The organism is Thalassotalea loyana, assembly GCF_030161435.1.
GTDB classification, from domain to species: Bacteria; Pseudomonadota; Gammaproteobacteria; order Enterobacterales; family Alteromonadaceae; genus Thalassotalea_G; species Thalassotalea_G loyana.
The window spans coordinates 1-103679 of record NZ_BSSV01000010.1 but is presented as its reverse complement, the minus strand read 5'-3'; the positions used below and the strand labels follow the sequence as shown (position 1 = coordinate 103679).

Annotated in this window: 100 protein-coding genes and 2 pseudogenes; 57 read left to right on the top strand and 45 right to left on the bottom strand. The window is 40.2% G+C overall.

The window, feature by feature from the left end; genetic code table 11:
- Window positions 1-212: 212 nt before the first annotated feature.
- The 3 genes from QQK05_RS18135 to QQK05_RS18125 form a co-directional block, all read right to left on the bottom strand.
- On the bottom strand, window positions 213-752 hold the full coding sequence (locus QQK05_RS18135; protein WP_284301318.1) for a DUF924 family protein: 540 nt from the start codon (window positions 750-752) through the stop codon (window positions 213-215).
- 11 nt (window positions 753-763) lie between these two features.
- Window positions 764-1240, bottom strand: coding sequence for a DM13 domain-containing protein (locus QQK05_RS18130; RefSeq protein ID WP_284301317.1), 477 nt, complete (start codon window positions 1238-1240; stop codon window positions 764-766).
- Between the two features lie 202 nt (window positions 1241-1442).
- Complete coding sequence (locus QQK05_RS18125; protein WP_284301315.1) at window positions 1443-3287, bottom strand: DUF885 domain-containing protein; 1845 nt, start codon at window positions 3285-3287, stop codon at window positions 1443-1445.
- Window positions 3288-3480: 193 nt separating this feature from the next.
- On the opposite strand from QQK05_RS18125, the gene QQK05_RS18120 reads away from it, so the two are divergent.
- The 3 genes from QQK05_RS18120 (at window position 3481) to QQK05_RS18110 (ending at window position 5550) form a co-directional block, all read left to right on the top strand.
- Entirely contained in the window at window positions 3481-3849 is a 369-nt protein-coding gene (locus QQK05_RS18120; RefSeq protein ID WP_284301313.1) for a GNAT family N-acetyltransferase, read from the top strand.
- A gap of 65 nt (window positions 3850-3914) precedes the next feature.
- A complete protein-coding gene (locus tag QQK05_RS18115; RefSeq protein WP_284301311.1) occupies window positions 3915-4307 on the top strand; it encodes a hypothetical protein in 393 nt (130 codons plus the stop codon).
- Between the two features lie 112 nt (window positions 4308-4419).
- Window positions 4420-5550 carry a pyridoxal-phosphate-dependent aminotransferase family protein gene (locus QQK05_RS18110; RefSeq protein WP_284301308.1) on the top strand — a complete coding sequence of 377 codons (1131 nt, stop codon included), beginning with the start codon at window positions 4420-4422 and terminating at the stop codon, window positions 5548-5550.
- Between the two features lie 60 nt (window positions 5551-5610).
- Here QQK05_RS18110 and QQK05_RS18105 read toward each other — a convergent pair whose 3' ends face one another.
- Window positions 5611-6027: a VOC family protein gene (locus QQK05_RS18105; RefSeq protein ID WP_284301307.1), complete on the bottom strand. Its 417-nt coding sequence runs from the start codon at window positions 6025-6027 to the stop codon at window positions 5611-5613.
- A 198-nt stretch (window positions 6028-6225) separates the two neighbouring features.
- Here QQK05_RS18105 and QQK05_RS18100 point away from each other — a divergent pair, with 198 nt between their 5' ends.
- Entirely contained in the window at window positions 6226-6885 is a 660-nt protein-coding gene (locus QQK05_RS18100) for an NAD(P)H-dependent oxidoreductase (protein WP_284301305.1), read from the top strand.
- Window positions 6886-6922: 37 nt separating this feature from the next.
- On the opposite strand, the gene QQK05_RS18095 is transcribed toward QQK05_RS18100, so the two are convergent.
- A complete protein-coding gene (locus QQK05_RS18095; protein WP_284301303.1) occupies window positions 6923-7852 on the bottom strand; it encodes a LysR family transcriptional regulator in 930 nt (309 codons plus the stop codon).
- A gap of 206 nt (window positions 7853-8058) precedes the next feature.
- On the opposite strand from QQK05_RS18095, the gene QQK05_RS18090 reads away from it, so the two are divergent.
- From QQK05_RS18090 to QQK05_RS18080, 3 genes are all read left to right on the top strand, one after another.
- Window positions 8059-8505 carry a TraR/DksA family transcriptional regulator gene (locus QQK05_RS18090; protein WP_284301301.1) on the top strand — a complete coding sequence of 149 codons (447 nt, stop codon included), beginning with the start codon at window positions 8059-8061 and terminating at the stop codon, window positions 8503-8505.
- Window positions 8506-8538: 33 nt separating this feature from the next.
- Window positions 8539-9753, top strand: coding sequence for a zinc metallochaperone GTPase ZigA (zigA, locus tag QQK05_RS18085; RefSeq protein WP_284301298.1), 1215 nt, complete (start codon window positions 8539-8541; stop codon window positions 9751-9753).
- A gap of 198 nt (window positions 9754-9951) precedes the next feature.
- Window positions 9952-10476 (top strand): RNA methyltransferase, encoded by a 525-nt coding sequence (locus tag QQK05_RS18080; protein ID WP_284301296.1) that lies wholly within the window; start codon window positions 9952-9954, stop codon window positions 10474-10476.
- A 6-nt stretch (window positions 10477-10482) separates the two neighbouring features.
- Here the strand turns inward: QQK05_RS18080 and QQK05_RS18075 are convergent, their stop codons facing one another.
- Together QQK05_RS18075 and QQK05_RS18070 are read right to left on the bottom strand one after the other, a co-directional pair.
- Complete coding sequence (locus tag QQK05_RS18075; RefSeq protein ID WP_284301294.1) at window positions 10483-12447, bottom strand: methyl-accepting chemotaxis protein; 1965 nt, start codon at window positions 12445-12447, stop codon at window positions 10483-10485.
- A gap of 253 nt (window positions 12448-12700) precedes the next feature.
- Window positions 12701-13885, bottom strand: coding sequence for an MFS transporter (locus tag QQK05_RS18070; RefSeq protein WP_284301325.1), 1185 nt, complete (start codon window positions 13883-13885; stop codon window positions 12701-12703).
- Between the two features lie 142 nt (window positions 13886-14027).
- Here QQK05_RS18070 and QQK05_RS18065 point away from each other — a divergent pair, with 142 nt between their 5' ends.
- On the top strand, window positions 14028-14909 hold the full coding sequence (locus tag QQK05_RS18065) for a LysR family transcriptional regulator (RefSeq protein ID WP_284301322.1): 882 nt from the start codon (window positions 14028-14030) through the stop codon (window positions 14907-14909).
- A gap of 84 nt (window positions 14910-14993) precedes the next feature.
- Here QQK05_RS18065 and QQK05_RS18060 read toward each other — a convergent pair.
- The 3 genes and pseudogenes from QQK05_RS18060 to QQK05_RS18050 all read right to left on the bottom strand — a co-directional run.
- Window positions 14994-15239 (bottom strand): annotated as a pseudogene (locus QQK05_RS18060) (endonuclease III); the annotation flags it as partial.
- A 70-nt stretch (window positions 15240-15309) separates the two neighbouring features.
- The gene (locus tag QQK05_RS18055; protein ID WP_284301292.1) at window positions 15310-16125 is read right to left on the bottom strand and encodes an SDR family oxidoreductase; all 816 of its coding nucleotides are present in this window, start codon (window positions 16123-16125) and stop codon (window positions 15310-15312) included.
- Between the two features lie 42 nt (window positions 16126-16167).
- The gene (locus QQK05_RS18050) at window positions 16168-17097 is read right to left on the bottom strand and encodes an alpha/beta hydrolase family protein (RefSeq protein WP_284301289.1); all 930 of its coding nucleotides are present in this window, start codon (window positions 17095-17097) and stop codon (window positions 16168-16170) included.
- A 139-nt stretch (window positions 17098-17236) separates the two neighbouring features.
- Between QQK05_RS18050 and QQK05_RS18045 the strand changes: the two genes are divergently transcribed.
- Window positions 17237-18172, top strand: a complete 936-nt coding sequence (locus tag QQK05_RS18045; RefSeq protein WP_284301287.1) for a LysR family transcriptional regulator — start codon at window positions 17237-17239, stop codon at window positions 18170-18172.
- Between the two features lie 82 nt (window positions 18173-18254).
- On the opposite strand, the gene nth is transcribed toward QQK05_RS18045, so the two are convergent.
- The 9 genes from nth to QQK05_RS18000 form a co-directional block, all read right to left on the bottom strand.
- Window positions 18255-18887: an endonuclease III gene (nth, locus tag QQK05_RS18040; protein ID WP_284301285.1), complete on the bottom strand. Its 633-nt coding sequence runs from the start codon at window positions 18885-18887 to the stop codon at window positions 18255-18257.
- Between the two features lie 8 nt (window positions 18888-18895).
- A complete protein-coding gene (locus tag QQK05_RS18035) occupies window positions 18896-19603 on the bottom strand; it encodes an electron transport complex subunit E (protein WP_284301283.1) in 708 nt (235 codons plus the stop codon).
- A complete protein-coding gene (rsxG, locus tag QQK05_RS18030) occupies window positions 19603-20235 on the bottom strand; it encodes an electron transport complex subunit RsxG (protein WP_284301281.1) in 633 nt (210 codons plus the stop codon). Before rsxG ends, QQK05_RS18035 begins: the two co-directional genes overlap by 1 nt.
- Window positions 20236-20237: 2 nt before the next feature.
- Window positions 20238-21296, bottom strand: a complete 1059-nt coding sequence (gene rsxD / locus QQK05_RS18025; RefSeq protein WP_284301279.1) for an electron transport complex subunit RsxD — start codon at window positions 21294-21296, stop codon at window positions 20238-20240.
- 3 nt (window positions 21297-21299) lie between these two features.
- Window positions 21300-23621, bottom strand: a complete 2322-nt coding sequence (gene rsxC, locus QQK05_RS18020; RefSeq protein ID WP_284301277.1) for an electron transport complex subunit RsxC — start codon at window positions 23619-23621, stop codon at window positions 21300-21302.
- A gap of 12 nt (window positions 23622-23633) precedes the next feature.
- The gene (gene rsxB / locus QQK05_RS18015; protein ID WP_284301275.1) at window positions 23634-24188 is read right to left on the bottom strand and encodes an electron transport complex subunit RsxB; all 555 of its coding nucleotides are present in this window, start codon (window positions 24186-24188) and stop codon (window positions 23634-23636) included.
- Between the two features lies 1 nt (window position 24189).
- On the bottom strand, window positions 24190-24768 hold the full coding sequence (gene rsxA, locus QQK05_RS18010) for an electron transport complex subunit RsxA (RefSeq protein ID WP_284301272.1): 579 nt from the start codon (window positions 24766-24768) through the stop codon (window positions 24190-24192).
- Window positions 24769-24935: 167 nt separating this feature from the next.
- A complete protein-coding gene (locus QQK05_RS18005; RefSeq protein WP_284301270.1) occupies window positions 24936-25073 on the bottom strand; it encodes an EAL domain-containing protein in 138 nt (45 codons plus the stop codon).
- Entirely contained in the window at window positions 25073-26941 is a 1869-nt protein-coding gene (locus QQK05_RS18000) for an EAL domain-containing protein (protein ID WP_284301268.1), read from the bottom strand. Before QQK05_RS18000 ends, QQK05_RS18005 begins: the two co-directional genes overlap by 1 nt.
- Window positions 26942-27373: 432 nt before the next feature.
- Between QQK05_RS18000 and rimP the strand changes: the two genes are divergently transcribed.
- The 6 genes from rimP (at window position 27374) to rpsO (ending at window position 34009) form a co-directional block, all read left to right on the top strand.
- Complete coding sequence (rimP, locus tag QQK05_RS17995) at window positions 27374-27829, top strand: ribosome maturation factor RimP (RefSeq protein ID WP_284301266.1); 456 nt, start codon at window positions 27374-27376, stop codon at window positions 27827-27829.
- Window positions 27830-27857: 28 nt separating this feature from the next.
- Entirely contained in the window at window positions 27858-29351 is a 1494-nt protein-coding gene (gene nusA / locus QQK05_RS17990; protein WP_284301264.1) for a transcription termination factor NusA, read from the top strand.
- Between the two features lie 23 nt (window positions 29352-29374).
- Window positions 29375-32053, top strand: a complete 2679-nt coding sequence (gene infB, locus QQK05_RS17985; RefSeq protein WP_284301262.1) for a translation initiation factor IF-2 — start codon at window positions 29375-29377, stop codon at window positions 32051-32053.
- Between the two features lie 188 nt (window positions 32054-32241).
- A complete protein-coding gene (gene rbfA, locus QQK05_RS17980) occupies window positions 32242-32643 on the top strand; it encodes a 30S ribosome-binding factor RbfA (protein ID WP_284301260.1) in 402 nt (133 codons plus the stop codon).
- Between the two features lie 3 nt (window positions 32644-32646).
- Window positions 32647-33603 carry a tRNA pseudouridine(55) synthase TruB gene (gene truB, locus QQK05_RS17975; protein ID WP_284301258.1) on the top strand — a complete coding sequence of 319 codons (957 nt, stop codon included), beginning with the start codon at window positions 32647-32649 and terminating at the stop codon, window positions 33601-33603.
- Between the two features lie 136 nt (window positions 33604-33739).
- Window positions 33740-34009 carry a 30S ribosomal protein S15 gene (gene rpsO / locus QQK05_RS17970; protein ID WP_284301256.1) on the top strand — a complete coding sequence of 90 codons (270 nt, stop codon included), beginning with the start codon at window positions 33740-33742 and terminating at the stop codon, window positions 34007-34009.
- Window positions 34010-34094: 85 nt separating this feature from the next.
- On the opposite strand, the gene QQK05_RS17965 is transcribed toward rpsO, so the two are convergent.
- Window positions 34095-34964 (bottom strand): alpha/beta hydrolase family protein, encoded by an 870-nt coding sequence (locus QQK05_RS17965; RefSeq protein ID WP_284301254.1) that lies wholly within the window; start codon window positions 34962-34964, stop codon window positions 34095-34097.
- A gap of 72 nt (window positions 34965-35036) precedes the next feature.
- Window positions 35037-35870 (bottom strand): substrate-binding periplasmic protein, encoded by an 834-nt coding sequence (locus QQK05_RS17960; protein ID WP_284301252.1) that lies wholly within the window; start codon window positions 35868-35870, stop codon window positions 35037-35039.
- 251 nt (window positions 35871-36121) lie between these two features.
- Between QQK05_RS17960 and pnp the strand changes: the two genes are divergently transcribed.
- From pnp to QQK05_RS17945, 3 genes are all read left to right on the top strand, one after another.
- Complete coding sequence (gene pnp / locus QQK05_RS17955; protein ID WP_284301251.1) at window positions 36122-38254, top strand: polyribonucleotide nucleotidyltransferase; 2133 nt, start codon at window positions 36122-36124, stop codon at window positions 38252-38254.
- 87 nt (window positions 38255-38341) lie between these two features.
- Complete coding sequence (nlpI, locus tag QQK05_RS17950; protein WP_284301249.1) at window positions 38342-39232, top strand: lipoprotein NlpI; 891 nt, start codon at window positions 38342-38344, stop codon at window positions 39230-39232.
- A gap of 20 nt (window positions 39233-39252) precedes the next feature.
- Window positions 39253-40650, top strand: coding sequence for a hypothetical protein (locus tag QQK05_RS17945; RefSeq protein ID WP_284301247.1), 1398 nt, complete (start codon window positions 39253-39255; stop codon window positions 40648-40650).
- 52 nt (window positions 40651-40702) lie between these two features.
- Here the strand turns inward: QQK05_RS17945 and QQK05_RS17940 are convergent, their stop codons facing one another.
- Entirely contained in the window at window positions 40703-40915 is a 213-nt protein-coding gene (locus tag QQK05_RS17940) for a hypothetical protein (RefSeq protein ID WP_284301244.1), read from the bottom strand.
- A gap of 154 nt (window positions 40916-41069) precedes the next feature.
- Here QQK05_RS17940 and QQK05_RS17935 point away from each other — a divergent pair, with 154 nt between their 5' ends.
- Window positions 41070-42713, top strand: coding sequence for a SufS family cysteine desulfurase (locus tag QQK05_RS17935; protein ID WP_284301242.1), 1644 nt, complete (start codon window positions 41070-41072; stop codon window positions 42711-42713).
- On the opposite strand, the gene tcdA is transcribed toward QQK05_RS17935, so the two are convergent.
- From tcdA to QQK05_RS17920, 3 genes are all read right to left on the bottom strand, one after another.
- Window positions 42710-43495, bottom strand: a complete 786-nt coding sequence (tcdA, locus tag QQK05_RS17930; protein ID WP_284301240.1) for a tRNA cyclic N6-threonylcarbamoyladenosine(37) synthase TcdA — start codon at window positions 43493-43495, stop codon at window positions 42710-42712. The genes QQK05_RS17935 and tcdA overlap by 4 nt on opposite strands.
- A gap of 93 nt (window positions 43496-43588) precedes the next feature.
- Window positions 43589-45064 carry a response regulator gene (locus QQK05_RS17925; RefSeq protein ID WP_284301239.1) on the bottom strand — a complete coding sequence of 492 codons (1476 nt, stop codon included), beginning with the start codon at window positions 45062-45064 and terminating at the stop codon, window positions 43589-43591.
- 162 nt (window positions 45065-45226) lie between these two features.
- The gene (locus QQK05_RS17920; protein ID WP_284301237.1) at window positions 45227-46513 is read right to left on the bottom strand and encodes a citrate synthase; all 1287 of its coding nucleotides are present in this window, start codon (window positions 46511-46513) and stop codon (window positions 45227-45229) included.
- A 413-nt stretch (window positions 46514-46926) separates the two neighbouring features.
- On the opposite strand from QQK05_RS17920, the gene sdhC reads away from it, so the two are divergent.
- From sdhC to sucD, 8 genes are all read left to right on the top strand, one after another.
- The gene (gene sdhC / locus QQK05_RS17915) at window positions 46927-47301 is read left to right on the top strand and encodes a succinate dehydrogenase, cytochrome b556 subunit (RefSeq protein ID WP_284301235.1); all 375 of its coding nucleotides are present in this window, start codon (window positions 46927-46929) and stop codon (window positions 47299-47301) included.
- A complete protein-coding gene (gene sdhD, locus QQK05_RS17910; RefSeq protein WP_284301233.1) occupies window positions 47295-47642 on the top strand; it encodes a succinate dehydrogenase, hydrophobic membrane anchor protein in 348 nt (115 codons plus the stop codon). The genes sdhC and sdhD overlap by 7 nt, the downstream gene beginning before the upstream one ends.
- On the top strand, window positions 47643-49415 hold the full coding sequence (gene sdhA, locus QQK05_RS17905) for a succinate dehydrogenase flavoprotein subunit (protein WP_284301231.1): 1773 nt from the start codon (window positions 47643-47645) through the stop codon (window positions 49413-49415).
- Window positions 49416-49425: 10 nt separating this feature from the next.
- Window positions 49426-50136: a succinate dehydrogenase iron-sulfur subunit gene (locus QQK05_RS17900; RefSeq protein ID WP_284301229.1), complete on the top strand. Its 711-nt coding sequence runs from the start codon at window positions 49426-49428 to the stop codon at window positions 50134-50136.
- A gap of 89 nt (window positions 50137-50225) precedes the next feature.
- The gene (locus tag QQK05_RS17895) at window positions 50226-53027 is read left to right on the top strand and encodes a 2-oxoglutarate dehydrogenase E1 component (RefSeq protein ID WP_284301227.1); all 2802 of its coding nucleotides are present in this window, start codon (window positions 50226-50228) and stop codon (window positions 53025-53027) included.
- 37 nt (window positions 53028-53064) lie between these two features.
- Window positions 53065-54540 (top strand): 2-oxoglutarate dehydrogenase complex dihydrolipoyllysine-residue succinyltransferase, encoded by a 1476-nt coding sequence (odhB, locus tag QQK05_RS17890; RefSeq protein ID WP_284301225.1) that lies wholly within the window; start codon window positions 53065-53067, stop codon window positions 54538-54540.
- 545 nt (window positions 54541-55085) lie between these two features.
- Entirely contained in the window at window positions 55086-56252 is a 1167-nt protein-coding gene (gene sucC, locus QQK05_RS17885; RefSeq protein ID WP_284301223.1) for an ADP-forming succinate--CoA ligase subunit beta, read from the top strand.
- Complete coding sequence (sucD, locus tag QQK05_RS17880) at window positions 56252-57124, top strand: succinate--CoA ligase subunit alpha (RefSeq protein WP_284301221.1); 873 nt, start codon at window positions 56252-56254, stop codon at window positions 57122-57124. The genes sucC and sucD overlap by 1 nt, the downstream gene beginning before the upstream one ends.
- 89 nt (window positions 57125-57213) lie before the next feature.
- Here sucD and QQK05_RS17875 read toward each other — a convergent pair whose 3' ends face one another.
- Window positions 57214-58050: a transglutaminase domain-containing protein gene (locus tag QQK05_RS17875; protein ID WP_284301219.1), complete on the bottom strand. Its 837-nt coding sequence runs from the start codon at window positions 58048-58050 to the stop codon at window positions 57214-57216.
- A gap of 3 nt (window positions 58051-58053) precedes the next feature.
- Window positions 58054-58284: a DUF350 domain-containing protein gene (locus tag QQK05_RS17870; protein ID WP_284301217.1), complete on the bottom strand. Its 231-nt coding sequence runs from the start codon at window positions 58282-58284 to the stop codon at window positions 58054-58056.
- Window positions 58285-58433: 149 nt separating this feature from the next.
- Between QQK05_RS17870 and QQK05_RS17865 the strand changes: the two genes are divergently transcribed.
- Window positions 58434-58664 carry a glutaredoxin family protein gene (locus QQK05_RS17865; protein WP_284301215.1) on the top strand — a complete coding sequence of 77 codons (231 nt, stop codon included), beginning with the start codon at window positions 58434-58436 and terminating at the stop codon, window positions 58662-58664.
- A gap of 53 nt (window positions 58665-58717) precedes the next feature.
- Here the strand turns inward: QQK05_RS17865 and QQK05_RS17860 are convergent, their stop codons facing one another.
- Window positions 58718-60127 carry a YdgA family protein gene (locus QQK05_RS17860; protein ID WP_284301213.1) on the bottom strand — a complete coding sequence of 470 codons (1410 nt, stop codon included), beginning with the start codon at window positions 60125-60127 and terminating at the stop codon, window positions 58718-58720.
- 311 nt (window positions 60128-60438) lie between these two features.
- On the opposite strand from QQK05_RS17860, the gene QQK05_RS17855 reads away from it, so the two are divergent.
- Window positions 60439-60627 (top strand): hypothetical protein, encoded by a 189-nt coding sequence (locus QQK05_RS17855; RefSeq protein ID WP_284301212.1) that lies wholly within the window; start codon window positions 60439-60441, stop codon window positions 60625-60627.
- 94 nt (window positions 60628-60721) lie between these two features.
- On the opposite strand, the gene QQK05_RS17850 is transcribed toward QQK05_RS17855, so the two are convergent.
- Together QQK05_RS17850 and QQK05_RS18705 are read right to left on the bottom strand one after the other, a co-directional pair.
- Entirely contained in the window at window positions 60722-61033 is a 312-nt protein-coding gene (locus QQK05_RS17850; RefSeq protein WP_407704906.1) for a VF530 family DNA-binding protein, read from the bottom strand.
- Between the two features lie 3 nt (window positions 61034-61036).
- Window positions 61037-61186, bottom strand: a pseudogene (locus QQK05_RS18705) (VF530 family DNA-binding protein); the annotation flags it as partial.
- A 212-nt stretch (window positions 61187-61398) separates the two neighbouring features.
- On the opposite strand from QQK05_RS18705, the gene QQK05_RS17845 reads away from it, so the two are divergent.
- Complete coding sequence (locus QQK05_RS17845) at window positions 61399-62073, top strand: hypothetical protein (RefSeq protein WP_284301208.1); 675 nt, start codon at window positions 61399-61401, stop codon at window positions 62071-62073.
- 44 nt (window positions 62074-62117) lie between these two features.
- Here QQK05_RS17845 and QQK05_RS17840 read toward each other — a convergent pair whose 3' ends face one another.
- Window positions 62118-62597, bottom strand: a complete 480-nt coding sequence (locus QQK05_RS17840) for an aminoacyl-tRNA deacylase (RefSeq protein ID WP_284301205.1) — start codon at window positions 62595-62597, stop codon at window positions 62118-62120.
- Between the two features lie 222 nt (window positions 62598-62819).
- Here QQK05_RS17840 and QQK05_RS17835 point away from each other — a divergent pair, with 222 nt between their 5' ends.
- From QQK05_RS17835 to QQK05_RS17820, 4 genes are all read left to right on the top strand, one after another.
- Complete coding sequence (locus QQK05_RS17835; protein WP_284301203.1) at window positions 62820-63122, top strand: hypothetical protein; 303 nt, start codon at window positions 62820-62822, stop codon at window positions 63120-63122.
- Window positions 63123-63251: 129 nt separating this feature from the next.
- Window positions 63252-63509 carry a DUF2999 family protein gene (locus QQK05_RS17830; protein ID WP_284301201.1) on the top strand — a complete coding sequence of 86 codons (258 nt, stop codon included), beginning with the start codon at window positions 63252-63254 and terminating at the stop codon, window positions 63507-63509.
- A 146-nt stretch (window positions 63510-63655) separates the two neighbouring features.
- Window positions 63656-64396, top strand: a complete 741-nt coding sequence (locus QQK05_RS17825; RefSeq protein ID WP_284301198.1) for a substrate-binding periplasmic protein — start codon at window positions 63656-63658, stop codon at window positions 64394-64396.
- Between the two features lie 71 nt (window positions 64397-64467).
- Complete coding sequence (locus QQK05_RS17820; RefSeq protein WP_284301196.1) at window positions 64468-64935, top strand: VOC family protein; 468 nt, start codon at window positions 64468-64470, stop codon at window positions 64933-64935.
- A gap of 41 nt (window positions 64936-64976) precedes the next feature.
- Here QQK05_RS17820 and QQK05_RS17815 read toward each other — a convergent pair whose 3' ends face one another.
- Window positions 64977-65357 (bottom strand): DUF3718 domain-containing protein, encoded by a 381-nt coding sequence (locus tag QQK05_RS17815; protein WP_284301194.1) that lies wholly within the window; start codon window positions 65355-65357, stop codon window positions 64977-64979.
- Between the two features lie 412 nt (window positions 65358-65769).
- Window positions 65770-66753 (bottom strand): alkaline phosphatase D family protein, encoded by a 984-nt coding sequence (locus tag QQK05_RS17810; protein WP_284301191.1) that lies wholly within the window; start codon window positions 66751-66753, stop codon window positions 65770-65772.
- Window positions 66754-66929: 176 nt separating this feature from the next.
- Between QQK05_RS17810 and glnS the strand changes: the two genes are divergently transcribed.
- Window positions 66930-68600, top strand: a complete 1671-nt coding sequence (glnS, locus tag QQK05_RS17805; RefSeq protein WP_284301189.1) for a glutamine--tRNA ligase — start codon at window positions 66930-66932, stop codon at window positions 68598-68600.
- 130 nt (window positions 68601-68730) lie between these two features.
- Here the strand turns inward: glnS and fur are convergent, their stop codons facing one another.
- Entirely contained in the window at window positions 68731-69174 is a 444-nt protein-coding gene (gene fur / locus QQK05_RS17800) for a ferric iron uptake transcriptional regulator (protein WP_284301187.1), read from the bottom strand.
- Window positions 69175-69358: 184 nt separating this feature from the next.
- Between fur and QQK05_RS17795 the strand changes: the two genes are divergently transcribed.
- The gene (locus tag QQK05_RS17795; RefSeq protein ID WP_322790577.1) at window positions 69359-69823 is read left to right on the top strand and encodes a DUF4442 domain-containing protein; all 465 of its coding nucleotides are present in this window, start codon (window positions 69359-69361) and stop codon (window positions 69821-69823) included.
- Between the two features lie 42 nt (window positions 69824-69865).
- Here QQK05_RS17795 and QQK05_RS17790 read toward each other — a convergent pair whose 3' ends face one another.
- The 7 genes from QQK05_RS17790 to QQK05_RS17760 form a co-directional block, all read right to left on the bottom strand.
- Window positions 69866-71119 (bottom strand): N-acetylmuramoyl-L-alanine amidase, encoded by a 1254-nt coding sequence (locus tag QQK05_RS17790; RefSeq protein ID WP_284301185.1) that lies wholly within the window; start codon window positions 71117-71119, stop codon window positions 69866-69868.
- 244 nt (window positions 71120-71363) lie between these two features.
- Window positions 71364-71891: a flavodoxin FldA gene (gene fldA, locus QQK05_RS17785; RefSeq protein WP_284301183.1), complete on the bottom strand. Its 528-nt coding sequence runs from the start codon at window positions 71889-71891 to the stop codon at window positions 71364-71366.
- A gap of 26 nt (window positions 71892-71917) precedes the next feature.
- Window positions 71918-72199, bottom strand: coding sequence for a LexA regulated protein (gene ybfE / locus QQK05_RS17780; RefSeq protein WP_284301180.1), 282 nt, complete (start codon window positions 72197-72199; stop codon window positions 71918-71920).
- Between the two features lie 6 nt (window positions 72200-72205).
- Window positions 72206-72427, bottom strand: a complete 222-nt coding sequence (locus QQK05_RS17775) for a DUF2788 domain-containing protein (protein ID WP_284301178.1) — start codon at window positions 72425-72427, stop codon at window positions 72206-72208.
- A 112-nt stretch (window positions 72428-72539) separates the two neighbouring features.
- Window positions 72540-73532 carry an AraC family transcriptional regulator gene (locus tag QQK05_RS17770; RefSeq protein ID WP_284301175.1) on the bottom strand — a complete coding sequence of 331 codons (993 nt, stop codon included), beginning with the start codon at window positions 73530-73532 and terminating at the stop codon, window positions 72540-72542.
- A gap of 9 nt (window positions 73533-73541) precedes the next feature.
- Window positions 73542-74324, bottom strand: coding sequence for an SDR family NAD(P)-dependent oxidoreductase (locus QQK05_RS17765; RefSeq protein WP_284301172.1), 783 nt, complete (start codon window positions 74322-74324; stop codon window positions 73542-73544).
- 130 nt (window positions 74325-74454) lie between these two features.
- Window positions 74455-75213, bottom strand: coding sequence for an alpha/beta fold hydrolase (locus QQK05_RS17760; RefSeq protein WP_284301170.1), 759 nt, complete (start codon window positions 75211-75213; stop codon window positions 74455-74457).
- 216 nt (window positions 75214-75429) lie between these two features.
- Between QQK05_RS17760 and seqA the strand changes: the two genes are divergently transcribed.
- The 8 genes from seqA (at window position 75430) to QQK05_RS17720 (ending at window position 85496) form a co-directional block, all read left to right on the top strand.
- Window positions 75430-76005, top strand: a complete 576-nt coding sequence (seqA, locus tag QQK05_RS17755; RefSeq protein ID WP_284301168.1) for a replication initiation negative regulator SeqA — start codon at window positions 75430-75432, stop codon at window positions 76003-76005.
- A gap of 37 nt (window positions 76006-76042) precedes the next feature.
- Entirely contained in the window at window positions 76043-77689 is a 1647-nt protein-coding gene (pgm, locus tag QQK05_RS17750; protein WP_284301166.1) for a phosphoglucomutase (alpha-D-glucose-1,6-bisphosphate-dependent), read from the top strand.
- Window positions 77690-77805: 116 nt separating this feature from the next.
- Window positions 77806-78855, top strand: coding sequence for a succinylglutamate desuccinylase (gene astE, locus QQK05_RS17745; RefSeq protein WP_284301164.1), 1050 nt, complete (start codon window positions 77806-77808; stop codon window positions 78853-78855).
- A 325-nt stretch (window positions 78856-79180) separates the two neighbouring features.
- Window positions 79181-80365 (top strand): thiamine pyrophosphate-dependent dehydrogenase E1 component subunit alpha, encoded by a 1185-nt coding sequence (locus tag QQK05_RS17740; protein WP_284301148.1) that lies wholly within the window; start codon window positions 79181-79183, stop codon window positions 80363-80365.
- Window positions 80365-81342, top strand: a complete 978-nt coding sequence (locus tag QQK05_RS17735; protein WP_284301145.1) for an alpha-ketoacid dehydrogenase subunit beta — start codon at window positions 80365-80367, stop codon at window positions 81340-81342. Before QQK05_RS17740 ends, QQK05_RS17735 begins: the two co-directional genes overlap by 1 nt.
- 10 nt (window positions 81343-81352) lie before the next feature.
- Window positions 81353-82918, top strand: coding sequence for a dihydrolipoyllysine-residue acetyltransferase (locus tag QQK05_RS17730; RefSeq protein ID WP_284301143.1), 1566 nt, complete (start codon window positions 81353-81355; stop codon window positions 82916-82918).
- A 334-nt stretch (window positions 82919-83252) separates the two neighbouring features.
- Window positions 83253-85076 carry a protein kinase domain-containing protein gene (locus QQK05_RS17725; protein ID WP_284301141.1) on the top strand — a complete coding sequence of 608 codons (1824 nt, stop codon included), beginning with the start codon at window positions 83253-83255 and terminating at the stop codon, window positions 85074-85076.
- A gap of 36 nt (window positions 85077-85112) precedes the next feature.
- The gene (locus tag QQK05_RS17720) at window positions 85113-85496 is read left to right on the top strand and encodes a VOC family protein (RefSeq protein WP_284301139.1); all 384 of its coding nucleotides are present in this window, start codon (window positions 85113-85115) and stop codon (window positions 85494-85496) included.
- 3 nt (window positions 85497-85499) lie between these two features.
- On the opposite strand, the gene QQK05_RS17715 is transcribed toward QQK05_RS17720, so the two are convergent.
- Window positions 85500-86858, bottom strand: coding sequence for an anti-phage deoxyguanosine triphosphatase (locus QQK05_RS17715; protein WP_284301136.1), 1359 nt, complete (start codon window positions 86856-86858; stop codon window positions 85500-85502).
- Window positions 86859-87041: 183 nt separating this feature from the next.
- Here QQK05_RS17715 and QQK05_RS17710 point away from each other — a divergent pair, with 183 nt between their 5' ends.
- Complete coding sequence (locus QQK05_RS17710; protein WP_284301134.1) at window positions 87042-87785, top strand: substrate-binding periplasmic protein; 744 nt, start codon at window positions 87042-87044, stop codon at window positions 87783-87785.
- 61 nt (window positions 87786-87846) lie between these two features.
- Here QQK05_RS17710 and cmoB read toward each other — a convergent pair whose 3' ends face one another.
- Both cmoB and cmoA read right to left on the bottom strand, forming a co-directional pair.
- Entirely contained in the window at window positions 87847-88812 is a 966-nt protein-coding gene (gene cmoB / locus QQK05_RS17705) for a tRNA 5-methoxyuridine(34)/uridine 5-oxyacetic acid(34) synthase CmoB (RefSeq protein ID WP_284301132.1), read from the bottom strand.
- On the bottom strand, window positions 88809-89543 hold the full coding sequence (gene cmoA, locus QQK05_RS17700) for a carboxy-S-adenosyl-L-methionine synthase CmoA (RefSeq protein ID WP_284301130.1): 735 nt from the start codon (window positions 89541-89543) through the stop codon (window positions 88809-88811). The genes cmoB and cmoA overlap by 4 nt, the downstream gene beginning before the upstream one ends.
- A gap of 131 nt (window positions 89544-89674) precedes the next feature.
- On the opposite strand from cmoA, the gene QQK05_RS17695 reads away from it, so the two are divergent.
- From QQK05_RS17695 to ruvB, 5 genes are all read left to right on the top strand, one after another.
- The gene (locus QQK05_RS17695) at window positions 89675-92545 is read left to right on the top strand and encodes a transporter substrate-binding domain-containing protein (protein WP_284301128.1); all 2871 of its coding nucleotides are present in this window, start codon (window positions 89675-89677) and stop codon (window positions 92543-92545) included.
- Window positions 92546-92650: 105 nt separating this feature from the next.
- Window positions 92651-94426 (top strand): aspartate--tRNA ligase, encoded by a 1776-nt coding sequence (gene aspS, locus QQK05_RS17690; RefSeq protein WP_284301126.1) that lies wholly within the window; start codon window positions 92651-92653, stop codon window positions 94424-94426.
- Window positions 94427-94528: 102 nt separating this feature from the next.
- Complete coding sequence (gene ruvC / locus QQK05_RS17685; protein ID WP_284301123.1) at window positions 94529-95056, top strand: crossover junction endodeoxyribonuclease RuvC; 528 nt, start codon at window positions 94529-94531, stop codon at window positions 95054-95056.
- A gap of 100 nt (window positions 95057-95156) precedes the next feature.
- Window positions 95157-95777: a Holliday junction branch migration protein RuvA gene (ruvA, locus tag QQK05_RS17680; protein ID WP_284301121.1), complete on the top strand. Its 621-nt coding sequence runs from the start codon at window positions 95157-95159 to the stop codon at window positions 95775-95777.
- 9 nt (window positions 95778-95786) lie between these two features.
- Window positions 95787-96794, top strand: coding sequence for a Holliday junction branch migration DNA helicase RuvB (gene ruvB / locus QQK05_RS17675; protein WP_284301119.1), 1008 nt, complete (start codon window positions 95787-95789; stop codon window positions 96792-96794).
- Window positions 96795-96816: 22 nt separating this feature from the next.
- Here the strand turns inward: ruvB and QQK05_RS17670 are convergent, their stop codons facing one another.
- A complete protein-coding gene (locus tag QQK05_RS17670) occupies window positions 96817-97593 on the bottom strand; it encodes a tetratricopeptide repeat protein (RefSeq protein WP_284301117.1) in 777 nt (258 codons plus the stop codon).
- Window positions 97594-98228: 635 nt separating this feature from the next.
- Between QQK05_RS17670 and ybgC the strand changes: the two genes are divergently transcribed.
- Genes ybgC through ybgF form a run of 7 tightly spaced genes read left to right on the top strand, consistent with a single transcriptional unit; the run spans window position 98229 to window position 103463 of the window.
- Window positions 98229-98639, top strand: a complete 411-nt coding sequence (gene ybgC / locus QQK05_RS17665) for a tol-pal system-associated acyl-CoA thioesterase (protein WP_284301115.1) — start codon at window positions 98229-98231, stop codon at window positions 98637-98639.
- Complete coding sequence (tolQ, locus tag QQK05_RS17660) at window positions 98629-99306, top strand: protein TolQ (protein ID WP_284301113.1); 678 nt, start codon at window positions 98629-98631, stop codon at window positions 99304-99306. The genes ybgC and tolQ overlap by 11 nt, the downstream gene beginning before the upstream one ends.
- A 9-nt stretch (window positions 99307-99315) precedes the next feature.
- Window positions 99316-99741, top strand: a complete 426-nt coding sequence (gene tolR, locus QQK05_RS17655; protein WP_284301111.1) for a protein TolR — start codon at window positions 99316-99318, stop codon at window positions 99739-99741.
- Between the two features lie 6 nt (window positions 99742-99747).
- A complete protein-coding gene (gene tolA, locus QQK05_RS17650) occupies window positions 99748-100680 on the top strand; it encodes a cell envelope integrity protein TolA (RefSeq protein ID WP_284301109.1) in 933 nt (310 codons plus the stop codon).
- Window positions 100681-100729: 49 nt separating this feature from the next.
- The gene (gene tolB / locus QQK05_RS17645; protein WP_284301106.1) at window positions 100730-102076 is read left to right on the top strand and encodes a Tol-Pal system beta propeller repeat protein TolB; all 1347 of its coding nucleotides are present in this window, start codon (window positions 100730-100732) and stop codon (window positions 102074-102076) included.
- Between the two features lie 37 nt (window positions 102077-102113).
- Window positions 102114-102659 (top strand): peptidoglycan-associated lipoprotein Pal, encoded by a 546-nt coding sequence (pal, locus tag QQK05_RS17640; protein WP_284301104.1) that lies wholly within the window; start codon window positions 102114-102116, stop codon window positions 102657-102659.
- A 12-nt stretch (window positions 102660-102671) separates the two neighbouring features.
- On the top strand, window positions 102672-103463 hold the full coding sequence (ybgF, locus tag QQK05_RS17635) for a tol-pal system protein YbgF (protein WP_284301103.1): 792 nt from the start codon (window positions 102672-102674) through the stop codon (window positions 103461-103463).
- The last annotated feature ends 216 nt before the right edge of the window (window positions 103464-103679 follow it).

Sequence of the window (103679 nt, the reverse complement as noted above, 5' to 3'; positions counted from 1 at the left end):
AAAAACTGACCTACTTGGTCGCTCTTTGCCATCCTTGGCATCGCGACATTAGTAAATCCTATTACGTCAGTAGAGAAAAAACGGAAATGTTCAAAGACAATAGTTTGTCTTTGTCCCGTTTTTTCACAGTAAGCTCTGCGCACTGTTAGCCAATTGCTAGACACCCATTCTGAAAGCCTGCTCAATTAGCAGGCTTTTTTCGTTTATGGTTGCTAGAAGCTTGAATTTGGTTCTTTGAGGAACTCGATCTCTTCAGGTGTCGACTGCCTACCCAGTATGTGATTTCGATGCGGATAGCGACCAAACCTATCTATTATCGTTTTGTGTTTTAACTCAAACGAAAGGTTTCCTTCATTGCCAAGTCTTTGATATAGCATTAATGCTTCTTGATGTATGAGAGCAGACTCACTATGCATAAAAGGAAGGTACATAAAGCTTCTGTGAGTCTCTTTTAACGTTAGGTCATAGCCTTTCTCAATTGCGAACTGTGAAAGGCACAGCGCCTGATTATCAAACGCGAAGGCATTAGGTGTATCTCGATACATATTTCTAGAAAACTGATCAAGTATGATGATTTCTGCTAACGAGCCTAAAGCGGTCGACCTCCAGCTGAAAAGCTCGTTATTAGCAGCTTGTTGATGAATTTTTTTAAATCGACGCTGAATTAATGCATCAAAGCCATCGTCTTTTATCCACCATAAGCTACTATCAATTTCTTCGAACCAGAAGGTTATTATTTCCTGTGGTGCCATTTGCGCCTCGTTTATTGATATTTTGCGGAAGTGATATATTCGCCAAAGCTCTCGCACCACACAATCACCGTGTTGTAGTCTTCAACATTAATGCCTTGCGGTACATTTACGATAAAGTTCTCAAATGTGTATATATCGCCAACAACAACCATCGTATCTTTTAAACGATTGAAATCTCTTTCAGTTTCGACGAAAGATTTAGATAAATATAGCTTGTAGTTTGGCCCTGGTGCTAAGTTGCCCATGAGTGTGATGAAGTTGTTGCCTAAACTTACGCTACCTTCGCCCCAATGCAGCGTATCACTGTCTAAACGCTCTCTGTCAAATGTTGTTGTAAATAGTTGATTAGTATTACTCGCAATCAATTCTCCTTCCGTAGGTGATGGAGGAGCGGTTAAAATGGGTAGCGAATAAATACCTATAGCGAAGCCAAGCAAGCCGACAACACCGTGAGATATGGTTGCCGTAATCAATTTCTTTATGTTCATATTTCTTCCGTATAACTTGGGTGCACATTTACTAAAAGACAATAAAATTGTTTCTGTTACAAAACAATTACTTTTTGTCTATTGGTAAAATAGACCCTCCGTGAGGGCGGATGATTTCAGGTGTTAAGCAAAGTAAAAAATAAGAAAAGAAAAAGGCCAATGTCGTCAAACATTGGCCTTTATTTCTTTCGAGTAAACGCTATTAAGCTTTCTTAGCGTTTATATATTCGTTTACTAATTCTTCCAATACATTTAATGGAACAGGACCATTTTTTAAGATGACGTCGTGATATTCTCGAATATCAAATTTATCACCTAATACTTTTTTCGCATGCTCACGCAGCTCTACAATTTTTATCATACCAATTTTGTATGCTGTTGCTTGTGATGGCATAACGATGTGTCTTTCAACCATTTTTACAGCGTCAGAAACTGCGTTTGGTGTATTTGTTTTATAGTATTCAATACCTTCTTCACGCGTCCATTTCTTTGCATGAATACCTGTATCAACAACTAATCGACAAGCACGCCATAATTCCATTGCTAAACGACCAAAGTCAGAGTAAGGGTCTTGATATAAACCAATCTCTTTTGGAATCAACTCTGAGTATAGGCCCCAACCTTCAGTGTGCGCGGTGTAACCACCAAATTTACGGAAAAGTGGGATGCCATCAAGTTCTTGCTTAATCGCGATCTGCATATGGTGACCAGGAATACCTTCATGATAGGCAAGTGCTGCCATTTGGTAAGTTGGCATCGCTTCCATTTTGTAAAGGTTTGCATAGTAGATACCAGGGCGTGAGCCATCAGGAGCAGGCTGTTGGTAGAACGCTTTACCAGCAGATTTTTCACGGAATGCTTCAACGCGTTTCACAATCATGTCAGCTTTTGGCTTGGTTAAAAACAAGGTGTCTAAGCGGCCTTTCATGTCATCAATTAACGCAACTGCTTCATCAATGTATCGTTGACGACCTTCTTCGGTGTCTTCGTAATAGAATTGTTTGTCGTTACGCATGAATTCAAAAAATTCAGCTAAGGTGCCATCAAATTTTACCTGTTTCATGATTTCACGCATTTCATCATGAATACGTGCAACTTCACTTAAACCAATTTCGTGAATTTCATTCGCTGTTAGATCGGTGGTCGTTGTGCGGTTTAGTGCATTATTAAAGAATGCTTCACCTTCAGGGAATTTCCACGCTCCGTCTTTCGTATCAGCTTTAGTTTCTAATTCGGTTAAATAGGCAACTAAACCGTCATATGCAGGTTTTAGTTGTTCTACCAAGGCAGCTTTTACTTCAGCAATAAGCGCTGATTTTTCTTCTTCACTAATTTCTAGTTTGTTTACCTTAGCTGTAAAATCCGATAAAAGGGTGCTGTCTTCACCTTCACTAAAAGGTGCACCCACTAAAATATTTTTCGAGTCACGAATAACATGTGGGAACACAAATTTCGGCGCAATAATGCCTTTTGCTTCCCTTAATTTTAATTCTTCCACTAGCTGTGCAATAAGTGTTTCACTGCCCTTTACTCGTGAAATGTATGCTTTTGCTTCTTCTACATTACTGATTGAATGTTGGTTGATTAAGAACGCAGGTACTTGTGAGTGAATACCAAACATCTGGTTTACAGGATAGTTGTGGAATCGCCATTGATAATCAGCAATATCATTCTCTAAACTTTGAACGAGCAAACGGTGACTAATTGTTGTTTGGTAGTCTAATTTGCTGACATCGATCGCTTTTACTTTGGCTAAGTTCTCTTTAGTTATCTCGAGCTCTCTTGCTTCGTTGGCCTGTGAAATATCGTCCCATTTATCATAGTCAGTTTTCATGCCTAAGTATGTTTGCATCATCGGGCTACGTTTTACGCCTTCATTGAATAGCTGATCGAATAATTGATTCGCTTTTTCAGATTCAGACATCGAAACTGCCTGTGTTTCTTGTTTCGCTGGCTCCGCCGTTTTTGTTGTTTGAGCTTCTTGATTACACGCACTTAACAATGTAGTGCTAATGGCTATTGCCAATAGAGATTTTTTGAAAGACATGATACTTCCTATGATATTATTTACTTGCAGTGTTACTAAATGCTGATTCAATTGCAATTCTAGCAAGACCAACGGATAGTATTCCACGATTAACAACAACAAGAAACGGGCATTTGTTTTGACTAAAGTGTTATCTCTGAGGAAAGCGACTGTAAATGACCGGAACTTCTTACTTCAGTTAAGGAAGTTAACAATGACTGAACATTTGTCGCGTGCAGGTATAGCGATGGATGATCAAAAGCACTTGGTGCGAATTGATGAGTTCTTTGAGGACTCTCTAATTATTGAATATAAAAGTCATGCGATAGGGCTGATTAAGCTTGGTAGATTTATTGACCGTCTTCACATAAGGCAATTACAAATACTGCCAAACTTTCAAAATAAGGGCATTGGTGAGAAAGTGATTAATCGTGTCGTAACTAGAGCAAGAGAGATAAACCAACCTGTTACTCTTAACGTATTGAAACAAAACCCTGCATTGAGATTATATCAGCGCCTAGGGTTTAGGGTTGAACAAGAAACTGAGCTTGAATTTTTCATGAAGTTATCTGTAGACCGTTGACAAACAAATAAAAAAATAAAAAAATAAAATCAGCGCTTGGATGCAATTATTAATAAGGAGGTTTTGTGACATCGGCATTTATTGAGGCTAAACAATTACAACTTGCCTTAAAGCGTATTCCACAACAAACAGAGATTACACTGACCTTACTTACAAAGTGTCGCGCTATAGCTTGTTATAATGATAACCCAATAGCGTCAAGTGGTATTGAGGCGTTGGGTGTCTTTGTAAACTCGCTGTCTTCTTTGTTAACGCAAGTTGATGCTAGATTAATATTTCATTCAAAACATTGTCTCAATATTAGTGGTGATGAACATACTATGTGGGACTATCAAGTTGTTATTGCATTTTCATCTATTTCATCAATTACTGAGCTTCTGAGTCTAGAGGCGTTTCATGATATTTTGCCTCACTTTTATGCCGGGGCGTCTAAATACGATACAGTCATTAGTTATTAACCGCATCACAATATTTAATAGCTGAGATAATTCAGAACAATAAGCCTTTATAAATATACGTGATACTATTTGACCTGTTAATTGGTATTATTTATTTTGGAAGTTGATAAACATGTCATTTAGTTCATTTATTCCGCCACAAAGAACCCTCATGGGCCCTGGTCCATCTGATGTTAGCCCACGAGTACTTAACGCGTTATCAAGGCCAACAGTTGGCCACTTAGATCCAACTTTTATCGGTATGATGGACGAAGTAAAACAACTTCTTCAATACGCGTTTAATACTGAAAATAAATTTACTATTGCACTTTCTGCTCCTGGTTCCGCAGGGATGGAAGCGTGTTTTGTCAACTTAGTTGAGAAGCAAGATAAAGTCATTGTCTGCCGAAATGGCGTTTTTGGTCAAAGAATGCTTGAGAATGTTACACGTATAGGTGCTACTGCAGTGGTTGTTGATTCAGCTTGGGGTAGAGCCGTTGAAGTTGACAAAGTAGAACAAGCGTTGAAAGAACACCCTGATGCAAAGTTTGTTGCATTTGTTCATGCTGAAACTTCGACAGGGGCAGTTTCAGATGCAAAAGCAATTTGTGCGCTTGCTCAGCAGTATGATTGCTTATCGATTGTAGATGCAGTGACATCATTAGGTGGCATAGAGTTAAAAGTCGATGACTGGGGAATTGACGCTATCTACTCAGGCAGCCAGAAGTGCTTATCCTGTGTGCCAGGCTTATCACCAATAAGTTTTAGTGAAAAAGCGCTCAGCGTTATCTCTAATCGTACATCGCCTATTCCAAGTTGGTTTTTAGATCAATCACTAGTTGTAAATTATTGGTCGGGTGAAGGCAAACGGGCGTACCACCATACAGCGCCAGTTAATTCCTTGTATGCATTACACGAGTCACTCGTTATGCTTCAAAACGAAGGTCTTGAAAACAGTTGGCAACGCCATCGTGATATGCACAATAAATTAGCCCAAGGTTTAGCTGAGTTAGGGTTAGAGTTTATCGTACCAGCAGACGAACGTTTACCTCAGTTAAATACAGTTAAAATCCCTGAAGGGGTTGATGATGCGAAAGTGCGTAGTTACCTACTTGAGGAATATAACTTGGAAATTGGTGCGGGGTTAGGTGACTTTGCGGGTAAGGCTTGGCGCATAGGTTTAATGGGGTATGCCGCTAGAGCGGAAAATGTTGCGCTTTGCTTGGCAGCTTTGAAGGATGCGCTAGACAAGTTTGGAAAATAAACAGATATTCAAATCAAATAAGGCCAGCTTCTTGTTGGGCTGGCCTTTTATCCTAGACTCTTACCATGAGCCGGTATTTTCCATACTTACCCACGGTTCTTGAGGTTCTAATTGGCCATCTTGCAGAAGCTCGATAGAAATGCCGTCGGGTGACAATACGAATGCCATATGTCCGTCACGTGGCGGTCGGTTTATGACAACACCGCCATCCATCAGTCGCTGGCAAGTCTCATAAATGTTTTCGACACGAAAAGCTAAATGACCAAAATTTTTACCATTTGAATACGGGGTTGTTTCATCCCAGTTATGTGTTAATTCTACTTCTGGCTCACCTTCTTCAGTTGCCAAGTAAATTAATGAGAACTTACCGTTTGGGTAGTCTTTACGTCTAATTTCTTTTAAACCAAGTAAATCACAATAAAAGCGCATAGATGCTTCAAGGTCGATAACGCGGACCATAGCGTGTAAATATTTCATATAGGAGTCTCAAGTCATTGGTGAGGTAAGAGAACTAAATTATAAGCATAAGTGAATGCAGAAAACTACTTTAGCACGAGAGCTGTTAGTATGATTATGGATAGTTATTACCATAATGATTGGAAGTTTTTGCTATATATCTTCAAATTCCGTGGCCTTATCATGTCCGCATTAAATTGATTCCAAGAGGAACTTATTATGTCTCATCAAATTATTGCTGATTTAAATACGCGATATACGGCCAAAAAATACGATGCGAGTAAACGCATTTCTACAGAAGATATGGACGTGATTAAACAAGCTATTCGTCTTTCTGCTTCGTCGATTAATTCTCAACCTTGGAAATTTCTTGTAATTGAAAGTGATGAAGCAAAACAACGTTTTCATAATACATTTGCTAATATGCACCAGTTTAATCAACCTCATGCAACTGAAGCATCACATATCATTTTATTTGCTAATAAAACACACTATTCAAAAGATGACTATCGTCGTGTTGTCGATGCGGAGGTTAGTTCTGGTCATTTACCAAAAGAGATGTATAGCAATATGTTAGATGGTGCATTTAGCTTTGCAGAGTCAAATACCGATAGCGAAGGCTTTAATGGTAACTGGACGAAGGCGCAAACATACATCGCACTGGGTAATACTTTACATACACTTGCTCGATTAGGTATTGCTTCAACCCCAATGGAAGGTGTCGATCCTGACTTGATTAGTGAAGTTTTTAAAGATGAACTAGATGGCTATGAATGCACTGTAGCGCTAGCAATGGGCTATCACCTTGAAGGTGAAGACTACAACCATGGTTTACCAAAAGCTCGTTTAGCAATGGATGACGTTGTGACCGTGTTATAGGGTTAATGTATAAAAAGCTCGTTAGGTGCGAGCTTTTCTATCCATCTAACATAGCCAACCATCGCGGTGGTTGGCCGATGAAGTCAATAACTTCTTCAATAAATGCATTTGCAAGCATGGTATTACGTTTATGAGGGTAAACAGCGTAAATAGCCATATCCATATTGCAAATTTTATGGTCCGGTAATAAACGTATAAGATCGAGCTTTGATAGAGGTTCAGTTATGTTGGACGTGTCAACTAAGGCATACCCTAAACCGTCTCTTACAGCTTCTATCAGTGTTCTTACATCGCTTACTTTGTAATTACTTTTCATTTTAAAGGATGTTAAGTCACTTCCGTCAATGTCATTCGAAATTCTGATTTGATCGAGTGTAACGTCTTCATTTCCATAAACTACTGCCGGTAGCTTTAAAAGAGCGTTTACGTCAGATGGCATTCCATGCTGATTAATAAACTCTCGAGAGGCAATTAACACGAAATAGCCTTCAGAAATTTTTTTGGCAACTAGATTGGAATCAGCCAATTTTCCCAACCTAAATGCAACATCATAGTTATCTGAAATAATATTGGTTTTGATATCCGTTAATTCGTGTATTAACCGAACATCAGGGTATTTCTTCATAAACTGTGAGATTACGGGCTGCAAGTAAGCATGGCCAAAATACGTTGGTGAGGTAATTCGAAGCAAACCTTTAGGTGTTGATTGGTAGCTGTCAGCAACAAGATGTATATTATTTAACGTGTCTTTTAACGTAAGTGCTTGCTGGTAAATATCTTCGCCTGCTTGCGTTAATGAAAATGAGCGCGTTGAACGATTAAGCAATTGCACGTTAAGGCTACTTTCCAGTTTTTTAATCTGCTTAGATAGTGCCGAATTATCCATATCATTTAATGATGCAGCTTTAGTAAACGAACCTTGCTGCACAACATCAATAAATAAAAATAACTGGTTGGTTAATGACATCTGATGCCTTAAGTTTGTTCAATTTATATTTATTGCTAAAGTAGCATAAGTTCAACAATGTTCTCTATTCTTACTCTGCGTTGAAAGCACTTTTCGAGATGTCCACCTATTAAATTAATACGCGAGATTCATCAGTGCTAATCATTTGACAATGCGTTGTTATGTTATAACATAACATTAGTAGTGTGTTTTGTAGAAAGTGTCCTATGAAAATCGATAACGCAGAGAAGAGCCTTTCAAAAGATGAAATCTTAAGTGCTCCTGAGTCTGATTATATGAACCAGGAGCAACTGTTTTTTTTTAAACAACATCTCATTGATTTACATGATTCAACGAGAGAGCGAATAAGAGAAGCTAAAGAACAAATGCTTAATCCGCCTGATCTTAGTGATGTCAGTGATAGGGCTAGTTGGGAAGAGCATATAGCAATTCTTATGAGAATTGTTGATCGGGAACAAAGGTTACTACCAAAAATTCAGGTAGCGCTAGAACGAATTCGTTTAGGCGAGTATGGCTACTGTGAAGAAACAGGTGAGCCTATAGGAATTGCTCGATTATTAGCGAGACCAACGGCAGAGTATTGTGCTGATGTGAAGTTATGTCAGGAGATGCAAGAGCATAACTTTGCCAAGGACAGAACGTCGCTTTCGTAATACATATTTAGATATTTGCTTGGAAAAATTGATATGAATATAACAACAAACGAAAAGTTGTTACCGGTGACTGTATTGTCTGGTTTCTTAGGTGCTGGTAAGACAACGGTGTTGAATCATATATTAAACAATAGAGACGGATTGAAAGTTGCTGTCATTGTTAATGATATGAGTGAAATTAATATTGACGCGGCTATGGTTCAAAATGAAGTCAGCTTTAATCGGGCTGAAGAAAAGCTAGTCGAAATGAGTAATGGGTGTATTTGCTGTACGTTAAGAGAAGATCTACTTGAGGAAGTCTCTCGCTTATCAAAAACTGGCAAGTATGACTATTTAGTGATTGAATCAACGGGGATTTCTGAGCCTCTGCCTGTTGCTGAAACTTTTACTTTTGAAGATGAAGATGGCATCAGTTTATCGAGTGTTGCAAGCCTAGACACTATGGTTACGGTTGTTGATGCCGTTAACTTTCTGAAAGATTACGATCAAGCACAGTCTCTTCAAGATGTAGGTGAGAGCTTGGGTGAAGAAGACGAAAGGAGCGTCGCCGACTTACTTGTTGAACAGGTAGAGTTTGCCGATGTGCTGTTAATCAGTAAAACGGATTTAGTTACTAAAAAAGATGTTAGGCGATTGAAAAGCATACTTGCAACACTGAATACAGAAGCAGAACAAATAGAAATAGAACATGGTAGGGCACCACTCAAACAGGTATTAAACACCCAAAAATTCAGCTTTTCTAAAGCTCAACAAGCACCTGGCTGGTTGAAGGAAATGCGCGGTGAGCATGTACCCGAAACGGAGGAGTTTGGGATTAGTAGTTTCTCATATTGTGCAAGACGGCCATTTCACCCTAAAAAGTTCTATGAATTCCTGCACAGTAAAGAAATTGCCGGAAAACTCATTCGATCAAAAGGGTTCTTTTGGCTGGCTACAAGGCCACAATTTGCGGGTAGTTGGAGCCAAGCAGGAGGTATTGCCCGTTACGGTGCTGCAGGCTTGTTTTGGTACGCGGTTCCACGAGAACAGTGGCCGCAAGATCCTGGTTATATTGCTGCGATAAAAGAACAATGGGTAGAGCCATTTGGGGATATGCGACAAGAATTAGTATTTATAGGACAGGGACTCGACAAAAATAATATTGTTGCAAGATTAGATGATTGTTTACTTAATGAGGAAGAGGTACTAAAGGGCAAAGAGTACTGGAAAACCTTGCCTGATCCATTCCCAAGTTGGGAGGTCAACTAGATTTATCAGAGTACATTGAGTTAGCCAACATGAGCTATGCTTCTTTGTGAAACTTCATCAGGCTTGCTTTTTCAAAGTAAGCCTTCGCTAGAAATGTGAGAGAAAGATTAAAATACTTTAAAAGATTTAGTTGAACTGAATGTTGATTAACGTATGCTAGCCGGCATTAGTAAATCGAGAAGTTTAACTATCTAAAAGATGAATCACTCACGTGTAATTATTGGCCTAGTTAACCCCAAAGGCCCTACAAACGTTGGTACAGTAATGAGGGCAGCAGGGTGCTTTCATGCCAATGAGGTGCTATATACCGGTACGCGCTATGCGCGAGCCGCACAGTATGAAGTGAAAACGAATACTGATACACATAAATCGAGAAACAACATTCCATTAACCCAGGTCGATTGTTTGTTGAGTCAAAAAACTGAAGATATGAAAGTCGTTTGTGTGGAGCTTTGTGTTGGGGCTACGTCCTTAACCGAATTTACTCATCCTGATCAAGCGCTTTATATTTTTGGCCCTGAAGATGGATCCATAAGCCAAGAGATTATTGATCAGGCTGATCATGTCGTATACATCCCAACCAAAGATTGCTTAAATCTAGCAGCAACTGCGAACGTAGTGCTTTATGATCGGTTGGCAAAATCATCATTCGTTGATCAAGGAGATGAGTTGATTAAAAGTAGTCGCGATACCAATAACCGTTTGAAGGTCAAAGTACGTTAATCTTGATTATGTTTTGTATTTGACAATTTTTTCATCCATATCAAGTGCAGAACTGGCAATCATCTCCGCGGCCACAGATATTTGTTCAGCACCAGCAACGTTTTCCGAGGCACGATGAGAGATACTGGTAATACTCTCACTAACTTCTTGTAGCACATTTGCTTGTACTTTTGTGCTTGAGGCCACTGAGTCTGAAACTATTTGAATTTCGTTAATTTTTTCACTGATATTGTCTAGCGTTTCTTTTATTAATTCGGCTTGCTTGGATGCGTCAATTGCATTGTTTTTCCCGTGTTCGATGATGTTGAAAGCTTGTTTTGAGCCTTCTTGAAGTTCATTAACAATTCGAGCTATATCCTCTGTGGATTGTTGTGTTCTGCTTGCTAATGAACGAACTTCGTCAGCAACAACGGCAAAACCTCTTCCTTGCTCTCCAGCTCTAGCAGCCTCTATAGCTGCGTTAAGTGCAAGCAAATTAGTTTGTTCCGCAATACCTTGAATTAGCTGAACCATACTCGTGATGCTTCCAATTCTTTCATTTAAATCACTGATGGAATCAGCAGACGCTGTCATATCCTGGGCCGCTTCACGTATAACAGTAACAGCGTCGGTAACTACATTTTTGCCATCAACAGCATCGTTTACTACGGTGTGTATTGAATGTGCATTACTTTCCATTGAATTAGCAATGTCATTAACGCTTCTGTCCATATCAATTATAGAGTTAGCAACACCTTCTAGTTCCAATTGCTGTTGTTTCAAGTTATGTTTACTTTGGTTAATCGCAGTCGCTGTTTGTTCAGAGGCAGCGTTGATGTTTCTCGATGTTACTAAAAACTCTTTTAAATCACCTGAGAACAGTTGAGTGAGTGAGTTGATGTTTCGGGCAGCATCACCGAGTTCATCAAAACTAACAATTTGGATTTCATCAGCCAAATTTCGTTCATTTAGCGCAACATCGATACCATGTTTAATTTGGTCTGACTGATTTTTACGGACTTTTATCGCCAGTGATAGCGCAATTGTGACTAAAATACCTAGCACTAAAATGGCGAGTTCAACAACCAGTATGACTACCGCTTCTTGTTGAATTTTGATGGCGGTCTTATCAACCACTCTTAACGCTTTTTCTTCTGCTTCTTTGAGTAGGTTAATTCGTTCGGTAGCGACCTTAAACCACTCTGATGCTTGACGATTAAAATTAGCGTCTTTATTTGCAACGGCCTCTCTGTACTCTTCTACTTTTGCATTAAACTCGCTTGTCAGCGCGTCATTGAATATATCGATAATATCGGATGTCGCCGACTCTAACGCTTCATAAGTAAAGACATCTTGCTTTGTTACTAATTCGGTATGTTTAATTCTCAATTGTGGACTAAATTCATCAGCAGAAAATACGTTAGCGAGAACCGCTCGCTCAATACCAGCCGACTCTTTGGTGTAAGAAAAATTGTAAATACTAAATAACTCAGCAGAGATAATCTGGTTGGTACTTAATTTTGAAGCCATAATAACAACATGAAGGCCTGACGAGTTTATACCCGTGTAATATTTTAAAGCGTTGCTTAGTGGAAGTGATAAAGAATCGACGGCGCGTCGCGTATCGGCAATCTTGTTAAAAGGTGAAATAAACTCGTTATAAGCAATAATCATGTCGTCGCTAAGTTGCCAATTGCTCCTTTGCGCTTTGAGCGTCTGCATAGCCTCATCAACAAGCTTTCGTTGTTGATTTAATTCACTTTTGAAACGTGCTCCTTGTGAGCCAATGTAACCTGCAGTTAAACCTCGCTCTTTTTGTACTTCATGAACCACAGATAAGGTTTCGTGTGATAAAAAAGCGTTATATTCAGATTCATATGCATTAACCATCTTGTTATAGGAATGATACACATCATAGCTAACGATAAGTGCGAGCAGTGCACATGGCAACATGATGAAAACATTTAATCTTGATGAAACATATTTAAGCAAAGCTTTAGCTCCTAAATAGACAAAGAAATGCATCAACTTGGAGTAGATGAATTACAAATGGCCAGAGTTCTGTGCAAAGAAAAACACTACTTAATAATAGTACAAACGGTGGATTTTGTTGGATGGTTTACTTATAGGATAATGTAGTTGAAAGCTTGTTTTCTTTACTCTTAACCTTCGCCTTTAACAAACCCTGCACGATTGAGTACAGGGTTAGCATAGGGCCGACTGTTTTTTCTACTAACAAAAATAACTAAGCTTTAGCAAGTGGGGCAGTAGCGGAGTTTTGGTCAAGCTTACGACTAACTTGTGTTAAAACTAAAGCTATAATAACAACAAGAGCACCAACTGACGGTGTAGCCATTAAACCATTATTCTGGACAATAATGCCGCCTCCCCATGAACCAATTGCGATTCCTATATTGAATGCTGCTATGTTCAAACCTGATGCAACGTCAACAGCATCTGGGGTAAATTTCTCCGCTAATTTAACAACGTAGACTTGCAAACCAGGCACGTTGCCAAAAGCAAATGCTCCCCAAATAAGAATTGTGATCACTGCCATAACTGGGTCATATGCAGTAAAGTTTAGCAAAAACAAAATAGCAGCGAGACCTGAAAATATAATAGTTAATGCCATAGTTGGACCAAAATTATCAGCCATTTTTCCGCCCCAAATATTCCCAATAGCCACTGATACGCCATAGACCAATAAGATTAATCCAACCGAACTAGATTCAAAGCCAGTGACTTCATTTAGAATTGGAGCCAAATAAGTAAATGCTATAAATGTTCCCCCATATCCAATGGCTGTAATAGCGTAAACTAAAAGTAAACGAGGGTGCGTTAATACATTAACTTGTTGCATAAGTTTTACCGGATTTGATTGCTTCAAATTGCTAGGTACCAGCATGGCGCTGCCAATCATCGCTATTACACCTAAAACGGATACCGTTAAAAATGTAGTCTTCCAACCCCAAATTTGACCGATATAAGTACCAAGTGGTACACCTGTTACTAATGCGACTGTTAAACCGGTAAACATTATAGCGATGGCACTTGCTCCCTTTTCTTTTGACACCAAACTAGTAGCAATGGTAGAGCCAATTGAGAAAAATACGCCATGCGCAAGACCTGTCAGTATTCTTGCGACTACAAGGGCCTCGAAACTTGGTGCTTGCCATGCGACTAGGTTTCCGATGACAAATAATCCCATAACAGACAGCAATACATGTTTTCTATTCTTGTTGCTTGTTAATGCGGTGAGAACGGGGGCACCTACAGCGACCCCAAGTGCATATAGGCTAACTAGTAGCCCAGCAGAAGGGATTGATATGTTTAAATCTTGTGCCATTGTAGGAAGCAAACCGACAATGACAAATTCAGTTGTTCCTATCGCAAAAGCGCTAAGCGCAAGTGCTAGTAATGCTATGGGTATATACATCTCCAAGTATTAATAGGTAAGGTAAGCATTAAGTTGGTTACCTCTTGATTGAAGGTACTATTATTTACTGGTAATCTTTTGCAATAAATGGCAGTAAAGAAAAAATACTTTTGTAGTAAATGGTGGTAATTTGGCTATTAGGACAAGATCAGATGATTTAGAGTTATTATTAGCTGTTGTCGAGTTTGGTGGGTTTTCGGCCGCAGCCGATGCACTCAATATTCAAGTGGCCCGCATTTCTCGTTCAGTAACTAAGATAGAAAAAGCGCTAGGTACTAGTATCCTCATCAGAACGACAAGGCGAGTCATGTTGACAGAGGAAGGAAGGCAATTCGTGGAAGAAGTTTCTGCAGGGCTCAAACAGATCTACAACGCAGAAGCTAGGATTGTTGAGCTAGCAAAGCAGCCTAAGGGAAAGTTACGAGTTGATGCGGTTAGTCCATTTATATTTCACCAATTAGCACCTCATATTCAGGCTTTTTCCAAAGCTTATCCAAGTATTGAGTTAGAGCTCAATTCAAATGAAGGGATCGTTGATTTAATTGAAAAGCGCACTGACGTGGCAATCAGGATAGGTAAACTCGACGACTCGACGTTACATGCTACGCCGTTAGGAAAAAGCCCTTTATTTATTGTCGCTTCTCCAGATTATTTGGCGCAACATGGTTTGCCTAAAAAGCCCAAAGATCTTGACTCTCATCAGTTGATTGGTTTTTCAAATATCAAGGCACTTAACAAATGGCCTATTGATGGACTAACTATGGTAGAGCCCTCGATCACAGCAAGTAATGGAGAAACAATAAGACAATTGGTGCTGTCTGGCGGAGGAATTAGTTGTTTGTCGGGCTTTATGGTTAATCAAGATATTGCAGCAGGTAAGTTAATCTCGTTGCTCGATGAATATCGGGTAAAGAATTCTGAGAGGGAATTAGTTAACGCTGTGTACTACAAGTCATCTTCTGTTTCTGAGCGTGTTAATTCATTTATTAGCTTTATTAAACCACGGCTAAATTTGTAATTATCTATCGATTAATTTTAATAATATAATTTAAAACCTGCTGCTCAACCGTTTAGCACTCGCTCGATTAAACAATACAGATAACTACTCAGTTTTATCTTTAAACTCACGCAAATCTTTAATAATACATGAGCCACATTTAGGTTTACGAGCGGTACAAACGTAACGACCGTGAAGAATAAGCGAGTGATGTACATCGACTTTGAACTCTTTAGGCACAACTTTTAATAGCTTGTTTTCAACTTCAACGACGTTTTTACCCATGGCGAATTTGGTGCGGTTGGATACGCGATCAATGTGCGTATCTACGGCTATGGTAGGCCAGCCGAAATATAATTAAAGTAGATCTATATTTACTTCTGCTTTGCGCTAATAGCGGACGTAGTAACAGCCAAATTAACTAGATACCCAAGTTCATCTTCATCATATTCTTGAACTCGGTATCACTCATTTTCACTCGTGACTCAAAAATCTGAAATGCATCCCCACCTACAGGATAACGCAGAATGTCGGAGTCATCGGTAGCAGCGGTAAAAATGGCATCGGACACTTCCTCTGGATCTTGCTTAGATGCTGCTGCCATACCCTGCATGGTCGTTTTAGCAACGTCTAACTTGTTCAAATATGGATTGCCACTTTCACCAATCGCCCATACGGAATTGCTGTTTATCTTGGTATCAAATGCGCCCGGTTCAATTAATTTAACGCGAATACCAAAAGGCATTAGTTCATATTGTAACGATTCGGTTAGCCCTTCTACTGCAAATTTTGATGCGTGGTAGAAAGTCGTAAATGGAAACGCCACACGTCCAGCGATTGATGCAACGTTGACAATTACGCCACATTCATTAGCGCGAAAGTGTGGCAGCAATGCTTGGGTAGTGCTAACTAGGCCGAAAACATTTACATCGAACTGTCTTCGCATTTGCGCATCGGTGGTATATTCAAATATCCCCTGTAACCCAAAACCAGCATTGTTAACTAATACGTCAATTTTTCCAAAATGTGAGATGCCGTCAGATACAGCCTTAGTAATTGAACGCTTATCTGTCACGTCGAGCTTTAGTAGCAATAAATTTTCAAGTTGACTCAGCGCTTGTTCTTTTTCAGGCGTTCTCATAGTCGCTATAACATTCCAGCCTTCAGCTTGAAACTTTTTAACCGCGAGCTTTCCAAAACCAGAGCTCGTACCTGTAATTAAAACTGTTTTGTTCATCACGTATCCTTTATCTTTTTTCGGGATTAATAATTGGAATTACTAGGCATTCATGTATGTGTCGAACCACTCAATCATTTGTTCAGGGTACTCGCCGCAATAGTTATAACCAATAAATCGTCTAGTATCGCCATTCTCTATCCAATGAAGTTTTTTGTTCGCGGTTGGAATCAAATCAAACGTGGTTTGAACATCAGCAGGAACTGTCCAAATATCTTCTTTATTTTGAATAATGAAAGTAGGGATATGAAAATTTTGTACATATTTATGAGGTGTCATATCTTCGAGTTTTATACCGATATTTTTTTCAATCTCGCTCGCAAAGAACTCAAAGTGCTCACTCAACCCCATACCGTCTACGGCAACTCTAGACATGATGTTGATAGAGGCAGGTTGAGCACAGACAAATGCTTTGACTTTTTTTGCATACTCAGGATGTTTAGTTAATGCATAGAAAGCTGCATTACCGCCAGCACAAGGGTTGAAAAGGCCAATAATCATTTCCTTCAGGTCGTCTCGTGACCTAACATATTCAAAGGTTGCAATTACATCTTTATGTTCATCACTAAAACCTTGCCCCCATTTATTCTCCTTTGAAGCATCACTCTCACCATGACCACGTAAGTCATACGTAAGCACGTTATAGCCTGCATCATGGAGGGCTTTGTATACATTTCCAAATTTTACCTCAATGTTCTGAAAGTCACTCCACGGCGCTTTATGACCGGGGAAACCATAGCGATTGAGTGTCGCAGGGTGATTACAAATTATTAGTTTGTCTGAACCGTCTTTTGGTATAAACCAACCAGCAAGCTCAAGGCCGTCTTCAGTCATATACTTTACATCTTCAAACTCAAGACCATAGTCTGTTGGTGTTGCTAGAATTGGGGCGCGGTCAACCGGAAGACTTACATACCCTTGTGCGACTGCCGATAGCATTGCTTTTTGTTCTTCATTTAATTGATTCGTCATATCTAAAGCTCCTTCACATTTATTGTGTTTCGCGTTTGCTTAATTATCAGTGTTTTATTAGTCTATATTTAACTTCAGTCAAGCACTAGGTAGTGGTAATCTAAATCAATATTAGGTTGAAATTAAAAATAAAAGCAAAATGCAAGAATTCAAAAACGATATAACTTACAATCAGATTGCAACTTTTAAGGCCATTTTTGAGGAAGGAAACATCAGCAAAGCTGCAAAAATGCTTAATATTAGCCCTGCATCAGTGAGTTCTTCTTTGAAACTATTAGAAAAGAGCGTTGGCGAACCTTTGTTTAGTCGTACGACAAGAGCAATTGCGCCGACAGAAATAGGCAAGAGGTTTTATGAGCTAGTTCATTCTGGCGTTGATGATTTAAGAAATGCTGTAGAGCTAATTTGCGATCACAGTAACAACCCCAGTGGTAGCTTATCGTTAAACATGGCGAGAGATATATACGATGTTTTTCTCAAAGATGTACTCATGGATTTCCAACAACAATTTCCGGCTATTCAGCTCGAAATAACCTTGTCTGATTCTTTTGACAGTCAGGTTGAACATCACTTTGATATTGGTTTTCGTTTTGGAGAAACTGTCAATGAAACTATGATTGCTAAACGAATTAATAGTAGTGAACACCATCCAAAACTCGCACTGTTTGCCTCACATGTATATGTTGCTCATTTTGGCATACCGACCTCAGTAGAAGACTTAAAAAAGCATTCATTAATTCAATTCAGAGCACCTTCTAGCCAAAAAATTCTTCCAGTTCATTTACACAGCTCAAAGAGTAAAGAAAGTGAAATTGTAACTCTCTCACAATTGAATACAGCAATGATAGTAAACAATTCCGAAGTCATGGTTGATAGCGCCTTAAAAGGACTTGGCATTGGATATCTTATGGACGCAACGGTCAGGGAGTATTTCTTGTCTGAGCAATTAGTTCCATTGCTAAAAGATCATTGGTGTGATGTTCCTAATGTTTATATGTATTACGCTCCTGATAATAGACAGACTCGCAGAGTAGCATGCTTCTTAGAATTCATTTCAGAGAAACTTCATTCCTAGTGATTATTAGAACTTTTTCCTTGAAGCATATTGCGGACTGAACGTTTAAAATAACAGATCGCTTTTCGCTCTATGCTGTCCTTTAATCTGTCTTATCCTTATACTCACACAAATCTTCAATAATACAAGAGCCACATTTTGGTTTACGAGCGGTACAAACGTAACGACCATGAAGAATAAGCCAGTGATGGACATCGACTTTGAACTCTTTAGGTACAACTTTTAATAGCTTGTTCTCAACTTCTACGACGTTTTTACCCATGGCAAATTTAGTGCGGTTTGAAACTCGGTCGATGTGAGTATCTACAGCAATTGTTGGCCAGCCAAAGGCGGTATTTAACACAACATTTGCTGTTTTTCGCCCTACACCAGGCAAGGCTTCAAGTGCCTCTCGACTCTCAGGGACTTCTCCACCATGCAAATCAACAAGCATTTGACAAGTTTTGATAGTGTTTTCTGCTTTGGTATTAAATAGGCCGATGGTCTTTATGTAGTCTTTAAGTTTATCGAGCCCTAAATCCAGAATTGCTTGAGGTGTATTAGCGACCGCAAATAATGGGCCAGTCGCTTTGTTAACCCCTACATCCGTTGCTTGTGCAGAGAGTAATACAGCGATTAACAGCTCAAAAGGACTATTAAAGTTTAATTCTGTTGTTGGGTTTGGATTGTTGTCTCTTAGTCGAGTAAGGATCTCTAATCGTTTTTCTTTATTCATTATTATTTTTAACTATCAAAGTTTACACGGACACGCTCAATAGACTCTTTTTCAGGTTGATTGAGTTTTTGTTTTTCTTTCTGTTTCTCGTCAATTGCATTTTTGATTGCAATTAGGAAGCCCATAGCAATGAATGCACCTGGTGGTAATATGGCTAATAAAAATTTGTTGTCTAAATGTAATATTTCAACACGCAATACTGAAGCCCAATCACCAAGTAATAGTTCGGCACCATCGAAAAGGGTACCTTGACCCAATATCTCTCTTATTGCACCAAGAACGACAAGGACTAATGCAAAGCCTAACCCCATCATTAAACCGTCAAATGCGGCTTGCTTCACTGGATTTTTGCTAGCATAAGCTTCGGCACGTCCAATGATTGCACAGTTGGTTACGATAAGTGGTAAGAAAATACCAAGGGATTGATAAATACCAAAGGTAAATGCGTTCATTAATAACTGGATTGCCGTTACAAATGCTGCAATAACTAGGACGAACACGGGAATACGAATTTCCTTCGGTACCCATTGACGAATCAGAGAGACAGTAACGTTCGAGCCTATTAATACGAGTAAGGTTGCAACCCCTAAGCCTAATGCATTAGTTACTGTCGCCGTTACTGCAAGTAAAGGGCACAAGCCAAGAAGTTGAACAAGCCCTGGGTTGTTCTTCCATAAACCTTGAATAGCGAGATCTTTGTATTCTGCATTTAACATTATGACTCACCTCGACAAGACTTTGTGCTGTTAAACAATGCTTCTTTGTTCGCGTTAAAATAAAGGTTTGTATTTTTTACTGCTTTTACAACAGCTCTTGGGGTGATTGTTGCGCCAGTAAACTGGTCAAACATACCACCATCTTTCTTCACATTCCATCGAGAATCAGATGCCTTCTCAATGGATTTGCCATTGAAGCTTGTAATCCAATCACTGCGCTTTAATTCTATTTTGTCACCCAGACCTGGAGTTTCATTGTGCTTTAATGTTCTAACGCCTGTCACAACGCCGTCGTAGCTTAATGCCACCAGCAAATGTATTTTACCATTGTAACCATCTGGCGCGGTTGTGGTTATTGCCGCGGCCACCGGTTGCCCATCGAATCTACCTAAATATGCTGTTTGAGTCTCATCAGGGCCAAGCAGTGGATCCGTAATCAGCGCACAGTCCTGATAAAGATCATTATTTATCGCGTTCTCATCGATAATCGCATGTAAGGTTTTCAATAACTGCGCTTGTTCTTGTTTCGCAATACGTGGTTTGGTTAACTCACTGATTACGCTAACGACTAAGGTACAGACAATAGCGAAAACAGCTAGTAGCTTTGCATTACTATTAATTGCTTGTTTCATAGCTATTTCCTTACCTCGTGGCCATAGGTTCTTGGTCGCGTGTACTGATCGATTAATGGCCCCGCCATGTTGCAAAGTAATACCGCGAAAGCAACACCATCAGGATAGCCGCCAAAGTGGCGAATTATGAAGACGAGGAAGCCTGCAAGAGCTGCATAAACTATACGGCCTTTTACGCTCGTAGCGCTTGATACAGGATCGGTTAAAATAAAGAATGCGCCCAGCATCGTTGCACCACTTAACCAGTGAAACATTGTCGAAGAGGCAGTATCTGGTGATATGACATAAGCAATGAATGAACATATAAATAGGCTTGCTAAAAAGCTTACCGGTGTTACCCAAGGAATCGCTTTTTTGTAGATTAGATAAATACCGCCAAGTAAAAATCCACCATTGATCCATTCCCAGCCCAGTGAAAAGTGCTCGCCAAATACAACCCCTTGTGAACTCTCAGATACCGTCATACCTAGGGTTAAATTGGTTTTCAAGGTATCCAACGGCGTTGCCATTGTATATCCGTCAACATGCGTTCTTAATTGCTCAATAGAAAAACCATCTGGTGTGAACCCTGTAAGAATTACCGTTAAGGTTTGCGAAAAGTCTAGTGAGAATTGCATCAACTCAAGCGGCGGTTGCCATGATGTCATTTGTAGTGGAAATGATACAAGCAACATAACATAAGCGGCCATTGCTGGGTTAAATGGGTTATGTCCTATACCGCCATACAAATGCTTTACGACAATAATCGCAAATGCCGCACCGATTACTGTTATCCACCAAGGTGCAATTGCAGGTAAGCTAATGCCAATTAATACGGCGGTTAATATCGCGCTACCATCAAGAAGTTCTGGTTTTATTTTACGATTGCGCATTGATAGCATGGTAAATTCACATACCAGTGCTGTCATTATTGCAATAGTAATATGAATAAGATTGCCCCAACCAAAAAAATACCACTGGGCAAATATACCCGGTAATAAGGCTAGAATTACCAAACGCATTAACGCTGCTGTGCTTGATTGCGTGTGGTTGTGTGGAGAGCTGGCGATCCAATAGGTCATAGTTTATTTATTTTCTGCTTTTTGTTTCTTAGCTTTAGCTTTGGCAATAGCTGCAGCAATTCGTGCTTTTTTATCATCAACCGGTGCTGGCGTCACATCTTCTTCTGACGCTTCGAAGGGCTTAGCATCAACTTCCTTTTCCGGCGCGAGATTGGTTTGCTCGTCTTTAACTGTCTCTTGTTTTTCAGCGAGTTTTTTCGCTTTTGCTTTAGCAATAGCCGCTGCAACTCTAGCCTTCTTGTCATCATCTGCTGTCGGAGCTGGCTCCGCCGAAGCTTCTGTTGATTGAGGTGTTACCTCATTGGACTGTTCTTTTTCTGCAAGCTTTTTGGCTTTAGCTTTCGCAATAGCTGCTGCAACTCTGGCTTTTTTATCATCTTGTGCAGATGATTCTTTTTGTGTGGCATTGTCAAGCGAGTTGCTAGGTACTTCTGTTGATGTGTTTTCTACATCTGGATTTGATTCTGTTTGTGCTTTTTCTGCAAGCTTCTTCGCTTTAGCTTTGGCGACTGCAGCAGCAACGCGAGACTTTTTGTCATCTGCTGGAGATGACTCTTTTTCAACTTGGTCTACAGATTGTTCAGCTCGCGCCTGTTTCTTTGCTTTAGCACGTGCAACTGCGTCTGCAACGCGCGATTTATCAGTGTCTTTGTCCGAAACCTCAGTAGCTGACTCTGCTTGCTGTGCTTGCTTTTTCGCTTTAGCTCGCGCGACAGCAGCAGCTACGGCAGACTTTTGCTCTGACTTCGGTGCTGCAGCATTTTCGTCAGATGTCTCGCCTGCTTTTTTAGCTTTTACTCGTGCTAATGCTGCTGCAACAGCTGATTTGGCATTAGTTGCCTCTTCAGTATTTGCATTCATTTTAGCACGACGGGCTTCAGCGGCTTTACGATGCTTTTCTTCGCGAGCCACTTTCTCTCGTTCGAGTCTCGCTTTGCGTGCCTCAAAACGGGATTTGGCTTTTTCGGCTTTAATTTCTTGTACTTGCTGAAATCTAATTTCTGCTTTTGCTACACGGTAGTATTGCACCAAGGGGATTTGACTAGGACAAACAAATGCGCAAGCTCCACAATCAATACAGTCAAATAAATTCAACTTTTTAAGCTGATCATAATCTTTTGCTTTAGCGCTCCACTGAAGCTCTTGTGGCAACAATTGACTCGGACAAACTTCAGCACATTCGCCACATCGAATACATTCTTGCTCTTCGCTAGCTACAGGGATTTCAGTATTACTTGGCGCAAGTATACAGTTTGATGTTTTAATTATTGGGATTTGCGTTGACGGCATGGTGAAGCCCATCATAGGGCCACCCATTATTAACATACTGTTGTTATCTTCTTGGTAGCCACATTGCTCTAACAGAAATTCAACCGGCGTGCCAAGCAAGGCCCAAACATTTTGTGGTTTATCTAAGCTCTTGCCTGTTACGGTTACAACACGTTTGATTAATGGCGTATCGTTGATCACGGCATCTGCGATCGCATAACAAGTACCAACGTTTTGCATAACGATGCCCATTTGCGCCGGAATAACACCAGATGGTACTTCTTTGCCCGTCAATGCTTTAATCAACTGCTTTTCACCGCCTGTTGGATATTTCGTGGGTAAGACACAGATTTTGACTTTGTCGTAGCCTTGTGTTGCAGTTTCTAAGGCTTTAATCGCTTCCGGTTTATTATCTTCAACACCAATTAAAATGTGTTCTGGAAGTAACAGGTGATCAAGGATTTTCACGCCATCGATAATACTTGGTCCATGCTCACGCATGAGTAAATCGTCAGACGTAATATAAGGCTCACATTCAACGGCATTGATGATTAAAAAGTCAATAACTGGTTTATGATTGACTTTGATGTGGGTAGGGAAGCCGGCGCCACCCATTCCTGCAATACCTGCATTTGCAACTTTTGAAATAATATCTTCACGAGACAGCGAATAAAAATCGTCGCATACTTCTCTTTTTATCCACTGATCTTTTCCATCTGGCTTCAAAAAGATACAAGGTTCTTGCATCGCCGATGGGTGAGGGATAGTTGCACGCTCAATTTTTTCGATAAAACCACTGGTTGGTGCATGAACAGGCACCGCCATTGGATTGTGATTCTGGGTTAAAGGTTGGCCTTTTAAAACGTAGTCACCTGGCGCAACGATTGGTTTTGCGGCGACACCAATATGCTGCTGTAACGGAAGACACAACATTGGCGGTAAATCGAGTGGGCGTATAGGTTTATCATTTGACAACCATTTTTGCTCTGGTGGATGAACGCCACCATGAAATTGCCAAAACTTACCATTATTAATTCGTTCGATAATAGATTCCACGATAACCTCTTACTACTCTACTTGAGTGACGGGAATGCTATTGAGGTCCCAACGCCAGTTTTGCGGCGTTTCTTCAATAGGGCGCATTTCAATACAGTCTACTGGGCACGGTGCTACACACAGGTCACATCCAGTACATTCGTCTGCAATGATCGTATGCATTTGTTTTGCTGCACCAATGATGGCATCTACAGGACATGCTTGAATACATTTAGTACAGCCAATGCAGTCGTCTTCGATAATGAATGCAACTTTTGGCGTATTATCAGACTCATGGCTTTCATCCATAGCGATAGGTTCGACACCCATTAAATCAGCGATTTTTTTAATTGTGTCGTCACCACCTGGCGCACACTTATTTATCGCCTCGCCATTTGCCACGGCTTCTGCGTAGGGTTTACAACCAGGGTAGCCACATTGACCACATTGTGTTTGAGGCAGAAGTGCATCTAATTGGTCGACAAGCGGATCACCGTCAACTTTGAACTTTACAGAAGCAAAACCAAGCAACCCACCAAATAAGGCGGCGAGTAAACCAATCACTAAAATTGCAATGAGGGTCGTCATATTACTTAACTAACCCCGTAAAACCTAGGAATGCGAGAGACATTAGGCCTGCTGTTATCATGGCGATAGCAGAGCCTTTAAATGGTCCTGGTACGTCAGCATTCGCTAAACGTTCACGCATAGCTGCGAACATAATGAGTACCATTGAAAAACCAATAGCCGCTCCAAACCCGTAAACAATTGATTCAAAGAAATTATGTTGTTCAATCGTATTGAGCAATGCAACACCCAAAACTGCACAGTTTGTCGTAATTAATGGAAGGAATATGCCCAATAAGCGATATAAGTTCGCGCTAGTTTTATGGACAACCATTTCCGTGAATTGAACGACAACTGCAATGACCAGAATAAATGCCATCGTTTCTAAGAATTCTAGTGATAATGGCTCAAGAATGTAGGCATTAACTAGGTAGCTCAATGTTGAGGCAAGTGTAAGTACAAAGGTCGTCGCAAAGGACATCCCAATGGCCGTTTCAGTTTTTGATGACACGCCCATGAATGGACATAGCCCTAAAAACTTAACAAGGACGAAATTGTTTACTAGTACTGTACTAACTAACAGAAGAAAATATTCGGTCATTCCAGGTATTTAGATCGAAAAAATTGGCCCTATTATCCTTGTTTATTACAGAGATAACAACCGGATAACAATTATGGATTTTAATTTAATACGTTGATTTTAATAATGTGGACCTAAATAAGCAAAATGGCGCTTTCGCGCCATTTTGCTTAAGTGGAAATTTGAGCTTACATTTGTTCTGGTTTACCAATATAGAAGCCTTGGCATCCATCGATAAACAACTTCTCAAGGGTATGTTTTTCTTCTTGTGTTTCAACGTTTTCTGCTAATACGTTGATACTCAACCTATGTGCTAAATCAACCATTAGAAGCCTTGGCATCCATCGATAAACAACTTCTCAAGGGTATGTTTTTCTTCTTGTGTTTCAACGTTTTCTGCTAATACGTTGATACTCAACCTATGTGCTAAATCAACCATAACGCGCAGGAAGTATTGGTTGTTTTTATCTTCGTCAATATCTCGCGTGTAGGTGCTGTCCATTTTGATGTAGTCAGGTTTAAGCTCTTTGAAAAACTTGAATGAGGTAAGTCCTACACCGAATCTTTCAACGGTTACACGAGAGCCAACTCTGTGCACCATATCAATGAAGCGTTTACTTGTTTGAACGTTTTGCTGTAAACCATATTCTGTGATTTCGAAAATAAGATTCGGTGCAATATTGGTTTCACGCAACAAACGGCGCTCTAACCAAATAAGAAAATGTTCATCGTGGATACTGCGGGAGCTAATATTGATACCAAACTGAACATTCTGCAGATTCTTTTGATTAATTTCCGTTAATGCTTGTTCGATTATCATGCGATCAACAGCGACGATTTTATCGAGCTTTTCAGCCATTGCGATAAAGGATGCAGTTGGCAGCGTTTCTTTATTGGCATTTTTAAAGCGTGCCAATATTTCGCCGTACATTTTAGTGTTTTTTGTCGTCGGTTTTATTGGCTGAATCAATAAGGAAACTCGTTGCGCGGTTAGCACGCTATCAATCTCTTGACGCCAATTTTGATTACCATAATGGTTTGATGGGCTGTCGGCATCACCATCTTTTTGCGCATACCATGCATTGACACTTTGGGTTTGGGCAACACTAATAGCAGTATCTGCAAGGGCTAATATTTCCCCTAAAGGTTCATTGTTTGTAAAGGCAACCACACCAGAATAAGCAACAGAATCAAGATCGGCGGATTGCTGATATTGATTGAATTTTTCTGTTAATGCCTGGGCATATTTTTCAGCTTCTTTCATCGTTATATTGGGTAAAATCGTCGAGAAGTCTGAGCTGTTTAATCTAAATAATTGTCCACCCTGATATTTCTCAATTTCACTTTTTAAAATATCAGACACTTTACAAATGTAATTGTCACCTTCTTTGTAACCACTAATTTGATTGATTGTTTGAAGCTCGCTACAACGAGTAATTAGTAGCACACCAAATTTGATTTCATTTGTTTCTGTTACTTTGTGTTCAAAGTATTGCACGAAACGGTTTCTATTTGGTAACTGCGTTAGTGTCTCTGTATACGCCTCTTTTTCTAGCTGGTGTGAGTTGGCTTTATGGTTGTCAATTAACGATTGTAAGTTGGTGAGGCCCTTTTTGAGTTCAGGTAGTTCAACCGTTGTTTTGGTTTTATATTGGATTTCACTATCATCAGCGGGCATAAATGAGAGGATTTCTTTTCGAATTTGCTCGTTTATCGTGTTGAAAAACGCTCTGTATGATTTGAGACTGATAATACTTGAGACGATCACAATAATTGCTGTAAAAAGAACGATAGCGGCATATATTTTGATTAGCTTTTGGATGAGTAAGTCATCAGATAAGGCATAAGTCACTTTTAAACTATGACTGTTGAGCCAAACCTCAGTGTTTGGTGGTGCGATGAAGGTTGAAATAACGTGCTGCTGTCCACTTTGATGCTTCATTAGATTTTTATTTTCATCATTTGTGATCAGCAACAGGCGGTAATCATTTGCACCTTTTATCGTCTTTACGATTGTTTGAGTGCTTGCCTGTTGATCCATTGCACTTGCCATCGCGATGAGAGAACCTTCAAACTTATCTTGGCGTTCGCTCAGTAATGTTTGACTGAACCAAGTACAAAGCGCAATTAAGCTTACGCTAAATATTAATCCTAAAATTGTATTTCGAGCGAGTAACTGACTAAATGTATACATAAAGTGTCGTTTATAAAACTATTGTTATGATTGTAATATTGCTCTTATAACATGAAAATATTCAACTTTCTAACCTTCGGGCGCCGACAAGGTTATTTGGTTTTTTGATTTACTCAGTATTCTTCTTCAATTCTCCTTTATTTCGGTTTAATCAGGATAATCGCTTGCTTAACGTTGCCCGTGAGGATATAATTTCGCCGTCTGAAATACACAACGCTTTTACTGACGAATCTAACCTTGTGAGTACGCAGTTAGGTTGGAGCGAGTGTATGAATTGAACGTACAGACTCAAAGTTCAATTCACGATATTGGGTTCAGTGGATAAGGCCCCAACGATGGGGTTTTTTTATAGTCGAAATTTACTTGGCTATAATAACAGCATGACTTTATTCGCTGGGCTATATGCCCTTTTTTTGTTTTTGGAGAATGTGATTGGCTAAATTTGAACATCAACTAACTGATATGTTACGACCTGCCGTTGAGGAAACTGGCAAGGAATTATTAGGCGTAGAATTTATCTCAGCAGGTAATAACTCTATCTTACGTTTATTTATTGACCACGAAAATGGCATCAACGTAGATGATTGTGCTGAAGTGAGCCGACAAGTTAGTGCAATTCTTGATGTAGAAGATCCAATTAGCAGTGAATACAACCTTGAAGTGTCTTCACCTGGTGTAGATCGTCCGTTATTCGATCTTGCACATTACGAAGAAGTAGTCGGTGAGACAATTCAAGTGAAATTAGCAATACCTTTTAATGGTCGTCGTAAGTTTAAAGGTATTTTAGAAAGTATAGAAAACGACACATTACATGTTGTGGTGGACGGTGAAGACTATGCATTAGTTTTCGGCAACATTGACAAGGGTAACCTTGTCGCACAGTTTTAAGCATTAAATAGATTAAAGGCTAGAGAACATGAGTAAGGAAGTATTACTAGTTGTTGATGCGGTTTCTAATGAAAAAGCATTGCCACGCGAGAGTATTTTTCAGGCGATGGAAACAGCTTTAGAAACGGCAACTAAGAAAAAGTACGAAGGTGACATCGTTGTACGTGTTGAAATAGACCGTAAGACAGGTGAGTTTGACACTTTCCGTCGTTGGTTAGTTGTTGCTGAAGATCATGAAACAGAAAACCCATACGCAGAAATCAGCTTAGCTGCTGCTCAGTATGAAGATGAAACTTTAGATGTAGGCGACTACGTAGAAGAGCAAATCGAATCTGTTAAGTTTGACCGCATTACAACACAAACTGCTAAACAAGTTATTGTACAAAAAGTACGAGAAGCAGAGCGTCGTTTAATTGTTGATGCTTACCAAGACCAAGTGGGTGAATTAATCACAGGTGTTGTTAAAAAAGCATCTCGCGATAGCGTAATTTTAGATCTCGGTAATAATGCTGAAGCAATCATTTACCGTGATGACATGTTACCTCGCGAAGTATTTCGTCCAGGTGACCGTGTTCGTGGTTTGTTATACGCAATCAAACCAGAAGCACGTGGCGCTCAATTATTTGTTAGCCGTACAAAGCCAGAAATGTTGGTTGAGCTATTCCGCGTTGAAGTACCAGAAATTGGTGAAGAGATGCTGGAAATTAAAGGCGCAGCTCGCGATCCAGGTTCTCGTGCGAAAATCGCTGTTAAGAGTAACGACAAACGTTTAGACCCTGTTGGTGCTTGTGTTGGTATGCGTGGTTCACGTGTACAAGCCGTTTCAGGTGAATTAGGCGGTGAACGTGTTGATATCGTTTTATTTGACGATAACCCAGCACAGTTTGTTATCAACGCAATGGCACCAGCTGAAGTTGCATCAATTATTGTTGATGAAGACCAAGGCACTATGGATATCGCTGTTGAAGAAGGTAACTTAGCGATGGCGATTGGTCGTAGCGGTCAAAACGTCCGTTTAGCTAGCCAGTTAACTGGTTGGGAATTAAACGTGATGACAGTTGCTGACATGAACGAAAAGCACCAAGCAGAAAACGACAAGGTTATTACGCTATTTACTGAGAAGTTAGACATCGATGACGATTTCGCCACTATCTTAGTAGAAGAAGGTTTCTCATCATTAGAAGAAATTGCCTATGTTCCTGTTGCAGAGATTCTTGAAATCGATGGCATGAATGAAGAAATCGTTGAAGAGCTTCGTGAGCGTGCAAAAGCTGCACTGACAACACAAGCGTTAGCGACAGAAGAAACACTAGAAGGTGCAGAACCTGCTGAAGACCTACTAGCACTTGAAGGTTTAGACAAGCACCTTGCATACGTATTAGCAAGCAAAGGCGTTTGCACGTTAGAAGACCTTGCTGAGCAAGGTGTTGATGATCTTGTTGAGATTGAAGAATTAGATGAAACCACTGCGGGTGAGCTAATCATGGCTGCACGTAATATTTGTTGGTTTAGTGAAGAATAGATAACGCCGGGAGAAATTTATAGATGGCAGAAGTAACAGTTGAACAACTTGCCAAAGAAATCGGAACACCGGCGGATCGTTTGGTGAACCAATTAGCTGAAGCAGGCATTAATAAAAATGTCTCTGATTCAGTAACCGAGCAAGAAAAAGAAACTTTGCTTGAGCACCTTAAAAAGCAGCATGGTGATGACTCTGCTGCTCAGCCAAGCAAAATGACATTAAGTCGTAAGAAGAAAACGACTTTATCTGTAGGTTCAGGTAGCAAAGCTAAATCAGTGCAAGTTGAAGTTCGTAAAAAGCGCACGTACGTCAAGCGTAGCGATTTAGAAGAACAACAAATTGCTGAAGCAGAAGCAAAAGCTCAAGCAGAGGCAGAAGCTCAAGCAGCTGCAGAAGCGGAAGCTAAAGCGCAAGCAGAAGCTGAAGCAAAAGCTAAGGCAGAAGCAGAAGCGAAAGCCGCAGCAGAAGCAAAAGCGAAAGCAGATGCAGAAGCGAAAGCATTAGCAGATGCAAAAGCTAAAGAAGCTGCTAAAGCGAAAGCCAAAGCAATTGAAGAATCAGCAGCTAAGCCTGAAGAGAAAGAAGTTGAAAGTGACGAGGCGAAAAAGATTCGTTTAGCGCAAGAAGCTGAAGCAAAAGCTAAAGCGGAAGAAGAAGCGCGTAAATCTGCAGAAGAAGCTCGCAAGCTAGCAGAAGAAAACGAAGCTCGCTGGAAAGCACAAGAAGAAGAGCGTAAAGCGCATGAAGATGACGTAGTTCACCTTACTTCTTCTAAATTTGCGCAAGAAGCAGAAGATAAAGAAGATTCTGCTGATGAAGGTCGTCGTCGTCGCAAGAAGAAAAAGCCAGCTGATAAGAATCAACGTGGTGGTAAGAACCAACGCGGTAAACAAACATTATCTGCACCACAAAGCTTGAAGCACGGTTTCCAAAAACCAGCTGAAACTAAAATGCAGGATGTTCGCATTGGTGAAACAATTTCTGTTGCTGACTTAGCAAACAAGATGTCTGTTAAAGGCGCCGAAGTTGTTAAAGTAATGTTTAAGATGGGCGCTATGGCGACTATCAACCAAGTGATTGACCAAGAGACAGCAGCATTAGTTGCTGAAGAAATGGGTCGCAAGGTTGTACTTGTTAAAGAAAATGCGTTAGAAGAAGCGGTTCTATCTGACCGTGGTGAAGCGGGTGAATCAATCACACGTGCACCAGTTGTTACTATCATGGGTCACGTTGACCATGGTAAAACATCATTACTTGATTACATTCGTGAAGCAAAAGTTGCTGCAGGCGAAGCTGGTGGTATTACACAGCACATTGGTGCATATCACGTAGAAACTGGCCATGGCATGGTAACTTTCTTAGATACTCCTGGTCACGCCGCGTTTACTGCAATGCGTTCACGTGGTGCGAAAGCTACGGATATCGTTATTATCGTTGTTGCTGCCGATGATGGTGTAATGCCTCAAACAATTGAAGCAATCCAGCATGCTAAAGCTGCTGAAGCGCCAATCGTAATTGCGGTTAACAAAATCGATAAAGAAACAGCAGATCCAGATCGTGTTAAAAACGAGTTGTCTCAACATGATGTAATCCCTGAAGACTGGGGTGGTGACACACAATTTGTTCACGTATCAGCGAAATCTGGTGAAGGTATTGATGACTTACTTGACGCTGTATTATTACAAGCAGAAGTTTTAGAACTAAACGCTGTAGTAGACAAGATGGCAAGTGGTGTTGTTGTTGAATCTAAACTTGATAAAGGTCGTGGTCCAGTGGCGACTATCCTTGTTCAAGAAGGTACTTTGAAACAAGGTGATATCGTACTTTGTGGTTTAGAGTATGGTCGTGTTCGTGCAATGCGCGATGAACTTGGTCGTCAAATCAAGTCAGCAGGTCCATCGATTCCTGTAGAGATTTTAGGTCTTTCTGGTGTGCCACAGTCTGGTGACGAGGCAACCGTTGTTAAGGATGAGCGTAAAGCGCGTGAAGTAGCCTTGTACCGTCAAGGTAAATTCCGTGATGTGAAACTTGCACGTCAACAAAAAGCGAAACTTGAGAACATGTTCTCAGATATGGCAGAGGGCGATATCTCAGAAGTTAACGTGGTACTTAAGTCAGACGTTCAAGGTTCATTAGAAGCGATTTCAGACGCATTAGTTAAATTATCAACTAATGAAGTAAAAGTGAAAATCATTGGTTCAGGTGTAGGTGGTATTACCGAAACTGACGCATCACTTGCAGCTGCTTCAAACGCTATCGTGGTTGGTTTCAACGTTCGTGCTGATGCTGCTGCTCGTAAAGTGATTGAATCTGAAGGCGTTGATTTACGTTACTACAGTGTAATCTATGCACTAATCGATGAAGTTAAGCAAGCGATGAGTGGTTTACTTGCACCAGAATTTAAGCAAGAGATCATTGGTCTTGCTGAAGTTCGTGATGTATTTAAGTCACCGAAGCTTGGTGCAATCGCTGGTTGTATGGTAACTGAAGGTATCGTTAAGCGTAGCGCGCCAATTCGTGTATTACGTGAGAACGTCGTAATTTACGAAGGTGAGTTAGAGTCACTTCGTCGCTTTAAAGATGACGTACAAGAAGTTCGTAACGGTACTGAGTGTGGTATCGGTGTTAAGAACTACAATGACGTACGTGTAGGCGACCAGATCGAAGTTTTCGAGACAGTCGAAGTAAAACGTAGTTTATAATTTTAGTGGCGTAAATCGCATAAATTACTGCGTTGGACGTGCTCACTTGGTCAACCAAGCTCCGCGCGTCCGCCTTGTACTTTAAGCTATTGACATCCACTAAAGCTTAAAACTATGGATTAAAAGTTTTAATAAAATGGGGGCTATGCCCCCGTTTTTATCTTGAGATTAAAGTTATAGGAGTTTCTATGGCTAGAGAATTTTCTCGTACTGACCGTGTAGGTCAGGAAATCCAAAAAGAAGTTGCAATGATCATCCAACGTGAAGTCAAGGACCCACGTTTAGGTATGGTGACAGTTAACGCAGTTGAAGTAACTCGCGATTTAGCTTACGCGAAGGTGTTTGTTACCTTTTTGACAATTGGTGAGCAAACTGAAGAAGCATCAATTGAAATCTTAAATGAAGCATCGGGCTATATTCGCACGTTACTCGCAAAACGTATTAAAGCGCGCATTATGCCGGAACTTCGTTTCGTATTTGATAAATCAATGGCCGAAGGTGTTCGAATGACATCTCTAGTAAACAAAGCCATTGAAGAAGATGAGCGCAGAGCGGGAAAAAACCAACCTGAAGAAGGTGAGGGCGAATAATTCATGGCGAAAAGAAGAAAAGGTCGCCCAGTACACGGTGTTGTATTGTTGGATAAACCTTATGATATTTCTTCTAACTCAGCGTTGCAGCGAGTTAAACGAATTTACTTTGCACAAAAAGCAGGCCATACCGGCGCATTAGATCCATTGGCAACGGGTATGTTGCCTGTTTGCTTAGGTGAAGGTACTAAGTTTTCGCAATTTTTACTGGATACCGATAAAACGTATCAAGTAACAGCTAAGTTGGGTGTTCGTACAACGACTAGCGATGTTGACGGTGATATTGTGAGTGAAAAGCCAGTTGATGTAAGCCAAGAGCAACTTTTTGAAGCGCTTGAACATTTTCGTGGTGAATCAAAACAAGTACCATCAATGTTTTCAGCGTTGAAGCACCAGGGCAAACCTTTATACCTCTATGCACGTGAAGGTATAGAAATTGAGCGTGAAGCCCGCGATATTACTGTTTTTCGTTTAGACGTTTTACGATTTGAAGGTGATGAAGTTGATATGGAAATTCATTGCTCTAAGGGAACATATATCCGCACTATCGTCGATGATCTAGGTGAGCGATTAGGTTGTGGCGCCCATGTCAGTGCCTTAAGACGTGTTGGCGTCGGCAGTTACGATAGAAAAGATATGGTAACCCTTGAGCAACTAGATGCTTTGCTTGAAGAAGCCAAAGAACGAGATGTGTCACCGTCTAGTTTGTTAGATCCATTATTATTACCGATGAATACTGCCTTAGCTGGAATGCCAAGTGTTTGCGTTGATGAAGAGTCTGCGCGCTTTTTACGTCTAGGTAATCCAGTAAATGCATCAGGTTTACCAACCGATGGTTTTGTGCAGGTTTATATTGAACGTGATGTTAATGAAGGCAATGAATTTATTGGTGTAGGTATTGTCGATGATAATGGCATGCTGGCGCCAAAACGCATTACCGTAATTGATCCACAGGATTAATCATTAAATAATACGCTAGCGCGCTATTTTACTTGCTTTTATTGGAACGGCTGATAGAATAGCGCCTCCTTCATCTATGCTGAATTAGTGATCGGCTAGATGTGTTTTTAAATTCTAACGTTTATTAGGAATTATTATGTCGCTAAATGCACAAGAAAAAGCAGCTATCGTTGCAGAATACGCAGTTAAAGAAGGTGATACAGGTTCACCAGAAGTACAAGTTGCTTTATTAACTACGCAAATTAACCACCTTCAAGGTCACTTCAAAGAGCACATCCATGATCACCACTCTCGTCGTGGTTTATTACGCATGGTTAGCCAACGTCGTAAGTTATTAGACTACTTGAAGCGTAAAGATGTAGCGCGTTACACTGCGTTAATCGGTAAGTTAGGTTTACGTCGTTAATCGATAAGAATCTAGAAAAAAGGAGCCTCAAGGCTCCTTTTTTTATGGCTAAAACATATGGTTAGCGTTTCTTTGACTAATAGATTTAGCTATGTTGGCTAAGCCAGTCTGTCGCTAATGGCCACAGCGATTGGCGTTTACTAGAAAAGAATTTCATGTGGCCAATATCTTTTACTTCATGTTCTGTAGGGGTGAGTGTTTTAGTTTGCGCGTTGTGTTTCATCTTGCTAAAAACAGAGATCATATCGGCAACATTTTCATTAATTGCGATTTCATCGTCGGAAGCATTCACCCACAAGGAAGGGATATCGAGGTCATCGTAAAAGTGTTCAAAGACTGTTTTACCAAATGCAGTTTTTACGTACCCCTGCCCATTGCACCAAAGCTGCCATTGTCGTGCCACCTTTTTAGGTAGCGGCTCTCCCATACCCACCCATTGGGATTTTGTATGACCAAAAATGAGGTTGGATACGGGAATATAGAAGTTCATGAAGTAATGTGCTTTTAGCTTATACGGCATTGACATATTTTTTAATCGACCAGAAGAGCAAGCATAATTGAATACTGACGATAAACTTTTGCTGTTTGGCATTAACCCCACGAGCTGGCCCCCAGCGCTATGACCAATAAGATGGTATTTAGTGTTAGGGAACGCTTTGATTAAATTGTCTAATACGGCCGTCGCATCTTGCTCCCCCCAACATTGAAGTGAAGCTTTTGACTTTGATACTCTACCTTGAAGAGAGCGGCCAATACCACGGTTGTCATAGGTGATAACACCATATCCCTGTTCAGCAAGGTATGTCGCAAATTTAGCATAAAAACCTTGTTTAATACCTGTAGCAGGGGCGATCATAATTGCACCTTTTGGTGTTTGAGACGGTATATAAATTTGACCTGAAATATCGACATGATCACGACATGTAATCGTTACGTGTTCTGTTTTTATATTCATAAGTGCATTGTTAAATTAGCTTTATCAACATCATACACAATTTTGTTAAGTGGTCAAACCAGTTGGTTTTGCTTAATCAAAGTTTAACCACATAGAGCTGTTATGAATCGGTGTTAATGGGGACAGGTATGGATTTGTTAGCGGAATTATTTGTCTTTTTTCGGATTTTACACGCTCAACATGCGCACCAAAATGCTGAGAAAATAACGTATCGAAGCTTCCATCTTGCTGGGCTTGAATCAGGCCGTTATATATCTCATGAGCAAGTATCTCATTATCTTTTCGCACATAGACATAATATGCGCTCGGATAATGGATAAGCACATTAGGCTCAATCACTAAATCTAAATGACTAAATTCTTGTATATTCCAAGTGACTTCAATAATCGAGCGAGGAAAGTGATCAAAGCGCTTTTTATGCAGCATAGTGTATAGCCCTGAATAATCGCTACTCGTTGCAACCGTAATGTCGTTTGCACGAAGTACTTTGGTATCTGACCACGTATTAAACTGACCGGCACTGTAATGTTGAAGGTCACTAAGCGTATTTGTGTCATCAAATAACTGTTTATTGTCTTTGTGAACTAAGGATACTCGCCAGCCATACAGTCCTTTCATTAATGGGAAGCGAACAGGACGATATAAGGCTTCACGCTCTAGCGTCGATCCTCCAAACATGACATCAATTCCGTTGTTTGTTGCTAGCTTTTTAAACGCTTGATGTTTGGGTAGGTCGCTGCCATAAGCTTTTATCTGATAATTTTGCTCAGAGTAGCTTAGGGCTAAAGATAGGATTTTTGTTGTGTAATCATCACGCTCATAACCAGGGTAAACAACGTCTATGCCTTGAGCGAAAATAGGAAAACATGTCATTGTCATCACAGCAAAGCCAATAGCAAACTTCATTTTTACCTCGTAATAAAGCCTATCAGTAATAGTAGATACAAGAGAGTCGTTGGTATTTTAACCGATTCTATTACGGAATCATAAGCAATATAAATGTTGAATATGAAGTTTTTTGTAAATCTCACTATTTAATCGACGAGTACGCTAGCAAATCAGTGTTTTGTCAGTATAATTAGCGTGCAAAATTAAATGAAAGAAAATAGAGCTGATTTAAATAGGTAAATCAGTGTCGAAAATAAGGAATAAAGTTAATGTTTACTCCGGTAACTAAAACATTTCAATACGGTCAACATACCGTAACTCTAGAAACAGGTGTTATTGCACGTCAAGCGACAGCAGCTGTTATGGCATCAATGGACGACACAAGCGTATTAGTTTCTGTTGTTGCTAAAAAAGATGCTGTAGAAGGTCAAGACTTCTTCCCATTAACGGTCAACTACCAAGAAAAAACATACGCTGCAGGTAAAATCCCAGGTGGTTTCTTCAAACGTGAAGGTCGTCCATCTGAAGAAGAAACGCTAATTGCACGTTTAATTGACCGTCCAATTCGTCCGCTATTCCCAGAAGGGTTCACGAACGAAGTACAAGTTATTATTACTGTAGTTTCTGCTAACCCAGAAATTGCACCTGATATCATTTCTTTATTAGGTACTTCTGCTGCTTTAGCAATCACTGGTGCGCCATTTAATGGTCCAGTAGGTGCAGCACGTGTTGGTTACAAAGACGGCCAATACTTATTAAACCCATTACAATCTGAATTAGAAACTAGCCAATTAGACTTAGTTGTTGCTGGTACTGAATCTGCTGTATTAATGGTTGAATCAGAAGCTGAAGTTTTATCAGAAGACGTAATGTTAGGCGCTGTTGTTTACGGTCACGAACAATCACAAGCGGCTATCAAAGCGATTCAAGAATTTGCTGCGGAAGTAAACAATCCTTCATGGGATTGGGTTGCTCCAGAGAAAAACGCTGACTTAATTGCAAAAATCGATGCTTTAGCTGCTGATAAAGTAAACGAAGCGTACCAAATCACTGAAAAAGCAGCTCGTTACGAGCGTGTTGCGGAAATTCGCACTGAAGTTTTAGCTGCCTTAACTGAGCAACTAGCTGAAGGTGAAGAGTTAAACGAGCAAGAAGCGAAAGACTTATTCCACGATTTAGAGAAGAAAGTTGTTCGTGGTCGTATTACTTCAGGTATGCCACGTATCGATGGTCGTGATCCTGAAATGATTCGTGCGTTAGACGTGATGACAGGTGTATTACCACGTACTCACGGTTCATCTGTATTTACTCGTGGTGAAACGCAAGCATTAGTTACTGCAACATTAGGTACAGCACGTGATGCACAGAAAGTTGAAACAATCTTAGGTGAAAAGACTGACAACTTCATGTTGCACTACAACTTCCCTCCATACTGTGTAGGTGAAACTGGTTTCATCGGTTCTCCTAAGCGTCGCGAGATTGGTCACGGTCGTTTAGCTAAGCGCGGTATTTTAGCGGTTATGCCAACAATTGAAGAATTCCCATACGCAGTTCGTGTTGTATCGGAAATCACTGAATCAAACGGTTCATCTTCAATGGCTTCTGTTTGTGGTACTTCGTTAGCATTAATGGATGCTGGTGTGCCAATTAAGTCTTCAGTTGCAGGTATTGCAATGGGCTTAGTTAAAGAAGGCGACAGCCACGTTGTACTTTCTGACATCTTAGGTGATGAAGATCACTTAGGTGACATGGACTTTAAAGTAGCAGGTACTACCGAAGGTATTACTGCACTTCAAATGGACATTAAGATTGAAGGTATTACTAAAGATATTATGCAGACTGCGCTTAACCAAGCAAAAGGCGCTCGTATTCATATCTTAAAAGTAATGGATGAAGCGATTTCAGGCGCTCGTGAAGACATCTCTGAATTTGCACCTCGTATCCACACGATGAAAATCAATGCTGATAAGATTCGTGACGTTATCGGTAAAGGTGGCGCAACAATTCGTCAACTTACTGAAGAAACAGGTACAACAATCGAAATCGAAGACGATGGTACAGTTAAAATTGCTGCAACAGACGGCCAACAAGCGCAAGACGCAATCGATCGTATCAAAGCGATTACTGCTGAAATCGAAGTTGGTGCAATTTATACAGGTAAAGTTGTACGTATCGTAGACTTTGGTGCATTCGTTAACGTATTACCAGGCAAAGACGGCTTAGTTCACATTTCACAAATCTCTGAAGAGCGTGTAAATGCGGTAACTGACGTATTATCTGAAGGTCAAGAAGTTACAGTTAAAGTACTTGAAGTTGACCGTCAAGGCCGTGTACGTTTAAGCATTAAAGAAGCAGTTGAAAAGCCAGCTGAAGAAGCTGCGCCGGAAGCGCCTGCTGAATAAGCTTTGCGGACAATAAAGTAAAATAAAAGGAGACTAATTAGTCTCCTTTTTTATATACTCAAGAAAAAGAATTTTGACGAGAACTTTGTGAAATCATTATCTTATCTATCCGCTGTCGTTTTAGCGTTTTCACTGCAAGCGTGTTCAACCCTTTCAACTTCACCTACGCAGGTCGTTGAGCAGATTGTTATTGCTGAACCTTTGACTATTCACTATAAAAGTGAAATAGCACTTGCTCGCTTATCTGAAGTATTGACTCGCGCTGACATTACTGACGAGCAAAGAGCCCAATTGTTTTATGATCGCGGTGTAATCTACGATAGCGTTGGACTTCGCTCTTTAGCTAGGTTGGATTTTACTCGTGCATTAAGACTAAAAAATGACCTTGTAGATGCCTATAATTTTTTAGGTATACATTTAACGCAGAACCAAGAATTTATCCAAGCATATGAGCAATTTGATTCTGCGCTTGAGCTTGCTCCCGATCATGATTATGCGTATTTGAATCGAGGTATCGCACTTTATTATGGTGGCCGTTCAGAGTTAGCTCAGGAAGACTTAAAAGTTTTTCATGAGCAACAAACCAACGACCCTTATCGCATACTGTGGCTCTACCTTGCAGAAAGAAATGTCGATCTCGAGTCAGCACAGACAAATATTAAATTGCGATTGAACCAAGTTGAAAATAATGTTTGGGGCAAACAGGTTATTCGCTTGTACGCTGGCGAGATAACCGAAACAATGTTCATTGACAGCTTGACTGCTCAAGTGACAAGCTCAAGAGAATTAGCTGATAGGTTGTGTGAAGGTTACTTCTATCTGGCTAAGTTTCAGCAATTTAAAGGGAATCATCAAGCCGCTGCGAATTACTTTAAACTTGCGTTAAGCACAAATGTTTATGAATTTGTTGAGCATCGTTATGCTAAATTAGAGCTACAACTGATGCGCGATGCACTATTAAACGCTCCACAAAGTTAATATTTGAATGAGCGCTCATTATGCGTTTACCGAGTCTAGTTATTGTTTTGAGCTTGCTGGTTTTTCTACCATCAAGCTCATTTTCATTAAAAGAATATATTCATGAACAGCTTAACTCCGTTAAATCCGTTGTAGTACATCCAAAAAGTAATAATTATTCCCTTGTTGATATTGGAGCAGGGCAAGGATTAATCCTTGCGTTGCAACATAAAAAATTGACAAAAAATGAGGGCTCAAAGGAGTGGCTTGATATAAGTCAGCAGTTAGCTCAGCAAGATGCTTTTGAAGCAATAGCATTAGCCAAATACTATGCCGACAATGGCAACCTTAACACGGCTAAATTGTGGTTAAAGCCTCACCTCAATGATAATAAAGAAGTATCTTTGGCTTATGCGCAGTTGTTAGTGCAAGCGGGGGAAACCGATCGCGCATATCAATTGTTCAAAACACATAACACTTTCAGCAAGCAAACGTTGTTATTAGCGATTGATATGGGGGATGTTGCTTTTCTCTCGTCAGTATTGCACTCACCAAATTTTGACGTTAAACACGCATGGTTTATTGAACTGCTGCAAGACATCAATTTTTTTAAGTTACCAACGCTTAAGTTACCACAAAAACATGCTCCTAAAGCAGACTTGGTCTATGAAAGTTATGACCAAGAACAATGTGCGCGTAACGTGACATATTTCGCTACCACATTGCACGATATTGAGCGAGTAAGATACCTGCTAGAAAGCACTGCATCGAATCCTGTGGGCCAAATTATCTGCCCGACAGAAGTAAGGTATATGCCGACAACTTGGTTAGAATGCACATCTGAACCGGATAAAGCCATTATGTGTGAAGAATCAGTATTTGAGATGTTTCAGTCGCAAATTTCATCTGATTATATCGCTCTGATGTTACCTAAAGGTGGGGCAAATGTTCATCAGGGAATTTTGTATTTTGATCGAAGTGACTCCATTGATGTTTTCGTTCATGAGTTGTCACATTTTGCTGGCTTTATTGATGAATACCCTTTGCGACAAGGTCACGCTGTGTGCCAGGTTACAAATCAAGCCGTTGGTTTAAATGTTGTTGTTTTTGAACCACAAAAAAAGCACTACTCAAGGGCAGAGGTTTTGTCGCTCCTTCCATGGCGTGATGCGATAAAACCGAGCACTCCTCTGTTTGTTTATGAAGGTAATACTCAAGTGTTAGGCACGCCTCAAAGTCACCAAGAAGAAGTAGGGTTATTTAAAAGTGAAACATGTGATAATAATCAAAACACAGCGTATAAACCTATAAAAGAATCAAGTTTTATGCGCTATTTTGAACTCGCCATACCTGAACTTTATCTAGAGCTGTTAGAAGCAAATCACGTTGAAAATCAGCGCTTTTTTAGACCGTCTTTCCATAGCAATCTAACACAATAAAATTCCATGGATTTCTCAAATTTATTGAGTGTTGTTCAGTTACAGAGGTATTTTATTTTTCATCAATAATGATTAGTGAAGTACTTCGCTTCTCTAGTTTAGCCATCGTATTAAATTTAATTGATGCTAGTGCATGTTCTTTATGATAACGGTTAACTTTTGCAATCGGCCAAGTTTGCGAGTCAGTCGTAAATTTTGGAGAGATTGTTGATTCAGAAAGTTTTTTTTCACGTTGTTGTTTATTAAACCAAGAATAGAGTGCCATACTGCTTTACCCCGATGAGATGACTCAACATTAGTTATAGCTTTAGATCGACACTTTCGCGAATAATAAGCGCCGAAAATTTCGAAAAACTACAGGTATCCTTTTAAGAATCTTGCGTATAATAGCGGTAGTTTGTGACAGTATGACGACAGAGATGACAGTAGCAAAAAAGTTTAGAAACAAGTTCCCAATACTTAACCAAAAAGTTCATGGAATGCCACTAATCTATTTTGACAATGGAGCGACGACCCAAAAACCTTTGCAAGTAATCGAAGCGCATCGTGAATATTACGAATTGAAAAATGCCAATGTGCATCGTGCTTCACATGCAATAAGTGCTCAGGCGACACAAGCGTTTGAGTACTCGCGAACATTAACTGCCCAGTTTATCAATGCGTCATCGGATAAGGAAATTATATGGACGTCAGGTACCACAGAAGCAATTAATATCATTGCTCAGTGTTGGGGACATGAAAATTTAACCAAAGATGATGAAATTATTATTTCAGTGGCAGAGCATCATGCCAATTTAGTTCCTTGGCAAATGTTGGCAAAGCAAACTGGCGCAGTGCTTAAAGCGGTTGGTGTTGACGCAGCAGGTCAACTAGATATCACCGAGTTTACATCGAAGATTTCAAAACGAACAAAACTCGTGGCAATCAATCATATCTCAAACGTAACAGGAAAAATAAATCCTGTTGAAGAGGTTATTGCACTATCAAAAGCTGAAGGTGCGAAAGTACTCATAGACGGCGCGCAAGCAATTGCTCACCTTACCGTTGATGTCACTCAATTAGATTGTGATTTTTATGTCTTTTCCGCTCATAAAATGTTTGGCCCTACAGGTCTTGGCGTACTCTATGGTAAAGCATCAATTTTATCTGAAATGAGCCCGTATCAATTTGGTGGTGAAATGATTAAATCTGTTAGCCTTGTTAACGGGACTACCTTTAATGAATTACCATTTAAGCTGGAAGCTGGTACCCCAAATATCTCGGCTGTTGTATCGTTTTCCGAAGCCATCAAGTTAATTGTCGAGTATCGAGACTATATTGATGAACAAGATAAACAATTAACGCAAGCTTTGTACAAAGCACTCGACAGTATTGAGGAAGTGGAATTTTTGTTTGAAGGTCAATCCGATATTCCACTATTAGCGTTCCAGTTAAAAGGTCACCACAATCAAGATGTAAGCACGTATTTAGATAGCCAAGGCATTGCCATTAGAGCTGGACATCATTGTGCTATGCCGTTGATGGAATATTTAAACATTAATGGTTGTTTGAGAGTGTCTTTGGCACCGTACAATACGTTAGAAGAAATTGAGTTGCTTGTTCAAGCAATTAAGCGGTTATTGACTAGTGATAGTAATCAGGAGCCTACTGCTGGTGTTGAAGAACAAGCTAGTGAGGTTCTTGACATAATCAAACGTTTCAAAAACGCCTCAAGTTGGGACAAAAAGCACCGTGAAATTATGTTATTTGGTAAGTCATTTACACGAATGGATAAAAGCCGCCGAACAGAAGATAGTGTAATTTCAGGATGTGAGAGTCAGGCGTGGTTAGTAGCAGATAAGCAGGGTGCTAAATACACTTTTAGTGCTGATAGTGATGCAAAAGTTGTACGAGGACTGCTCCATATAACAATCGCAGCTTATCAAGGTAAAACTGCCGACGAGATTCAAACGTTTGAAATCGAGGAGTATTTTGAAGTACTCGGCTTATTGCACCATTTAAGCCCATCACGAGGTAATGGGCTGTTGGCAATCGTTGATAAAATCAGAAAGCTGGCAGTTTAAGCGCTCGCTTTCTTGATAAGCTTTTTAAGTACGATCGATGTTGCGAAAAAAGCAAAGCTTGCTGTTACGTGAGTAATCGCGCCAAAACCACCACTACAATCTAGACGCATAGCGCCGTCATTTGACTGTTTTGCATGGCAGACCTCGCCATCAGTAGTTGGATAAACCAGCTGCTCAGTAGAATAAATGGCATCTATTCTAAATTTTCGTTTAGTATTCTTCGGAAAATTAAAATCTCTTCGTAATTGGTTTCTAACTTTTGCAAGCAAGGGATCTTGATATGTCCTGCTTAAATCATCTACTTTGATTTGAGTAGGGTCTATTTGTCCACCGGCGCCGCCAATAGTCACAATAGGTAGTTTTATGCGTTTAGCACGAGCAATAATGGCGGTCTTTATTTTTACTGAATCAATTGCATCGATAAGGTAGTCATATCGGTTATCAATATGTTCATATAAATTTTCTTCGGTAATAAAGTCTTCAATCTCATTAACAATACAATCTGGATTTATATCCTTAATCCGATTGGCCATTGTTTCAACTTTACTCTCTCCAACTGTTGACGACATCGCATGAATCTGGCGATTTGTGTTAGTCGTGCAAATATCATCTAAATCAACAAGTGTAATATGATTAACACCACTTCGCGCAAGTGACTCTGCCACCCATGAGCCAACGCCACCAATGCCAATAACGCAAATATGAGCTTGTTTAATGATTGAAGCGCCTTGCTTACCGTACAAGCGTTCAATCCCACCAAAACGAAGTTGGTAATCAGACATAGTCAATCTCGGAAAATTAAAAACGGCGCATTATAACAAAACTAATTTTTAAAAAAAGTTTGGTCATGACAAGGTAAAGTAAACAATGAATATTTATGCAGTAATCGGTAGCCGTATTGTGAATAAGGTATGGCTTTCATTAATAATTTCAAAGCCTATTTGGCCACCTTGCACCTCTGTCATTATCTTTGCTGAATAAGTACCAAAACCTGAGCCTTTGATATGGTTTGAGCTTGAAAACTTCTCAAAGAGGTTATCGCGCAATTCAAGAGGGACTGCTCCTTGATTCAAGGTAGACACATTCACAAAGTTACTTTCTAACGATAGCGTAATACTAACGGTAGCATTATCAGGAGATGCCTCAATAGCATTTTTGATTATGTTATTTAATATCGCGACACATAACATTTCTTCAGCATCGGCCCAAAAGTTGTTTCCTTGCTCGATCACATTGACGTGAATCGACTTTTGCTCTGCGAGTAAACTCGTGCCTTTAATAGCGTTATTTACGATACGAAGAATGTCTACTTTTACCGGAGTTACCGGATAGTTTCCTTGCTCAATTTTATATACGTCAAGCGAGCTATTGATCATATCAAGCACTTGCGTTGTTGCCTGGCGTATTTCATTTCCTAACTGGGAGTCTTGAACTTTATCTGCTTCAAAGAGTACTCTTGCCAAAGGACCTTTTAGATCATGTCTTGTTAATTGGTCGATGCTCTCTCGTAATTCAGCATTTTCTTCAAGTGTTTGCACCTGCGCCATTAACGCTTTAGATTGATTAGCTAACACGTATTGATTCTTGACCCGAGCTAACAAAACTTGCGGTTGAAATGGTTTCACAATGTAATCTACTGCGCCTAAATTTAATCCTTTCACGACGTCGTCGATTTCCGATTTGGCACTGAGAAAAATAATAGGTATATGCTTTGTTGCATGGTGCGACTTGAGCTGTCGGCAGACCTCGTATCCGTCAATGCCTGGCATCATTATATCTAAGAGGATGACATCAATAGACTGATAATGCTTTTGTGCAATATCGAGGGCTTGTTGCCCGGATTTTGCTGCAATAATTTTATAGTCACCTTTTAAATGTCCCATCGCTACATCGATATTTGTGGGCTCATCATCAACGATTAATATCTTCCCTTTGTCTTCAGGAATAACAAATTCTTGTTTTGGTGTTGCCAACACTTGCAATCGCTGTTGGAAGGGGACGAAACTGGTTAGCTGAAACAACGATGATAACACCGACTTTTCAGTAAGCGGTTGTTCTAATAATTTAAAGGCCTTTGACAGGGAAGAGCTTGTAAAATACGTGCTTAGCGTATATTGGGGAAAAGCATTAATACGACCAATTTGAGCGAGGATATTGTCATCATTGGTATCTTGATACGGTTGACCAATGATTAACATATCTGCAGGTGTAAACTCTAAGAAACTTAGAACATCATCGTCGCTTTCAACAAATGCAATAGCCTGTTTAGCAATACCCGCATCAATTAAAATTTTGGCAATTGCTTGTCGAAATATAGGACTTTTGTCGGCAATTAGTATAGTAGTTAACACGATCAAGTTGGTTTAATTAATCATAATCCCAGCATATACAAAATGTTAACAAATGAGAATAGGCAAAAAAAAAGGTAACTTTTAAAGTTACCTTTTTATCGATTAGTAAGACTGTAAGTCACTGATAAAATAAATCTATTTTTGACCTACAAGATAAAACTATTATCTATTTTTTAATGGCGTAAATTCGCGGTCAATTTCACCTGTGTATAACTGGCGAGGGCGACCGATCTTCTGACCTGGTTGAGATAACATCTCATCCCAGTGAGAAATCCAACCAACAGTACGAGACATCGCGAAGATCACTGTGAACATGCTTGTAGGAATGCCTAAAGCTTTCAAAATAATACCTGAGTAGAAGTCTACGTTAGGGTATAGCTTCTTCTCGATGAAGTACGGGTCTTCTAATGCAACTTTCTCTAATGCCATTGCTACGTCTAATAACGGATCAGTTACACCTAGCTCTTCTAAAACTTCATGACAAGTTTCACGCATTACTGTAGCGCGTGGGTCGAAGTTTTTGTATACACGGTGACCAAAGCCCATTAAACGGAAAGGATCAGATTTGTCTTTCGCTTTCGCAACATATTCGTCGACACGTGATACATCACCAATTTCTTCTAGCATGTTTAAACATGCTTCGTTAGCACCACCGTGTGCAGGGCCCCATAATGACGCAACACCAGCAGCGATACACGCGTATGGGTTAGCACCTGATGAACCCGCTAAACGTACAGTAGACGTTGAAGCGTTTTGCTCATGGTCCGCGTGAAGGGTAAAGATACGGTCCATAGCACGTGCTGCTACTGGGCTAACTTTGTACTCTTCTGCTGGAACAGAGAACATCATGTGTAAGAAGTTTTCAGCGTAAGTTAAGTCGTTACGTGGGTAAACGAACGGCTGACCGATGCTGTATTTGTATGCCATTGCTGCGATAGTTGGCATCTTAGCAATTAAGCGATGTGCACTACGCATGCGTTGATCTGGTTGGTCGATATCTAAATCGCTGTGGTAGAAAGATGACAATGCACCAACTACACCACAAACCATTGCCATTGGGTGAGCGTCAGGTAAGAAGCCTTGGAAGAAGTGTGCTAACTTTTCATGAACCATTGTGTGGTTCGTGATAATTGACTTGAATTCGTCGTACTCTGCTTTTGTTGGTGCTTTACCATTTAATAGCAAGTAACAAACTTCTAAGAAATCAGCTTCTTTCGCTAAGCTAGCGATAGGGTAACCACGATGCTGTAACACACCATTGCCGCCATCGATGTAAGTGATTGCTGATTCACAAGACGCAGTTGCTAAAAAGCCTGGGTCATATGTGAAGTAACCAGCGCCACCAAGTGTACGGATATCAATGACGTCGTAACCTGCTGAACCTTTAAGAATCGGTAATTCAGCGATAACTTTTCCGTCAATACTTAGAGAGGCTTTAGAGTCAGCCATACGTATATCCCCTATGATTTTATTTTAGTTAGTTCCATTTTTTCACGACAGCGAGCGTGCGGTGAAAAAATACTCAAATTTTATGAATATAAAACTGGTGCCGTATTCTAATCCAAGATCCCCCCTCAAAGTCAATGCTATTGTTAAAATGTGTACGAATAGATCTACATAATTGCCATTCACGGTGTTTATATTGATTAAAAACTAAACGCAACTTATTAGTAGTCAACGAAAATTGTATTTCTTACGTATCAAATATATAATCAGTTCGATCTGTGAATATGCTTGTTATATTTGTAAACAATTGTAGCTCACGTTCACTGATTGCTTGGGGAACTATTCAATTATTATTGATTAGTTTGAGAGGAACGAAAAAAAGTAGAAGGCTCTAAAAGAGCTCTTTAGGCAATATCGTGAAAAAACAACGTCCTGTAAACCTAGATCTAACTACTATCAAAATGCATCCTGCCGCTAATGCATCAATTTTACACCGTATTTCCGGTGTTATCATGGTGTTTGCCGTAGGCATTTTGTTATGTCTTTTATCTTTATCATTATCTTCTGCCGAAGGATTTACTGAAGTCGAAGCTATGCTCGATGGCTTTTTCTTTAAGTTTATTATCCTTGGGATTGTGTCAGCAATTATGTACCACTTCTTAGCCGGTGTTCGTCACTTATTGATGGACTTAGGTCACTTCGAAGAAAAAGTATCTGGTAACACAAGTGCCAAAGTCGTGATTGTACTTTGGGTAATCTTAACTGTTTTAGCTGGAGTTAAGTTATGGTAGGAAATGCTGCAACTGTAGGCCGTAGTGGCGTACATGATTTTATTCTTTTGAGAGCTACTGCGATTGTATTAGCCTCGTACTCGTTATTTATGGCGTATTTTTTCTTGTCGACGCCAGACGTAACGTTTGAAATTTGGCAGGGCTTGTTCTCAGGTCTTGGCATGAAAGTATTCACAGTACTTGCGCTTTTAGCTGTGCTTATCCATGCCTGGATTGGTATTTGGCAAGTATTATCAGATTATGTAAAAGCGGCGTTCTTACGTGGTTCTTTACAATTTATTTTTTCAGTAACCTTAGTAGCGTACTTCGTTGCAGGTTTAATCACTGTGTGGGGTGTGTAAGTGAGCGTTCCAGTTCGTGAATTTGATGCCATTGTAATTGGCGCAGGCGGTGCGGGTATGCGCGCTGCATTAGCAATTTCTGAATCAGGCCAATCTTGTGCTCTGATTTCTAAAGTTTTCCCAACGCGTTCTCATACAGTATCTGCTCAAGGCGGTATTACTGTAGCTTTAGGTAACGCCCATGACGATAACTGGGAATTCCACATGTATGACACGGTTAAAGGTTCTGATTACATTGGTGATCAGGATGCTATCGAGTACATGTGTAAAACAGGTCCAGAAGCTATTATCGAAATGGAGAATATGGGTCTACCATTCTCTCGTTTTGAAAACGGTAAAGTTTATCAACGTCCTTTCGGTGGTCAGTCTAAAAACTTCGGTGGTGAGCAAGCTGCTCGTACCGCTGCTGCTGCTGACCGTACGGGTCACGCATTACTACATTTGCTATACCAGCAAAACGTTAAAAACAAAACCAATGTTTTTTCTGAGTGGTACGCATTAGATTTAGTAAAAAATGAAGACGGCAACGTTGTTGGTTGTACAGCAATTGACATCGAATCTGGCGAAGTTTGTTACTTCAAAGCGCGCGCTACTGTTTTAGCTACTGGTGGTGCAGGTCGTATTTTCGCATCAACAACGAATGCTCACATCAACACAGGTGATGGTGTTGGTATGTCGCTTCGTGCTGGCGTTCAGATGCAAGATATGGAAATGTGGCAGTTCCACCCAACAGGTATTGCGGGTGCTGGTACATTAGTAACTGAAGGTTGTCGTGGTGAAGGTGGTTACCTTCTAAACAAAGACGGCGAACGCTTCATGGAACGTTATGCGCCAAATGCTAAAGATTTAGCAGGTCGTGACGTTGTTGCTCGTTCAATGATGACTGAGATTCGTGAAGGACGTGGTTGTGACCACCCTCAGTACGGTCCACACATCAAACTTAAGTTAGATCACTTAGGTCGCGAAACATTGATGCAACGTTTACCAGGTGTTTGTGAGTTATCTGAAACATTTGCTCACGTTCACCCTGCAGATGCACCAATCCCAGTAATTCCTACATGTCACTACCAAATGGGTGGTGTACCTTGTAACGTAAACGGTCAAGCAATTCACTTTGACCCTGCGACTGGCAAAGACACTATCATCGAAGGTTTATTCGCTGTAGGTGAAATTGCTAACGTATCTGTTCATGGTGCGAACCGCTTAGGTGGTAACTCGTTGCTTGACTTAGTGGTATTCGGCCGTGCAGCAGGTAACTTCTTAGGTGAATACCTTGCTGGTACGCAAAGTGGCAAAGAAGCTTCTGAGTCAGATTTAGATGCTGCGTTAGCTCGCTACAACCGTTGGGAATCATCAACAGGTGGTGAAGACCCAGTTCAAATCAAGAAAGATTTACAACAGTGTATGCAAATGAACTTCTCGGTATTCCGTGAAGGTGAAGCAATGGCTGAAGGTATGAAAGAATTAACTGAAATTCGCGAACGCCTTAAAAATGCACATCTTAAAGATAAATCTAGTGAGTTCAACACAGAGCGAATTGAGTGTCTTGAATTAGATAACTTGATGGAAACAGCGTTTAGTACTGCGAAAGCGGCTAACTACAGAACTGAATCTCGTGGTGCACATTCACGTGAAGACTTCTTAGACCGTGATGATGAAAACTGGTTATGTCACACAATCTACACACCTGAGACTGAAGAAATGTCGAAGCGTGATGTAAACATGAAACCAGTTCATCGTGAAGCTTTCCCACCGAAAGTAAGAACGTACTAAGGAGCATTTTATGAAGCAGTTATTTTCAGTTTATCGTTACAACCCAGATGTCGATAATGCACCTTACATGAAAGATTATGAGCTTGAAATTCAAGAAGGCTCAGATATGATGGTACTAGATGCGTTAATTTTGTTGAAAGAACAAGATCCTACGTTATCTTTCCGTCGTTCATGTCGCGAAGGTGTTTGTGGCTCTGACGGTTTAAACATGAATGGTAAGAACGGTCTTGCTTGTATCACTCCGTTATCTGCGGTTAAAGCAAAGAAGATTGTTTTACGTCCATTACCAGGCTTGCCAGTTATTCGTGACTTAGTTATTGATATGTCTCAATTCTACAGTCAATACGAAAAAATCAAGCCATACTTAATTAATGATGGTAAAGAGCAACCAGCTCGTGAACATATTCAATCAATTGAAGAGCGTGATAAATTAGACGGTCTTTATGAGTGTATTTTATGTGCATGTTGTTCAACCTCTTGTCCATCGTTTTGGTGGAACCCTGACAAGTTCATCGGTCCAGCAGGTTTATTAAACGCCTACCGCTTCTTAATTGATAGTCGTGATACTGCTACTGAAGAACGTTTAGATGGGTTACAAGATGCGTACAGCGTATTCCGTTGTCACGGCATCATGAACTGTGTTGATGTTTGTCCGAAAGGATTAAACCCAACAAAAGCAATCGGCCATATTAAGTCGATGCTATTAAAAAGAGCGGTTTAATTGCTTATGAAGTTAGGGTAGCTATTATTAGCTACCCTTTGCTATTAAATCGTATATCTGTTGCTTAATACCATTTTTAGGAACTAGCAATGCCCGAAGGTGCAATGAAGGCTTGGTTAGAGTCTTCCCATTTAAGCGGCTCAAATGCTGCATATATTGAAGAACTGTACGAATCTTTTTTAGATAACTCACAATCTGTGCCAGCACAGTGGCGTGAAATATTTGAAAACCTACCAAAAATTGAAGGTGCTGAGGTTGAATACAAACACTCAGCCATTCGCGATGAATTTAGAGAACTCGCAAAACAACCTGCTCGCGTTGTTGTTTCTGGGAGTTCTGATGGCAAGCAAGTTAAGGTACTACAATTAATTAATGCTTTCCGTTTTCGTGGTCACCAAAACGCAAACCTTGACCCGTTGGGCCTATGGCAGCGTGACCGCGTTAGAGACCTTCAATTATCTCACCATGACTTATCTGAAAATGATTTCGACAAAGAATACAACGTAGGTTCATACGCTGTTGGTAGCGAAACCATGAAGTTAGGTGATTTATATAAATCATTACGTAAGACCTACTGTGGATCGATCGGTGCTGAATACATGCACATGACATCGACGGAAGAAAAACGTTGGATTCAATCACGTTTAGAGTCTGTTCAATCTCAAGCGCAGTTATCTGCTGCTGAAAAAGAAGAGATTCTTAAAGGCTTAATTGCTGCTGATGGTTTAGAAAAATACCTAGGTGCAAAATTCCCTGGTGCAAAACGTTTCTCACTCGAAGGTGGTGATGCGCTAATCCCTATGCTTAAAGAGTTAATCACGCGTGCCGGTCAACATGGCACCAAAGAAGTGGTTATGGGCATGGCTCACCGTGGTCGCTTAAACGTGTTAGTTAACGTATTGGGTAAAAATCCATCTAAGTTATTTGATGAGTTTGCCGGTAAACACGACGATTTAGTTGGCTCAGGTGATGTTAAATATCACATGGGTTACTCTTCAGACTTCGTAACACCAGGTGGTAACGTTCACTTAGCATTGGCGTTTAACCCATCTCACTTAGAGATTGTAAACCCCGTTGTTATGGGCTCTGTTCGCGCTCGTCAAGATCGTCGTGACTGTGATGATGGTGACTTAGTTCTACCTATTACAATACACGGTGATTCAGCAATTGCAGGTCAGGGTGTTGTACAAGAAACGTTTAACATGTCGCAAGCGCGTGCATTTAAAGTGGGCGGTTCGATTCGCATCGTTGTTAATAACCAGGTTGGCTTTACAACATCAAATGCTGAAGATACACGAAGCGGTGAATACTGTACTGAAATCGCGAAAATGGTTCAGGCACCTATTCTTCATGTGAATGGTGACGATCCTGAAGCGGTAATCTTGGCAACACAGGTTGCATTAGATTTCCGTAATAAATTTAAGCGTGATGTGGTGCTTGATTTAGTGTGTTACCGACGTCATGGTCATAACGAAGCTGACGAGCCAAATGCTACTCAGCCATTGATGTACCAGAAGGTTAAAAAGCACCCAACGCCTCGTCAGCTATATGCAAACAAGCTAGATGCTGAAGGCTCTATTCGCTTAGATAAAGCGAACGAGTTAGCAGAATACTACCGTAAGTTGCTAGACGAAGGTCAATGTACTGTTGAACAATGGCGCCCGATGACTGAACACTCAGTTGATTGGACACCGTATATCGGTCATGACTGGGACGATGAGTACGAAGCGGCAATTGATTTAGATAGATTAAAAGCCTTAGCTAATAGCATTTCTAGTTATCCTGAGTCGCATCCGGTGCACTCTCGTGTTAAGAAAATTTACGATGATCGCAAGAAAATGGCCAAAGGCGAGAAGTTACTCGACTGGGGCTTTGCTGAAAGCTTAGCGTATGCCGCGATCGTTGAAGAAGGCAATCGTGTTCGTATCACTGGTCAAGATGCTGGTCGTGGTACATTCTTCCACCGTCATGCGGTATTACATAATCAAACGGATGCATCTACTTACTTGCCTTTACAAAACGTGAGTAAAGATCAGGGGCCATTTGAGGTACACGATTCAGTATTATCTGAAGTTTCGGTATTGGCGTTTGAATACGGTTACACCACTGCAGAACCTAAAGGCTTAACGATTTGGGAAGCACAATTTGGTGATTTCGCTAACTGTGCGCAAGTTGTCTTTGACCAATTTATTTCTTCTGGTGAGCAAAAGTGGGGTCGCTTATGTGGCTTAACAATGCTTTTACCACATGGATATGAAGGTCAGGGCCCAGAGCATTCATCAGCTCGTTTAGAGCGTTTCTTGCAATTATGTGCAGATCACAACATGCAAGTATGTGTGCCTTCTACACCAGCGCAAGTATTTAATATGCTTCGTCGTCAAGTCGTTCGCCCTATGCGTCGACCACTGATCGTGATGTCACCTAAATCGTTGTTACGTCATCCACTTGCCGTTTCTTCGTTAGAAGAATTAGCACAGGGTGAATACCAAAACGTAATTGGTGAGATTGACGAAATCAATCCAAAAGATGTTGAACGTGTTGTTATGTGTTCAGGTAAAGTTTACTACGAACTACTAGAACAACGCCGTAAGCAAGAATTAAATAATGTTGCCATTATTCGTATTGAGCAACTATACCCATTCCCAGAAGCTGAATTGGATAAAGTGTTAGAGAAATACCAACACGTTAAACAATTTGTCTGGTGTCAGGAAGAGCCGCAAAACCAAGGTGCTTGGTACTGCTCGCAGCATCACTTTAGAGCAGCAATTCCTGCAGGTACGTATTTGACTTATGCCGGTCGTAAGGCTTCAGCAGCACCAGCTGTAGGTTATATGTCAGTTCATGTTAAAGAGCAACAGGCGCTAGTAGCACAAGCGTTAACTGTTGAATAAGCCATTTTTGGTAATTAGTAAGTAAGGAATAAGTTAAATGACAACCGAAATTAAGGTTCCTGTATTACCAGAGTCCGTTGCAGACGCAACAGTAGCTACTTGGCATGTACAAGTAGGTGATTCTGTAACTCGTGATCAAGTTGTAGTCGAAATTGAAACAGACAAAGTAGTACTTGAAGTACCTGCGACATCTGATGGTGTAATTACGGCTATCAATGAAGCTGAAGGCGCGACTGTTTTAGGTGAGCAAGTGATTGGTGTACTTTCTGAAGGTGCAGCATCAGGTGACGCAGCACCAAAAGCAGAAGCAGCTCCAGCGGCAGCAGCAAGCACAGGTGGTGAGACAGTAGAAATTTTAGTACCAGTTTTACCAGAATCTGTTGCAGACGCAACTGTAGCGACATGGCATGTAGCTGAAGGTGAAGCGGTTTCTCGTGACCAAGTTATCGTTGAAATCGAAACTGACAAAGTTGTTTTAGAAGTACCTGCTACTGCTGACGGCGTAATGGGTAAGATTTTAAACGCTGAAGGCGATACTGTATTAGGTCAACAAAAGATTGGTGAAATGACAGCAGGCGCTTCGGCGGCAGCTGCACCAGCATCAGCACCGGCAGCTGAAGAAGCTTCAGGTGATGGTGTTGCATCTCCATCTGTACGTCGCTTGATGACAGAAAAAGGCTTAACAGAAGCTGATGTTAAAGGTACAGGCAAAGGCGGTCGTATCACTAAAGAAGACGTTGAAGCGGCAACTAAGCCAGCGGCTCCTGCAGCAGCTCCAGCGGCGGCAGCTGCACCAGTTGCAGCACAAGGTGAGCGCAGCCAAAAACGCGTACCAATGACGCGTTTACGTAAGACTATTGCTAACCGTTTATTAGAAGCTAAGAACTCTACTGCAATGTTAACAACGTTTAACGAAGTTAACATGAAGCCAATCATGGATCTTCGTAAGCAGTACAAAGACGTATTCGAGAAAACTCATGACACGCGTTTAGGTTTCATGTCTTTCTACGTTAAAGCGGTGAATGAAGCATTGAAGCGCTACCCAGCAGTTAATGCATCAATTGACGGTGACGATATTGTTTACCACAACTTCTTCGATATTTCGATTGCTGTATCTACACCTCGTGGTCTAGTTACACCTGTATTGCGTGATGCTGACCAATTAAGCATGGCGGGTATTGAGAAAGGTATCAAAGAGTTAGCGATCAAAGGTCGTGACGGTAAGTTAACAATGGACGAAATGCAAGGTGGTAACTTCACAATTACCAACGGTGGTGTATTCGGTTCATTATTATCTACGCCAATCTTAAACATGCCTCAAACAGCTATCTTAGGTATGCATAAGATCCAAGATCGTCCAATGGCGGTTGACGGTAAAGTAGAAATTTTACCTATGATGTACTTAGCATTATCTTACGATCACAGATTGATTGATGGTAAAGAGTCTGTAGGCTTCTTAGTAGCAGTTAAAGAGCTTCTTGAAGACCCAACACGTCTATTACTAGATATCTAATTTGTCATTAGATAAACGTATTTTAAAAGCCTCGCAATAGCGGGGCTTTTTTATATCTAACAATAACTGCCTAGATACGATTTTCTTTTTCATCGTCATAGCAAGTCATCACTTATTCTGATTTTTTAATCTGCTTGTCTTATTCACTGAATAACATAGTTTTTTGTAGGTCGATATTAACCTGAGGTTAATGTGTTAAATGTGAGTTATAGTCTATATTCTATAAACAGTAAAATTAGCTTGAAAATAGATTTAATTGACCTGAAGTATGGCCATTTTGTATGAATTAATATGAAAGTGCTTATGACGATTTATGCTGATTTGGTGTTCATTAGACTAAAGTCTAAACGCGAAAAAACCACGTTTTGTGAGGTTTTTTGTCACAAATGCCGTTAAGCGTAATTAAATGATACTTTAGGGGTTTTAACTAGCGCCTATAATGGATATAATTCGAGCCAATTTATAACAGGGTTAGTGTTTTTACTCAGCTATGATCGTTGAATAATTATACTGGCTTCATTTCAATAAAATCATTGGGAAACGCCATGAATTTGCATGAGTATCAAGCGAAACAATTATTCGCTGAATATGGTTTACCAGTTTCTGAGGGTTATGCTTGCGATACACCTCAAGAAGCTGCCGAGGCTGCCGACAAAATCGGTGGCGATATGTGGGTTGTTAAGGCACAGGTTCACGCCGGTGGCCGTGGTAAAGCTGGCGGTGTTAAGCTAGTTAAGACTAAAGAAGAAATCAAAGACTTCGCACAGAACTGGTTAGGTAAAAACTTAGTTACTTACCAAACAGACGCAAATGGTCAGCCTGTAGCTAAAATCTTAGTAGAGAGCTGCACAGACATCGCTAACGAATTATACCTTGGCGCTGTTGTAGACCGTGGTACTCGTCGCGTTGTATTCATGGCATCAACTGAAGGCGGTGTAGACATCGAAACAGTTGCTGAAGAAACTCCTCACTTAATTCACAAAGCTGCGATTGACCCATTAGTAGGTCCACAAGCTTACCAAGCTCGTGAATTAGGTTTCAAACTTGGCTTAAACCCAACTCAAATGAAGCAATTTGTTAAAATCTTCATGGGCTTAGGTAACATGTTTACTGACCACGATTTCGATTTGTTAGAAATCAACCCTCTTGTTATCACAGATGAAGGTAACCTTCACTGTTTAGACGGCAAAATTGGCGTTGACTCAAACGCTTTATACCGTCAACCAAAAATCCGCGCAATGCACGATCCTTCACAAGAAGATGAGCGTGAAGCTCACGCTGCTCAGTGGGAATTAAACTACGTAGCGTTAGACGGTAACGTTGGTTGTATGGTTAACGGTGCTGGCCTTGCAATGGGTACAATGGATATTGTTAACTTACACGGCGGTAAGCCAGCTAACTTCTTAGATGTTGGTGGCGGCGCTACTAAAGAGCGTGTAGCTGAAGCATTCAAGATCATCTTATCTGATGACAACGTATCTGCAGTATTAGTTAACATCTTTGGTGGTATCGTTCGTTGTGACATGATCGCTGAAGGTATCATCGCTGCTGTTAAAGAAGTAGGCGTTGAAGTTCCGGTAGTTGTACGTTTAGAAGGTACAAACGCTGAAGCGGGCCGTGAAGTATTAGCAAGCTCTGACGTAAATGTTATTGCTGCTGAATCGTTAAAAGACGCTGCTGAGAAAGTAGTAGCTGCTGCGGAGGGCAAATAATGTCTGTATTAATTAACAAAGATACTAAAGTTATCTGTCAAGGTTTCACTGGTGGTCAAGGTACTTTCCACTCAGAGCAAGCTATCGCATACGGTACGCAAATGGTTGGTGGTGTATCACCAGGTAAAGGCGGCCAAGAGCACTTAGGTCTTCCTGTATTCAACACAGTTCGTGAAGCTGTAGAAGCAACTGGCGCAACAGCGACAGTTATCTACGTTCCAGCTCCTTTCTGTAAAGATGCTATCTTAGAAGCTATCGATGCTGGTATCGAGTTAATCGTTACGATTACTGAAGGTATCCCAACGATGGATATGCTTGACGTTAAAGTTAAGCTTGAAGAGACTGGCGTACGCATGATTGGTCCTAACTGTCCAGGTGTTATCACTCCGGGCGAATCTAAGATCGGTATCATGCCAGGTCACATCCACAAGCCAGGTAAAGTAGGTATCGTATCTCGTTCAGGTACATTAACTTACGAAGCAGTTAAGCAAACAACTGACGCTGGTTTTGGTCAATCTTCATGTGTTGGTATTGGTGGTGACCCAATCCCAGGTACTAACTTCATCGACGTATTAGAAATGTTCGAAAACGATCCACAAACTGAAGCAATCGTAATGATTGGTGAGATCGGTGGTACTGCAGAAGAAGAAGCTGCTGAGTACATCAAAGCGAACGTATCTAAGCCTGTAGTATCTTACATTGCTGGTGTAACTGCACCTGCTGGTAAGCGTATGGGTCACGCTGGTGCAATCATCGCTGGTGGTAAAGGTACTGCTGACGACAAATTCAAAGCATTAGAAGCTGCTGGTGTTAAAACAGTTCGCTCTTTAGCTGACATCGGTACGGCGTTAAAAGAAAAGACTGGTTGGTAATTTAATTACTTATCTGAATCTTGAAAAGGTCGCGAAAGCGACCTTTTTTGTTGCTGTCATTTGATACATGATTAAGGCATTGGATAAGCCTATAAAGGTTTGCTCGCTAGTTTTTTATACGTACTCGTTATTTGCCAATGTTCACCGCGATAATCGTCGATTAGTTTGCGATTCGTATTTACCCAAAACTGCTCTCGGTTAAACATAAACTCAGGGTGGTAATCCTTGGCTAATTTAGCGAGAGGGTAATGATTCCAATTCTTGGTCTTGCGTTTGCTTGTTGCTTCAAGGATAAACTCTTGATCATCAATAATTGCAAGCACCCATGCGTGACCACCTCCTTTATATTTCCCACCTACAACTCTGGCATCTACTCCTTCTGATATCAGCCAATCAGCCAGAATGATAGCGTGATCTTCACAATCTCCTCTCGGGCTAGCGTAGGCTTGTGCCGAATTCTGCCATAGCTCATTTGTACGATATTGGTCAGAGTCTGTTTCATACGTCTTTAATTGTGCAATTGCATATAAGGGTAACCAAAGATTATCTACACTAAATGGTTTGAAACCAACGAGGTAACTATTGGCAAAGTGATGCTTCCAGTCAACTCCAAGTGCACTTAGGTTGATTACATTATCCTGAGAGTCTTTCCATTTGATGATATAGGATACTTTTGCGGGATTTCCTTTTGCATGGTGCTCAACAACTTTATGCATTTTGCGTTCAGATAATTGATAGTCTTCGGTCGTCGCATAAATTGTTCCGCGTTGATAGCTGTTAGTCGTAAAATAGCTACTAATATTCTTCTGGGCTGATTGCGCTTGCCAGAGCAAACGCTGATCAAATTCGTCCTTGACTGGCTCCTTGTCGAACTTGCCTATAATAAAGATCGCGCCAAACAAAAGAAAAGGAATAACCTTCTTCATAGGTTAAGACTGTAGTCCGAAGCTGATTATTATGGCGACAAAAAGCATAATAGAAGAAGCAAATATGGCTACAGCCAAATTGTTGTTTTTAAGCTCTTGTTGAATGTCGACGCCTTTTAATAATTTTTTATCGATTAGAATGAGTGCATACACGGCAACTACCAGTGAGATAAGTGTGTACGAAATGTTGATGGCTAAGTTAATTAAACTCGCACTAAAAAAATCAAACTCCATGATATTCCTACTTTTTATTGTTTTTTTCATCATAACCAATTTTACATGATAGTGAAAATGGCAAGGTTACTTGAAATAGGGTCTTTGATTCCTTTATGTCACCAAATTCAGTAAAATGTCGTTCGTTTATAACGTGTTCTGGATTTGAAATGAAACGAGTAGTTTTATATATCTCTGATAAATGTCCTCACTGCCGTGAGGCGAAAAAGTACTTGGATGATAACGGTATTCAGTATCGATTAACCAATGCAAAGATGCAACGAGGAAGGAAAGAGCTTGATGCTATTGGTGCGCGCTCTGTTCCTGTATTAAAGATTGGTAATGAAGTCATGATTGGATGGAACCTGAAAAACTTCAAAAAAATCTACGGTGCCGGTTAAACGATTCATAAAAAAAGCGCCAATCGGCGCTTTTTCTTTTTGGTTACTAATTATTAGAACGGCAATGGTATTTGAACATCATTGACCTTCAGCGCACTGTTAACCATGTCAAACTTGGTTTGGTAGCCCGTATCTGTTTTAACGATTAAACCTTGCTGGATAAAGTTTTGAAGTAAATGGGGTACCTGCTGTTGTGCGATATTCATTATCTCTTCTTCTGTCATATTCGCTGCATTCGGATTGGCTTTGATTTGAGACACCACCTGATTCACAGCAAAACGTTCAATAACACTCTCATCACCCTTCAGTTCACCATTTGCAATAACATGGTTTAACCAAAACATTGGATTTTCAGCAATATTAGGTAGTTGCTCTATGCCTTGAATGCTCGAATTCATGTGGCTGACTATCGAGCCATCATCAAATGTTGCTTGAAGTTTAGTGATATTAATTTCAGGGTTAGCTTTTAGCAATGCAAGAAGGTTGTTTTGAGCGAACTTCATAATGTTTGCTTGAATTTCTTCATCAGAACCTTGTGTGAATACTTGCTGGTTTTGCTGATACGCCTCGATAAACTCGTTGCTAATATTGTTAACCTGAATATTCAGCGCGAGGTCTTTAACGCTCTCATCTTCTGCATCAATACTATCGATGCCATAACCAATTTCGATACTTGCTGTTCCGTTTTCCGGCTGTACTTTGGTTATTGCATCAATCAGTATATTTTTAATTGTTGCTTTTTCCGCTCCTGAGTGGGCTTTAGCAACAATAGATTCAATTTTGAAGTTAGTTTCCGAATCGTACATGTTACCTTGGAAAATCTCTGCTAGGCTCGCCTGAGCTGTCATGTCTACTGCAATTCCTGACACGGTGATATCGCTATCATCGGCGATAACATGTAATGGCTTTGAGTTACCAATATAGGCTATTTCGCCATCAATAAATGAACCAGATCCAGTATAACCTTGGTAATTTAACTCTATGCCATTTTCTACATCTGTCATACTAAAAGGAGTAATAGCATCCTTAAAGAGCGTTGCTCCAGTAAGTGATGTATTAACTTGAGTTTGGTAGAGCGGTTTATCGGCGGGCCAATCAAGATGTTCTCGCAAGTTTTCCGCCACCATAGTGACCGACATATCTAAGAGGCCAACCTTGTTTTTCGCCGATGGCATGATCAGGCCATGTTCAGCGTTTACCTCAAAGTTAACGAAAAACTCTTCAGCATCTTGATTATCGGTATCAATACCAAGCTCTTCTGTGTTTACAGATATTTTGATCGTCGCTTGTGTGTTAAACCAATTGCTCTGGCGATTTGCAATCTCAGCTTTATAACCATATGCGGAATTTATTTGTTCTACAGCTTGTTCTAGCTGGCTTTCAACTTTAGTTGAAATGAATTTAGGTGTAATCAAAACGGCTGCAACGGCGAACGCGGATGCAGTTAAAGCAAACTTTTTCATTTGTTAAGTCCCTTTATAAACTATTATTTTTCCTGAAGTTTATTATCACACACTCAAACTGGAGTTTAAACCATTGGTTTTATTGAGTAGAAAGTAACCTCTGGTGAATGGTGTCTAACCCTAATATTAGCAATGCTTATTGCCTTGCAAAATGCGAATTTACTGATGAATTGCGAGTAAGGTTTGGCGCTATCCTAACAGGGGGTTCAGTGTAATCTTAATAAATACAATAGGTTAATGGGGTTGGGGGTTCTTGGCATTAGTCCTGCAATTGTATTATCGAAGTTCAAAATCCAAGAGTGAGGTGTAGTATGGATATCAGTGGCTTTGAAAAACAACAGATAGATTCACGTAGCGCAGGCGATAAAATGCGCTTTGGTAGAGCAAATCACACGACGTTCTTAAATATTCGTGATTATGCAATTAGAGATGTTTCAATCGATAACGTAGATGAGGTAATCAATGATGAGGAGGCGAATTATATTCTAGGGTACAACTAATATTTATTTGGTCACATTGGGTAATTACAAAAAAGCAGCTGGGAGCTGCTTTTTTGTGTTGAGGGTCGGCTAACCTGCAAAGTAATGTTGTTCTTTATTCACGGTAATCTGCCCATGGGTCAATTTTGTTAGTGCCTGCCGTTGATCTTTTTGTGTAGGTTTTTTGCGGCTTTGAACGTTTTTTATTGTGATTTTTTGCTTTTTCTTCGCGTTTCTTTTTCAGGATTGCTGCATCAGTAAAACTGAGTTCCGCTGGTGCTTTAGGTTTAATTCCTTCAGGAATAATACGCTCTCTTGGTGGCTTTTCAAATTCTATGTCATTAGCGCGTGGTAGGTTCTTATATTGATATAAGTAAAATGATTCTACTTTTTCTCGCGCCCATTGCGTCTTTTTTAAAAACTTCATACTAGCTTCAATGCTCGCATTTTTATTAAAGCAATTAATATTCAAATACGCGTAAAGAATAGGGAAGCCATAATGCTCGACAAGTTCACTTAAAACTGTAGATAAGCTTGTTCCGTGGAGGGGGTTGTTTTCGTATGGGTTATGACTAGTCACAAAGGCAACAATACATTAAATGAGTAATGAGCACTATTATATGCGATATAAGTGTGTATTGATAATAACTCGTTATGTTAACTCGTCGCTATTGAGAAAATTATTTAGTAACAATTTTAGATGCCATAAACTCGATAAGTGACTTTCTTTGTTAAAGCAAATTTAATATTCTCATTTTAAATCAATATATTAAAAAAGGATTTTAGGGCGTTATGCGACTGTTATGCGTTGCACTGTTGCTAATAATTTGTGGATGCTCAACTAAGACCATCCACCTGTATAATCAAGGCTATTCAGAAGATGAAATTAATCATTTAAAAGATTCACTTGTTCAACAAGGTTATACTGTTGAACGACCTGATGTTCGAGTGCCAAATGAGTTCCCAAATGTTGCGATAGCGCTGAATCCGGCGTTTAGTGATCAGGATTTTTATCGATATATCAATCAGCAACTTATCGATGCGGGGTTTGGTACTGCAACCGAATTTCGATTTGCTCAAGGGCAGCACTTCTATTCTAAAAATGATGTTGGAATCTATTTAAAGAATCCTAATCAACTAGAGCAACCTATGCCACCCTATTTACGAACTCAATATTGTAAAACCAGTTCTGGGGCGACAATCTTGTTTAATGATAACAATAAGTTTGTCTTAGAGTACGAAAACAACCACTACGATGAAGTACTCATTAAACTAAATGGTGAATACTCTTTTGACGGAACAATGTTGACGTTATTTCCCGCTGATATGGCAAAACATGCCTACCGCCTCCATAAAGAAGTAAGAGAGACTCCTTACGGTGATAGGCCTGCTGATGTTTTTAAACCGATTGCGAACATCTCACCTTTGGGGGAGTTTAACTGCGAGTTTTTAATTATTCATATCTAGTGGTTTATTGAAGGTAAAGGCGCTTAGGAAAGCGCCTTTATTAACTAATGATAAACTTCATCGCTAAAGCGCGAATGCTTGGCACTGCTCATTAGTCGGATAAAGTCAGTTTTCGATAGCCTTAGCAAAGATTTGTGGTCTCCTGCCTCAATGTAAACATGACTCAGCTCGTCCAATTTATCGTCAAAGACGACATTAACGTTATATGCGTAGCCAACGGGTGGAATTGCACCGAACTCACAGTCTTTAAACATATGACGAATCTCATTCTCTTTTACCAAATGATATTCGCCCATCATTTTGCTATTGATGCGTGATAGACTGATCTTATTATTGGCGGGAAGCACAGCCATTAGTTTACGTCCTTCGTGGCTTTCTAAAATAACAGCCTTAGCAACTTGATTTACCGGTACTTCAGCACGCATTGCTGAATCTATTGAGTTATGGCTAGGTCTATGTCCAATAACTTCATATTGCACATTGTGCTGGTTTAAAAATGAATTTAATCTGTTTGCAATTGTCATCACCAACCTCCTCGGTCAGAGCACTCAAATATAGTTTAGGTGATCTTGGCTAAATTGCTACGTACGCCATGTATTGTGCGGTTTATGATTTGAATTAACGGCGTAATTTGCCGACTGCAAAATTATTTTGATTGTTGTCATAAACTTGTCATAAAAATATGCTAGGTGGTTTTCGCGGTTGTTTGCTAATATGAAAATGTAAGCATTTTAAGGAGGTTATACATGTATAAAAGTATACTTGCTGCGGTTACCATCTTAAGTTTTAGTCAAGTAACACTAGCAGCAGATAAGTCAGATATTTGGCAATGCATGGATTTAGAGTCGAAGGCCGTAAATAGTGATTGCATGGTTAAGACAATCGAACTTCACAGCAAAAAAGACGATTTTTTTGATCAGCTTGCTCGAAAACAAATTGAACCAAAGGCTGATGCGTTTTCAACAATAAAGTATTTTCCGGCACAAAGCTTAATACAAGTTAAATCATTTACGCCAGAGTCCGATGTATTAATCGCTGCTAACAAGTAAATCAGCATGGCGTATCTATAAACCACAATGGCCAAGGTTATTGTGGTTTTTTATTGCTAAAACAAACACTGCGCAAAATATTTTTATCTTTTATAATGCAGCCACAATTTAATTTATCACCTAGATAGTATGAATCCAATTATTGAGTTATTAAAAGAAAACAATATTTCAGATCAGCAAATCAATGAGATTTTTACCGAGCTCACTCAAAATCCGTTGATGGCGATGGCGACTATTGGCAATTTGGGCATACCGCCAGAGCAATTACAACCGGTAATGATGCAGGTAATGACTAACCCGGCCCTGATTAAAGAAGCCGTTGCTGAATTAGGATTGGATATGTCAGCGGTTGAACAGGCAAAACGAACGTTGGACGAACAGAAGTAGTGCAAATAACTTTCTTCATAAAAAAGCCCAGTGGTAAAACACTGGGCTTTTTTGTTGTGGTTCTGCAGAAGATGCGGTGCGTGAATCCCGCTAAATATAGCCGTAGGTGCTATAGTTAACATTATCTGTATTTACCGAAGTTGTATATGAAGCCGTTTTTTAGCATAACGTTAGCCATATTATGCTCAGCATTACTCGTCACACCTGTCAGTTATTGCGCTGATTATAACTTTGCATCTATCGAATTACTGATTGAACAGGAAGTGGGTCGTCGTGTGTTACCTAAGATTTATGAAAATATAGGTATCGAGATCGCTATAGAGCCATTGCCAGCTCCACGTGCTCAGCACAAGGCTTTTTCTGGCGAAAAAGCAGGTGAAATTATGCGTATATGGACATATGGCGATGAAAACACCAACACCGTGCGCGTTCCAACCCCTTATTATTACTTAGAAACGATGCCATTTATTCTAAGAGGTAGAGATGTTGTTATTGAAGGTAAAGCCGATTTAGCGAAGTACCATTTGAGTAAGGTAAGAGGCGTTAAACATACTGATAATATTACGCGTGGCTTAAAAGGTGTATATGAAGTTAACAACACGAAACGAATGTTTACCTTATTAAGGAATGGGCGAGTAGATGCTGTTTTAACGAATGCATTTGATGGTCAGCTCCTCATTGCAAAATTTGGCTACGATAATATTATTCCGACGGGCAAGGTGCTTGCTAGGTTAGATTTATATCACTATATTCATAAAGATCATCAACATCTTGTCCCGCTAGTCGACAAAGAAATCAGACGACTAAAACAAAACGGTGAGCTAGCCAAGTTAATTGATGAAGCAGAGAGGTTTGTTATTCGAAGAGCTCTGAGAACTGCTCGTTAGGCGGGCAAGGTAGTCAGCTAGTTAAATAATGTGAAACAAAACGGAACGTCAAGAGAAAAGGAAACAAAAACATGAGTGTTAAACCAATACCTGAAGGCTACCATTCAATTACGCCTTATTTAGTCATAAAAGGCGCTAAAGAGGCATTATCATTCTATCAAGAAGCGTTTTCTGCTCAGGTAATGTTAGTGTTGAACATGCCTGATGGTAATGTCGCGCATGCTGAAATGACAATCGGTAATTCACCGTTCATGTTGAGTGAAGAGTGTGATGAAGAGGGGTTTGATAGTCCACTGACCTTAGGTGGTTCAGCAACTTCTATGATGGTATATACCGAAGATGTTGATATTTTGTTTCAACAAGCGGTTGATGTCGGCTGCGAAATAATTAGGCCAGTTCAAGATCAATTCTATGGCGATAGAACTGGAACATTAAAGGACCCGTTTGGCCATATTTGGGTATTGGCTACACATAAAGAAGACTTAACCGAAGAGCAACTAAACCAACGAATGGCCGACTTTATCGCCAGCCAAGCGTAGTTTTTGCACCACAGTTTTTTTTGCTCTATTACTTAAAACGCTTAGTTCGGTGCTGCTGAGATATACACAGTGATAGGCTTTATCGATGCTTGTGCAATATCACTGATGGTTACTCGAGCATTGACTCTATTACTATTATGCGAACGTTTATTTAAATAAGTGAACGTATCTACTGCGTAATAATTATGTGCGAATTTTGCTAGTGATTGGTCATTACATTTAATTGCATTAATTGTGTGTGTTACTCCATAGTCGCCATATCGGCGCAGCGATTGCTTTAATGCCTTGAGCTGGTTACTGACGGCGAGCACACATAATTTCGTTTCCTCTGATTTGTCTGCTGCTACAAAGGTAAATGGACTTGCGCTTGCCGAAGTACATACAGCGATTAACGAACCGATTAACATTAACTTTTTCATCATATCACTCCTTTTGAGTCTGACTATCCTGCGTTACTTTTGATGCGTGTACCAACCGCTAATGCATCTTAATTCCTTTCCTTAAGATAATAATGACAAATAAAAAATGTCTGGGTGTGTCGACTTGTAAAGCTTTTTGAAGAGGTGAATATATTAAGAATGTCATCCTTGTTGTTATTTATTGTACAGATTACAAAAACTTGATGATTAAATTGCGAGTAACCTTGTTGAGTAAGTTATGTCAGAAGTTTGTTGGAAATCACAATTTGCAACATTCGGAATAAAAAAATAGGGTGATAAATGAGCTTGAAGGCCAAATAGGAGCGTTAGACTTTTCTCATAACGCTCCTTAACTAGGTTAAAAGGCTTGAAGTTTTGATAGTGGTAATGTGAACCGTTTTATGGTCTCGCCAGCTTATCCACGTAATCCCATGTTGATGATTGGGTCTTCTTGTTCCCAATCAATTTCGATAAAACCGTAATTAACGACGTTGACGCCGTTACCTATTCGATGTTTGTTTGGGCTAACTTCTTTCCATTTCTCACTCAACCCTGAGCTCGTTATTTCCCATAATGGGTAAGGGACTTCATCAGATACGCGAGATACATCTCCAAAGTGCGTGTCACCTGAAACGAAGATAACGCCATTGATTTTTTCTTTCGCAATAAAATCTAAAAGACGTTTGCGTTCATGAGGAAAGTTTGCCCATGTTTCCCACCCAGAAAACTCGTTCAGTAATTGAATGCCAGAACCAATGACTTTGATCTTAGCTGGCTTTTTCAGTTCAGCTTCTAGCCAGCGCCATTGCTGTTCGCCAAGTAATTGATCTTCGGTGTTTGGTGAGGGTAGGTAAGGCCCCATGAATTTAGGTGTGCGTTCTTTTTTACGGGTATCGTCATCAACTTTGTGTAGGTTGTCCCGATTCCAACGTAAGTCAGGTAAAATTACTCGTACGGTATTGTCACCCTCACCATATAAGTATGAGGTGTAGATACCATCTTGCGTATATCTCGCCGAATCTTTTGGCTCTTGCCAAAAATCGAGCATGATCTTTCTGCTTATTTCCTTGTGCTCAAAATGTTTACCGCCATCACCCTGGCCATAATCATGATCATCCCATATGGCGACAACATCACTTTGTCTGCGTAGTTTTTGAAATCCTTCATGCTCACTAAGCATTTGATATTGGAGTGGCATTTCATCAATGCCAAAATATGAGCTGTAAATGTTGTCACCAAGGAAAATAAACACGTCAGGGTCATCTTTATTGATTGCATCAAATATAGCCAAGGGCTTATGTTGCTTTGCACAAGAGCCAAAATAAATTTTCTCAACTGGTTTAGCGTTGGCACCTGCCGATATGATTAGTGCCAGAAACAAGGCAATACTTCTTAACATACTTTTCCTTTTTTGAAGCGTCTGTGAAGCTTTAATGACAATGAGATATCTTACGAGTTAATTAAGTCAGTAAGATTAACACAATATTCAGTTTTAATGACTATATCAGATGCCTAACTGTTGTTATAATGCTGGATTAATAAAAATCTTATTTCACATTTTTTGAGGTTGCGTGGATGTCGGAAGCAGAAAACCGTCCAACAAATTTTATTCGTCAAATTATTGATGCTGACCTGTCAAGCGGTAAACACACGGGAGTGCAAACGCGTTTCCCACCCGAGCCAAATGGCTATTTACATATCGGTCATGCAAAGTCTATTTGCTTAAACTTTGGTATCGCTCAAGATTACCAGGGATTATGTAATTTACGTTTTGACGACACCAACCCTGAAAAAGAAGATATCGATTACGTTAACTCAATCCAAGAAGACGTAAAATGGTTGGGTTTTGAGTGGGCTGGTGACATTCGTTATTCTTCAGACTATTTTGATAAGTTACATGGCTATGCGGTTGAGTTAATTGAAAAAGGCCTAGCGTATGTGTGTTTCTTGAATGGTGAGGAAATGCGTGAGTACCGTGGTACTTTGAAGCAACCAGGAAAAAACAGTCCTTACCGTGATACTCCAGTTGAAGAAAACTTAGCCTTGTTTGAGAAAATGAAAAACGGCGAGTTTAAAGAAGGCGAGTGCTCGCTACGCGCTAAGATTGATATGGCATCAAGCTTTATGTGTATGCGTGACCCTGTTATTTATCGTGTGAAATTTGCTCATCATCATCAAACGGGCGATAAGTGGTGCATCTACCCAATGTATGACTTCACTCATTGTATATCTGATGCGATTGAAAATATTACGCATTCATTATGTACATTAGAGTTCCAAGATAACCGCCGTTTATACGATTGGGTCATTGACAATATTTCAATTGAATCTCGCCCTCGTCAATATGAGTTTTCTCGTTTAAACCTCGAATATACGGTGATGAGTAAGCGTAAATTAAACACGCTTGTTGAAGAAAACTTAGTCAATGGTTGGGATGACCCGCGCATGCCAACGATTGCTGGCTTCAGACGTCGTGGCTATACACCTGCGTCAATTCGTGAATTTGCAAAGCGTATTGGTGTTACCAAAATGGATAATACGGTTGAAATGGGCGTATTAGAGGCTTGTATTCGTGAAGACTTAAACGACAATGCTCCACGAGCAATGGCGGTATTAGATCCTATTAAGCTTGTAATAGAAAACTATGACGAAGCTAAAGTTGAAGAATTGACTGTTAAGAATCATCCAAGTGATGACAGTCAAGGCACTCGCGTTGTACCGTTTTCTAGAGAGTTATTAATTGAAGCTGAAGATTTTAGAGAAGAAGCAAACAAAAAGTACAAGCGTTTGGTGATTGGTAAAGCTGTACGATTACGTGGTGCCTATGTTGTTACAGCAACCCACTGTGACAAGGATGCTGATGGAAATGTAACAACGGTATATTGTACGTATGACCCTAATACGTTAGGTAAGAACCCGGAAGATGGTACTAAACCAAAAGGTGTTATTCACTGGGTGAGTGAAGCGCAAGCTATTGATGCAGAAGTTCGCTTGTATGATCGTTTGTTTACCGTGGAAAATCCGGGCGCGGCGGATGATTTCCACAGCGTAATTAACCCAGAATCATTAGTTGTGATCAATAATGCCAAAGTAGAGCCATATTTAGCAACCGCTAAAGCAGAGCAAGCTTTCCAGTTTGAGCGTCAAGGTTATTTTTGTTTAGATAATAAAGATGCAACAGCTGAAAAGCTGGTGTTTAACCGTACCGTTGGTTTGCGTGATACATGGGCTAAAATTTCAGGTTAGCCTACAGTTATAAATGTAAAGTAAAAAAGCCAGCAAGCATTGCTGGCTTTTTTGTTATCTTCAACTGCTCAGTGGGCGAGTTGCAGAGAAAAAAATAGGCGCCTCAAGCGCCTATAATAGATAACCTGTTTTATTGGTGTGATTTACGATAAGACTCGCAAGCCTCTTCGTCTTCACATTCACCGTAAAGGTATAAGCTGTGGTTTGTTAGCTTTATGTTGTGAGATTTAGCAATATCTAGCTGACGCTGCTCAATAACATCATCTTCAAACTCAACAACTTTTCCACACTTTAAGCAAACCAGATGATCATGATGCTTTTTGTGCGACAACTCAAATACTGATTTACCGCCTTCAAAGTGATGACGCGTAACAATACCTGCATCATCAAATTGGTTTAAGACGCGGTAAACAGTTGCCAAGCCAATCTCTTCATTTTGCTCTAGTAAAATCTTATAAACATCTTCAGCGCTGATATGTTGATTATCAGGTGACTGTAAAATACTTAATATTTTTACTCGCGGTAACGTGATTTTTAGGCCAGCGCGTTTTAATTCTTCATTTTGATCAGGCATAAATACTTTGGTTGTTATAAAAATACTGTAGAAAATTATAGAGTTTTATCTGCAATGATGAAAGCCCTAGTTAAATACTCAAGTAATATTTTTTGTTATTTCTATCGATATAAGTGATTAATCTTTGCGTTTTATCATAAAAATCTGGGATAATCTACTGGTACGATGAGTTTAGGGTTTTTTCATGAATTTAATGTTTTCCAAAGCGTGGGTATTTAAATTATTTATCAATTTTTGGCCACCAATGTTTTTTTCCCGTATTAAGTTGGTTTCTATATCCGATGATTTTAGGCAGGCGAGAGCCTCGATGAGATTAAGTGCATGGAATAGAAATGGCGTAGGTAGTATTTTTGGTGGGGCGTTATTTTCCCTGACAGATCCCTTCTATATGATGATGTTGATGGCAAGACTCGGTAAAGACTACATTATTTGGGATAAATACGCCGATATCGATTTTATTAAACCAGGTCGCGGACGTGTTTATGCCGATTTTGTATTAACTGATGAGCTCCTTGCGGATATTGCAAAACATACCGCTAATGGTGACAAATACTTACCTGAACTTCCTGTTTATATTAAAGATGAAAAGGGTGAGATCGTCGCAAAGGTCATGCGTACTTTGTACATACGAAAAAAACAACGTAAATAGCAGATTAGACGACGGCGTGTAGACTGTTGATGGGTTTACACGCTATTGAGGTCTATCTATTTTCAGTACTTGACCGATATGAATAGTATTGGAACGCAGATTATTCATTTCTTTTATACTTTTTACTGAAACCTTGTAACGGCTAGCCAGCAAGGATAATGATTCGCCACTGTTAACTTGATGCTCGATAAGTTGAGTCGAAGCAAGCAAGGTTCCTCTAGGTGGTGTTCGGTTAAAATAGGTTCTTACCGCTTGATAGATTGCATTGGCTAATTTGTCTTGGTGTACCGGATTATTCAAGTTTTTCTCATCGTTTGGATTGGAGATAAAGCCTGTTTCAATTAACACAGAAGGGATATCAGGTGCTTTCAATACGGCTAAGCTAAGGCCCGTTGGCTTTTTCTTATGAAGCTTTGTTACTTTTTTCAATTCAGCAAGGGCATCTGTTGCAAACTCATAGCTACTTTTCATTGTGTGATCTTTCGTCATATCTGCCAATGCGATCGCTAGGTTGGAATCTTTGGTATGTTTGATTGTTTGACCTGCACCGCCAAGTAATTCTGATGTTTTTTCTCGATTTTTTATCATTCGAGTGAATTCTGAGTTAGCCCTTTTTGTTGACTGAACAAGCACTGAAGCGCCACTAGGTTTTGGTGAAGTAAACGCGTCTGCATGAATAGAAATTAACAAGTCAGCTTGATGTCGACGAGCGAGTTTAGGTTTTTGTGCATGGGTCACATAATAGTCGCCTTCTCGTAACATCACCGATTGCATGTAATGATCTTTTTCAATGAGTTTTGCCAGCTTTTTAGCAATAGTTAGTGTGACACCTTTTTCGTATGTACCCCGATAGCCTATAGAGCCAGGATCATCGCCGCCATGGCCAGCAATAATCGCGACAACAATGTTTTTATTTCTGTTTGCGTCTTTGATTGGCTCTACATCAGCCAACTGTTTGTTATCAACAATATCGATAACTAATCTGTCGCCATATTGTCCTGCAGGTGCAATAGGAAATACTGAAAATTGATAGTTAGCAGCTAGTTCAAAGACAACACGCATTGATTGTTTGTTTTTGGGCTTACTCGTACGGATCTTGGTAATTCGCTTATCATTGCTGATAATATTTTTGAAATTGATTTTTGACTTACTGTCATAAAAATCAATAACTAAGCGTTCTGGTGAGGATAAAGTGAAATATTTATAGTTCGGCTTATCACTGATGTCGAACACTACGCGTGTGCTTTCAGGTGTAGGCCACACCCTAACATTGGTCACTTGATTACTTGCCCACATGGGAAACGAAACCAAGAGCAAACTAAAAACAAGGCAATAGCTCGTCACCAAATTAGAAAATTGGTTGTGACGATATGTTAGTTGAACTGTCAAAGTAGCTACCCATGATCTTTAATGAAAAATTTTATTAACTTTTACCATAGGTTTCAGATAATTGCGATTGTGATGTGTTAGTGAATGTAAAACAAAAAGGGCTAGGTTTTTCAACCTAGCCCTTCTTCTAAAAAATATGTGACGTAGTATATTAGTCAGCTAATTCAGCTAAACACATTTCGTCATAAATTTGGTTGACCCATTTGTCTACACGCTCTTCAGTCAACTCCGGTTGGCGGTCTTCATCGATACACAAGCCGATAAACGTGTTGTCGTCTACAAGCGCTTTAGATGCTTCGAATTCGTAACCTTCAGTTGACCAGTTACCAACAATGATTGCACCTTTTGATTCTGCAATATCACGAAGTGGCTGCATTGCATCGCAGAAGTATTCTGCGTAATCTTCTTGATCACCTAAACCGAAAATAGCAACAAGCTTATCTGTAAAATCAATTTCTTCTAAATCAGGTAAAAAGTCATCCCAGTCACATTGGTTTTCACCGTAGTACCATGTTGGAATACCTAAGATAATTAAATCAAATTCAGCGATTTCTTCTTTTGTGCTTTTCGCAATATCTTTAACGTCAACTAGTTTTTTGCCTAGTTTCTTTTGGATCATTTTACTTACAGCTTCAGTGTTACCTGTATCGCTACCAAAGAATAAACCTACAATTGCCATTAAGTTTTACCTTTTAAACTAAAATTTTAACATTCATCAGTCGCTAGCGTTTTTGCTAATATCGACTCGATTAATTCGCCACGGCTAACATTTTGCTCTTGCGCCATCGCATCAAGCTTTTCAAATAAACTTTGATGCATCTTAAATTCGACACGTTTCAAGCCTCGTTGTTTGTCACGCTTAACCTGATTACGCTTATTGATCTTAACCTGAACACTACGAGAGTGCGGATTTGTTCTAGGACGACCCGGGCGCTTTTCGTCTGAAAACAGATCAATTGTTGTTACGTCTGAAACTTCTTTTGCCATGAACTACTAACCAATTCCTTGGCTTTCCCAGAAAAACTGGATAAGACCTTTCGCAATAAAACCGACACAACCTAGCACCAGTACGAAGTAAACTACCATCTGGCCCATTTTTGGAACGTCGTTCTTTTTCATTACGTCGTGAATAGATAACCCTATGAAAATAAAGATAAAAGCAAAAAATAAATTCAAGCCTACAGCTTCAATAACTTCTAAATATTCTGCTAACATAGCGCCACCTTCAAAAATTCACGGCGCACTATAGCATAAGGGCATATTAAACACATCTATAGAGGTCAAGTTTTTGTTAAAAAAACACCATTTTATTGTGCTAGTTCATAGGTTAGTGATGTTGTTCTCGGTAGCTACCTGGGCTTACCCCTTTCCAGTGCTGGTAAGCACGAATAAATGAATTAGCTTCATGGAAGCCAAGAAGGAAAGATATTTCACTTAGTGGCAGTGTAGATTTTTCTAAGTAGTGGTCTGCAAGTTCGATCCGTACTTCTTGCAATATATCCTTGAAATTCGCTTTTTCTAAACTGAGCTTACGTTGAAGTGTACGCTTACTCATATGTAATTGCATTGCGACAGTCTCTACCGAGTACTCCCCACTTGGGATTGCTTCAAGTAAAACGCCTTTCACTTTTTGGCTTGTCGTGGCATCTTGGTTCAGGTTTTCTAATCGTTGGTTTAATTGACCTTCGAAATACTGCCACATTTGATTGTTCTGTGTAGCAAATGGTTTTGCCATATCAGGTGCAGAAAACGTTAAGCTAACCGTGTTAGCTTCTTCCAATGAACAACCAAAATAGTCTTGATATGCCGCAATATCTTTGGGTAATTTGGGCGTTGTAACATTCAAGGGGATAATGTCGTGGCGCGTCGCTATTCGAAATAGCTGAGTAAAGAAGGTTAATTCGCATAGTGCGACATCGCGTGGCAAATCATCAACACCGTAGCAATGAATCTCAATCTTTGTTCGGTCGCTGTCCTCAATTATGTTTAAAAACATAGGTCCAATTAAGGGTTTGTAGTTTGCAATGCGTTTGACAGCTTGTGTAAAGTTTTTACTACATAAGCTAGCAAAAAATGCGGGGTCAAACGCTTCCGTTGATAGATGTTCCGCAACTAAAAGGGGAACTTCTTTATGAGGTGCTGCGAGTGAGATTGCTTCCATAAATCGAAAGTATTGCTCACTTGTTAATGTTGGTTTTTCTCGCGTTAAAATATTAAGTGGTAGGCCAGCAAGTTTTACCGCCAATGGAATATCTATTTCCATATCTTGTAATAGCACTTGCCAGCTAGGAGAAAAAGAGAATTTTGTTGCGCGTTTCATTGGGCTAGCTTAACTAATTTCCATGGTTTTTCTAGATATTTTTAACAACATGCGTCTCGGTAGTAATGGCGTGACCCAGTTCAGCATAAACTCCAACGCTTTTTCGTTAAAAATAATTAGCTTGCCTTGGTCCATGCCTTTTTGTGCAATCTTAGCAACAGAAGCAGGCGTTTTAGCGTTCTTCCATAAATCATTACCATCAAGGTTTGCCGCCTTAACAAAGCCTGTGCTTACTGCGCCAGGACATAAGACGCTCACCGTAACTCCTGTATCTGATAGCTCTTCGCTTAATGCCTGTGAGAATGAAGTGACATAGGCTTTTGTTGCGTAATATACCGCCTGTAAAGGGCCTGGAATAAACGATGCCGTAGATGATACGTTTAGAATTTTTCCTGTATTCGCTTTTAACATTGGCTGCAAATACAGATGCGTTAGTTGAGTCAGTGTCGCCATATTCACTTGCATCATATTTAATTCGTCATTTAGATTTCGTTCAGCAAATTTTCCGTGTCCACCAAACCCAGCGTTATTAATGAGAGTATTAATTGCGATTCCGTGAGTCTGGGTATTGTCAAATATACGTTGGGCACTTGTAGGATCAGATAGGTCTTCTACTACAACGTATACTGAAATATTGTGCTTTGCTTCAAGCTCATTTTTTAGCGCATTCAGCTTATCTTTACTACGAGCAACTAACACTAAATTGGCTCCTTGCTGCGCTTGCAATTTTGCTAGCTCAAGACCAATACCGTTCGAAGCGCCTGTAATTAATGTGGCTTGTGATGTGTGCATAAAAATTTCCTCGTCAAAATTGATGAGGAAATTCTAAAAGAGTACGAATAGATAATCACTAGCAAAGCGTGCCACCGTGCTAGCAATGCGTGCCAATATCTGTATTTGTTATCTTAGTGTTTGAAATATATTACTTTTCTAGGAAGTCACGAACAATTTTATTGAAGGCAGTCGTTTTTTCTGCGTGTAACCAGTGGCCAGCACCTTGAATAATCTTAGCGGCTACATTAGGAAACAGCTCATTGATTCGCTCACGGTGTTCTGCGGTAATATAAGTCGAGTTACCACCTTTGATAAACAAGGTTTGACCAAGAAATTGATTGTCACCAAGGTAAGCCGCCATAATTTGGCTATAGCAATTGTCGATGTAATCAAGTGCACATTTAAAATGATAACGGCCGTCGGTCACAGCTAAATTACGCAGTAAAAAAGCGCGTACTGAGGCTTCTTCCACGTAGGCTGCAAGTTGAGCGTCTGCGTCTTTTCGGCTTGTAACATGAGAGAAGTCGATAGCTTTTAAACCATTGATAATTTGTTGATGGTGGGCTGGATATTGAATAGGCGCAATATCGGCAACGATTAACTTATCAACCCGTTGAGGGTAAGTTAATGCTAACTCCATTGCAATTTTTCCGCCCATTGAATGCCCTAGAATATGGGCTTTTTCAATAGCTAACTGATCCATTAACTCTATAACGTCATTGGCTAGGCTAGGATAATTCATATCATTCTTGTGAAAAGAGCTTCCATGATTTCTCACATCTACACTTGTCACGCAATAATTATCGGTTAGGCCCTTGGCTACCATATTAAGGTTTTCCATTGAACCGAATAAACCATGAATTAATATAATATGGCTACCACTGCCACTTTGTTTGTAATTGAGCACGTCTCGCTGGCCTTCAGATAAGTTTAAAGAAGATTTTCCTCAAATCAGCTTCATAATTCAATATGGAATCAACTATTGATCGTTGAACGATCGTTACTTGATGATTTAGTGAGCAGTTAAATGAAATTATTTAACTTATTGCTTGGTTTGCTAGCACCTTCTTTTTTTGCCACGTATAATCACGCAGAATCTTGAGCAACATTGTCTAGGCATTAAATGAAAACAATAGAAATTGAAGACGAGTTATATCAATACATTTTAAGTAATACTCAATATATTGGTGAAAGTGCTTCATCGATCTTAAAGCGATTGTTAGAGTTATCTGCACAAGATACGTCTCCAGCTTCTGAAGAAAAAGAAGTTATTGCTGAAAAAACTGAGTCTAAAACCGAATTAGATGATCAAGTTGTAGCACCAAAAAAAGAAAAGCCAGCCGTCGCTAAAGTTGCGCCTGGTGAAAGTGTTTTCAATTACATCAACAAAGAAGAGTTAGCGCATCAACGTGGTGCGGTAGGTCGTTTCTTGTTGATATTAGCTGCGTTATATCGTGTTCATCAAAGTCAGTTTGTTGTCGTAAATGACATTCGTGGCCGTGATCGTTTGTACTTTGCTACGAGTGAAGAAGAATTAGCGGAAAGTGGCAGTAGTACCAAACCGCGCCAAATTCCAGATAGTCCGTTTTGGGTGATTACTAATTCAAACACAACACGCAAGAAAATGATGCTAACAGAAGTTGCAATCGCGTTAGGGTATAACGTTCAAGAAGCGGAAGAGATCAGAGAGTTACTATAAATCTAATTTAATAACTAAAGGAAAAGGGTAAAGAATCATGGCTGTTCATCCGCACGCAGGTAAAAGTGCTCGTCCTGAAGATAGAATTAATATTGGTCGCTTAGTAAGTGATTACTACCTATTAAAACCAGACGTTGATGACGTTGCTCAGAAAGTTACCTTTGGTACTTCAGGTCATCGCGGTACGGCAGAAAAAACGAGTTTTAACGAACCTCACATTCTTGCGATTTGCCAAGCGGTGTGCGATTACAGAAAAGAAGCAGGCATTTCTGGTCCTCTTTTTCTAGGTAAAGATACCCATGCGTTATCTGAGCCTGCGTTTAGCTCTGCTATTAGTGTCTTAATTGCCAATGGTGTAAAAGTGGTGGTTCAAGACGACTTAGGCTTTACGCCAACACCTGTTGTTTCTCGAATGATCATTGACTATAACCGCCAAGGTGGTGAGTTAGCGGATGGGTTAATTATTACGCCATCGCACAACCCTCCATCAGATGGCGGTATCAAATATAACCCTCCGCACGGCGGCCCGGCAGAAGGTGAAATCACCAAAAAAATTGAATTTAATGCCAATGCGATGATTAAAGCGGGCTTGGATGCGGTTAATCAAATTGATCTTTCTCATGCCATGGCTTCACCGTTGTTAGAGAAACAAAACTTTATCAATCACTATGTCAGTCAGCTTGATAAAGTCGTCGATATGAATGCAATTGCAACGGCGAAAATTAAACTAGGGGTCGATCCTCTAGGTGGTTCTGGAATTGCGTACTGGCCAGAAATTGCTAAGCAATATGGCATCAATTTGTCTGTTGTCAATCAAGTGGTAGATGCAAGTTTCTCTTTCATGCCGTTAGATAAAGACGGCAAAATTCGTATGGATTGTTCATCGCCATACGCGATGGCTGGACTCATTGCCATGAAAGACGACTTTGATATAGCCGTTGGTAATGATCCTGATTTTGATCGCCACGGCATCGTGACTAAGTCTGGCGGCTTGATGAATCCAAATCACTTCCTAGCTGTCGCAATCCATTATTTAATGACACATCGTGATTGGCCTGCTGCAGCAAAAGTCGGTAAGACACTGGTTTCAAGCTCTATGATAGATCGTGTCGCAAAGCAAATAGAGTGCCCAATGTCTGAGGTGCCTGTTGGTTTTAAATGGTTTGTTGATGGCTTAAAAACGGGTGAATACGCTTTCGGTGGTGAAGAAAGTGCAGGTGCATCGTTTATCCAAAAAGATGGCAGTTGCTGGACGACAGACAAAGATGGTTTTGTCATGACGTTACTGGCGGCTGAAATTTTAGCCATTACAGGAAAGGATCCACATCAATACTATCAAGAATTGGCTGAAGAATTAGGCGAACCGTGTTACGGAAGAAAAGAAGCGGTAGCTACATTAGATCAAAAAGCCGTGTTAACGGCGCTTTCGCCTGACGATATAAAAGCTGATAGTTTAGCTGGTGAACCTATTTTACAAAAACTAAGCCATGCACCAGGCAACAATGCTGCTATCGGTGGTTTAAAAGTAACGACGGAAAATGGCTGGTTCGCAGCGCGTCCATCGGGTACTGAGGATATTTACAAGATTTATGCAGAAAGCTTTATAAGCGATAAGCATCTTGAGCAAATTTTTGATGAAGCTCAAGCGATAGTTAATGATTTGTTTAAACAAGCGAACGTTTAACTAATATAACATTTAAAAAAGTCACTTCGAGTGACTTTTTTACTTTATGCAGCAAGTAAAAATGACAGCCATAATAATAAAAATAATAGGTCGTTATACTAAGAGAACGAATATTTATGACTAAAACAGTAGAACAACTCCATGCATCATTAATCAACGATGGTGACTTTTTATCCTTAACACGCAGCCATGAATGGCATATGCCCGCTTTCGAATTTGAGGTAGTTGGTGCCCAATACAATACTAAGGTATCTGTTTTGGATACAGGTATTATCGTTTTTGAACCGCAAACACAGACGACAAAAGATGTCGTTTTATCCTGTGCAGTGCATGGCAATGAAACCGCGCCTATTGAGATATGTGCAGAGCTTATACAACAAGCAATCCTTGGCAACATTACCTTATCTCAACGCGTGTTGTTTTTATTCGGTAACCCCGCAGCAATGAATATTGCTGAGCGATTTGTTGAAGAAAATTTAAATCGCCTTTTTTCAGGAGCTCACAGTGAAGATGGTGGCTTGAAAAACAAAGAGCGCATTCGTGCGAAAGATTTAGAAAACGCAGTGCGTGATTTTTTTGAATCAGGTGGCAGCGACCGTGACCGCAAGCATTATGATTTGCACACTGCAATTCGTGAATCTAAAAATGATAAGTTTGCTGTGTACCCATTTAGGCATGGTAAACCATGGAAAACGACTGAACTTTCATTCTTAAAAGCCTGTGGTGTCAGCACGATCTTGTTATCGCATTCGCCAACAACAACCTTTAGCTATTTTTCTTCAAATAACTTTGGGGCCGACGCTTTTACGGTTGAATTAGGTAAAGTCAGACCATTTGGTGAAAATGATATGACGCAATTTGCCGATGCTAAGCGAACATTAAAGGCACTAATCACGGATGAAGACATGCAGTTGACACCATTTGACGAGCATGATTTTAGTATCTTTGAAATTGATCAAACAATTAATCGTACTAAAGAGAATTTCGTTTTGCACTTCCCTGATGATGCAAAGAACTTTACAGATTATCCGGTTGGGTATTTGTTGGCGACCGATGGTGATATCGAATATCACGTGCGAACGGAAGGCGAAGCAATTATTTTCCCAAATGCTAATGTCGCATTGGGACAAAGAGCTTTACTTACAGTGAAACCAACAAAATTATAAATTGCCTTTTAAATCGGAGAAAAAGCTATTTCAAAATTCATGAGATAGCGTTTTCTTTTTCGACAACTTAACGTGAATAAATACCCATTTATCGACATTTCAAAACTAAGTGTAAACATTTCTTAGCACCTACACCTCCGATTTGACCCTATGCACTTCGTCGTTTTCTTGAAACTAGGTTTACGCGAAGGTAAAGTCAGCGCGTTACAACAAAACATACCTTTGGTATCAATAATAAATCTACACGAGTTAAATCTACTTCCTATACTGATTTAATAACGTTGGTAGAGGCCAAGTGCAATTGGCTAAACATAAAGAGAATATTATGAGCACTGAAATATACAATGAAGGGCCGACAGTTCATTCGCCTGCATTTATTGATGGGCATTCAGTAGAAATTCCTACCCTGAAAATTCTTAACCAAGACGGTGATATCTACCCTGGTGCTGAGCTACCAGAGATGGATGAAGCTTTAGCAGTACGTACATATAAGGCATTAGCGTTTCATCGCGTGTTAGATGAGCGTATGACTGCTGCACAACGTCAAGGCCGTATTAGTTTCTACATGCAGGCTCTTGGTGAAGAGGCGACAAGTGTCGGTGCTGCTGCTGGTCTTAAAGATACAGACATGTTCATGGGGCAGTACCGTGAGCAAGGTGCGCTTATTTTTAGAGGCTTCGCGTTAGAAGATTTCATGAACCAAATGTTCTCAAATGAGAAAGATTTAGGTAAAGGTCGTCAAATGCCAATTCATTACGGTTCTAGTGAATTAGCTTACATGACGATCTCAAGTCCGCTAGGTACTCAAATCCCACAAGCGGCTGGCTATGCTTATGGTCAAAAGTTACAAGGTAAAGACGAAGTAACGATCTGTTTCTTTGGTGAGGGTGCTGCAAGTGAAGGCGATTTCCATGCTGGTTTAAACATGGCTGCAGTACACGAAGCACCTTGTATCTTTTTCTGTCGTAACAATGGTTACGCTATCTCAACACCATCTGATGAGCAATACAAAGGTAATGGTATTGCTTCACGTGGTGTAGGTTACGGTATAAAAACAATTCGTATAGACGGTAACGACATTTTAGCTGTTGTTAAAGCGGTTCAATGGGCTCGTGCATATGCGTTAGAAAACAGTGCGCCAGTCATTATTGAAGCGATGTCTTACCGTTTGGGGGCTCACTCTACATCAGATGACCCATCGGGCTACCGAACAAAAGAAGAAGAAGCTAAATGGCATGAGCATGATCCTATTTCTCGCATGAAAAATTGGATGCTTAAGCAAAACTGGTGGAGCGAAGAACAAGAAACTGAGCTATTCGATACGTTACGTGAAGAAGTCTTAGCTGCTGTAAAAGTTGCTGAGAAGATTGATAAGCCGCCAGTAGAAGACCTAGTTACTGATGTTTATGACACGGTTCCAGAGCATTTAGAAAAACAATTAGAACAACTTAAAACACACATTAAGAAATACCCAGATGCATACCCGTTTACCGCAGGGAGAATTAAATAATGGCACAAATGAATTTACTACAAGCTATTAATAACGCTCTCGATATCGCGATGGCAGAAGACGATTCAACGTTATGTTTCGGTGAAGATGTTGGTCATTTTGGTGGTGTATTTAGAGCGACTTCTGGTTTACAAGAAAAGTATGGTAAAAGCCGTTGTTTCAATACGCCTTTGGTAGAGCAAGGCATTATTGGTTTTGCCAATGGTTTAGCAGCACAAGGTTCACGCCCAATTGCAGAGATCCAATTCGCTGATTATATTTTTCCTGCGTTCGACCAAATTGTTAATGAGTCGGCAAAATTTAGATACCGTAGTGGTAACGAATTCAACGTTGGGCGCTTAACCATTCGTACGCCATACGGTGGTGGTATTGCGGGTGGTCTGTATCACAGTCAGTCACCGGAAGCATATTTTGCCCATACGCCAGGGTTAAAAGTTGTTGTGCCACGCAACCCGTATCAAGCAAAAGGTTTGTTACTTGCTTCGATTCGTGACGATAACCCAGTTGTCTTTTTTGAGCCAAAACGTTTATACCGTGCATCAATCGGTGAAGTGCCTGAAGAAGATTACCAATTACCATTAGGTAAGGCTGAAGTTACTCAGCAAGGTAGTGATATCTCATTACTAGCGTGGGGCGCACAAATGGAAATCATCGAAAAGGCTGCTGAAATGGCACAAGCCGATGGTATTTCATGTGAAGTTATTGATTTACGTACTATTTTGCCATGGGATGTCGAAACTGTTGCTGCATCAGTGCGTAAGACGGGTCGATTAGTGATCAGTCATGAAGCACCAATTACAGCGGGTTTTGCTGGCGAGATTGCGGCGCAAATACAAAGTGAGTGTTTCTTATCATTAGAATCACCAATTGCACGTGTTTGTGGCGTAGATACTCCTTACCCATTAGCACTTGAAAAAGAGCACATGGCAGATCACTTGAAAGTTTATGAAGCGATTAAAGCTTCAATGAATTACTAGGAGCCAAATCATGAGTATTGATTTTATTTTACCTGATATTGGTGAAGGTATTGTTGAATGTGAAATCGTTGAATGGCTGGTTGCCGAAGGCGATATCATTGAAGAAGATCAACCAATTGCTGATGTAATGACAGATAAAGCTTTGGTTCAAATCCCTGCAATGCACGCTGGTAAAGTAGACAAGCTGTATTACGACAAAGGTGACATCGCTAAAGTACATGCACCGTTGTTTGCAATGACACCATCAGGTGAAACTGCAACGGCGCCACAAACAAATGACGTACCAAGTGAAGAATCACAACCAACAGTAACCTCAAGTGGAGGAGTCATTGTAGAGGACTTCATTTTACCTGATATTGGCGAAGGTATTGTAGAGTGTGAAATTGTTGAGTGGTTAGTTGCTGAAGGCGACGAAATTATCGAAGATCAGCCCGTTGCTGATGTAATGACTGACAAAGCCTTAGTGCAAATTCCAGCAATGCATAACGGTAAAGTTGTGAAACTACACTACGGTAAAGGTGAAATTGCTAAAGTTCATGCGCCATTATTTGCTATCGAACGTGCGGGTGAAGGCGGTGTAACGTCTGCACCAGTGGTTGAAGAAGTTGCTGCACCAGCACCTGAAGCGCCGGTGGCTGCGACAAACCAAGCTCCAGTATCAACTGAGCGTGTATTAGCAAAATCTGTTAATGGAAAAGCGCTAGCGAGTCCTGCTGTTCGTCGTGTTGCTCGTGAGTTGAACATCAATATTCACGAAGTACCAGGTAGTGGTAAGAAAGGTCGTGTTTATAAAGAGGACGTGATTGCTTTCAACGACAATAAGGGGCAAGTTGTTGTTTCTACTCCATCAGCGACTGTGTCAGCGGCAGGAGGTACTCGTACCGAACCAATTCGTGGTGTTAAAGCGGCAATGGCTAAAGCTATGGTCGCTTCCGTATCGACAATTCCTCACTTTACCTATTGCGAAGAGATTGATTTAACGGACTTAATTGCGTTGCGTTTATCGCTCAAAGAAGAGTACGCGAAGCAAGATATCAAATTAACTATGATGCCTTTCTTCATGAAAGCGATGTCGTTAGCGCTTAAAGAATTCCCGTTAGTAAACGCTCGGGCGAACGATGAGTGCACTGAATTAACATTCTTTGATGACCATAATATTGGCATGGCTGTTGATTCTAAAGTAGGTCTATTAGTGCCAAACGTTAAGCAAGTACAAACTAAATCACTAGTTGATTTAGCCCAAGATATTACTCGTTTAACTAATGACGCGCGTTCTGGTCGTGTATCACCTGATGATTTAAAGGGTGGCACAATCTCGATTTCGAACATTGGCGCAATTGGTGGTACGGTGGCAACACCTATCATTAACAAGCCTGAATCAGCTATTGTTGCATTAGGTAAGGTACAAAAGTTACCGCGTTTTAATGACCAAGGTGAAGTAGAAGCTCGTAGCATTATGCAAGTGAGTTGGTCTGGCGATCACCGTATCATTGACGGTGGTACCATTGCACGCTTCTCTAATCTATGGAAGGCCTTCTTAGAAGAGCCATCTAAGATGTTAATGCATATGAGCTAATCTCACAGCATGAAATATAAAGGTCAGTGTGTAAAACCCTGGCCTTTTTTTATGGCTAAATTTTGTCGTATCAAGAGATAAAAAAATACCCCGCTATCAATGTTTGATAACGGGGCACCTGAGGAGGTATACAACATAAAAACGTCAAATAGAGAACGTGGGAACATGTCAAAATTTGTGCGTTAAACGCAGGTGAAACTATAGGCTAACTAGATGACATTAATATGAACGTAAAAATAATTTATTTTTCGTTTTTGTCACAAAAGTAGGTGACAATTGTGCTGACATTTAACAATATGAATTTATTCTTCGTAATCAACATGTAGGCTTTAGGTTGGGCGACAAAAAATTACAACACTTTTATATCGCTGAAGAGCAATCCATTTATCTCCTGAGTCACCAAGACGCAAAAAAATTAAAACAATGGGTAGAACTATGTGAATCTCAGCTAAATGCATTAGGCTATAGTAACGTCGCATTGTTGGGAAAGGGGGCATATGGTTTCGTATTCAATGCGTTTGATGGCGATAACAATCCTGTTGTATTCAAGTTTTCTCGGGTGACCCTACCTCAGCATGTGCAAGATCGATTGGCTGAAGAAGCTGATATTCAAATCGAGTTAATGCACCCTGATATCCCTAAAGTTCACGAGTTTCATCGCATTAAAAAACAATGCATTTTACAAATGTCACGTGCACCGGGTATCGATCTAGAAAAGTACTCTCATCAGTTGGGGCCGTTACCTCCAGAGCTTATCGTTAAGATTGCCATTTCGGTTGCTGAAATCCTCGTTTATTTAAGAGATAGCAAAGTCCACCTTAAAGGTAAGCCGATTGTTCATGGCGACATAAAACCGTCGAATATTGTTTTTAATCCTGATACCCAACAGGTGAGTTTGGTTGATTGGGGATCAGCCGTTCACGCTCAGCTTGATGCGAAAGGGCAGAGCACCGCTAACAATGTTATGGACTTGATGAGTAGTGATTTACAACATACCAATGCAAGGTTAGGTGACGTATATTTTATTGGTCCGGAGCAAATATCAGGCGGTTTATCATCGCCACGTTTTGACGAACAAGGCCTCGCTGCAACACTATACGCACTAGCTTCTGGTCAATCCTGTCGCTACGGGGTTAGTGTAATCACACCTAATTCTCTTGGCTTACCAAAATTTCTCGCTAACGTTTTGACGGGGATGTTGAGCGGTGAAAAGGAAACACGGCAACAAGCTGGCGATTACTTTTTTAATAACTTGTCGTTACTAAAAAATATGGTGTTGTCTGATTCTCCAACGATATATCCTATCGAGCCTGTTATTCCTGTATGGGTGAAAAAAGGCCAAGAAGCAATAGATACAGTGGTTTATGGTTCACGAAAGTCGTTTTTGCGTGAGGCTTCCGATAGTGATGAGCTTGATTCGGTAGACGATGTTCAGCTCGAAAAATATTACAAAAACTACTTGATTGGCATGGGAGATACGGAAAAAGCATTTATTGCTGCAGTGAGCAGATTAGGTGATTTTCCGGTGGTTGGTGGCCTGGCTATTCGTTGGGAGAAAGACGGCGTATATATTGATTCGAATTTGAGTTTGTTTGATGAATCCTTGCGGCACTCTTTTCAAAGTGCTGTCAACAATATGGTATCTCTGGCACAAGGTATTTTCCGAATCGGTATGTTTAAGAGTTGTTTATTCGATGCGAGAAACACCTTACATATATACCGAGACTCAGAACAGGATGCATTCGAGCCACCACAAATTATGAAAATACCTTTTGAGGTAAGTGCAATTGCTGAAGTTGACGATGTTAGTAAGCTTCATTCTTACTTTGAAGATGGTAAAGATCCCGATGAGTATTTGTATTTACCCGATGAGTTGATGGCGGTACTCGCAAAATTAAACTTAATTCATCACACGGGATGTATTATTTTTGAGGTGTTGCCGACTCACTTGAAAATTCACAGTTATTTGATGTTATTAGATCATCAAAAACAAGATGAGTTTACGCGATGTTTAGCCGAGATAGTTTCATTACTACCATTAATTGACGGTTTAGGCATCTCTGGCTTTATGAAGCTACCATACAAAGACACCCGGTTTTTCGAGCATATCTCAACAAGGCCTGACAAGTTTTATCCAAAAAATCCTAAAATCAGTTAATCTTAGAAATACATTTACGAGAGACGGAAGAGAATTATGTCTGATAAAAAGCCCGGTGATTATGCATGGCTAGATATTAGTGTTGAAAACGCCCCACAACTTAGAGACTTTTATAAAAAAGTGCTTGGTTGGCAGGTGGAAGAAGTTTCGATGGGATCATATAGTGATTTCTCTATGGTAAACCCTAACTCTGGTGAGGCAGTTACAGGTATATGTCATGCTACGGGGTACAATGAGAAAATGCCACCCGTATGGTTGCCTTATTTCCTTGTTGATAATGTAGACACTGCACTCGCTGATGCTTTAGCCATGGGGGCACAACAACTCGACGACGTAAAGTCGATGGGTAAAGACAAATTTGTTGTTATCAAAGATCCCGCTGGCGCTTGTTGTGCGTTATACCAACGAGGCGCAGATTAGCGATTATCTATTCGATTCATAGAAGCCTTGTGATATGCTAGGCGCGAATAATGTTCTATATAATCTCGTGGCGTAATCGTCGGTCATACCTGCAACATAATCGGCGATAACACGATACGGATTTTGGTTTGTGTCGTGAGCTTCGAGATAACGTTTTAATGTGCCTTTGGGTAAAAGTCTCTTCGGATCGCTAGCTAGGGCTTCAAATAACTCCATGACTATTTGCTGACCACGGTACTCAATACGCTGAATATGAGGTTGTTTGATAACACACCTAAAGACGAAATCTTTAAAGATCTTCAATACTTCATTGGGGGTAGCAGGCAAAACCGCATTGAAACGTAAAAATGGCTCATCAAATGTCGTTCCTTTTGTGCGATTGAGGTCTTCAATAACGATGTTTGTGATTAAATAGTTAACTAATGAACCAATGGCATCTTTTTGCTGGTAGTGGGCGTCACTAAATAATTTCTCGGCTAAGTCTTTTGCTAAACTCTGTAACCAATCGTCGTTGATATTCTTCAATGGTTCAACGGCATATTGAATGAAGTCTCGTTTGTTAACGACACCAGTGACGATAGCGTCTTCCATGTCGTGAATTCCGTATGCAATATCATCCGCTAATTCCATGATTGAACAATCTATTGATTTAAATTGTGTCTTATTGTGAGTATTGTTTTTTTCAATCGCGGATTGAAATAGTACTTTATCGTCAGCGTTCAGTGGGGTTAGTAGCCAGTCAATAACATCTTGATCATCACTATAAAAGCCTTTTGGCGGGTGCCATTGGCTCGCCTGAAGTTGCCTGAAGTTTGCCACTGGCGCAGGCATTTCATTGTTTGATAATTGGCACAATGTATTAGGATATTTGATTAACCCTAACAAGGTGCGACGCGATAGGTTCATGCCATGTTTTTCACTAAATGGCTCAAGCTTGGACACAATTCTCAATGTTTGGCCATTACCCTCGAAACCACCATGGTCACGCATCATATAATGTAATGCTACTTCGCCCCCATGGCCAAAAGGCGGATGGCCTATATCGTGAGCTAAACAGATAGATTCGATTAATGCGTCATCATTAATGTCCAGCAAATGGCACTCTTCGCTAAATTTTGAGCGAAGTTGTGCTGCAATGCCTGAACCTATTTGAGCCGCCTCAAGAGAATGAGTAAGTCGTGTTCGAAAGAAGTCACTTTGTCCGCTTCCCATCACTTGAGTTTTAGATTGTAGTCGGCGAAATGCGGCAGAGTGCAGAATACGAGCACGGTCGCGTTGAAAAGGACTTCGATGATCATCTTGACGCTTTGAAACTTTAATTAATCGGCGTTCATGCCATTCATTGGATCCGCTATCGTTCATTTTTTATTCGTGTTCCATCTTTTGTTACAAAATTGACATTGATTTAATGTTAATTTGACTTTTTTTTAACAAATTTCCTTAGGAAAAATCGGTAAAATTACCTACACTCAACAGTAACAATATCTAAATTTGATTTGATAGCAAATAATAATTTCCTTAAGTACTTTCAACATGGATGGAACGGTGAAGATATTTAAATTTTTATTAATTATTCTGCTTTGCGTTAACAGTTTTGAATTAACAGCAGAAGAAAAATCTCCTTATGAACTAGAACTGGTTACCGGTTTACCTAAGCCTCCGTTTATCCTTGAAAACCTAAAATCCGGTTTGCAGTTAGATGTGATCAGCGAAGCATTCGCGACACAGAATATGAAAATTGATTTTGTTGCGATGCCACTGGGTCGAAATATTACAGGCTTTCAACGTGGAAACGTTGATGGCGTCATTACAATACCTCCTCAGTACAAATACCCGAGCATGCATATCTCGGAGCCTTATATCCAGTATCAAAATGTGGCGGTAAGTTTAGCTGATAGTCATATTGATTTAGACAGCGTTAAAGACTTAAGCGCATACAGTATTATCGCCTTTCAAAATGCTAAAAAGTTTTTAGGAGAAGATTTTGCTGATGTGGCTGCCTATTCAATTGATTATCGCGAACTTGCAAACCAGAAACAGCAAATAGAGATGTTATTTTCGCGTCGCGTTGAAGTTATTGTTCTTGATTTGAATATTTTTAAGTATTTTGTTCGTGAGCATGCGGCAGAGATCGGTGGGATTGCGTTTGAAATCCATTACCTTTTTCCGGAACGCGGATATTCTGTTGGTTTTAAAAAAGAAGAGCATATGAAAATGTTTAATGATGGCATTGCAATCATTAAGGCCAACGGGACATACCAAACGATTTTAGACAATTACTTGCTATGAACTAAATTAAAGACATAAAAAAAGCTAGCACGGGGCTAGCTTTTTTTATGTCTGGAAATGACTAAACGTTAGCAATAAATATTGCTCGTTTAGGGGCAGGATAACCCTCTATTGTTTTATTTGGGTCATTAGGATCTAAAAAGTCTTGTAAAGACTCTGTGTCGATCCATTTTGTTTTTCGTTGCTCTTCAAATGCTGTTTGATCAGTATTGACCCAACGTACATTTTTAAAACCACAGCGCTCTAACCATGCACACATTGCTTTTCCACTGGGCAAAAACCATACGTTACGCATTTTCGCATAACGTTCACCAGGTACGAGTACGGTGTGTTCATCACCATCGACAATTAATGTTTCAAGGACAAGCTCGCCACCTTTTGAAAGCTGACTTTTTAATTGGTATAAGAAATCTATTGGCGAGCGTCTGTGGTACAAGACACCCATTGCAAATACAGTATCAAATGCTTTTAGTTCTGGTAGTTGCTCTACTCCCAGGGGTAACAAATTGACGGCGTCATCTTGGATAAAGTGCTGAACCGCTTGAAATTGCATGAGGAATAATTGCGTTGGGTCGACACCTACAACGAATTTTGCACCCTCACCACGCATTCGCCACAAATGGTAGCCGCTGCCACAACCAATATCTAATACATAACGATTGGATAAATCACTGATGTGGCTTTTGAGACGATCCCATTTAAAATCTGAGCGCCATTCAGTATCAACATGCAATCCATGGATATTATATGGGCCTTTTCGCCACGGCTTTAACTTCATCAATAAGTGTTCGAGCTTTTTACGCTCACCATCACTCATTTCTTCTAGCAGGCCAGCTTGGACTTGTGTCGTTAAGTCAACGGTTGTGGTCTCTGGTGTGGGTAAATTAGATAAGGCCTTTGTCCATTGTGCAAACTCTCCGTGTAAATGGTTTTTGTTCCAATCGTCGAGTTGTTTTGGCAGATCTAGTAGCCAATGGCTGAGTCTGTTCGAGGCAATTTGTTGGTAAAAGTTATTAAAGGAAATCATTTAATTGCTACCAAAGAGGTGAAGTTAAAACATTGAAACCATTGAGTTGCGTGAGAAAAGCCAGCGTTATTAAGGCGTTCAAGTTGAACTTCTAGACTGTCGGTTTTCATCACATTTTCTAGTGCCGTGCGCTTTTGTGCAATTTCTAATTCACTGTAGCCATTTGCGCGCTTAAAATTGTGATGTAAATCGATGAGTAATTCTCTACACGTTTCGTTTTCGTGGTTGATCTTTTCTGATAATACCAGAATGCCACCTGGAACGAGGGCATCAGCAATTTTATTGATCAGTGACTGGCGGTGCTCTCGCTCAATAAATTGCAAGGTAAAATTAAGCACGATCATTGACGCAGGCTTTAACTCTGCTTGCAAAATATCTTGCTCAATAATGGTTACCGGCGTGTCTCCCTTAAATGCCGCAACATGACGTTGGCACCTTTCTACCATTGCAGAAGACATGTCCATACCTATGATTTGACATCCCTCTGCCGAGATAGCTTTTCGCATTGCCAATGTCGCGGCACCCAAAGAGCAGCCTAAATCATATACATGGGTATCGTTTTGCACATATTGTTGGCTTAATCGACCAATCGTGTCGATAATAGTATTGTATCCAGGTACTGATCGAGAGATCATATCCGGAAAGACTTCAACGACTTGTTCATCAAAATTAAAGTCTTTTACTTTGGCGTGTGGGTTAGAGTATATGATGTCAGTATCAGAAGATTGCATTTGTTGGTTGTTATTGAAAATTATTGTAATATTTTAAACTAAAATAAAAGATAGCGAAAACATCTTAGGAAAATACTTGTCGCTGTCGGTTGAATGGACGCGTGAAGTAAATAAATTGAGGGTAGAATTTTTTGAAACGTGTAATCGGTTTCTTCCTGTGGTTACTGTCATTTTTTTTCGTGTCCGCTACTTGGTCTCAAGAATCTGTTGTGCCGCAACAGGGCACTTGGTCATCGGAAGCCGCTGCTCAGCAAAATGATCCAAGCAAGATAGAATCGATATCTATTGCCGTAAATCACTCCTCCTATCCATACCATTTCAAAAATGAACAAGGTGAACCTGACGGTTTAATTATTGATTATTGGAAAATGTGGTCTGAAAAGACCAATATCAACGTTGACTTTAAAATCATGGATTGGAGTCAGACGATTGAGCAAGTATCAAGTGGTAACGTTGATGTTCACGCAGGATTAGCAACTTCGGTCCAGCGCTCACGCTATTTTGATTTTACTGAAAAGTTTTTCGACTCGAATAGTTATATTTTTCTTAGAGCTGATTTGGTTAACATCAATAACCTCAATCAATTATCGCCTTATGCTGTTGGTGTTGTTAGAAACTCTGCTCATGTAGAAGTGTTGAACAAGTTATGGCCTAAATTAACCCTTCGTCAGTACGATACTCGATACGAACTCTATCACGCGGCATTAGACGGCGAAATTATGGCGGTTGCTGGCGTTGACCAGCTATCAAGGCAATTTGAAAGGCACAGTGAGCTGATTAATGCGTTTCCTGCTCACAAACGTATAGAGTACTATAAAAATGCCTATGTAGGCGCAGTTACAAAAGGCAACATAAGCCTTCTTTCTAACATTAATAGTGGGTTTGCTTTGTTTGATATTGATGAACGAAGTGCATTGGAAAGAAAGTGGTTTGGTGTAGAAAAGAACCGCGATGTACTCAAATTAGCTTTTTCAAACAATTTACCTCCTTACATGGCAACATCGCCAACTGGTAAGCCACAAGGCATGTTTATCGATATGTGGCGTTTGTGGTCTACGTATTCTGGCGAGAAAATTGAATTTATCGGTGATGAACAAGCAGCGGCAGTTGATTTGGTTAAAACGGGCCAGGCGGATGTGCATATCGCTTTTCCTGAAAATTTGCTCGAGCCTAGTGGTCTCACTGCCGCATATGAACTTTACGGTGTGACGTCAACTGTATTTGTCAAAAGCATGTTCAGCTTTAAAACCATAGAAGAAATGACTGGCATGCGCGTTGGCGCGTTTACTACTGCACCTTATTTACCCAAATTAAAGCGTTCTTACCCGAACATTGATTTCGTATTGTTTTCTAACCACGAGGATATGGTTAGTGCCGCAGAGCGAAATGAGATCAGCGGTATGGTTAGTTCGTACGAAAATATGCAGGCTCACCTTATTCGCCAGCATTTACAAAATAGTTATTATGTGCTTGATGAGCCCATGTTTACCGCCAAAGTGTTTTCTTTAATTAGCCCTTTTAATGAAGCGTTAATGACAAGGATTCAAGAAGGCTTTGCGTTGATCCCGATAGAAGAACTGATTCGTTTAGAAGATGTTTGGTCTCAACAAAAAGGTTTTAGCTATTTTGATCAAATTTCGAAGAAAGTGAGTTTAACCGCTCAAGAGCAAGCGTGGTTATTAGAGCACCCAGTTGTTCAAGTTGGGATTGAAGAAGAGTTTGCTCCGTTTGAACGATTGACAGAGTCAGGTGAGCTTGAAGGGATCAACATCGATATTTATAACCTGCTTACGGAAAGAACGGGGATTGAGTTCGAATATAATTATTACGATTCATGGCAACAAACTTTTGATAGTTTAATCAATGGAGATGTTGAGTTAGTGGCTGGCATCACAGCGACTGATGAACGAAAAGCAACCTTGAGCTTCACTGATGACTATTGGGAAATGCCATGGGTAGCGCTTTATCCGAGTCGATTGGGTAATAAAAAAAATATGGCGGACTTTAAAGGTCAGCGTATTGCCATCACTAAAGGCTATCACTTAACGTCTTATCTCAGAGAAAACTTTAGGGACGTTAACTTATTACTCGTGGATCATCCTGAGGAGGGATATCTTGCGATTCAACAAAACAAAGTCGATGCGTTACTAGAACCGCTAGCTTCTGCTGCTGAGTTTTATAAGCGTGAGACCTTGAGTTTAATTTCCATGTCTGTAATGGAAGATTTACCGCTTGATCATTCTAGTTTGGCGATGAGTAAAGATAATCAGATACTTCATTCTATCTTAAATAAAGCACTTCGAACGATCACCACTGCGGAAAAAGACGAAATATATGAGCGCTGGTTTGATATTCAAATTACGACAGGCTTAGACAAGAATTATGTTGTGCGTGTTGCATCGCAAATCGGTGGTTTCGTTATTATCGTCATCTTGATAATTATCATCTGGAATCGCCGACTCTATACTGAAATTAGAAGGCGAGAGGCATTGGAAAAAGAGATGAAGCATCTCGCAACCCATGATTCATTGACTGGCTTGCCTAACCGAAACTTGCTTAAAGATCGTATAACTCAAGCAATCGCTATCCACCAAAGACAAAATAAGCTAATGGCGGTTCTGTTTATTGATTTAGATGGCTTTAAAACAATTAATGATAGCTTTGGACACGACGTTGGTGATGAGCTGTTGGTGACCCTGGGCCAGCGACTAACTTCCTGTGTCCGAAAATCCGATACCCTTGCTCGATTCGGTGGAGATGAGTTCGTTTTATTATTGACGGGCCTAAATAGCAGGGATGAAGCAGGGTTTATCGCGGAAAAAATTCTCAAAATAACGCAACAACCCTTTAGTTTATCTTCTGGTATATCGCATGTCGGTTGTAGTATTGGTATCGCAATGTATCCAGATGATGGCACTGACGAAGTTGAGCTACTCAAGATAGCGGATACCTTGATGTATCGCGTAAAAAGTAATGGCAAAAACCATTATCAATTCAATTAACTCCTGAAGGGTGACATTAGCTACCATTGCTTTATAATGTCGGGCATTTTTAACGCACTCTATATTGTCGCTTATTAGCGACTTTTATTTTTGCAGGAATTATTAATGCGAACTCTTTATTGTGGTGAGGTAAATGAATCTCACATTGGCCAAGAAATTACCTTAACAGGTTGGGTTAACCGTCGTCGTGACTTAGGTGCAGTAATCTTCCTTGATTTACGTGACAGAGAAGGTTTAGTGCAAGTTGTTTATGATCCGGATTTACCTGAAGTACTTGAAACAGCAAACACGTTACGAAACGAGTTTTGTGTTCAAGTAAAAGGTAAAGTACGTCCACGTCCTGAGGGCCAATTAAATAAAGATATGGCGACAGGTGCGATCGAAGTACTTGGTTTAGAATTAACTATCTTAAACAAATCTGCGCCATTACCACTTGATTTCAACCAAGAAAATTCAGAAGAAAATCGCTTAAAGTACCGATACTTAGATTTACGCCGTGTCGAAATGACCGAGCGTTTAAAGTTCCGCGCAAAAGTAACGTCAGCTGTGCGTCAATCGCTTGAGAACCAAGGGTTTCTAGATATTGAAACACCAATTTTAACGGCAGCAACACCTGAAGGCGCACGTGACTACTTAGTACCTAGTCGTACCCACAAAGGTAAGTTCTTTGCACTTCCTCAATCTCCGCAATTATTCAAGCAATTGTTGATGATGTCAGGCATGGACCGTTACTACCAAATCGTAAAATGTTTCCGTGATGAAGATTTACGTGCTGACCGTCAACCAGAATTCACTCAAATCGATATTGAAACATCATTCATGTCTGCGGAGCAGGTTATGAGTGTTGCAGAAACAATGATTCGTGAGTTATTCGTTAAGTTAATGGGTGTTGATTTAGGTGACTTCCCTCGCATGACTTACGCTGAAGCGATGAAGCGTTTTGGTTCTGATAAGCCGGATTTACGTAACCCACTAGAAATTGTTGATGTTGCTGACATCTTAAAAGACGTTGAGTTTAAAGTATTCTCAGGTCCAGCTAACGATGAAAAAGGTCGTGTATCTGTAATTTGTGTACCTGATGGGGCGTCTAAATTTTCTCGCAAAAACATTGACGATCTAACTAAATTTGTTGGCATTTATGGCGCGAAAGGCATGCCATGGATGAAAGTTAACGACATTGATGCTGGCCTTGAAGGCTTGCAATCACCAATTCTTAAATTCTTAAACGAAGAAGCGGTTAAGGCATTACTTGAGCGTGTTAACGCGAAATCGGGTGACATTATCTTCTTCGGTTCAGATACCTACAATGTAGTAACTGAAGCATTAGGTGCACTTCGTTTAAAATTGGGCGAAGATCTTGGCCTAGTATCAGATGAGTGGAAACCACTTTGGGTTGTAGACTTCCCAATGTTTGAAGAAGTAGATGGTCACTTGCATGCAATTCACCACCCATTCACTGCGCCAAGCAACATGACGCCGGCTGAGCTTGAAGCAAATCCTGTAGGCGCGTTGTCAGATGCTTACGACATGGTATTAAATGGCTGTGAATTAGGCGGTGGTTCTGTCCGTATTTATGACCAAGAGATGCAAGCAACAGTATTTAGAATCCTTGGTATTAGCGATGAAGAAGCAAAAGAGAAGTTTGGCTTCTTGCTTGAAGCGTTAGAGTACGGTGCTCCGCCACACGCTGGCTTAGCATTTGGTTTAGATCGTCTTGTGATGTTAATGACAGGTGCTAGTTCAATTCGTGACGTTATGGCATTCCCGAAAACAACAACAGCGGCTTGTCCATTAACCAATGCGCCAGGTGAAGCTAATCCAACACAATTGGCTGAATTAAATATTACAAGCACAATTGAAAATGACGCTGAAGACGCATAATTAGCTTATTTTCAGTGCTTATTAAAAACGCGCCATTGGCGCGTTTTTGCTATTTGCTGAAGAATTAAATAAATTAAACCAAAAAATAACAACGGATATACTTTGACAATTATTTTAGGAATAGACCCAGGCTCTCGCTTTACAGGCTATGGCGTTATTAAACAAGAAGGTCGTCATTTTACCTACTTAGGCAGTGGTTGTATTAAAGCGATTGCGCAAGGAGATGATTTAGGTACCCGACTACAGACCATTTTTGCTGGGGTATCTGAGCTCATTGTACAGTTTAAGCCGGATAGGTTTGCCATTGAGCAAGTATTTATGGCGAAAAATCCTGATTCGGCGCTTAAACTTGGTCAAGCGCGCGGAGCGGCTATTGTCGCAGCTACCAATGCTAGCTTAGAGATTGCAGAGTATTCGGCAAGACAAATCAAGCAATCTGTTGTTGGTACGGGTGGGGCAAGTAAAGAACAAGTGCAGCATATGGTAACGTCGATCTTAAAACTACCGGGCACGCCTCAAGCTGATGCTGCTGATGCATTAGCAGTAGCGCTTTGTCATGCACATTCTCACGATTCCATTTCAAAACTCCAAGGCCAGGCAACAAAAACCGTTCGCCGTCGTCTTCGTTAACCAGCTCGGTCAGTGCTAATTAAATACCACTTTACTGTATAAACATCTAGTGGTATTGTGGCGTGATAAAATCAATAACTTTTCAATCAGATAAAATTCTATGATCGGACGATTACGCGGCATTCTTGTCGAAAAAACAGCACCTGAAATTGTCATTGAGTGCCAAGGTGTAGGGTACGAAGTGTCTATGCCAATGACCAGCATTTATGCATTACCTGAAATTAATGATGAGGCGGTTATTTATACGCACTTTGTTGTCCGAGAAGATGCACAATTGTTATATGGATTCGCGAATAAAACTGAACGTAAACTGTTTCGTTTGTTAATTAAGGTTAATGGTGTTGGTCCAAAACTCGCTTTAGCCATCTTGTCTGGTATGTCGGCAAATCAATTTGTCAGCTGCGTTGCCCATGATGATGTCACTACCATTGTAAAAATACCAGGTGTCGGCAAAAAAACAGCTGAGCGGTTACTTATTGAAATGCGTGATAGGTTAAAAGACTGGCAAGGCGAGTCTTCAACACCATTTACCGATGCGGCGCCGATTCTTGAGTCTAATGAGTCAACTTTTATAACAACAGATAATAAAGGTGATGCAATTAACGCTTTAATCTCTTTAGGGTATACTCAAGGCCAAGCAGAAAAAGCAGTAAAAGCAGTCTTTAGTGAAGAAAAATCATCTGAAGAGCTTATTCGAGATTCATTAAAAGCAATGCTTTAAGGTTATTTCATGATTGAAGCTGATCGACTTATCCAACCCGTAGCGACACCCGAAGAAGAAGGTGTAGATCGTGCGATACGTCCTAAATTACTTGAAGATTATAAAGGCCAAGATCACGTTAAATCGCAGATGGAAATATTTATTTCTGCAGCAAAAAAACGTGAGGAAGCGCTGGACCACTTACTTATCTTCGGTCCACCTGGTTTAGGTAAAACAACATTAGCAAATATCGTTGCAAATGAAATGGGCGTGAATATTCGTACAACATCAGGTCCGGTGCTAGAAAAGGCTGGTGATTTAGCTGCGTTGCTTACAAACTTGGAAGAAGGTGATGTTTTATTTATCGATGAAATTCATCGCCTGAGCCCGGTGGTTGAGGAAGTTTTATATCCTGCAATGGAAGATTACCAATTAGATATCATGATTGGCGAGGGACCAGCAGCGCGTTCCATCAAACTAGATTTACCTCCATTTACGTTAATTGGTGCAACTACAAGGGCAGGCGCTTTAACTTCGCCGCTGAGAGACCGTTTTGGGATCGTTCAACGCCTTGAGTTTTATAAAGTAGAAGATCTAACTGATATTGTGACGCGCAGTGCACACTTTTTGAATTTGACCATCGATCATGGTGGTGCTTTGGAAATAGCAAGACGTTCAAGAGGAACCCCTCGAATTGCCAACCGCTTGTTACGCCGAGTCAGGGATTATGCTGATGTAAAAACGGGGGGTATTGTAAATCAGGTTTGTGCATCTAAAGCGTTAAATATGCTTGAAATAGACACGGAAGGCTTTGATCTAATGGATAGAAAATTACTCGAAGCCATTATTGATAAATTTATGGGTGGGCCTGTAGGTTTAGATAATATTGCGGCTGCTATTGGTGAAGAGCGAGAAACAATTGAAGATGTTATTGAACCATTTTTGATTCAACAAGGCTTTTTACAGCGGACACCACGCGGTCGAATAGCAACTGACCGCGCATATCAGCATTTTGATATCGTTAGACCAAGCGAGTAATCGTTACTCGCTTGAATTTCTGTTATTTTTGTGACACCCAAATTGAGTCTTTCATTTCATTCAATGATTTACGCTGGCAAGCCGCTTTTTTGACGCAATCGGCATTCAAACGTGAGCCTGTTGTGTCATTTCTGCTGCGATAGTTAACTAGGATTTCGTCTAATGTTGTCTCCAGTGAGCGTCCAGACACGGTAATTGTCTCATAATCTTTAACCAGCCAATCGCTAAGCTTTCCATCCTCAATCCAGAGGTTTGCTTCGACAAGTTTGTTTGTTAGTTGAGGGTAATTAGTTTCATTGAATTGATTACTAGCAATTAAGTCGTCAATCAGTTGTGGCAACTTACCATATTTGTTATCAAATGCTTTGGCTAAGTAAAAGTCTGATTTAGTGTAATCAATGTGATCTTTATCAGTTACATAAGCCTTGCCTAAAAGAAAAGGCGCATGAGGGTGGTTGAATGCATCAGCGCGCGATAACCACTTGGTGCCCTGTTTAAAGTCGTATAAATCATCATTTGTCAGATAAATTAATCCCGACATATATTGTGCTTCTTTTGCACCCAACACCGCAGCTTTACGATAGTATTTCAATGAAAGTTTGTGGTCGATCTCAGTACCGTAACCAAAATAGTAGAATTTACCTATATTATATACTGCGCCCAAGTGACCTCGTTTCGCTGCTTTCTTGAAGCCCTTAAAACGCTCAACGCATTCTTCTGTCATACATTGAGGTACCGAAACCGCAGCGGCACTGGCACTTAAAATGAATGTGAAAATCCCTAATAAAAGCAATCGCATAACTAATCCTTATTTTTAGATGTTGGGTGGTGAAAAAATAACCTAATACCAATATAGCAATAATTTTAGTTACGTCTACTATAAATTTCGTAGAGAAAGATGGGAAAAATTAAGATAAAAAAAAACCGCATTGAATCAATGCGGTTCAACTAATCAAGTTGTAGAAGGAAATAAAATTCCAGGAAACATGTCAGAGAGAAGAGATAATTACTCATTATCTATTCAATAAAGTATCTGGCTAATGGTCATCAGACCAGTGCGCTAGCTCAGAAGATGTGTGTATTATAGTGATGTGATCGCGTTAAACAAGAAAAAATATTTTGATTTTCGCATTAGAAAAACTAATGAATAAGTTATTCTATTTAATGGTATTGTTCTATTGTGAATAATTATGCGTGATTTATTCTTGTGCGCAGGTTTTTTGTGATGGTTTTATGCATATTCATGAAAGGTTAACCAGTTGGTTAATTTGAGTAATGAAGAAAAAAAGCACAAAAAAAAAGTGAAAAAATAATAAAAAAAATATTAAAAGTGCTTTTATTGTGACTTTTTGTTGCAAACTCCTGCTAAAGCTTGTCGTCACTAGGGCTAATCTATTAAGATATGACCCAATGAAATTATAACAATAAACGTTGATGTCTGAATCCATTTTTCAATTCCCAATACGTGTGTATTACGAAGATACTGATGCTGGTGGAATTGTCTACTATGCCAACTATTTAAAGTTTTGTGAGAGAGCCCGTACTGAATGGCTTAGGCTTTTAGGTATTAGCCAGTCAAAATTTTTAGAACAAAATATTGGTTTTGTGGTCACAAAAGTAGCTATGAGTAATTTAGCATCAGCGCGACTGGATGATTTACTAAACGTAAAGACTGAAATTAAAACGCTAAAACGTGCCTCTATTATATTTAACCAGCAAATTATTAACCAAGAAAAGGTCAAGTTATGCGAGGTTGAGGTTAACGTTGCATGTGTAGACTTCAATAAAAATAAACCAATCGCAATACCATCTTTTATCTTAGGAGCTTTAGAAAGTGTCAGCTGAACTGTCAATTTTTGATCTGTTTTTACAAGCAAGTTTATTAGTTAAAACTGTAATGCTTATTTTATTGGGTTTTTCGGTTGTGTGTTGGGCAATGATTTTTCAGCGTCGTGCTGCGTTAAATAAAGCGCAAGCGAAGTTGCACCAGTTTGAAGATACTTTCTGGGGTGGTGCAGATTTGAGTAAATTATATAGCGAAGTTAGCAGTAAGCCAGATGTACAAGGTATCGAGAGTTTATTTGTTGCGGGTTTTAAAGAATTTGTGCGCCTACGCAAGTCAAATAGCCAATCTCCAAGTTTGATAGTGGACGGTACACATCGTTCTATGCGTGTTGCGCTATCTAGAGAAGTTGACCAATTAGAAAAGCACCTTCCATTTATGGCAACCGTGGGGTCTATCAGTCCTTACATTGGGTTATTTGGTACCGTTTGGGGAATTATGAATTCATTTATTGCCTTAGGTGCAGTAAAACAAGCGACGCTAGCAATGGTGGCTCCAGGCATTGCCGAAGCACTTGTCGCTACCGCTATGGGATTATTTGCTGCAATCCCTGCGGTAATGGCTTACAACCGATTTAGTCATATAGTTGAAAAGTTAGAAAACTCATATGCGAATTTTATGGAAGAGTTTTCAAGTATCCTGCAACGTCAAGTCATGACTGAAGAGTAGGGTATCAACATGTACCAAAGGGTTAGACGACGTAAAGTAGCGGAAATTAACGTAGTACCATACATCGACGTGATGTTAGTACTGCTTATTATTTTTATGGTAACCGCCCCTCTTATTACGCAAGGGGTTAAAGTTGACCTGCCACAAGCAGAAGCAGAGCCACTTGATGAAGATAGTAAAACACCTCTGGTCGCTTCAGTTGACGCCGATGGTAATTATTACCTTGCAAACGGAGTGGGTGAAAATATCCCTATGTCAGCACAGGCTTTGGCTGAAGAGGTCGCAGCAAGGTTAGTTGTTGAACCTGATAGGCCTGTGGTAGTAAACGGAGATGGTAGCGTGAGTTACGATGCTGTCGTTCAATTAATGGTGATGCTGCAAAAGCAAGCTGGAGTGCCATCTGTTGGCCTTATGACCGATACCCCTGAGAAGTAATTATCAATGAAGTATTCTACCGCATTAGTTGTTAGCCTGCTGTTACACGCCATACTGGCGGCTGTAATGTTGTTTGGCGAATTTTCAATGTCACATGAGAAGCCAACTCCAACAATGCAGGCCACTGTTGTTGAACAAAAGCAAGACCAAGTTGAGCCGATTAAGGCGGTTACTGTTGATAAATCTAAGCTAGAGGCGCGGGTTAAAGAAATCAGAAAGAAAAAAGCTGATGAAAAAGCGGCTGAAGCAAAACGTATAAGAGATTTGGAGCGCAGAGCATCAGAAGCTCAAAAGAAAAGAGCTAAAGAGCAAGCGCGAATTAAGGCGTTAGAAAAACAGCGTAAGCAAAAAGAGCAAGACAAGAAACGTGCAGATGAAGCTGCTCGAAAGGCTAAGGCAAAAGCAGACAAAGCGGAAAAACTTCGACAAGCAAAAGAGCAAGAGAAAAAGCGTGCGGAAGAAGCTGCTGCGGCAGCAAAAGCAAAACGATTGAAGGAAGAAGCTGAAGCGAAAAAAGCTGAAGAATTGCGTAAGAAGAAAGAAGAAGAGCGCAAGCGAAAAGAGCGAGAAGCAAGAGAACGCGCGATGCAGGAGCAAATGTTAGCCGAACAAATGGCCCAAGAAATGGCACAACGTCAACAGGCTAGACGAGCGCAAATGCAAAGTGAAATTCAACGCTTTACAGCATTAATCACTCAGACCATTCAGCGCAATTTAATTACCGACCGTAGCACAATGGAAGGAAAGTCTTGTAAATTAGCGATAAGTCTTGCACCATCAGGTTTTGTAACTAATGTTCAAGCGACTGGTGGCGATGCTGTTGTCTGTAACGCAGCTAAAACGGCAGTTTTAAAGGCTGGTACATTACCTGTTTCAAAGGACCCAGAAGTGTTCAATGAGATGCGTAATATTAGCTTAACGTTCAGACCAGAGTTTTAAATTAACCATAGTCATTAACCTTAATTAGAGAGTTTTAAACAAAATCGTTATGAAGCATATATATCTACTGTTTGTATTGATAACAGCGTTAGTGTCAACTCAGGCACGCGCAACTTTAGAAATTATCATTACTGAAGGTATTGATAGCGCGCGCCCAATTGCGGTGCTTCCGTTTAAATATAATGGCATTAATCCGATGCCAGAACGTATTGCTGATGTCGTGAGTTTTGATTTACTTGTTAGTGGTAAATTCAGTCCAATTGATGCTTCACAATATCCTCAATTACCTTCTAAAGACAGTGAGGTTGATTACGCTGCGTGGGCTTCTACAGGCGTTGAAGCGATTGTTATTGGTGAAATCAAAGAAACGACGATTGGCCGTTATGAAGTTAATTTTCAACTAGTTGATGTGATTCGTGGTCAGGTAACAGGTGGTGAAACACAAATGCTATCTGGTGGTAAACTTGTTGCTTCAGAAGATCATATTCTTGCAGAATCAACCGTTGAAATTGCAGCGGATCAGTTCAGACGTTATGCACATACCATTTCAAACAAAGTCTACGAGGAACTGACAGGTACTCGAGGCGCATTCTTAACCAAGATTGCATACGTGATAGTACGAGACGAAGGGGACTTTCCTTATCAACTCGTTATTGCCGATTATGACGGTGCAAATGAGCACGTGTTATTGAGTTCTAGAGAGCCACTGATGTCGCCAAATTGGCATCCAAACGGTGAACAGCTTGCGTTTGTAACGTTTGAGAATCACCAAGCACAAATCTTTACGATCGATATTTACACTGGTCAACGCCAGTTGATAAGCTCATTCAAAGGCATTAACAGCGCGCCAGTATTTTCTCCAGATGGCACAAAGCTAGCAATGGTGCTTTCAAAAGATGGTAACCCAGAAGTTTACATTATGGATATCGCAACCAAGCGTTTACGTCGTGTGACTCGTCATCGTGCCATTGATACAGAGCCAAGTTGGTCTCCAGATGGAAAATCATTGGTATTTAGTTCAGAACGGGGTGGAAAAGCACAGCTATATCGCGTAAATTTACTCGATGGAAAAATTCGCCGTTTAACTTTTGATGGTGAAATGAACTTAGGTGGTTCAATTAGTCCTGATGGTCGCCAATTAATTATGGTGAACCGTACTCGTGGTCAGTACCACTTAGCAAAACAAGAATTTGATACGGGTGTATTCCAAGTCTTAACGAAAACAAGGCTTGATGAATCGCCAAGTCTATCACCTAACGGTGGTATAATTATTTACTCAACGATGCACAATAATCGTCAAGTGTTGAGTTTAGTGTCTGTTGATGGTCGCTTTAAAGCGCGTTTACCTGCATTAAATGGTCAAGTAAAATCACCATCATGGTCGCCATTTTTATAAGTAACAGTTAAATTAAAATTAAAAAAAGGAAAATGAAATGCGCTTAAACAAAACGGTTAAAGCCTTAGCTATCGCCTTACCTATGTTCACATTAGCAGCATGTAGCTCTAACGATGAAACAGAAACTCAAAGCACTGTAGATACAAATGCTCAAGCACAAGCTCAAGCTGAGCGTGAAGCAGAAGCAGTACGTGTTGCAGCTGCAAAACGCGCTGCTGAAATTGAAGAGCAAAAGCGTCAAGAGCTAGCTAAATTACGTTCTGAGCACATCGTTTACTTCGACTTCGATAAGTCTACTGTAAGCTCTACATTTGCTGCGGTATTAGAAGCGCACGCGCAATTCTTAGCTGCAAACCCAAATACAACAGTATTAATTGAAGGCCATGCTGATGAGAGTGGTACGCCTGAATACAACATTGCGTTGGGTGAGCGTCGGGCAAAAGCTGTTGCAACATATCTTGAAACATTAGGCGTTTCATCTTCACAAATTAACGTAGTTAGCTACGGTGAAGAAAAGCCAATGGTTAAAGACCGTAGCGAAAGTGCATTCGCTAAAAACCGTCGCGCAGTATTAGTATACTAATCAGGTTATTCAATGAATCTTAATAAAGCTTTATTAGGTGTTTCATTGGCAGTTAGCGCTCAGGCGCTAGCTGCACCTCCAGCGCCTGTGATTGACGCTAGTAGTCAGTCGACCTCAAACTCTACATCTACCTATTCGTCGCTTTCAATTGAGCAACGAGTGGCAAAGCTAGAACGTCAAATCAATTTGGATAACAAAAACCAAATCATGATTCGACAGCAGCTCAGTGAATTGCAAAATGAAGTTGATGAACTTCGAGGGGTAACAGAGTTACATTCACATAAGTTAAATCAAATTCTAGAGCGTCAACGAGACCTTTATCAAGAGCTTGATAAGCGTGTATCTGCTGCCATTCAGCCTTCTACACCACCTGCAGTCATTGCAGCACCAGAATCAAACGCACCTGTTATCAACTACAGTTCAGATTTGACTGAAAATGAAGCGTATGATCGTGCAGTTAATATGGTGCTAAAAGATAAGCGTTATGACGAAGCGATTCCAGAGTTTGAAGCCTTTAATAAAAAGTATCCTAATTCTAGTTATGCGCCAAATGCTCATTACTGGTTAGGTCAACTGCTTTTCAACAAAGGTGAGCTTGCAAGAGCGAAACAAGAGTTCGCTATTGTTGTCAATCAACATGAAGGGTCGAGTAAGCGCAGTGACGCATTATTGAAACTTGGTATGGTTGCTCAAAAGGAAAATGATAATACACGTGCGAGCGTTTTATATCGTCAATTGTTATCAGAATATCCTAGTTCGTCGGCGGCTCAATTAGCAAAACCTCGACTAGAAAGTTTGCAGTAATTAGCTATTATTGTTGATATTGTAATCGGTTTGTGGTCTTTTTGTGCAAACAGTATAATAAATTCAAAAAAAGCGAATTTTATTGTTGCACTGAAAAAAATTATGAGTATCATATGCCTCGCTTTGAACGAGTAGTGCAAAGCAAGATGGATATCGGTCGTTAGCTCAGTTGGTAGAGCAGTTGGCTTTTAACCAATTTGTCGAAGGTTCAAATCC

Coding starts and splice junctions, on each gene's coding strand:
- QQK05_RS18135 (WP_284301318.1), bottom strand. CDS start 752: ATGGCACCACAGGAAATAATAACCTTCTGGTTCGAAGAAATTGATAGT.
- QQK05_RS18130 (WP_284301317.1), bottom strand. CDS start 1,240: ATGAACATAAAGAAATTGATTACGGCAACCATATCTCACGGTGTTGTC.
- QQK05_RS18125 (WP_284301315.1), bottom strand. CDS start 3,287: ATGTCTTTCAAAAAATCTCTATTGGCAATAGCCATTAGCACTACATTG.
- QQK05_RS18120 (WP_284301313.1), top strand. CDS start 3,481: ATGACTGAACATTTGTCGCGTGCAGGTATAGCGATGGATGATCAAAAG.
- QQK05_RS18110 (WP_284301308.1), top strand. CDS start 4,420: ATGTCATTTAGTTCATTTATTCCGCCACAAAGAACCCTCATGGGCCCT.
- QQK05_RS18105 (WP_284301307.1), bottom strand. CDS start 6,027: ATGAAATATTTACACGCTATGGTCCGCGTTATCGACCTTGAAGCATCT.
- QQK05_RS18100 (WP_284301305.1), top strand. CDS start 6,226: ATGTCTCATCAAATTATTGCTGATTTAAATACGCGATATACGGCCAAA.
- QQK05_RS18095 (WP_284301303.1), bottom strand. CDS start 7,852: ATGTCATTAACCAACCAGTTATTTTTATTTATTGATGTTGTGCAGCAA.
- QQK05_RS18090 (WP_284301301.1), top strand. CDS start 8,059: ATGAAAATCGATAACGCAGAGAAGAGCCTTTCAAAAGATGAAATCTTA.
- zigA (WP_284301298.1), top strand. CDS start 8,539: ATGAATATAACAACAAACGAAAAGTTGTTACCGGTGACTGTATTGTCT.
- QQK05_RS18080 (WP_284301296.1), top strand. CDS start 9,952: ATGAATCACTCACGTGTAATTATTGGCCTAGTTAACCCCAAAGGCCCT.
- QQK05_RS18055 (WP_284301292.1), bottom strand. CDS start 16,125: ATGAACAAAACAGTTTTAATTACAGGTACGAGCTCTGGTTTTGGAAAG.
- QQK05_RS18050 (WP_284301289.1), bottom strand. CDS start 17,097: ATGACGAATCAATTAAATGAAGAACAAAAAGCAATGCTATCGGCAGTC.
- QQK05_RS18045 (WP_284301287.1), top strand. CDS start 17,237: ATGCAAGAATTCAAAAACGATATAACTTACAATCAGATTGCAACTTTT.
- nth (WP_284301285.1), bottom strand. CDS start 18,887: ATGAATAAAGAAAAACGATTAGAGATCCTTACTCGACTAAGAGACAAC.
- QQK05_RS18035 (WP_284301283.1), bottom strand. CDS start 19,603: ATGTTAAATGCAGAATACAAAGATCTCGCTATTCAAGGTTTATGGAAG.
- rsxG (WP_284301281.1), bottom strand. CDS start 20,235: ATGAAACAAGCAATTAATAGTAATGCAAAGCTACTAGCTGTTTTCGCT.
- rsxD (WP_284301279.1), bottom strand. CDS start 21,296: ATGACCTATTGGATCGCCAGCTCTCCACACAACCACACGCAATCAAGC.
- rsxB (WP_284301275.1), bottom strand. CDS start 24,188: ATGACGACCCTCATTGCAATTTTAGTGATTGGTTTACTCGCCGCCTTA.
- rsxA (WP_284301272.1), bottom strand. CDS start 24,768: ATGACCGAATATTTTCTTCTGTTAGTTAGTACAGTACTAGTAAACAAT.
- QQK05_RS18005 (WP_284301270.1), bottom strand. CDS start 25,073: ATGGTTGATTTAGCACATAGGTTGAGTATCAACGTATTAGCAGAAAAC.
- QQK05_RS18000 (WP_284301268.1), bottom strand. CDS start 26,941: ATGTATACATTTAGTCAGTTACTCGCTCGAAATACAATTTTAGGATTA.
- nusA (WP_284301264.1), top strand. CDS start 27,858: ATGAGTAAGGAAGTATTACTAGTTGTTGATGCGGTTTCTAATGAAAAA.
- infB (WP_284301262.1), top strand. CDS start 29,375: ATGGCAGAAGTAACAGTTGAACAACTTGCCAAAGAAATCGGAACACCG.
- rbfA (WP_284301260.1), top strand. CDS start 32,242: ATGGCTAGAGAATTTTCTCGTACTGACCGTGTAGGTCAGGAAATCCAA.
- truB (WP_284301258.1), top strand. CDS start 32,647: ATGGCGAAAAGAAGAAAAGGTCGCCCAGTACACGGTGTTGTATTGTTG.
- rpsO (WP_284301256.1), top strand. CDS start 33,740: ATGTCGCTAAATGCACAAGAAAAAGCAGCTATCGTTGCAGAATACGCA.
- QQK05_RS17965 (WP_284301254.1), bottom strand. CDS start 34,964: ATGAATATAAAAACAGAACACGTAACGATTACATGTCGTGATCATGTC.
- QQK05_RS17960 (WP_284301252.1), bottom strand. CDS start 35,870: ATGAAGTTTGCTATTGGCTTTGCTGTGATGACAATGACATGTTTTCCT.
- pnp (WP_284301251.1), top strand. CDS start 36,122: ATGTTTACTCCGGTAACTAAAACATTTCAATACGGTCAACATACCGTA.
- QQK05_RS17945 (WP_284301247.1), top strand. CDS start 39,253: ATGCGTTTACCGAGTCTAGTTATTGTTTTGAGCTTGCTGGTTTTTCTA.
- QQK05_RS17940 (WP_284301244.1), bottom strand. CDS start 40,915: ATGGCACTCTATTCTTGGTTTAATAAACAACAACGTGAAAAAAAACTT.
- QQK05_RS17935 (WP_284301242.1), top strand. CDS start 41,070: ATGACAGTAGCAAAAAAGTTTAGAAACAAGTTCCCAATACTTAACCAA.
- tcdA (WP_284301240.1), bottom strand. CDS start 43,495: ATGTCTGATTACCAACTTCGTTTTGGTGGGATTGAACGCTTGTACGGT.
- QQK05_RS17920 (WP_284301237.1), bottom strand. CDS start 46,513: ATGGCTGACTCTAAAGCCTCTCTAAGTATTGACGGAAAAGTTATCGCT.
- sdhD (WP_284301233.1), top strand. CDS start 47,295: ATGGTAGGAAATGCTGCAACTGTAGGCCGTAGTGGCGTACATGATTTT.
- QQK05_RS17900 (WP_284301229.1), top strand. CDS start 49,426: ATGAAGCAGTTATTTTCAGTTTATCGTTACAACCCAGATGTCGATAAT.
- QQK05_RS17895 (WP_284301227.1), top strand. CDS start 50,226: ATGCCCGAAGGTGCAATGAAGGCTTGGTTAGAGTCTTCCCATTTAAGC.
- odhB (WP_284301225.1), top strand. CDS start 53,065: ATGACAACCGAAATTAAGGTTCCTGTATTACCAGAGTCCGTTGCAGAC.
- sucC (WP_284301223.1), top strand. CDS start 55,086: ATGAATTTGCATGAGTATCAAGCGAAACAATTATTCGCTGAATATGGT.
- sucD (WP_284301221.1), top strand. CDS start 56,252: ATGTCTGTATTAATTAACAAAGATACTAAAGTTATCTGTCAAGGTTTC.
- QQK05_RS17875 (WP_284301219.1), bottom strand. CDS start 58,050: ATGAAGAAGGTTATTCCTTTTCTTTTGTTTGGCGCGATCTTTATTATA.
- QQK05_RS17870 (WP_284301217.1), bottom strand. CDS start 58,284: ATGGAGTTTGATTTTTTTAGTGCGAGTTTAATTAACTTAGCCATCAAC.
- QQK05_RS17865 (WP_284301215.1), top strand. CDS start 58,434: ATGAAACGAGTAGTTTTATATATCTCTGATAAATGTCCTCACTGCCGT.
- QQK05_RS17860 (WP_284301213.1), bottom strand. CDS start 60,127: ATGAAAAAGTTTGCTTTAACTGCATCCGCGTTCGCCGTTGCAGCCGTT.
- QQK05_RS17855 (WP_284301212.1), top strand. CDS start 60,439: ATGGATATCAGTGGCTTTGAAAAACAACAGATAGATTCACGTAGCGCA.
- QQK05_RS17850 (WP_407704906.1), bottom strand. CDS start 61,033: ATGAAGTTTTTAAAAAAGACGCAATGGGCGCGAGAAAAAGTAGAATCA.
- QQK05_RS17845 (WP_284301208.1), top strand. CDS start 61,399: ATGCGACTGTTATGCGTTGCACTGTTGCTAATAATTTGTGGATGCTCA.
- QQK05_RS17840 (WP_284301205.1), bottom strand. CDS start 62,597: ATGACAATTGCAAACAGATTAAATTCATTTTTAAACCAGCACAATGTG.
- QQK05_RS17835 (WP_284301203.1), top strand. CDS start 62,820: ATGTATAAAAGTATACTTGCTGCGGTTACCATCTTAAGTTTTAGTCAA.
- QQK05_RS17830 (WP_284301201.1), top strand. CDS start 63,252: ATGAATCCAATTATTGAGTTATTAAAAGAAAACAATATTTCAGATCAG.
- QQK05_RS17825 (WP_284301198.1), top strand. CDS start 63,656: ATGAAGCCGTTTTTTAGCATAACGTTAGCCATATTATGCTCAGCATTA.
- QQK05_RS17820 (WP_284301196.1), top strand. CDS start 64,468: ATGAGTGTTAAACCAATACCTGAAGGCTACCATTCAATTACGCCTTAT.
- QQK05_RS17815 (WP_284301194.1), bottom strand. CDS start 65,357: ATGATGAAAAAGTTAATGTTAATCGGTTCGTTAATCGCTGTATGTACT.
- QQK05_RS17810 (WP_284301191.1), bottom strand. CDS start 66,753: ATGTTAAGAAGTATTGCCTTGTTTCTGGCACTAATCATATCGGCAGGT.
- glnS (WP_284301189.1), top strand. CDS start 66,930: ATGTCGGAAGCAGAAAACCGTCCAACAAATTTTATTCGTCAAATTATT.
- fur (WP_284301187.1), bottom strand. CDS start 69,174: ATGCCTGATCAAAATGAAGAATTAAAACGCGCTGGCCTAAAAATCACG.
- QQK05_RS17795 (WP_322790577.1), top strand. CDS start 69,359: ATGAATTTAATGTTTTCCAAAGCGTGGGTATTTAAATTATTTATCAAT.
- QQK05_RS17790 (WP_284301185.1), bottom strand. CDS start 71,119: ATGTGGGCAAGTAATCAAGTGACCAATGTTAGGGTGTGGCCTACACCT.
- fldA (WP_284301183.1), bottom strand. CDS start 71,891: ATGGCAATTGTAGGTTTATTCTTTGGTAGCGATACAGGTAACACTGAA.
- ybfE (WP_284301180.1), bottom strand. CDS start 72,199: ATGGCAAAAGAAGTTTCAGACGTAACAACAATTGATCTGTTTTCAGAC.
- QQK05_RS17775 (WP_284301178.1), bottom strand. CDS start 72,427: ATGTTAGCAGAATATTTAGAAGTTATTGAAGCTGTAGGCTTGAATTTA.
- QQK05_RS17770 (WP_284301175.1), bottom strand. CDS start 73,532: ATGAAACGCGCAACAAAATTCTCTTTTTCTCCTAGCTGGCAAGTGCTA.
- QQK05_RS17765 (WP_284301172.1), bottom strand. CDS start 74,324: ATGCACACATCACAAGCCACATTAATTACAGGCGCTTCGAACGGTATT.
- seqA (WP_284301168.1), top strand. CDS start 75,430: ATGAAAACAATAGAAATTGAAGACGAGTTATATCAATACATTTTAAGT.
- pgm (WP_284301166.1), top strand. CDS start 76,043: ATGGCTGTTCATCCGCACGCAGGTAAAAGTGCTCGTCCTGAAGATAGA.
- astE (WP_284301164.1), top strand. CDS start 77,806: ATGACTAAAACAGTAGAACAACTCCATGCATCATTAATCAACGATGGT.
- QQK05_RS17740 (WP_284301148.1), top strand. CDS start 79,181: ATGAGCACTGAAATATACAATGAAGGGCCGACAGTTCATTCGCCTGCA.
- QQK05_RS17735 (WP_284301145.1), top strand. CDS start 80,365: ATGGCACAAATGAATTTACTACAAGCTATTAATAACGCTCTCGATATC.
- QQK05_RS17730 (WP_284301143.1), top strand. CDS start 81,353: ATGAGTATTGATTTTATTTTACCTGATATTGGTGAAGGTATTGTTGAA.
- QQK05_RS17720 (WP_284301139.1), top strand. CDS start 85,113: ATGTCTGATAAAAAGCCCGGTGATTATGCATGGCTAGATATTAGTGTT.
- QQK05_RS17715 (WP_284301136.1), bottom strand. CDS start 86,858: ATGAACGATAGCGGATCCAATGAATGGCATGAACGCCGATTAATTAAA.
- cmoB (WP_284301132.1), bottom strand. CDS start 88,812: ATGATTTCCTTTAATAACTTTTACCAACAAATTGCCTCGAACAGACTC.
- cmoA (WP_284301130.1), bottom strand. CDS start 89,543: ATGCAATCTTCTGATACTGACATCATATACTCTAACCCACACGCCAAA.
- aspS (WP_284301126.1), top strand. CDS start 92,651: ATGCGAACTCTTTATTGTGGTGAGGTAAATGAATCTCACATTGGCCAA.
- ruvA (WP_284301121.1), top strand. CDS start 95,157: ATGATCGGACGATTACGCGGCATTCTTGTCGAAAAAACAGCACCTGAA.
- ruvB (WP_284301119.1), top strand. CDS start 95,787: ATGATTGAAGCTGATCGACTTATCCAACCCGTAGCGACACCCGAAGAA.
- QQK05_RS17670 (WP_284301117.1), bottom strand. CDS start 97,593: ATGCGATTGCTTTTATTAGGGATTTTCACATTCATTTTAAGTGCCAGT.
- ybgC (WP_284301115.1), top strand. CDS start 98,229: ATGTCTGAATCCATTTTTCAATTCCCAATACGTGTGTATTACGAAGAT.
- tolR (WP_284301111.1), top strand. CDS start 99,316: ATGTACCAAAGGGTTAGACGACGTAAAGTAGCGGAAATTAACGTAGTA.
- tolA (WP_284301109.1), top strand. CDS start 99,748: ATGAAGTATTCTACCGCATTAGTTGTTAGCCTGCTGTTACACGCCATA.
- tolB (WP_284301106.1), top strand. CDS start 100,730: ATGAAGCATATATATCTACTGTTTGTATTGATAACAGCGTTAGTGTCA.
- pal (WP_284301104.1), top strand. CDS start 102,114: ATGCGCTTAAACAAAACGGTTAAAGCCTTAGCTATCGCCTTACCTATG.
- ybgF (WP_284301103.1), top strand. CDS start 102,672: ATGAATCTTAATAAAGCTTTATTAGGTGTTTCATTGGCAGTTAGCGCT.